This is a genomic window from Polaromonas glacialis (assembly GCF_000709345.1).
In the GTDB taxonomy this organism is placed as follows: Bacteria; Pseudomonadota; Gammaproteobacteria; order Burkholderiales; family Burkholderiaceae_C; genus Polaromonas; species Polaromonas glacialis.
The window spans coordinates 3,883,755-3,999,097 of record NZ_KL448323.1 but is presented as its reverse complement, the minus strand read 5'-3'; the positions used below and the strand labels follow the sequence as shown (position 1 = coordinate 3,999,097).

General features: G+C 63.1%; 94 protein-coding genes, 2 tRNA genes, 3 rRNA genes, 3 pseudogenes and 1 riboswitch (1 of these 103 only partly in view). Of the genes and pseudogenes, 22 read left to right on the top strand and 80 right to left on the bottom strand.

Features of this window, described 5'->3' with window-relative positions:
• From EC86_RS0119485 to ruvA, 6 genes are all read right to left on the bottom strand, one after another.
• Window positions 1-239, bottom strand: the 5' end (the start) of a protein-coding gene (locus EC86_RS0119485) for an IS630 family transposase (RefSeq protein ID WP_198026741.1). The gene continues 373 nt to the left of window position 1, outside the view; 239 of the gene's 612 nt are visible here — the first part of the coding sequence; its start codon is at window positions 237-239; the stop codon falls past the left edge of the window.
• Window positions 166-699 (bottom strand): helix-turn-helix domain-containing protein, encoded by a 534-nt coding sequence (locus tag EC86_RS0119480; RefSeq protein WP_029527558.1) that lies wholly within the window; start codon window positions 697-699, stop codon window positions 166-168. The genes EC86_RS0119485 and EC86_RS0119480 overlap by 74 nt, the downstream gene beginning before the upstream one ends.
• A gap of 78 nt (window positions 700-777) precedes the next feature.
• Window positions 778-1,848, bottom strand: a complete 1,071-nt coding sequence (gene ruvB, locus EC86_RS0119475; RefSeq protein ID WP_029527557.1) for a Holliday junction branch migration DNA helicase RuvB — start codon at window positions 1,846-1,848, stop codon at window positions 778-780.
• Between the two features lie 6 nt (window positions 1,849-1,854).
• Entirely contained in the window at window positions 1,855-2,247 is a 393-nt protein-coding gene (locus EC86_RS0119470) for a type II toxin-antitoxin system VapC family toxin (protein WP_029527556.1), read from the bottom strand.
• Entirely contained in the window at window positions 2,244-2,495 is a 252-nt protein-coding gene (locus EC86_RS0119465; protein ID WP_029527555.1) for a type II toxin-antitoxin system Phd/YefM family antitoxin, read from the bottom strand. Before EC86_RS0119465 ends, EC86_RS0119470 begins: the two co-directional genes overlap by 4 nt.
• 76 nt (window positions 2,496-2,571) lie before the next feature.
• Window positions 2,572-3,144 carry a Holliday junction branch migration protein RuvA gene (gene ruvA / locus EC86_RS0119460; RefSeq protein WP_029527554.1) on the bottom strand — a complete coding sequence of 191 codons (573 nt, stop codon included), beginning with the start codon at window positions 3,142-3,144 and terminating at the stop codon, window positions 2,572-2,574.
• A gap of 94 nt (window positions 3,145-3,238) precedes the next feature.
• Here ruvA and EC86_RS0119455 point away from each other — a divergent pair, with 94 nt between their 5' ends.
• Together EC86_RS0119455 and ybeY are read left to right on the top strand one after the other, a co-directional pair.
• Window positions 3,239-4,249, top strand: a complete 1,011-nt coding sequence (locus tag EC86_RS0119455) for a PhoH family protein (RefSeq protein WP_029527553.1) — start codon at window positions 3,239-3,241, stop codon at window positions 4,247-4,249.
• Complete coding sequence (ybeY, locus tag EC86_RS0119450; RefSeq protein WP_029527552.1) at window positions 4,239-4,694, top strand: rRNA maturation RNase YbeY; 456 nt, start codon at window positions 4,239-4,241, stop codon at window positions 4,692-4,694. The genes EC86_RS0119455 and ybeY overlap by 11 nt, the downstream gene beginning before the upstream one ends.
• 80 nt (window positions 4,695-4,774) lie before the next feature.
• On the opposite strand, the gene dtd is transcribed toward ybeY, so the two are convergent.
• A complete protein-coding gene (gene dtd / locus EC86_RS0119445) occupies window positions 4,775-5,239 on the bottom strand; it encodes a D-aminoacyl-tRNA deacylase (protein WP_029527551.1) in 465 nt (154 codons plus the stop codon).
• 7 nt (window positions 5,240-5,246) lie between these two features.
• The gene (gene tyrS, locus EC86_RS0119440; protein ID WP_029527550.1) at window positions 5,247-6,479 is read right to left on the bottom strand and encodes a tyrosine--tRNA ligase; all 1,233 of its coding nucleotides are present in this window, start codon (window positions 6,477-6,479) and stop codon (window positions 5,247-5,249) included.
• 255 nt (window positions 6,480-6,734) lie between these two features.
• Here tyrS and EC86_RS0119435 point away from each other — a divergent pair, with 255 nt between their 5' ends.
• Window positions 6,735-8,105, top strand: a complete 1,371-nt coding sequence (locus tag EC86_RS0119435; protein ID WP_029527549.1) for a M23 family metallopeptidase — start codon at window positions 6,735-6,737, stop codon at window positions 8,103-8,105.
• Between the two features lie 31 nt (window positions 8,106-8,136).
• Complete coding sequence (locus tag EC86_RS0119430; protein ID WP_029527548.1) at window positions 8,137-9,276, top strand: anhydro-N-acetylmuramic acid kinase; 1,140 nt, start codon at window positions 8,137-8,139, stop codon at window positions 9,274-9,276.
• Between the two features lie 101 nt (window positions 9,277-9,377).
• On the opposite strand, the gene erpA is transcribed toward EC86_RS0119430, so the two are convergent.
• The 3 genes from erpA to rplM form a co-directional block, all read right to left on the bottom strand.
• Window positions 9,378-9,743 (bottom strand): iron-sulfur cluster insertion protein ErpA, encoded by a 366-nt coding sequence (erpA, locus tag EC86_RS0119425; RefSeq protein WP_029527547.1) that lies wholly within the window; start codon window positions 9,741-9,743, stop codon window positions 9,378-9,380.
• A gap of 152 nt (window positions 9,744-9,895) precedes the next feature.
• A complete protein-coding gene (rpsI, locus tag EC86_RS0119420; RefSeq protein WP_026781089.1) occupies window positions 9,896-10,288 on the bottom strand; it encodes a 30S ribosomal protein S9 in 393 nt (130 codons plus the stop codon).
• Window positions 10,285-10,728, bottom strand: a complete 444-nt coding sequence (gene rplM, locus EC86_RS0119415; RefSeq protein WP_029527546.1) for a 50S ribosomal protein L13 — start codon at window positions 10,726-10,728, stop codon at window positions 10,285-10,287. Before rplM ends, rpsI begins: the two co-directional genes overlap by 4 nt.
• A 207-nt stretch (window positions 10,729-10,935) precedes the next feature.
• On the opposite strand from rplM, the gene EC86_RS0119410 reads away from it, so the two are divergent.
• Window positions 10,936-11,952 carry a 23S rRNA (adenine(2030)-N(6))-methyltransferase RlmJ gene (locus EC86_RS0119410; RefSeq protein WP_029527545.1) on the top strand — a complete coding sequence of 339 codons (1,017 nt, stop codon included), beginning with the start codon at window positions 10,936-10,938 and terminating at the stop codon, window positions 11,950-11,952.
• A 209-nt stretch (window positions 11,953-12,161) separates the two neighbouring features.
• On the opposite strand, the gene EC86_RS0119405 is transcribed toward EC86_RS0119410, so the two are convergent.
• The 7 genes from EC86_RS0119405 to ahcY form a co-directional block, all read right to left on the bottom strand.
• Window positions 12,162-13,193: a cytochrome d ubiquinol oxidase subunit II gene (locus EC86_RS0119405; RefSeq protein ID WP_029527544.1), complete on the bottom strand. Its 1,032-nt coding sequence runs from the start codon at window positions 13,191-13,193 to the stop codon at window positions 12,162-12,164.
• Window positions 13,186-14,610, bottom strand: a complete 1,425-nt coding sequence (locus tag EC86_RS0119400; protein ID WP_029527543.1) for a cytochrome ubiquinol oxidase subunit I — start codon at window positions 14,608-14,610, stop codon at window positions 13,186-13,188. The genes EC86_RS0119405 and EC86_RS0119400 overlap by 8 nt, the downstream gene beginning before the upstream one ends.
• Window positions 14,611-14,612: 2 nt before the next feature.
• The gene (locus EC86_RS0119395; protein ID WP_029527542.1) at window positions 14,613-15,239 is read right to left on the bottom strand and encodes a GbsR/MarR family transcriptional regulator; all 627 of its coding nucleotides are present in this window, start codon (window positions 15,237-15,239) and stop codon (window positions 14,613-14,615) included.
• Window positions 15,240-15,409: 170 nt separating this feature from the next.
• Window positions 15,410-16,111 (bottom strand): septal ring lytic transglycosylase RlpA family protein, encoded by a 702-nt coding sequence (locus EC86_RS0119390; RefSeq protein ID WP_029527541.1) that lies wholly within the window; start codon window positions 16,109-16,111, stop codon window positions 15,410-15,412.
• Window positions 16,111-16,941: a methylenetetrahydrofolate reductase [NAD(P)H] gene (gene metF / locus EC86_RS0119385; RefSeq protein WP_029527540.1), complete on the bottom strand. Its 831-nt coding sequence runs from the start codon at window positions 16,939-16,941 to the stop codon at window positions 16,111-16,113. The genes EC86_RS0119390 and metF overlap by 1 nt, the downstream gene beginning before the upstream one ends.
• 12 nt (window positions 16,942-16,953) lie before the next feature.
• The gene (locus tag EC86_RS0119380) at window positions 16,954-18,012 is read right to left on the bottom strand and encodes a TlyA family RNA methyltransferase (protein WP_029527539.1); all 1,059 of its coding nucleotides are present in this window, start codon (window positions 18,010-18,012) and stop codon (window positions 16,954-16,956) included.
• Window positions 18,013-18,153: 141 nt separating this feature from the next.
• The gene (gene ahcY, locus EC86_RS0119375) at window positions 18,154-19,590 is read right to left on the bottom strand and encodes an adenosylhomocysteinase (protein WP_029527538.1); all 1,437 of its coding nucleotides are present in this window, start codon (window positions 19,588-19,590) and stop codon (window positions 18,154-18,156) included.
• A 101-nt stretch (window positions 19,591-19,691) separates the two neighbouring features.
• Window positions 19,692-19,766: riboswitch (S-adenosyl-L-homocysteine riboswitch) on the bottom strand.
• Between the two features lie 74 nt (window positions 19,767-19,840).
• Between ahcY and EC86_RS0119370 the strand changes: the two genes are divergently transcribed.
• Complete coding sequence (locus EC86_RS0119370) at window positions 19,841-20,662, top strand: HAD-IIB family hydrolase (protein ID WP_029527537.1); 822 nt, start codon at window positions 19,841-19,843, stop codon at window positions 20,660-20,662.
• 4 nt (window positions 20,663-20,666) lie between these two features.
• On the opposite strand, the gene EC86_RS0119365 is transcribed toward EC86_RS0119370, so the two are convergent.
• On the bottom strand, window positions 20,667-21,644 hold the full coding sequence (locus EC86_RS0119365) for a Bug family tripartite tricarboxylate transporter substrate binding protein (protein WP_029527536.1): 978 nt from the start codon (window positions 21,642-21,644) through the stop codon (window positions 20,667-20,669).
• 213 nt (window positions 21,645-21,857) lie between these two features.
• Between EC86_RS0119365 and EC86_RS0119360 the strand changes: the two genes are divergently transcribed.
• Together EC86_RS0119360 and EC86_RS0119355 are read left to right on the top strand one after the other, a co-directional pair.
• Complete coding sequence (locus EC86_RS0119360; RefSeq protein WP_232229939.1) at window positions 21,858-22,271, top strand: hypothetical protein; 414 nt, start codon at window positions 21,858-21,860, stop codon at window positions 22,269-22,271.
• Window positions 22,268-23,257 (top strand): CapA family protein, encoded by a 990-nt coding sequence (locus tag EC86_RS0119355; protein WP_036772438.1) that lies wholly within the window; start codon window positions 22,268-22,270, stop codon window positions 23,255-23,257. The genes EC86_RS0119360 and EC86_RS0119355 overlap by 4 nt, the downstream gene beginning before the upstream one ends.
• Window positions 23,258-23,440: 183 nt before the next feature.
• Here EC86_RS0119355 and uvrA read toward each other — a convergent pair whose 3' ends face one another.
• From uvrA to EC86_RS0119265, 18 genes are all read right to left on the bottom strand, one after another.
• The gene (gene uvrA, locus EC86_RS0119350) at window positions 23,441-29,500 is read right to left on the bottom strand and encodes an excinuclease ABC subunit UvrA (protein ID WP_029527533.1); all 6,060 of its coding nucleotides are present in this window, start codon (window positions 29,498-29,500) and stop codon (window positions 23,441-23,443) included.
• Between the two features lie 337 nt (window positions 29,501-29,837).
• The gene (locus EC86_RS0119345; RefSeq protein ID WP_029527532.1) at window positions 29,838-31,499 is read right to left on the bottom strand and encodes an MFS transporter; all 1,662 of its coding nucleotides are present in this window, start codon (window positions 31,497-31,499) and stop codon (window positions 29,838-29,840) included.
• Between the two features lie 180 nt (window positions 31,500-31,679).
• Window positions 31,680-32,330 (bottom strand): 2-hydroxychromene-2-carboxylate isomerase, encoded by a 651-nt coding sequence (locus EC86_RS0119340; RefSeq protein WP_029527531.1) that lies wholly within the window; start codon window positions 32,328-32,330, stop codon window positions 31,680-31,682.
• Window positions 32,331-32,418: 88 nt separating this feature from the next.
• Window positions 32,419-34,590, bottom strand: a complete 2,172-nt coding sequence (locus EC86_RS0119335) for a 3'-5' exonuclease (RefSeq protein ID WP_029527530.1) — start codon at window positions 34,588-34,590, stop codon at window positions 32,419-32,421.
• Window positions 34,587-34,961 (bottom strand): response regulator transcription factor, encoded by a 375-nt coding sequence (locus EC86_RS0119330; RefSeq protein ID WP_029527529.1) that lies wholly within the window; start codon window positions 34,959-34,961, stop codon window positions 34,587-34,589. Before EC86_RS0119330 ends, EC86_RS0119335 begins: the two co-directional genes overlap by 4 nt.
• Complete coding sequence (locus EC86_RS0119325; RefSeq protein ID WP_029527528.1) at window positions 34,958-37,717, bottom strand: sensor histidine kinase; 2,760 nt, start codon at window positions 37,715-37,717, stop codon at window positions 34,958-34,960. The genes EC86_RS0119330 and EC86_RS0119325 overlap by 4 nt, the downstream gene beginning before the upstream one ends.
• Complete coding sequence (locus EC86_RS0119320) at window positions 37,714-37,932, bottom strand: hypothetical protein (protein WP_029527527.1); 219 nt, start codon at window positions 37,930-37,932, stop codon at window positions 37,714-37,716. The genes EC86_RS0119325 and EC86_RS0119320 overlap by 4 nt, the downstream gene beginning before the upstream one ends.
• 181 nt (window positions 37,933-38,113) lie before the next feature.
• The gene (locus EC86_RS26340) at window positions 38,114-38,890 is read right to left on the bottom strand and encodes a YbaK/EbsC family protein (RefSeq protein ID WP_036772431.1); all 777 of its coding nucleotides are present in this window, start codon (window positions 38,888-38,890) and stop codon (window positions 38,114-38,116) included.
• Window positions 38,891-38,892: 2 nt separating this feature from the next.
• Window positions 38,893-39,801, bottom strand: a complete 909-nt coding sequence (locus EC86_RS0119310; RefSeq protein ID WP_029527525.1) for a hydroxymethylglutaryl-CoA lyase — start codon at window positions 39,799-39,801, stop codon at window positions 38,893-38,895.
• A gap of 121 nt (window positions 39,802-39,922) precedes the next feature.
• Window positions 39,923-41,755, bottom strand: a complete 1,833-nt coding sequence (locus EC86_RS0119305; RefSeq protein ID WP_029527524.1) for a putative nucleotidyltransferase substrate binding domain-containing protein — start codon at window positions 41,753-41,755, stop codon at window positions 39,923-39,925.
• Between the two features lie 102 nt (window positions 41,756-41,857).
• Window positions 41,858-43,585: a cation acetate symporter gene (locus tag EC86_RS0119300; RefSeq protein ID WP_029527523.1), complete on the bottom strand. Its 1,728-nt coding sequence runs from the start codon at window positions 43,583-43,585 to the stop codon at window positions 41,858-41,860.
• Window positions 43,582-43,890 (bottom strand): DUF485 domain-containing protein, encoded by a 309-nt coding sequence (locus tag EC86_RS0119295; RefSeq protein ID WP_029527522.1) that lies wholly within the window; start codon window positions 43,888-43,890, stop codon window positions 43,582-43,584. Before EC86_RS0119295 ends, EC86_RS0119300 begins: the two co-directional genes overlap by 4 nt.
• 205 nt (window positions 43,891-44,095) lie before the next feature.
• On the bottom strand, window positions 44,096-45,016 hold the full coding sequence (locus EC86_RS0119290) for a 2-hydroxyacid dehydrogenase (RefSeq protein WP_029527521.1): 921 nt from the start codon (window positions 45,014-45,016) through the stop codon (window positions 44,096-44,098).
• 17 nt (window positions 45,017-45,033) lie between these two features.
• Complete coding sequence (locus EC86_RS0119285) at window positions 45,034-47,025, bottom strand: acetyl/propionyl/methylcrotonyl-CoA carboxylase subunit alpha (RefSeq protein WP_029527520.1); 1,992 nt, start codon at window positions 47,023-47,025, stop codon at window positions 45,034-45,036.
• On the bottom strand, window positions 47,018-47,689 hold the full coding sequence (locus EC86_RS0119280) for a DUF4126 domain-containing protein (protein ID WP_029527519.1): 672 nt from the start codon (window positions 47,687-47,689) through the stop codon (window positions 47,018-47,020). The genes EC86_RS0119285 and EC86_RS0119280 overlap by 8 nt, the downstream gene beginning before the upstream one ends.
• Window positions 47,690-47,710: 21 nt before the next feature.
• Window positions 47,711-48,493 carry an enoyl-CoA hydratase/isomerase family protein gene (locus tag EC86_RS0119275; protein ID WP_029527518.1) on the bottom strand — a complete coding sequence of 261 codons (783 nt, stop codon included), beginning with the start codon at window positions 48,491-48,493 and terminating at the stop codon, window positions 47,711-47,713.
• A 4-nt stretch (window positions 48,494-48,497) separates the two neighbouring features.
• Window positions 48,498-50,105, bottom strand: coding sequence for a carboxyl transferase domain-containing protein (locus tag EC86_RS0119270; RefSeq protein WP_029527517.1), 1,608 nt, complete (start codon window positions 50,103-50,105; stop codon window positions 48,498-48,500).
• Window positions 50,106-50,119: 14 nt separating this feature from the next.
• Complete coding sequence (locus tag EC86_RS0119265) at window positions 50,120-51,859, bottom strand: AMP-binding protein (RefSeq protein WP_029527516.1); 1,740 nt, start codon at window positions 51,857-51,859, stop codon at window positions 50,120-50,122.
• A 125-nt stretch (window positions 51,860-51,984) separates the two neighbouring features.
• Between EC86_RS0119265 and EC86_RS0119260 the strand changes: the two genes are divergently transcribed.
• A complete protein-coding gene (locus EC86_RS0119260) occupies window positions 51,985-53,037 on the top strand; it encodes an AraC family transcriptional regulator (RefSeq protein WP_029527515.1) in 1,053 nt (350 codons plus the stop codon).
• On the opposite strand, the gene EC86_RS28995 is transcribed toward EC86_RS0119260, so the two are convergent.
• From EC86_RS28995 to EC86_RS27180, 5 genes are all read right to left on the bottom strand, one after another.
• A complete protein-coding gene (locus EC86_RS28995; RefSeq protein ID WP_156955369.1) occupies window positions 53,029-53,745 on the bottom strand; it encodes a hypothetical protein in 717 nt (238 codons plus the stop codon). The two genes, EC86_RS0119260 and EC86_RS28995, sit on opposite strands and share 9 nt — an antisense overlap.
• Before the next feature lie 193 nt (window positions 53,746-53,938).
• A complete protein-coding gene (locus tag EC86_RS0119250; RefSeq protein ID WP_029527513.1) occupies window positions 53,939-54,598 on the bottom strand; it encodes an HAD family hydrolase in 660 nt (219 codons plus the stop codon).
• Window positions 54,599-54,660: 62 nt separating this feature from the next.
• Entirely contained in the window at window positions 54,661-55,071 is a 411-nt protein-coding gene (locus EC86_RS0119245; RefSeq protein WP_029527512.1) for a YchJ family protein, read from the bottom strand.
• A gap of 141 nt (window positions 55,072-55,212) precedes the next feature.
• Entirely contained in the window at window positions 55,213-56,007 is a 795-nt protein-coding gene (locus EC86_RS0119240; RefSeq protein WP_051676072.1) for a DUF2182 domain-containing protein, read from the bottom strand.
• The gene (locus EC86_RS27180) at window positions 55,988-56,179 is read right to left on the bottom strand and encodes a hypothetical protein (RefSeq protein WP_029527510.1); all 192 of its coding nucleotides are present in this window, start codon (window positions 56,177-56,179) and stop codon (window positions 55,988-55,990) included. Before EC86_RS27180 ends, EC86_RS0119240 begins: the two co-directional genes overlap by 20 nt.
• 81 nt (window positions 56,180-56,260) lie before the next feature.
• Between EC86_RS27180 and EC86_RS0119230 the strand changes: the two genes are divergently transcribed.
• Complete coding sequence (locus EC86_RS0119230) at window positions 56,261-56,875, top strand: DUF1326 domain-containing protein (protein WP_029527509.1); 615 nt, start codon at window positions 56,261-56,263, stop codon at window positions 56,873-56,875.
• An 18-nt stretch (window positions 56,876-56,893) separates the two neighbouring features.
• Here the strand turns inward: EC86_RS0119230 and EC86_RS27910 are convergent.
• Window positions 56,894-57,150 (bottom strand): annotated as a pseudogene (locus EC86_RS27910) (alanine--glyoxylate aminotransferase family protein); the annotation flags it as partial.
• Between EC86_RS27910 and EC86_RS28990 the strand changes: the two are divergent.
• Both EC86_RS28990 and EC86_RS0119215 read left to right on the top strand, forming a co-directional pair.
• Window positions 57,146-57,310, top strand: a complete 165-nt coding sequence (locus tag EC86_RS28990; protein WP_156955368.1) for a hypothetical protein — start codon at window positions 57,146-57,148, stop codon at window positions 57,308-57,310. The pseudogene EC86_RS27910 and the gene EC86_RS28990 sit on opposite strands and share 5 nt — an antisense overlap.
• 73 nt (window positions 57,311-57,383) lie before the next feature.
• A complete protein-coding gene (locus EC86_RS0119215; protein WP_029527508.1) occupies window positions 57,384-58,352 on the top strand; it encodes a TRADD-N-associated membrane domain-containing protein in 969 nt (322 codons plus the stop codon).
• Between the two features lie 22 nt (window positions 58,353-58,374).
• Here the strand turns inward: EC86_RS0119215 and EC86_RS0119210 are convergent, their stop codons facing one another.
• The 20 genes from EC86_RS0119210 to EC86_RS0119115 form a co-directional block, all read right to left on the bottom strand.
• The gene (locus EC86_RS0119210; protein WP_029527507.1) at window positions 58,375-59,535 is read right to left on the bottom strand and encodes an aminotransferase class V-fold PLP-dependent enzyme; all 1,161 of its coding nucleotides are present in this window, start codon (window positions 59,533-59,535) and stop codon (window positions 58,375-58,377) included.
• Between the two features lie 204 nt (window positions 59,536-59,739).
• Window positions 59,740-60,156 (bottom strand): rhodanese-like domain-containing protein, encoded by a 417-nt coding sequence (locus EC86_RS0119205; protein WP_029527506.1) that lies wholly within the window; start codon window positions 60,154-60,156, stop codon window positions 59,740-59,742.
• 29 nt (window positions 60,157-60,185) lie between these two features.
• Window positions 60,186-61,316, bottom strand: a complete 1,131-nt coding sequence (locus EC86_RS0119200; RefSeq protein ID WP_029527504.1) for an acyl-CoA dehydrogenase family protein — start codon at window positions 61,314-61,316, stop codon at window positions 60,186-60,188.
• A 45-nt stretch (window positions 61,317-61,361) separates the two neighbouring features.
• On the bottom strand, window positions 61,362-62,543 hold the full coding sequence (locus tag EC86_RS0119195; RefSeq protein WP_029527503.1) for an acetyl-CoA C-acyltransferase: 1,182 nt from the start codon (window positions 62,541-62,543) through the stop codon (window positions 61,362-61,364).
• A gap of 50 nt (window positions 62,544-62,593) precedes the next feature.
• Window positions 62,594-64,465: a bifunctional isocitrate dehydrogenase kinase/phosphatase gene (aceK, locus tag EC86_RS0119190; protein ID WP_029527502.1), complete on the bottom strand. Its 1,872-nt coding sequence runs from the start codon at window positions 64,463-64,465 to the stop codon at window positions 62,594-62,596.
• Window positions 64,466-64,501: 36 nt separating this feature from the next.
• On the bottom strand, window positions 64,502-65,158 hold the full coding sequence (can, locus tag EC86_RS0119185) for a carbonate dehydratase (protein ID WP_029527501.1): 657 nt from the start codon (window positions 65,156-65,158) through the stop codon (window positions 64,502-64,504).
• Between the two features lie 25 nt (window positions 65,159-65,183).
• A complete protein-coding gene (locus tag EC86_RS0119180; protein WP_029527499.1) occupies window positions 65,184-66,365 on the bottom strand; it encodes an isovaleryl-CoA dehydrogenase in 1,182 nt (393 codons plus the stop codon).
• A gap of 44 nt (window positions 66,366-66,409) precedes the next feature.
• Window positions 66,410-66,853 (bottom strand): PaaI family thioesterase, encoded by a 444-nt coding sequence (locus EC86_RS0119175; protein ID WP_029527498.1) that lies wholly within the window; start codon window positions 66,851-66,853, stop codon window positions 66,410-66,412.
• Between the two features lie 81 nt (window positions 66,854-66,934).
• Window positions 66,935-67,330 carry a MerR family transcriptional regulator gene (locus EC86_RS0119170; RefSeq protein ID WP_029527496.1) on the bottom strand — a complete coding sequence of 132 codons (396 nt, stop codon included), beginning with the start codon at window positions 67,328-67,330 and terminating at the stop codon, window positions 66,935-66,937.
• Window positions 67,331-67,582: 252 nt separating this feature from the next.
• Window positions 67,583-69,142, bottom strand: a complete 1,560-nt coding sequence (locus tag EC86_RS0119165; RefSeq protein WP_029527494.1) for a sensor histidine kinase — start codon at window positions 69,140-69,142, stop codon at window positions 67,583-67,585.
• Between the two features lie 56 nt (window positions 69,143-69,198).
• Entirely contained in the window at window positions 69,199-69,840 is a 642-nt protein-coding gene (locus tag EC86_RS0119160) for a response regulator (protein ID WP_029527492.1), read from the bottom strand.
• Window positions 69,841-69,975: 135 nt separating this feature from the next.
• Window positions 69,976-73,473, bottom strand: a complete 3,498-nt coding sequence (locus EC86_RS27175) for a PAS domain S-box protein (RefSeq protein ID WP_051676071.1) — start codon at window positions 73,471-73,473, stop codon at window positions 69,976-69,978.
• A gap of 70 nt (window positions 73,474-73,543) precedes the next feature.
• Window positions 73,544-73,984: a response regulator gene (locus tag EC86_RS0119150; RefSeq protein ID WP_036772424.1), complete on the bottom strand. Its 441-nt coding sequence runs from the start codon at window positions 73,982-73,984 to the stop codon at window positions 73,544-73,546.
• Window positions 73,985-74,097: 113 nt separating this feature from the next.
• The gene (locus EC86_RS0119145; protein ID WP_084181591.1) at window positions 74,098-74,919 is read right to left on the bottom strand and encodes a M48 family metallopeptidase; all 822 of its coding nucleotides are present in this window, start codon (window positions 74,917-74,919) and stop codon (window positions 74,098-74,100) included.
• A 116-nt stretch (window positions 74,920-75,035) separates the two neighbouring features.
• The gene (locus EC86_RS0119140) at window positions 75,036-75,803 is read right to left on the bottom strand and encodes a lysophospholipid acyltransferase family protein (RefSeq protein ID WP_029527488.1); all 768 of its coding nucleotides are present in this window, start codon (window positions 75,801-75,803) and stop codon (window positions 75,036-75,038) included.
• A 110-nt stretch (window positions 75,804-75,913) separates the two neighbouring features.
• Window positions 75,914-76,480 carry a D-glycero-beta-D-manno-heptose 1,7-bisphosphate 7-phosphatase gene (gmhB, locus tag EC86_RS0119135; protein ID WP_029527486.1) on the bottom strand — a complete coding sequence of 189 codons (567 nt, stop codon included), beginning with the start codon at window positions 76,478-76,480 and terminating at the stop codon, window positions 75,914-75,916.
• Window positions 76,477-77,133, bottom strand: a complete 657-nt coding sequence (locus tag EC86_RS0119130; protein ID WP_051676070.1) for a hypothetical protein — start codon at window positions 77,131-77,133, stop codon at window positions 76,477-76,479. Before EC86_RS0119130 ends, gmhB begins: the two co-directional genes overlap by 4 nt.
• 7 nt (window positions 77,134-77,140) lie before the next feature.
• Complete coding sequence (gene glyS / locus EC86_RS0119125; RefSeq protein WP_029527482.1) at window positions 77,141-79,291, bottom strand: glycine--tRNA ligase subunit beta; 2,151 nt, start codon at window positions 79,289-79,291, stop codon at window positions 77,141-77,143.
• A gap of 3 nt (window positions 79,292-79,294) precedes the next feature.
• A complete protein-coding gene (gene glyQ, locus EC86_RS0119120) occupies window positions 79,295-80,221 on the bottom strand; it encodes a glycine--tRNA ligase subunit alpha (protein WP_029527481.1) in 927 nt (308 codons plus the stop codon).
• Window positions 80,222-80,363: 142 nt separating this feature from the next.
• Window positions 80,364-81,380, bottom strand: coding sequence for a type II asparaginase (locus EC86_RS0119115; protein WP_156955413.1), 1,017 nt, complete (start codon window positions 81,378-81,380; stop codon window positions 80,364-80,366).
• A 271-nt stretch (window positions 81,381-81,651) separates the two neighbouring features.
• Here EC86_RS0119115 and EC86_RS0119110 point away from each other — a divergent pair, with 271 nt between their 5' ends.
• Window positions 81,652-82,572, top strand: a complete 921-nt coding sequence (locus tag EC86_RS0119110) for a LysR family transcriptional regulator (protein WP_029527478.1) — start codon at window positions 81,652-81,654, stop codon at window positions 82,570-82,572.
• Window positions 82,573-82,577: 5 nt separating this feature from the next.
• Here EC86_RS0119110 and lnt read toward each other — a convergent pair whose 3' ends face one another.
• Window positions 82,578-84,224, bottom strand: a complete 1,647-nt coding sequence (gene lnt / locus EC86_RS0119105; protein WP_084181448.1) for an apolipoprotein N-acyltransferase — start codon at window positions 84,222-84,224, stop codon at window positions 82,578-82,580.
• A 37-nt stretch (window positions 84,225-84,261) separates the two neighbouring features.
• Window positions 84,262-85,137 (bottom strand): HlyC/CorC family transporter, encoded by an 876-nt coding sequence (locus EC86_RS0119100; RefSeq protein ID WP_029527474.1) that lies wholly within the window; start codon window positions 85,135-85,137, stop codon window positions 84,262-84,264.
• Between the two features lie 399 nt (window positions 85,138-85,536).
• Between EC86_RS0119100 and EC86_RS0119095 the strand changes: the two genes are divergently transcribed.
• From EC86_RS0119095 to tnpC, 3 genes are all read left to right on the top strand, one after another.
• Complete coding sequence (locus EC86_RS0119095) at window positions 85,537-86,487, top strand: esterase/lipase family protein (protein WP_036772416.1); 951 nt, start codon at window positions 85,537-85,539, stop codon at window positions 86,485-86,487.
• Window positions 86,484-87,464, top strand: coding sequence for a lipase secretion chaperone (locus EC86_RS26330; RefSeq protein WP_232229938.1), 981 nt, complete (start codon window positions 86,484-86,486; stop codon window positions 87,462-87,464). Before EC86_RS0119095 ends, EC86_RS26330 begins: the two co-directional genes overlap by 4 nt.
• 100 nt (window positions 87,465-87,564) lie before the next feature.
• Window positions 87,565-88,995 (top strand): IS66 family transposase, encoded by a 1,431-nt coding sequence (gene tnpC / locus EC86_RS0119085; RefSeq protein WP_232229797.1) that lies wholly within the window; start codon window positions 87,565-87,567, stop codon window positions 88,993-88,995.
• A gap of 228 nt (window positions 88,996-89,223) precedes the next feature.
• Here tnpC and EC86_RS0119080 read toward each other — a convergent pair whose 3' ends face one another.
• Window positions 89,224-89,964, bottom strand: coding sequence for a GNAT family N-acetyltransferase (locus tag EC86_RS0119080; protein WP_029527468.1), 741 nt, complete (start codon window positions 89,962-89,964; stop codon window positions 89,224-89,226).
• Between the two features lie 224 nt (window positions 89,965-90,188).
• Window positions 90,189-90,662, bottom strand: coding sequence for an Lrp/AsnC family transcriptional regulator (locus EC86_RS0119075; RefSeq protein ID WP_029527467.1), 474 nt, complete (start codon window positions 90,660-90,662; stop codon window positions 90,189-90,191).
• A 110-nt stretch (window positions 90,663-90,772) separates the two neighbouring features.
• Between EC86_RS0119075 and hppD the strand changes: the two genes are divergently transcribed.
• On the top strand, window positions 90,773-91,888 hold the full coding sequence (gene hppD / locus EC86_RS0119070) for a 4-hydroxyphenylpyruvate dioxygenase (protein ID WP_029527466.1): 1,116 nt from the start codon (window positions 90,773-90,775) through the stop codon (window positions 91,886-91,888).
• Window positions 91,888-92,748 carry a phenylalanine 4-monooxygenase gene (gene phhA / locus EC86_RS0119065; protein ID WP_029527465.1) on the top strand — a complete coding sequence of 287 codons (861 nt, stop codon included), beginning with the start codon at window positions 91,888-91,890 and terminating at the stop codon, window positions 92,746-92,748. Before hppD ends, phhA begins: the two co-directional genes overlap by 1 nt.
• Here the strand turns inward: phhA and EC86_RS0119060 are convergent.
• From EC86_RS0119060 to EC86_RS0119040, 5 genes are all read right to left on the bottom strand, one after another.
• Window positions 92,745-96,134 carry a response regulator gene (locus tag EC86_RS0119060; RefSeq protein ID WP_029527463.1) on the bottom strand — a complete coding sequence of 1,130 codons (3,390 nt, stop codon included), beginning with the start codon at window positions 96,132-96,134 and terminating at the stop codon, window positions 92,745-92,747. The genes phhA and EC86_RS0119060 overlap by 4 nt on opposite strands.
• Window positions 96,131-97,243 (bottom strand): response regulator, encoded by a 1,113-nt coding sequence (locus tag EC86_RS0119055; protein ID WP_029527462.1) that lies wholly within the window; start codon window positions 97,241-97,243, stop codon window positions 96,131-96,133. Before EC86_RS0119055 ends, EC86_RS0119060 begins: the two co-directional genes overlap by 4 nt.
• Before the next feature lie 275 nt (window positions 97,244-97,518).
• On the bottom strand, window positions 97,519-98,454 hold the full coding sequence (locus EC86_RS0119050) for an esterase/lipase family protein (protein WP_051676069.1): 936 nt from the start codon (window positions 98,452-98,454) through the stop codon (window positions 97,519-97,521).
• A gap of 26 nt (window positions 98,455-98,480) precedes the next feature.
• Window positions 98,481-100,106, bottom strand: coding sequence for a GMC family oxidoreductase (locus EC86_RS0119045; protein WP_029527458.1), 1,626 nt, complete (start codon window positions 100,104-100,106; stop codon window positions 98,481-98,483).
• Window positions 100,107-100,134: 28 nt separating this feature from the next.
• Window positions 100,135-100,647, bottom strand: coding sequence for a hypothetical protein (locus EC86_RS0119040; protein WP_029527457.1), 513 nt, complete (start codon window positions 100,645-100,647; stop codon window positions 100,135-100,137).
• 77 nt (window positions 100,648-100,724) lie between these two features.
• Between EC86_RS0119040 and EC86_RS0119035 the strand changes: the two genes are divergently transcribed.
• Both EC86_RS0119035 and EC86_RS0119030 read left to right on the top strand, forming a co-directional pair.
• Window positions 100,725-101,471, top strand: a complete 747-nt coding sequence (locus EC86_RS0119035) for a DUF8198 family protein (protein ID WP_029527456.1) — start codon at window positions 100,725-100,727, stop codon at window positions 101,469-101,471.
• Window positions 101,472-101,677: 206 nt separating this feature from the next.
• Window positions 101,678-102,598 carry an MBL fold metallo-hydrolase gene (locus tag EC86_RS0119030; protein ID WP_029527455.1) on the top strand — a complete coding sequence of 307 codons (921 nt, stop codon included), beginning with the start codon at window positions 101,678-101,680 and terminating at the stop codon, window positions 102,596-102,598.
• Between the two features lie 96 nt (window positions 102,599-102,694).
• Here the strand turns inward: EC86_RS0119030 and rrf are convergent.
• The 5 genes from rrf to EC86_RS0119005 all read right to left on the bottom strand — a co-directional run bounded on the left by rrf (window position 102,695) and on the right by EC86_RS0119005 (window position 108,071).
• A 5S ribosomal RNA gene (gene rrf, locus EC86_RS0119025) occupies window positions 102,695-102,807 on the bottom strand.
• A 157-nt stretch (window positions 102,808-102,964) separates the two neighbouring features.
• A 23S ribosomal RNA gene (locus EC86_RS0119020) occupies window positions 102,965-105,843 on the bottom strand.
• A gap of 355 nt (window positions 105,844-106,198) precedes the next feature.
• Window positions 106,199-106,274 (bottom strand) — tRNA-Ala (locus EC86_RS0119015).
• Between the two features lie 47 nt (window positions 106,275-106,321).
• Window positions 106,322-106,398, bottom strand: a tRNA-Ile gene (locus tag EC86_RS0119010).
• A 132-nt stretch (window positions 106,399-106,530) separates the two neighbouring features.
• Window positions 106,531-108,071 (bottom strand): 16S ribosomal RNA (locus EC86_RS0119005).
• The 16S, 23S and 5S rRNA genes sit together here with 2 tRNA genes alongside, the layout of an rRNA operon.
• Before the next feature lie 586 nt (window positions 108,072-108,657).
• On the opposite strand from EC86_RS0119005, the gene EC86_RS0119000 reads away from it, so the two are divergent.
• A complete protein-coding gene (locus tag EC86_RS0119000) occupies window positions 108,658-110,586 on the top strand; it encodes an ATP-binding cassette domain-containing protein (RefSeq protein WP_029527454.1) in 1,929 nt (642 codons plus the stop codon).
• A 238-nt stretch (window positions 110,587-110,824) separates the two neighbouring features.
• Complete coding sequence (locus EC86_RS0118995) at window positions 110,825-112,408, top strand: phospholipase D family protein (protein ID WP_051676196.1); 1,584 nt, start codon at window positions 110,825-110,827, stop codon at window positions 112,406-112,408.
• Between the two features lie 17 nt (window positions 112,409-112,425).
• Here EC86_RS0118995 and EC86_RS26325 read toward each other — a convergent pair.
• The 3 genes and pseudogenes from EC86_RS26325 to EC86_RS26320 all read right to left on the bottom strand — a co-directional run bounded on the left by EC86_RS26325 (window position 112,426) and on the right by EC86_RS26320 (window position 115,192).
• Window positions 112,426-113,382, bottom strand: a pseudogene (locus EC86_RS26325) (Bug family tripartite tricarboxylate transporter substrate binding protein).
• A 71-nt stretch (window positions 113,383-113,453) separates the two neighbouring features.
• Complete coding sequence (locus tag EC86_RS0118985) at window positions 113,454-113,810, bottom strand: AtuA-related protein (protein ID WP_029527451.1); 357 nt, start codon at window positions 113,808-113,810, stop codon at window positions 113,454-113,456.
• Window positions 113,807-115,192 (bottom strand): annotated as a pseudogene (locus EC86_RS26320) (acyclic terpene utilization AtuA family protein). The gene EC86_RS0118985 and the pseudogene EC86_RS26320 overlap by 4 nt, the downstream one beginning before the upstream one ends.
• Window positions 115,193-115,343 lie beyond the last annotated feature (151 nt).

Below are 115,343 nucleotides of genomic sequence, written 5' to 3'. Positions count from 1 at the left end.
CCGATGGCACTGTCCTGCCGTGGACAGACGGCGCCAAAGATGTACGCCGATTCGGACTGCTGCTGGCGCACCACCCGGGGCCGCGTTCCCTTGCGCGCCCACAGGCGCGTTTGCGTGCCGCGCTGGCCGATGCGCATTTCATCCTGGAACCAGATGTCCACCTGTTCAGGCGCAACGCCTGGCGGCAGCGTTGCGGCGACTTCCTGGACGAAGTTTTTTTTTGAATTCGGCTTGTGCAACCAGATCGGCGTAGGGACTGACGGCGCGGGCCGAAATCCATACCAGCCCCAGGCGCTTCATCAGGTCATACACACCGTTCAGGCTGTAGGCCACGCCAAACTGCCCGGCCAGCAACTGGCGGATGTCTTCGCCCCGCACCCGCCCGCCGCCGCGTTCGCCCTGCAGTTTCTCGACCGCCTGGCGAAACGCCTCTTCGTGCTCTTTGGCAAGGCGCTGCGTACTCCAGTCGTGCGGCATGCCGGCCAGACGGGCCACGCCACCGGCGGTAAACCATTGCACCCAGCGCATGACCGCGTGGCGGGTCACGCGCAATGCAGCCGCCACTTCGGTATAGCTCTTGCCGTCCTTTAGGTGCGCCAGCGCGATCAGGCGCAGTCGCCGGCGCCCATCCTTTTCCTTGTGGGCCAGCCGGTCGAAATCATAGGGCTGCAGCTGATCAATGATGTGCTGAGATAACATTTTCGTAATCTCCTGCGAGAGCCAAGACTGCTCAGACTCCGATCGCTGGCTTTGGTTCTTTGTCTGTCGGGATTGGTATTACACCTCGAACAAGGTGTCGCCATTGCTGCGCGGCGGCGCCACGCCCAGATGCCGGTAGGCGGCCAGCGTTGCGATGCGCCCGCGCGGCGTGCGCTGGATGAAGCCCTGCTGGATCAAATAAGGCTCGATCATGTCCTCGATGGTGCCGGGCTCCTCGCCGATGCTGGCGGCGATGTTGTCCAGCCCGACCGGACCGCCGTCGAAACGGTGGATTAGCGCTTCCAGGAACTTGCGGTCCATCAGGTCAAAGCCCAGCGGATCGACGTCGAGCATCGCCAGCGCGCGGTTGGCAATGTCCAGCGTGATCGTGCCGCTGCCCTTGACATCGGCGTAGTCGCGCACCCGGCGCAGCAGGCGGTTGGCAATGCGCGGCGTGCCGCGTGAACGGCGGGCGATCTCGAAGCCGCCCTCCTCGTTCATCGGCGCATTGAGCAAGCCGGCGCTGCGCTTGACGATGCGCGCCAGTTCCTCGGGCGTGTAGAACTCCAGCCGGGCGACGATGCCGAAGCGGTCGCGCAGCGGGTTGGTCAGCATGCCGGCGCGCGTGGTGGCGCCGACCAGCGTGAACGGCTGCAGGTCGAGCTTGATCGAGCGCGCCGCCGGGCCTTCGCCGATCATGATGTCGATCTGGTAGTCCTCCAGCGCCGGGTAAAGGATTTCCTCGACCACCGGGCTGAGGCGGTGGATCTCGTCGATGAACAGGACGTCGTTCTTTTCCAGGTTGGTCAGAAGCGCCGCCAGGTCCTTGGGCTTTTCCAGCACCGGACCGGAGGTCTGGCGCATGTTCACGCCAAGCTCGTGCGCAATGATGTGGCTCAGCGTGGTCTTTCCCAGCCCCGGCGGGCCGAACAGCAGCACATGGTCGAGCGCCTCGCCGCGCTTGTTGGCCGCACCGATGAAGATTTCAAGCTGCTCGCGCGCCTTGGCCTGGCCGACATAGTCGTCGAACAGCTTGGGCCGCAGGGCGCGCTCTATGGCTTCCTCTTTGGGCGAGGCCGGGGCGCTGGAGAGCATGCGCCGGGCCGGCGGCAGGTCGGATAGGTCGAAGTCGTCGGTTTGGATGGTCATGGTTTTTCAGACCTTCAAAATGGGGCCAGGGTAGCTGGCCAGCAGGGCATCGGCCGTGACCAGTGTCAGGTCTTCACGCATCGCCTGGGCCAGCAGCAAGCGGTCAAACGGGTCTTTGTGAATATCGGGAAGGTTGCGCACGTCCATGGCGTGCAGGGAATTGATCACCAGTTCCTGGTAGCCGTTGTCCAGCATCCCGGCGCGCCACTCCTGGACATCAATCGCCAGATCCTTGCGCGGCCGGCTCAGCTTGATGCTGATTTCCCAAATGCTGACGGTGCTGAAATAAAGCGTGTTCGCCGCATCGCCCATCAGCCGGCCGGCTTTTTCAGGCAAGCGCTCAGGGAACAAAGCCGCCCATAACAATAGATGGGTGTCCAGCAACAGCCGCTGGCTCACAGCGTGCCATCACCATTGAACAGATCTTCGATTTCCTTGGCGTACATCGTATCGAAGTCATCAGGAATTTTCCCCTTGCCCCGCATGAACCCCAGGCGCTGCGGCGTGTGCGGCACTTCAGGCTCAATTGGCACGACCCGCACCATCGGCTTGCCGGCCTTGGCGATGATGAAGGATTCGCCCTTGGACGCACGCTCGATCAGGCGCGACAAATGGGTTTTGGCTTCGTGAATATTGACGGTCTGCATCAAGGCCTCCTCTGGACTAAGTCGGATTAGTTTAACCAATCCAATGAAAAAATGGCTCGCAAGCTGAAGGCCCGGTTTATTTTCCCAGGCTTTTCAGCGCCAGCTTGATGCCCTCGCTCACGCCCACATCCTGCGGCAGCGCCTTGAGCGCCAGCGCCGCGTCCTTGTCGCTGTAGCCCAGCGCCACCAGCGCCTGCAGGATGTCGAGTTGCGCCTCGTTGCTCACGCTGGCCTGCGCGCCGATGTCGGCGCCGAGCTTGCCCTTGAGTTCGAGCAGCAGGCGCTCGGCGGTCTTTTTGCCGATGCCGGGCACCTTGACGATGCGGCCGGTCTCCTGCAGCGTGACGGCCTGCGCCAGGTCGGCCACGCTCATGCCGCTGAGCACGCTCAGGGCCATGCGCGGGCCGATGCCGGTGATCTTGATCAGCAGGCGAAAGGCGGCGCGCTCGGTGGTGCTGCCAAAGCCGTAGAGCAGTTGCGCGTCTTCCCGCACGATGAAATGCGTGAACAGGCTGATTTTTTCGCCCAGCGCCGGCAGGTTGTAGAAGGTGCTCATGGGCACCAGCACTTCATAGCCGACGCCGTTACAGTCCAGCAGGATTTCGGGCGGGTTTTTTTCGGCCAGCTGGCCAGTGAGTCTTCCTATCATGGGTAAATCTTAGCAGTCGGATGATTACCCCGATTTAGGCTGACAATCGCCTTCCCGCTCCTTGTTTTGCCCCCATTTCAGGAAAACCCACGCCTTGATTCTTCGCCACACCTTCACGCCGCCCAACAACACCCGCATGGCCAACCTGTGCGGTCCCATGGACATCCACATCCGCACCATCGAGGCCGGCCTGCAGGTGACGATTGCGCACCGCTTCGAGCAGTTCAAGATCGACGGCACCAAGCTGCGGGCGCAACAGGCGCTCGAAGTGCTGCAGGCGCTCTATGAAATCGCCCAGCGGCCGATCGAGCCCGAAACCGTGCAGCTGATGCTGGCCGGCGACATGGCGCTGAACACCACCGAAGGCGGCATCGCCTTGACAACGCGCCGCGCCGACCTGCGCGCGCGCACCGTCAACCAGGGCACCTACCTGGAAAACATCGCCGCGCACGACATCACCTTCGGCATCGGCCCGGCCGGCACCGGCAAGACCTATCTGGCCGTGGCCTGCGCGGTCGATGCGCTGGAGCGCAGCACGGTGCAGCGCATCGTCCTGACGCGACCGGCGGTCGAGGCCGGCGAGCGCCTGGGCTTTTTGCCGGGCGACATGGCGCAAAAGGTCGATCCCTACTTGCGGCCGCTGTACGACGCGCTGCATGAGCTGATGGGCTTCGAGCGGGTGCAAAAGGCCTTCGAGCGCCAGCAGATCGAGATTGCGCCGCTGGCCTTCATGCGCGGGCGCACGCTGAACCATGCCTTCGTGATCCTCGACGAGGCGCAAAACACCACGCCCGAACAGATGAAGATGTTTTTGACGCGCATCGGCTTTGGCTCCAAAGCGGTGGTGACGGGCGACGTGAGCCAGGTCGACCTGCCGCGCACGCAGATGAGCGGCCTGGTCGATGCCGAGCGCGTCCTGAAACGGGTGCAGGGCATTGCGATCACCCGGCTGACCAGCGAGGACGTGGTGCGCCATCCGCTGGTGGCGCGCATCGTCGATGCCTACGACAAAACGCCCAGCCTGCGCGACGATGCCCATGAAGCTATTGATTTGGTAGCTACTCCGATCCGCAGGACAAGCGCAAGGAGCCGAAATGGCTCTTAACTCTCTAAGTTTGTCTCTGCAGTTCGGCAAATTCCCCGAAGCGGCCCTGCACCGCGCCGCCCTGCCGCGCCACAGCGTCGCGCGCTGGATTCGCCATGCGTTGCAAAGCGACGCCGAGATCACGGTGCGCATCGTCGGCGAAGAAGAAGGCCAGACGCTGAACCGCGACTACCGGGGCAAGGACTACGCGACCAACGTGCTGACCTTCGACTACACGCAGGAGCCGTTTGTGACCGCCGACCTGGTGCTGTGCGCGCCGGTGGTTGAACGGGAAGCGCAGGAAAACGGCAAGACGCTGCAGGCCCACTATGCGCACCTGCTGGTGCACGGCGCGCTGCATGCCCAAGGCTGGGACCATGAAACCGGCGAGCAGGACGCCGAGGAGATGGAAGCTTATGAAATCGAGATTCTGGCCGGCCTGGGCATCGACAACCCTTACCGCTGACCCGTTCATCATCAAAAACGGCTTTCCCGCACAGCGGACGGGAACAAGCAGCTACTTAAACGATAGCAACCACCAGTTATTCAAGCATCGGGCGCGATGTGCAGCGGAATCGTCACCGGCCCGTCGTTGACCAGATGCACCTGCATGTCGGCGGCAAACCGCCCGGTTTCGACCTGCGGGTGCGCGGCGCGCGCCCGGGCCACGAAGTCGTCGTACAGCCGCCGGCCCTCGTCGGGCGCAGCCGCGCCGGTGAAGCTCGGCCGGTTGCCGCCCGACACTTCGGCCGCCAGCGTGAACTGGCTGACGACGAGCAGCCCGCCGCAAGCGCCCTGCCCGTCGATGTCCTGCACGCTGCGGTTCATCTTGCCGGCGTGATCCGAAAAAATCCGCAGCTTGAGAATTTTGGCCAGCAGCTTGACGGACTGCGCTTCGCTGTCGCCGCGTTCGGCGCAGACCAGCACCAGCAGGCCCCGGCCAATCCGGCCAACGGTTTCGCCGGCAACCTCGACGCGGGCCTCGGCCACGCGCTGCAGCACGGCTTTCATGCGCGCGTCATGCCAGGGTGACGCGCGCAAACTTGCGCTTGCCGACCTGCAGCACGTAAGTACCGGCCGGCAGTTTCAGCGCCTTGTCGCTGACCACGCTGGAATCGACGCGCACGCCGCCGCCATCGATCAGCCGGCTGGCTTCGCTGCCCGAGGGCGCCAGACCGGCCGCCTTCAGCAACGCGCCAATGCCCAGCGGGGCGCCCGACAGTTGCACTTCAGGAATCGCGTCAGGCACGCCACCCTTGCTGCGGTTGATGAAGTCCTGTTCAGCGGCATCGGCGGCAGCTAGCGAATGAAAACGGGCGGTGATTTCCCTGGCCAGCGCCACCTTGGCGTCCTTCGGATTGCGGCCGCCCTCGATTTCGGCCTTCAGCGCGGCGATGTCGGCCTCGCTGCGGAACGACAGCAGCGTGTACCACTTCCACATCAGCACGTCGGACACCGACAGCACCTTGGCGAACATGGAATTCGCGTCCTCGGAAATGCCGATGTAGTTGTTCTTGCTTTTGGACATCTTCTCGATGCCGTCCAGCCCTTCGAGCAGCGGCATGGTCAGGATGCACTGCGGCTCCTGGCCGTATTCCTGCTGCAGGTGCCGGCCCATCAGCAAATTGAATTTCTGATCGGTGCCGCCTAGCTCCAGGTCGGATTGAAGGGCCACCGAGTCGTAGCCCTGCATCAAGGGGTACAAAAACTCGTGCACGCTGATCGACTGACCGGCTTTGTAACGGTCGTGAAAATCATTGCGCTCCATCATTCGGGCCACGGTGTAGCGCGAAGCGAGCTGGATCATGCCGCGCGCGCCCAGCGGGTCGCACCATTCGCTGTTGTAGCGAATCTCGGTCTTGGCCGGGTCCAGCACCAGGCTGGCCTGGCGGTAATAGGTCTCGGCATTCACCTTGATCTGCTCTGGCGTGAGCGGCGGGCGCGTGCTGTTGCGGCCCGACGGATCGCCGATCAGGCTGGTGAAATCGCCAATCAGGAAGATCACGGTGTGGCCCAGATCCTGCAACTGGCGCATCTTGTTGAGCACCACGGTGTGGCCGATGTGGATGTCGGGCGCGGTCGGGTCCAGCCCGAGCTTGATGCGCAGCGGCACGCCGGTGGCTTCGCTGCGGACCAGTTTTCGGGCCCATTCGTCCTGCGGAATCAGCTCGTCGCAGCCCCGCAGGGAGACGGCCAGCGCCGCCCGGACACGGTCAGACAGGGGGGTGTTTGTAACAAGCTCTTGATTCATAAGGGTTTTTCTTGGGGCCGGTTATTGTCCGACAGATATAATTCTGACTTTCCTACGTCGGGCCGTCATTTTAGAGGCGCTACTGTTCCCTGGCGAGGAAGCCAAAATTTTCGAGTTCGATGCTCCCTCGCGCTGACAAAACGCCTGGGCCAGGGCATCGATTGACCTGTCATCGCTGTCCGGCCGCTCCCGAGAGCACGGCGCACTTTTGTTGGGATTTACGTTTTGCGCCTGCCCGTCGCCGCCCATACACCCTTGAGCCTTTCCCGCGTATTGACCGCCGTTGGCGAAAGCTTGCGCCGCCACCCCCGGCGCATCACCGGCAGCCTGGCCGTGCTGCTGCTGGGAACTGGCGTGACGGCGTTCGGTGTTGCGCCGCTGGCCCCCGACGCCGCCGATCTGCCGGTGCGCCAGGTGCTCGAAGCCATTGAGCCGCTGGCGCCCCAGTCGGCAAAAGCCCAGACCGAGGCGCTGGCCGACTTCAACTTCAAACTGTTCCGCACCGAGGCCACGCGCAGCAGCGACACGGCCGCCTCGCTGCTCAGGCGCCTAAACCTCGATGACGCGGCAGCCGATGCCTTTTTGCGCAGCGACGCCAACGCGCAGCTGATTCTGGCCGGACAGCCGGGCAAGAACGTCACCGTTGAAGCCAGCGAGCGGCAGCAACTGCTCAAGCTCAGCATGCGCTGGTCGACCGATGACGAACAGATGTTCCAGCGCCTGGTCATCGAGCGCAGCGCCGGTAGTGCCGGCTTCACGTCGCGCATCGAAACCGCGCCCTACATCCGCTCGGCGCAGCTGGCCAGCGCCGCTGTCCAGACCACGCTGTTTGCCGCCATCGACGATGCGCGCATTCCCGACGGGGTCGGCGTGCAGATCGCGGAAATCTTCTCGACCGACATTGACTTTCGCCGCGCACTGCGCAAGGGCGACCGCTTCAACGTGGTTTACGAAACCCTGGAAGCCGATGGCGAAACCATGCGCGCCGGCCGCGTGCTGTCGGCCGAGTTTGTCAACGGCGGCAAGACCTTCCAGGCGATGTGGTTCCAGCCGCCAGGCCAGGATGCCGCAGGCGCACCGCTCAAGGGCGGCTACTACACGCTGGACGGCCAGAGCCTTCGCCGCTCCTTCCTGAGCTCGCCGGTCGAGTTCTCGCGCATCAGCAGCGGTTTCTCGATGCGCTTCCATCCGGTGCTGCAAACCTGGCGCGCCCACAACGGCACCGACTTTGCCGCCACCACCGGCACGCCGGCCCGCACCATCGGCGACGGCGTGGTCGAGTTCGCCGGCGTGCAGAACGGCTTTGGCAACGTGGTCTTCGTCAAGCACCGCAACAACATGGAAACGGTCTACGCCCACCTGAGCAAGATCAATGTGCAGGTCGGCCAGGCCGTGACGCAGGGCCAGACCATCGGCCTGGTCGGCGCCACCGGCTGGGCTACCGGCCCGCACCTGCATTTCGAGGTGCGCATCAACGGCGTGCAGCAAGACCCGATGACGGTTGCCAAGCAAAGCGACGTGGTGCCGGTGCCGGCCGCCGCCCTGCCGCAGTTCAGGCAGCTGGCCAATGGCTTTCGCAACCAGTTGCAGGCCGCCGCCACCATCGACCAGACCCGCGCCGAATAAGGCGCTGGCGGCGCTGCGGCAAAATCGCGGCATGCACGACTATTTCATCGGCCTGATGTCAGGCACATCCCTTGACGGCGCCGACGGCGTGCTGGTCGATTTTTCCGGCGACACGCTGCGCGTCATTGCCAGCGCCAGCGAACCGTTTGCCGAGGGCTTACGGGCCGAACTGCTGGCGCTCAATTCTCCTTCGCACCATGAACTGCATCGCGCCGCGCTGGCCGGCAGCGAGCTGGCAGCCGTGTATGCGCGGGTGGTCGCCGCCCTGGTGCAGCAGGCAGAGGCGCAGGGCGTTAGCGCCGCCCAGATACAGGCTATCGGCGCGCACGGGCAGACCGTCAGGCACCAGCCGCAGCGAACGTCTGATGCGCCTTCAGGCGTGGGCTACACGCTCCAGCTCAACCACCCCGCCTTGCTGGCCGAACTGACCGGTATCGATGTGGTGGCGGATTTCCGCAGCCGCGATGTCGCTGCGGGTGGCCAGGGCGCGCCGCTAGTGCCGGCTTTTCACCAGGGCGTTTTTAGCAACGGCGATGGCGGCGTGGCGGTGCTCAACCTGGGCGGCATTTCCAACCTCAGCGTGCTGCCGCCCGCCGGTTCGGCGGCTGCGGTGCTGGGTTTTGACTGCGGGCCGGGCAATGCGCTGATGGACGCCTGGTGCCTTCAGCACACCGGCCAGCCGTTCGATGCGGGCGGCGTCTGGGCGAAAAGCGGCCGGCTGATTCCGGCGCTGCTGGCCAGCCTGCTCGACGAGCCCTACTTTGCGCAACCCCTCCCCAAGAGCACCGGGCGTGATTTGTTCAGCCTGGCGTGGCTGGACAGAAAAGTCCAGCCCTTTGCCGGCGAACGCCGCGAGGATATTCAGCATACATTGACCGAATTGACGGTTTGCGCATGTGCTGCGGGCGTCAACAGCTATGGAAAAAATAGCATCGAGCTGATTGTCTGCGGTGGCGGCGCTTTCAACGTGCATCTGCTGGAGCGCCTGCAGGCGGCATTGCCCTGGCTGCGCGTCAGCACCTCGGACGCGCATGGCCTTCCGCCGTTGCAGGTCGAGGCGGCCGCCTTTGCCTGGCTGGCCCGCCAGATGCTCAGGCGCCAGCCGGGCAACCTGCCCGGCGTGACCGGTGCGGCTGGTGCGCGCGTACTGGGTGCGCTGTATCCGGCCTGAATCGGCTTCAGGTCACCAGGGAAATTTCCCCGGAATTGAAAAAGCCACCCTGAAGGTGGCTTTTGCGCAAAGACGGCGTTAAACGCCTTTACATCGTGCGTTCAGACCGAGAAGCTCGAACCGCAACCGCACGAGCTGCTGGCATTCGGGTTCTTGATCACGAACTGCGCGCCTTCCAGATCGTCCTTGTAGTCGATCTCGGCGCCGACCAGGTACTGGTAGCTCATGGCATCAATCAGCAGCGACACGCCGTTCTTGGTCATGGTGGTGTCGTCGTCGTTGGTGATTTCATCAAAGGTGAAACCATACTGGAAGCCCGAGCAGCCGCCGCCCTGCACGAAGACGCGCAGCTTCAGGTCGGGATTGCCCTCCTCGGCAATCAGTTCGGCCACCTTGGAAGCCGCGCTGTCGGTGAACACAAAGGGGGAAGGCATTTCAGTCTGGATCTTTTCGGCAACTGCGCTCATGGGGAACTCCGTTAATCAATAGGCAATGAGGCAAATAGTACAGTAAATCAATCAACCATACCGCCCGCGCGTCTTAGCGTTCAGAGTGGATTGCCCATGAAAAAAGCCGCCAGGCGAACCGGGCGGCTTTTTTGCGAAGCAGGAAAAGCGGATTAACGCTTGCTGAACTGCTTGCGGCGGCGCGCTGAGCGGAAACCGACCTTTTTACGTTCGACTTCGCGGGCGTCACGCGTGACGAAACCGGCCTGGCTCAACGCTGGCTTGAGCGTTGCGTCATAGTCGATCAGGGCGCGGGTGATGCCGTGGCGTACTGCGCCGGCCTGGCCGGACTCGCCGCCGCCGTGGACGTTGATCATGATGTCAAACGTCTCGACGTGGTTCGTCAGGAACAGGGGCTGGCGGCAGATCATGATGGAGGTCTGGCGACCGAAGAACACCTGGATGTCCTTGTCGTTGACCGTGATCTTGCCGGTGCCTTTTTTCAGAAACACGCGGGCGACGCTGGATTTGCGACGGCCGGTGCCGTTGTTCCATTCACCGATCATTTGGCGACTCCTGCGATTTCCAGCACTTTAGGCTGTTGGGCGGTATGCGGATGCTCTGCACCGCCGTACACCTTGAGTTTCTTGATCATGGCGTAACCGAGCGGGCCCTTGGGCAGCATGCCCTTGACGGCCTTTTCCAGGGCGCGGCCCGGGAACTTGGTCTGCATGTCGCGGAAATTGGTGGCAGTGATGCCGCCTGGATAACCGGAATGGCGATAGTAAATCTTGTCGGTCGACTTGGCACCGGTCACGCGCAGCTGGGCTGCGTTGATGATGATGATGAAATCACCGGTGTCGATGTGAGGCGTGTAAATGGCCTTGTGTTTGCCGCGCAAACGGAGAGCAACTTCGCTGGCTACTCGTCCGAGGACCTTGTCGGTCGCGTCAATCACAAACCACTCGTGCGTCACATCAGCGGGTTTGGCGCTGAAGGTTTTCATGAGTATTCTTTTCGAAAAAAGGGGTTTGTCGGGTTCTTTTCCACGGTCGGCGTTCCTCTGATGAGAACCTCTTAGGTGGTCATTTGCCTTTTCAAGCAACCCTGCCGCGGAACCACATGTGCGCTGCAGAGCCCGCGATTATATGAAGAATCAAGCGCTTGCGTCAATTTTTGAGGGGCTTCGCGTGCAAGAAGGTACGATAGAGGGATGTTTTCCTACCGCCACGCCTTCCATGCAGGCAACCATGCCGACGTTCTCAAGCACACCACCTTGATTGCGTTGATGAAGTACCTGACCCAGAAAGACACGGCGCTGACCGTGATCGACACCCACGCCGGCGCCGGACTGTACCGCCTCGACGGCGACTATACCGAGACCAGCGGCGAAGCCAGCGAAGGCATCTTCAAGCTGATTTCGGCCTCAAAAGCCGCTCCAGCGCAAGCAGGACGTGCGGGTGCAGCTACTAAAAAAGTAGCATCTGATGCCAAGGCACCGACGGCTGCAGCCGATGCCGTCACGCCAGCCGCCGGCGGCTACGCCTGGGCGCCTGCCCTGCTCGACTACCTGGAACTGCTGCGCGGCCTGAACCCGCACTTCGCCCAGACCGGCGACCCGGCGCACCTGAAGATTTATCCGGGCTCGCCCTTCATCGAGCAGAAGTTCCTGAGCGGACGCGACAAGCTCAAGCTGTTCGAGTTGCACCCGACCGATTACAAGTCGCTTGCCGGCAACATCGAGCAGCTCGGTGTCGGCCGCCAGGTGGTGGTGGCGCGTGAGGATGGCTTCGAGGCGCTGAAAACCTTCTTGCCGCCGCCGGCCCGGCGCGCCATGGTGCTGTGCGACCCGAGCTATGAAATGAAGAGCGACTATGCGCGCGTGGCCTTCTGCATGGCCGACGCCGTCAAGCGCTTTGCCACCGGCACTTACGTGGTCTGGTACCCGATCATTCCGCGCCCCGAAGCGCACGATCTGCCGCGCAAGCTCAAGACGCTGGCGGTCAAGGCGCACCGCCCCTGGCTGCATGCCACGCTGACAGTCAAGTCGAGCAAACTGACCACCGACAGCGAAGGCGAAGTGGTCCGCCCCGGCCTGCCGGCCAGCGGCATGTTCATCATCAACCCGCCGCACACGCTGAAGGCCGACCTGAACGCCGCGCTGCCGCAAATGGTCGCGCTGCTAGGGCAGGACCGCAATGCCGGCTTCACGCTGGAACACGGCGGCTGAACCTGCTAAAGCAGGTAGCGGTTGGCTAGCCATCACCGCCGGCCCCCACATCCCACCCTTCCCCGAAAGGCGGGAAGGGGCAATACGGGCGCAAGAAAGCGCGCAATCTTCCCTCACCAGCAGGGGCCGCGGAACCGGCTTTGCCGAGTCGCAGGCGCAGCGGCCCCCTCGGGGGCAGGGAGCCACACGCAGTGGGCGACCGTGGGGGCCTAATACTTCAGAGCTGTGCTCTTGCCCCAGAACACGCGGTAGGCAAACACCGTGTAGCCGATGATCATCGGCAGCACGACGGCGGCACCCGCCAGGATGATGCCCATCGATTCCGGCGCGATGGCGGCCTGCCAGATGGTGATCCGGTCGATCACCAGCCACGGGAACAGGCTGTAGGCCAGGCCGTAGAACGCCAGCAGAAACACCCCGATGGTCGCGCCGAACGGCACCCAGGCGCCGTATTCGTTGCCCTGCGCCAGCCGCGTGGGCAGGCGCTGCAGGCTACGGTAAATCACCCAGAACAGCACGGCGGTGGCGACGGGGATCGGCAGCAGCAGCACGATGTTGGGAAAACTGAACCACTTGTCGAAAATCGACTGGCTGACCCACGGCGTGGCAATCGAAATGGCGGCAATGCCGGCCATGGTGAAGAACAGGCTGGCCCGCGCCCAGCGCACCGCCTGCAATTGCAACTCGCCTTCGGACTTGATGATCAGCCAGCCAGCGCCCAGCAGGCAATAGGCCGCCACCAGTGCCGCGCCAATCACCGCGTTGAAGGCGATGACCCAGCCTGACGAATCGAAACCGGTGATCAGCGAGCCCAGCATGTAGCCCTGGCTCCAACTGGCCAGCACCGAGCCGGCAAAAAAGGCGCGGTTCCACAGCGGCTTGAGCGCCGCGCGTGCCTTGACGCGAAAGTCAAAGGCCACTCCGCGCAGCGTCAGGCCGATCAGCATCATCGCCACCGGCAGGTAGAGCGCGCCCAGGATCACGCCATGCGCCAGCGGAAACACCGTCAGCAAGATGCCCACGCCCAGCACCAGCCAGGTCTCGTTGGCATCCCAGAAGGGGCCAATGCTGGCGATCATGCTGTCCTTGTCGTCGTCGCTGGCGCGATTCATCAGCACGCCGACGCCCAGGTCGTAGCCGTCGAGCACCACATAGGCCAGCATCGCCAGGCCCATCACCACCAAAAACACCATCGGCATCCAGCCGGCGGCCTGCGTCAGGTCGGGGGCGAGGTCAAGCATGGGAGGCTCCTGCAGGTTTGACTTTCCGGGCGGCTTTGGGATCGGCATAGTTCACCGGATTGAGCGTGTCCTCCATGCCGGCCTCGAAGGGCTTGTCGGCATGCGTGCGGTGGCGTGCCAGGTAGAACACCACCGAGACATAGGCCACGATCAGCGCGGCATACAGGGCAAGGTACAGCGACAGCGTCAGCGCGATCTTGGGCGCCACCACCTGAGAGGCCGCGTCGGCGGCAGTCAGCACGCCCGAGACCAGCCAGGGCTGGCGGCCGATCTCCGTCGTGTACCAGCCGGCAATCAGGGCCACCCAGCCGGCAAAGGTCATGGCCACCAGCGCCCTCGCCTGCCAGGTTTTCAACTCGCGCGCAGGGTCTTTCTTCCACGGCGCCAGCTGTAAAACGCTGGTCCAGCTCACGGCCAGCATCAGCATCCCCATGCCGACCATGATGCGAAATGCCCAGAACACCGGCGCGACGGGCGGATGCTTGCCCTCGAATTCGTTCAGGCCCTTGACCTCGCCGTCCAGGCTGTGCGTCAGGTAGAGCGATGCCAGCTTGGGAATGCCGATTTCATAGCGGTTTTCCTTCGCCTTTTCATCGGGCAGCGCAAACAGTACGGCAGGAACGCCTTTTTGCGTCTGCCAGATGCCTTCCATCGCGGCCAGTTTGGCCGGCTGGTGCTCCAGCGTGTTCAGGCCGTGGAAGTCGCCGGCGACGATCTGCAGCGGAATCAGGAAGGCGGCCAGGTAGATGCCGGTCTTCAGGCCAGCCATGACTTCGGCTGCGCGGTCCTGGCGCAGCCAGCGGTAGCTGGAGACGCCCGCCACCAGAAAGGCCACCGTCAGGCCAGAGGCCAGCATCATGTGCGTGAAGCGGTAGGGGAACGACGGGTTGAAGATCACTTCCAGCCAGCTGGTGACGTGCGCCTGGCCGTTGATCATTTCAAAGCCGGCCGGCGTGTGCATCCACGAATTGAGCGCCAAAATCCAGAACGCCGACAGCGTCGTGCCGCCCGCCACCAGCAGCGTGGCAATGGTGTGCATGCGTTCGCTGACGCGGGACCGGCCGAACAGCATCACGCCAAGCATGGTGGCTTCCAGGAAGAACGCGGTCAGCACTTCATAGGCCAGCAGCGGGCCAGCCACGTTGCCGACGGTTTCCATGAAACCCGGCCAGTTGGTGCCGAACTGGAAACTCATGGTGATGCCGCTGACCACGCCCAGCGCAAAGGTCAGCGCAAAAATCTTCACCCAGAACTGGTAGGCGTCCATCCAGTGCTGCTGGCCGGTCTTGACAAAGCGCAGCTTGAAGAACAGCAGCACCCAGGCTAGAGAAATGCTGATGGTCGGGAACAGGATGTGAAAAGTCATGTTGGCCGCGAACTGAATCCGGGCCAGCAGCAAGGCGTCAAGTCCGTCCATGGTCAGCTCCTGTCTGCATCAACAAGCGCGGTGGGCGGCATGATGGCCGGGCTGGCGGAGCCGCCAAGGCCCTTGAAGCCAGCCTTGACGGTGCTGGCCACCTTGTCCTTGGCCTCCAGCAGTTTTTGCACCTTGGCACCCATCTTCATCAGGCTGGCCAGCGTGGCCGAATCCATCTTCTGCACATCGAGCAGCCAGCCGGTCATCAGCTCGATCAGGTCGTGCATCTGCTTCATGCGCGCCTGGGCATGGATGTCGTCCGCGCCGCTGGGCTGCTCCATCAGCGCGTCGCGCAGCATCGACAGCGTCGGGTCGATCTCGCGCTTGCGCCGTTCCTCGGCCAGCGTGCGGAAAATCGCCCACACGTCTTCAGGCGCCTGGAAGTATTCGCGCCGGTCATTGGGCAGGTGCTGCAGCCGGACCAGGTTCCAGGACTGCAATTCCTTCAGGCCCATGCTGACGTTGGAGCGTGAAAAGGCCAGAGCGTCGCCGATGTCGTCGGCGTTCAGCGCCCGGGGCGAGACATACAGCAGGGCATAGATCTGCCCCACGGTGCGGTTGATGCCCCAGCGGCTTCCCATCTCGCCGAAATGCAGGACAAAACGCTGGGTCAGGGGAGCAAGGTTCATGGCGCGCAATCTACTGAAGTTTCAGGAATTACTGAAATTCTAGTAAACACACAAACGCCACGCTGGCGATTTTGTTTGACCTTCAAGGGAAAGGGGTATGCCGGCAAGGCTGCCCATACCAGTCCGATTCATGCGATGGATGGATGGCTAGCCACCAGACGGCCGAAAGACTAGTGGCGGTAGGGGTCCGCAGGCTTGCGTGCCGTGCGGCGCAATGGTTTTTTGCGGGAAGGGGAAGCCTGTTTCGCCTCGCCCAGGCTGTCAGCCACGTTCAGCGACACCTCGGCAACGCCTGCGCCCATCAGCCCCAGCGCTTCGGCGGCGGCCTGGCTCACGTCAATCACCCGGCCCGGGGAAAACGGTCCCCGGTCGTTGATGCGCACATCGACTTCCCGGCCCAGCGCCAGGCTGCGCACCCGGACGATGGTGCCGAAAGGCAGCGTCTTGTGCGCCGCCGTGAGCGCGTATTTGTCGTAGTTCTCGCCGCTGGCGGTGCGCCGGCCGTGGAACTGCGCGCCATACCACGAGGCGTGGCCGCGCTCCAGTTCGCGGGCCGCCTCGCCGGTCAGCTGGTATTTTTGATCGACGGGTGCATCGGCCGCCGCCGGGGCTGGCGTCTCGACAGCAGGCACGGGAGACTCGATTTGCCTGCGCAGGCGCCTGGCCATGAAATCGGCCAGGCGTGACGGCGGCGGTGTCTCGGCGACAGGCGCCGGCGTTGCCGGGGTCGATTGGACCGGCGCCGAAGAAGCTGGAACCCGTGCCGGATCGGCCGGCGCAGGCGGTGTGGCGCAGCCTGCCAGCAGCCCGAGAAGGCCTGCCGCCAGCCAGCACTTGACGGCAGCCGGGAAAGTAAAAACCGGACCTGCCATCAGGCCGGCTTCAACCGGCGAATGATCTCGGACGTCGCGGCCGCCTGGTTCATGGTGTAGAAATGGATGCCCGGCACGCCCGCAGAGCGCAACTGGTCGCACAAGGCGGTGATCACGTCCAGGCCAAAGCTCTTGATGGAAGCGGTGTCGTCGCCAAAGCCCTGCAGCCGCAGGCGTATCCAGCGCGGAATCTCGGCGCCGCAGGCATCGGAAAAGCGCATCAGCTGGGTGGAACTGGTGATCGGCATGATGCCCGGCACCACCGGCACCTCGGCGCCCAGGCGCTGCACGTCATCGACAAAACGGAAATAGGCGTCGGCGTTGAAGAAATACTGCGTGATTGCCGAATTGGCGCCGGCCTGCACCTTGGCCGCGAAGGCCTGCAGGTCGGCCTCGGCCGATTTGGCCTGCGGATGGATTTCCGGATAGGCGGCCACTTCGATGTGAAAGGCGTCGCCGGTCTCGGCCCGGATGAAGGCCACCAGGTCGCTGGCGTAATGGAATTCGCCACCCGCGCCATAGCCGCTGGGCAGGTCGCCGCGCAGCGCCACCAGGCGTTTGACGCCCATGGTACGCAAGGCGGCCAGCTGTTCGCGCACCGTGGCCTTGGTCGCTCCCACGCAGGAAAAATGGGAAGCGGCGCAAACGCCTTCGTCCTGTATGGCCTTGACGGTGCTGAAGGTGCCCTCCTGCGTCGAGCCGCCGGCGCCAAAGGTGACCGAGCAGAACTCGGGCTGGTGGGCGTACAGCGCCTGGCGCGTGGCGCGCAGCTTGTCGGCGCCTTCAGGCGTCTTGGGCGGGAAAAATTCGAAACTGAGCGGAATGTTCATATCTCTGGCCTTCTAGTCGCTGGTGGCGTTGTCGTCGGACTTCTTGCCGCGCCGCTTGGCCGGGCCGTGCTGGCCGGCATGCGCGGCCTCGGCGGCCTCTGAATCCTCATGCGGCTCGCGGGAGGCGCGCATTTCGCTGCGCGGTACCCGCTTGGCGGCCTTGCGTTTTGGTGCGGCGGCCAGCGGCTGGTCTTCGCCCTGCACTTCGTGGCCTTTCTGGGCATGAATGAAAAATTCGCGGTTGCCGTCACCGCCGGCAATCGGCGATTCCAGCCAGGCCTTGACGTCCAGCCCCAGGGCGGCGCAGGCATCGCGCAGGCGCTTTTCAACGAATTCGAAATGCACCGCATCGCGCACGATGCCGCCCTTGCCGATCTGGCCGGGCTGCAGCTCGAACTGCGGCTTGACCAGCATCAGGAGCTGGCCGTCGGCCTTGAGCAGGCGGGCCACGGCGGGCAGCACCAGCGTCAGCGAGATGAAGGACAGGTCGCCGGTCAGGAAGTCGAACACCGGGTTGAAGCCGTCGCCGTCTTCGTCATCGCCATCGCCCTCGTCGCCCTGGTCCTCATCGCCCCAGTCCTCGAAATCTTCCTCGCTGCCGCTGCTGATGTGCAGGGCGCGCCGGTAATGCGCCGCCAGTTCGCCGGCCGTCAGCGAGCGCGCATTGACGCCCTCGATGCAGACCACGCGCTCGTCGCTGCGCAGGCTGTCGTGCAGCTGCCCATGGCCGACATCGACGCCCACGACCTGCGCCGCGCCGTGCTGCAGCAGGCAGTCGGTGAAGCCGCCGGTGGACTGGCCGATGTCGAGGCAGCGCAGGCCGATCACGTCCAGGCCGGTGGCCTTGAGCGCGCCTTCAAGCTTGAGGCCGCCGCGCGAGATGTATTTCGCCTCGGTGGTGTCGAGCAGTTGCAGTTCGGCATTGGCGGGAATCTCGTCGCCATTCTTGGCGATTTTTTTCCACGCCACGGCCTCGTCAACCCGCCAGTGAACCCCAGAGGCAATCAGGCGCTGGGCCTGGGAACGGGTGGTGGCATGGCCGTGTTCGACAAGAAATAGATCAGCGCGCATAAGGTTCGGGCAACGTCAAGGTTGCGTACAGGGGAGTAAAACTATCATTTTGATAGCTGCAAGCGCATGCACGGCATGCGCCAGAGGCCAATTTGGCTTAAAAAATGCCCTTGCACCAAGGCGCAGGGGCCGCCAAGCATCTCAATAACGGTAGGTGTTGGCCTTGTAAGGGCCGGCTTTGGACACGCCAATATACGCGGCCTGCTCGTCGCTCAGTTCGCTCAGCATCGCGCCGACCTTTTTCAGGTGCAGGCGGGCGACTTTTTCATCGAGGTGCTTGGGCAGCACATAGACCTTGCCGGCGTCGTATTCGGCCTGCTTGGTGAACAGCTCGATCTGGGCAATCGTCTGGTTGGCAAAGCTCGACGACATGACAAAGCTCGGGTGGCCGGTGCCGCAGCCCAGGTTCACCAGCCTGCCCTTGGCCAGCAGGATGATGCGCTTGCCGTCCGGGAAGATCACATGGTCCACCTGCGGCTTGATCTCTTCCCAGGTGCATTTTTCCAGCGAAGCGACATCGATCTCGTTGTCGAAATGGCCGATGTTGCAGACGATGGCCTGGTCCTTCATGGCCGCCATGTGGTCATAGGTGATGACGTTCTTGTTGCCGGTGGCCGACACGAAGATGTCGCACTTGTCGGCGGCATATTCCATGGTCACGACCTTGTAGCCTTCCATCGCGGCCTGCAGCGCGTTGATCGGATCGATCTCGGTGACCCAGACCTGGGCGCTCAGGGCGCGCAGCGCCTGCGCCGAGCCCTTGCCCACATCGCCGTAGCCGGCCACGCAGGCGACCTTGCCGGCGATCATCACGTCGGTGGCGCGCTTGATGGCGTCCACCAGCGACTCGCGGCAGCCGTAGAGGTTGTCGAACTTGGACTTGGTGACCGAATCGTTGACATTGATGGCGCGAAACGCCAGCGTGCCCTTGACCGACATTTCATTCAGGCGCAGCACGCCGGTGGTGGTTTCCTCGGTCACGCCGATGATGTTGGCCAGGCGGCGGCTGTACCAGGTCGGGTCTTGCGCCAGCTTGGCCTTGATGGCGGTGAACAGGCAGGTTTCTTCCTCGCTGGCGGGGTAGTCGAGCAGGCTGGGGTCGGTTTCGGCCTGGGTGCCCAGGTGCATCAGCAGCGTCGCGTCGCCGCCGTCGTCCAGGATCATGTTCGGGCCTTCCTCGGGCGTGCCTTTGTGGCCGGTGAACTCGAAGATGCGGTGCGTGTAGTCCCAGTAGTCGGCCAGCGTTTCGCCCTTGATGGCGAACACCGGCGTGCCTTCGGCGGCAATCGCGGCGGCGGCATGGTCCTGCGTCGAGAAGATGTTGCACGAGGCCCAGCGCACTTCGGCGCCGAGGGCCTGCAGCGTCTCGATCAGCACGCCGGTCTGGATGGTCATGTGCAGCGAGCCGGTGATGCGCGCGCCTTTCAGGGGCTGGGCAGCGGCGAATTCCTGGCGGATCGCCATCAGGCCGGGCATTTCGGTCTCGGCAATCTTCAGTTCCTTGCGGCCCCAGGCGGCGAGCGTCAGGTCGGCAATGATGTGGTCGGTGTTCAGCATGGTCTTCAATACGGCGTTCATGGGGGTCTCTCCAAAATCAGGGTCAAGCGGGCAAGATGGCCACGACCGCAGGGCTTGTGAAGGGGAAGTGTGGATTTCACTCACCCGGCATCTAAAGCGCCTGCGGGTGAGCGTGGTTGCAAGAAAAAGTCCTGAGCCTAGACCACATGCCGTGGGTTGCAACGCTCCTCAGGAGAGCCGCCATTGTACAGAACACGTCAAAAGCCGGCCCTGGCAAAAAACCCTTTCAGGGGCATGCGAAAATTTTCAGATGCATGCACTTCAAGACTGGCCGCTGGCCGCCCGCCGCCAAATCACCGGCATCCTGACCGACATCGACGACACGCTGACCCTTGAGGGCGCCATCACCGCCGACGCGCTGGCCGCCCTGAGCGCCTTGAAAACCGCCGGCCTGGACGTCATCGCCATCACCGGCCGGCCGGTCGGCTGGAGCGAGCCGTTTGCGCGCGACTGGCCCATCAATGCCATCGTGGCGGAAAACGGCGCCGTGGCGCTGATTGCAAGCCAAAAAGGGCTTTCCCGCACATCCGGCGGTCATGTGCCGCTATCAAAAATATATCAAGCGGGAGCCCAGGCCCGCGCCGGCAACATGGCGCGCATGCAGGCGGTGCTGGCACGCATCGAGCGCGAACTGCCGGGCGTCCACCGCGCGACCGACTCGCCCGGGCGTGAAACCGACATCGCCATCGACCACAGCGAGTTCGCGCGCCTGGGCCCCGAACAAATTGCAGACGTGGTGCGCATCCTGCGCAGCGAAGGCATGAACGCCACCGTCAGCTCGATCCACATCAACGGCTGGTTCGGCAGCCACAACAAGCTGCAGGGCGCGCGCTGGATCGTTCACGAACTGCTGGGACGCGACCTGGATGCCGAAATGGACCGCTGGGTTTACGTTGGCGACTCGACCAACGACCAGCTGATGTTCGAGGCCTTCGGCAACAGCATCGGCGTGGCCAATGTGCGGCGCTTTGAAGCGCAACTGAGCCACCTGCCGCGCTACATCACCCGGGGCGAGCGCGGCGCGGGCTTTGCCGAAGTGGCCGCCGCCGTGCTGGCGGCGCGCGCTGGCTGACGCGTCAGGACGGTTTGCCCAGCCCCAGCTTTTCGACCAGCGCTTTTTCCTTCAGGAAGGTTTCCTGGGCAAATTTGCCATAGTCGGCTGTGCTCATGTAGTTGGGCAGCATGTCGTAGCGGCCCAGCGCGCTCGCGTAGCTGGGTTCTTCCATGGCTTTCTTGAACGCGTCGTGCAGCCGTTTGACCACATCGGGCGGCGTGCCCTTGGGCGCGCCGATGCCGAAGGGCGAGTTCTGCACAATGTCGTAGCCCAGTTCCTTGAGCGTCGGCGCATTCGGAAACTTGTCCAGCCGCTTCTCGCCCCAGGTGTTGAGCACGCGCAGCTTGCCGGCCTCGACCTGCGGCGCAAAGCCGGTGCTGTCGGCCGCCGCCATGAGCTGGCCGCTGATCACCGCCAGCATCAGGTCGGCGCTGCCCTTGTAGGGAATGTGCAGCAGCTTGATGCCGGCCTTTTGTGCGATCAGCTCGGTGGTCAGGTGCGGACTGGTCAGCGTGCCGGTCGAGCCGTAGGTCAGTTCACCCGGATGGGCCTTGGCATAGGCGACAAAGTCGGCCCAGGTCTTGAACGGCGAGTCGGCCGGCACGACGATGCCGAAGGCATAGCCGGTGAGGTTGAGCACATAGGCGATGTCCTTGACCGGGTCCCAGTTGATCTTGGTGGTGTAGGGCAGGCGGAACACGCCCAGCGGAATCTGCGCCAGCGTGTAGCCGTCGGCCGGCGAGGATTGCAATTGCTGCGCCGGCAGCGTGCCGCCGGCGCCGGGCTTGTTGTCGATGATGACCGGCTGGCCGAGGATTTTGGACGCGTTGTCGGCCAGCGAGCGCATGGTGATGTCGGTCGGCCCGCCGGCCGGAAAGGCCACGATGAGCTTGATCGGGCGTACCGGAAAGCCCTGGGCCTGGGCGATGGTGGCGCCCAGCGAACCCAGTGCGGGAACGGCCAGGGCGGCGGCGGATTGCAATAGTTGGCGGCGTTGCATGGACAGTCTCCTGAAATGATGGGGCTTGCAAAACCCTATGATGCGCTACCGGGCGCCCGGCCGCATCAGGGCAACACCTGAAACGCTGTCACTTGCGCGTCAGCCGTATTTGAAGCCTTTCACGGCTTTTGCGCCCTCTCGCAGGGCGCCTGCAGCTGTCTATTTCACGCCATGAATGCCAGAGTCTGGCCGGCGCCAGCGCAAAATACCGCCATGGATTACCCACGCCTCACCGCCTTCGCCCTGGCCGGACTTGCCAGTCTGCTGTTCTCCCAAGCTGCGCTTGCCGCACCGCTGCTGCGCTGCAGCGTGAGCTATGCGGGCGACAGCCAGCTGGTCGAAGCCACGCCGGTCAGCGATCCCTATCCGGTGCCTTCGGTGGACATTGGCGGGCGGTTTCGCTTCAAGGCGGTGATGGTTGGCAGCGCTGCGCGGATTGACCGCATCGCGCTGTACGCCTACCTCGATGCCGGCGCCCAGCCGGTGCTGGTCCAGCAGGCCAAGTACCTGCCGCCCTTTGCGGCCTCGGCCGCGCCCTACCCGCTCACCGGCGAGCAACGGCTGTACGCCGGCCCGGTCGAGCGAGAGCTGATCTACAGCTGCACCCTGGAAGGCGTCCAGCCATGAAGGCCGGTTTTCCACGCGCATGGATATGCGCCTTGTGCCTGGCCTGGTGTCCGCTGGCGTTTGCCGCCCAGGGGCCGGGCGAGGTCAGCCTGGTATTTGCCGGCGACATCGTGCTCGACGACACGGCCGGCGCCATGATTGCGCGCGGCGAAGACCCGTTCTCCGGCCTGGCGGCGGTCTTCGCGGGCGCCGACATCCGCATCGGCAACCTCGAATGCGTGGTGGCCACCACCGGCTCGGCAGGCAACAAGAACTACACCTTTCGCGCGCATCCGCGCAGCCTGCCGGTGCTCAAGCGACACTTTGACGCGGTCGCGCTGGCCAACAACCATTCCGGCGATTACGGCCGCGAGGCGTTTGCGCAAATGCTTGGACTGCTCAAGCAAGCAGGCCTGGCTCAGTTCGGCGGCGGGCATGACCTGTCACAGGCGCACACGCCGCTGATCATCGAGCGCAAGGGCCTGCGCATTGCGCTGCTCGGATACAGCGAGTTCATGCCGCGCAGCTTCGAGGCCGACTACAACGCGCCCGGCATTGCCTGGAGCGAGGACGAGCAGGTCGTGGACGACATCCGCAAGGCGCGCGCCGTCCACAAAGCCGACCTGGTGATTCCGGTGATGCACTGGGGCTGGGAAAACGAGCCGGTCGCGAACGCCCGCCAGCGCCAGCTGGCCCGGCTGATGATTGACGCGGGCGCCGATGCGGTGATCGGCGGGCACCCGCACGTCACCCAGGACATTGCCCATTACCAGGGCAAGCCCATCATTTACAGCGTCGGCAATTTCGTCATGAAGGAAACCGACAACCCGAACCAGCGGCGCGGCTGGGTGCTGCGGCTGCAGCTGGACGCCCGGGGCGTGAAAAGCTTTGACACCGTCGATGTGCAACTCGACCTGGAGGGCATACCGCAGCGCGACCGCGAGGCGGCCAGCCCGTGCTGGCGCCGGGGGGACGCCGACGTGGGCTTGTGCCGTCCGGCGGACTGATCCGCACGGCACGCCCGACGCCGCCGTGGGCGGGAAATTCAAGCCAAATATGCCTTTTGCGCATACTCCATATGCGACAGAAGCTATTGATTCAATAGCAAATGCCGTTGTTGGCGCAGGAAGAAAGACCAAGCCGGGGAACCCTCACCCCCTGCACTCTCCCAAAGGAAGGGAGCCAGAAAATCAGCGCTGGCGCGCCAGCACGGGGGCCAGCGCCTTGCCGGTCGCGGTGCCCAGCGCCACCACGGCTTCGGGCGGCGCGGACGCGACCACCCAACCACCCGCATTGCCGCCGTCCGGCCCGAGGTCGATCACCCAGTCGGCTTCGGCGATCACATCCAGGTCGTGCTCGATCACGATCACGCTGTGGCCGCCGTTGACGAGACGGTGCAGCACATGGATCAGCTTTTCGACATCGGCCATGTGCAGGCCGACGGTCGGCTCGTCGAGCACATACAGCGTGTGCGGCGCCTTCTGGCCGCGCCGGGTGATGTCGTCGCGCACCTTGCTCAGTTCAGTCACCAGCTTGATGCGCTGGGCCTCGCCGCCCGACAGCGTGGGCGACGGCTGGCCGAGCGTGAGGTAGCCCAGGCCGACATCTTTCAGCAGTTGCAGCGGGTGGCCGATGGCCGGCATGGACGCGAAAAAGTCCACCGCTTCATCGACCTCCATCTTCAGCACGTCGCCGATGCTCTTGCCGCGCCAGGTCACGGCCAGCGTCTCGGGGTTGAAGCGCGCGCCGTGGCAGGTTTCGCACAGCACCTTCACGTCGGGCAGAAAGCTCATGCCGATGGTGCGAACGCCCGCGCCTTCGCAGGTCGGACAGCGGCCTTCGCCGGTGTTGAAGGAAAAGCGCCCGGCCGCGTAGCCGCGCGCGCGGGCTTCGAGCGTGTCGGCGAACAGCTTGCGCACCGTGTCCCAGAAGCCGATGTAGGTCGCCGGGCAGGAGCGCGGCGTCTTGCCGATGGGCGTCTGATCGACTTCGAGCACGCGGTCCACGACGCGGTAGCCTGCTATGCGTTCGCAGCCGGTCCAGGCCGGGTGCCGGCCGGCGTCGTCGGCATCGCGTCCAGCCTTGGTCGAGCGTTGCGCGACGCCGGCGTGGACGCTGGTGAGGAGCACGTCTCTGGCCAGCGTGGACTTGCCGGAGCCCGAAACGCCAGTGACGGCGACCAGGCGATAGAGCGGGACGTCGACCGAGACATTTTTGAGGTTGTGCAGGCTGGCGTTGAAGACCGTGAGCCAGGAGGTGTACAGGCTGGCGACGGCCGGGGCGGCGTTGTGCAGGGCGCTGGCCCGGGCGGCTGCGGCTTTGAGGGCCTGGGCTTTCAGCGCTGCCTGTTTGGCCTTGCTCAGGGGTTTGGCGGCGGGCGCGCCCTGTTGGGCCGCTGAATCGGGGTCAGAGCCCAATTTCGATTCGACTTGAGGGCCTTGCGAGGCTTGGAGGGCGAAATTGGGATCTGACCCCGATTCGGCTGCAGCGGTGCCTGTTCGGGTTTCACGGCGCGCATGCAGGGGATGAATCAAGGGGTTGGCCAGATAGCGCCCGGTCAGCGACTCCGGCACGGCCGACAGCTGCGCCGCCGTGCCCTGCGCCACCAGCCGCCCGCCGCGCTTGCCCGCACCGGGTCCGATGTCGATGATGTTGTCGGCGCGGCGGATCGTGTCCTCGTCGTGCTCGACGACCACCAGCGTGTTGCCGCGCTCGCTGAGCTTGCCCAAGGCGCCGAGCAGTATCTGGTTGTCGCGCGGATGCAGGCCGATGGTCGGCTCGTCAAGCACGTAGCACACGCCCTGCAGGTTCGAGCCGAGCTGCGCGGCCAGCCGGATGCGCTGCGCCTCGCCGCCCGACAGCGTGGGCGCCCCCCGGTCGAGCGTGAGGTAGCCCAGGCCCACGTCTTCGAGGAATTCGAGCCGGCTCCTGATCTCGGGAACCAGGTCGCGGGCAATGCCGGCTTCGCGCCCGGTCAGCGCCAGCGTGTCCACCCAGGCGCGGATCGCGGTGACGCTCAGGCGGGCGATGGCGGTGATGGGCCAGCCCTGGCCCGTGCCATCGTCCAAAAGCGCAAGTTCCTGCTCGAAATAGGCTTTTCCGCTTGATGGGCGTGCGTCAGCAGCTATCAATTTTAAAAAGCCGGCGCCAAAGCGCACAGCCCGCGCCGTGGCATTGAGCCGCGTTCCCTGGCAACCGGGGCAAACCGCGTCCAGCACGTCGTCGGTCTCGGGTTCGCCGAAAGTCTGCTCGCGGCCCTTGTTGTCGTCGGTTCCCAGCACCGAATCGTCGAAGGCCTGGCGCTGGTCTTTCGTCAGCTTGACGCCGGTGCCGACGCAGTCCGGGCACCAGCCATGCTTGCTGTTGTAGCTGAACAGGCGCGGATCGAGTTCGGGGTAGGAGGTCGAACACACCGGGCAGGCGCGCTTGGTCGAAAAGGCTTCGAGCTTGCCAATCGCCTGGGTGCTGGTGCCGGCCAGCATCGCGTCGCGCAGGCCGTCGAGGGTTGCCAGTACATGCACCACGCCCTTGCCGTGCTCCAGCGCGGTCGCCAGCGCGGCGCGCAGCGCGGCTTCGTTGTCGGGCGTGACATGGATATCGGCAATCGGCAGCTCGACCGTGTGTTCCTTGAAGCGGTCGATGCGCGGAAACTTCGTGGTCGGCAGGAATTCGCCATCGACGCGCAGATGCGTGTAGCCGCGCGGCCGCGCCCAGTCGGCCAGCTCGGTATAGACACCCTTGCGGTTCATCACCAGCGGGGCCAGCAGGCCGATGTGCTGGCCGCGATAGGTTCTTAAAAGCTGCGCGGCAATGCTCTCCGGGCTTTGCGGCATGACCGCCGCGCCGTCTTTCACGCAGTGCTGGATGCCGAGCTTGACGTAGAGCAGGCGCAAAAAGTGCCAGACCTCGGTGGTCGTGCCGACGGTCGATTTGCGCCCGCCGCGCGACAGCCGCTGCTCGATCGCCACCGTGGGCGGAATGCCATAGACCGCATCGACCTCGGGCCGGCCGGCCGGCTGCACGATGCTGCGCGCATAGGCGTTGAGCGACTCCAGGTAGCGGCGCTGGCCTTCGTTGAACAAAATGTCGAACGCCAGCGTGGATTTGCCCGAGCCGCTGACGCCCGTCACCACATTGAACTTGCCGCGCGGAATATCGACCGACAGGGATTGAAGGTTGTTTTCCCGGGCGTTGACGATCTGGATCAGGTTGGAAAACGCCGGCCGGGTCTTCCACGCCCTGGGCCGCTGTTCCTCGACCTGGTGCGTCTGGTTCATGGTCAGTTCGTACTCGCGCAGCGCCAGCGCCGTGTGCGACGTGGGGTGCTGGCGAACGATTTCCGGTGGTCCTTCGGCGACCAGCAGGCCGCCGTTTTCGCCGCCTTCGGGGCCAAGGTCGATCAGCCAGTCGGCCGAGCGGATCACGTCCAGGTTGTGCTCGATGACGATCAGCGAATGGCCGGCCTCCAGCAGCCGGCGCAGCGCCCGCATCAGCTTGGCGATGTCGTCGAAATGCAGGCCGGTGGTCGGCTCGTCGAACAAAAAGAGCGTGCCGCGCGCCGGCCGCATCAAGGCCAGCCCCTGCCGGCTGAGGCTGGGCTTGGCGGCCGACTTGCTGGCGCCGGCCAGAAAGCCCGCGAGCTTGAGCCGCTGCGCCTCGCCGCCCGAGAGCGTGGGGACGGGCTGGCCGAGCTTGACGTATTCCAGCCCCACATCGACGATGGGCTGCAGCGCGCGCACGACTTCGCGGTCCTGCGCGAACAACTGCACTGCTTCGCTCACGGTCAGGTCCAGCACATCGGCCACGTTGAGCAGCCGGGGCATGAGCTGGCCGATGGCCTTGCGCTCGATCGTGACTTCCAGGATTTCGGGCCGGTAGCGCTTGCCATCGCAGTCGGGGCAGCGCAGGTACACGTCGCTCAGGAACTGCATCTCGACATGCTCGAAGCCCGAGCCGCCGCAGGTCGGGCAGCGGCCGTCGCCGTTGTTGAAGCTGAATTTCGTCGCGGTGTAGCTGCGCTGCTGGGCCAGCGGCGACTGGGCAAACAGGTCGCGCACCGCGTCCCAGGCGCCGACATAGCTGGCCGGGTTCGAGCGCGCGGTCTTGCCGATGGGCGACTGGTCGACAAACACCACGTCCGTCAGGTGGTCGGCGCCCATCAGCCGGTCATGCAGCCCCGGCGTTTCGGTGGCCTTGCCGAACTGGCGCAGCAGCGCGGGCGCGACGATGTCCTGCATCAGCGTCGATTTGCCCGAGCCGCTGACGCCGGTCACGCAGACCAGGCGCTGCAGCGGAAACTCGACCGTCAAATTTTTCAGGTTGTGGTCGCGCGCCCCTTCCAGGATCAGGCGCGGCGTTGCATCTAGCACGGCGCGCTTGACGCCCATGCCGACCTGCTTGCGCCCTCCGAGGTAGGCGCCGGTCAGCGTGTCGGCATGCCGCACGTCCTCGGGCGGGCCGTCGAACACGATCTGCCCGCCCTTCTCGCCCGGCCCCGGCCCCATGTCGATCATCCGGTCGGCAGCCAGCATCACCGCCGGGTCGTGCTCGACCACCACCAGCGTGTTGCCGGCATCGACCAGCCGGCGCATCGCCTGCGTGATGCGGTTCATGTCGCGCGGATGCAGGCCGATGGACGGCTCGTCAAGCACGAACAGCGTGTTGACCAGCGACGTGCCCAGCGCGGTGGTCAGGTTGATGCGCTGCACCTCCCCGCCCGACAGCGTGCGGCTCTGGCGGTCGAGCGTCAGGTAGCCGATGCCGACGTCGCACAGGTATTTCAGCCGGGTCTGGATTTCCTCGAACAGCGACTTCAGCGCCTTTTGCTCGGCGTCAATACCGGCAGCGGCAAACGACAGGCTGCTGGAGAACTTCTGCAGCCGGTCAATCGGCAGCCGCATCAAATCATGCAGGCACAGCCCCGGCATCGCTTCAAGCTGCGCGCGCGTCCACTGCACACCCACCGGCATGAAGCGCTGGTCCGGCGGCAAGACCGCGTCGGCAGACTCCTTCGTTCCCAGCCGCCACTGCAGCGATTCGAGCTTGAGACGCGCGCCGCCGCAGGTCTCGCAGGTGGTGTAGCTGCGGTACTTGGACAGCAGCACGCGGATGTGCATCTTGTAGGCCTTGCTTTCCAGGTAGGCAAAAAAGCGCTTGATGCCGAACCAGTGCTTTTCCCATTTCCCCTTCCAGTGCGGCGAGCCGTTGATGACCCAGGCCTGCTGCCCGGGCGTGAGCTTGTACCAGGGCGTGTCGCGCGGAATGCCTTCGGCCTCGGCGTGGCGCATCAGATCGTCCTGCGCTTCTTTCCAAGCTGGGGTCTGCATGACCTTGATGGCGCCGGCGCGCAGCGTGAGCTTGTCGTTCGGAATCACCAGCCCGTAATCGACACCGATCACGCGGCCGAAGCCCTTGCAGGTCTCGCAGGCGCCCATGGCCGAATTGAAGGAGAACAGCGAGGGCGTGGGTTCCGTGTAGCGCAAGTCGCTGTCGGGACAATGCAGACCGGTGGAGTAGCGCCACATTTCTTCGGCAGCGCCTTCCCCGGCGTTCAGAACATAGACGTTTAGCCGCCCGCCGCGCTTCAGGGCGGTTTCAATCGCCTCGATGGCGCGGATCTTTTCAGTCAGGTGCAGGCGAAAGCGGTCGGCCACCACATCGAGCAGCTTGTGCGGGCCGGCCGGCGTGCCGATGTCGCGCTCGGCATGGACGCGGGTAAAGCCGCTGGCCGACAGCCATTGCTCGACTTCCGCCGCGCTGGTGTTGCCGGGCAGTTCGACCGGGAAGGTCATGACGACGCGCGGATCATTCTCCAGCGTGCGCGCCATCAGTTCGGCGTAGATCGATTCGGGCGAGTCGTGCCGCACCGCCTGTGCGGTCTGCTTATCGAACAGCTGCGCGGCCCGGGCGTAGAGCAGCTTCAGGTGGTCGTTCAGCTCGGTCATGGTGCCGACGGTCGAGCGCGACGAGCGCACCGGATTGGTCTGGTCGATGGCAATGGCCGGCGGCACGCCTTCGACCTTGTCCACCGCCGGCTTGTCCATGCGGTCGAGGAACTGCCGGGCATAGGCCGAGAAGGTCTCGACATAGCGGCGCTGGCCTTCGGCAAACAGCGTGTCGAACACCAGCGACGACTTGCCCGAGCCGCTGGGCCCGGTGACGACCGTCAGTTCATTGGTACGGATGTCCAGGTCGATATTTTTGAGGTTGTGCTGGCGCGCGCCGCGAATGCGGATGGTTCCCTGGGGCATCGGTGAAGGTCTTTCCTGAAAAGGTCGGACATTCTAGGCAGAGCCCCTGCGGATGGCAGGCCTGGGGTTGAAAGGCCCTTGATGGCATCTGCCTGGTGCGGTGGTTGGGCGACGCGGCAAGCCGGGGTGCGGTCACTGCGCTACAGTCCGCTGGCCAAGGATTACCCAGCCTCGCGAAGAAACGCCTGCGCTGGCGAAAAACGGAATCAGTAGTGCAGCGTGTTTTCAGGCTCAAGAAACTTTTAAATCCCCGCTGCCCACCTGATCTTGGGGGCGAGTCCTGGGGCTTGCCGATGTCGCCAGGCGCCTTCACAGCGCGGGCGGCCAAACCGCCGGGTCAGTCGTTGGCATAAATGTCGACGTCCTTGGTTTCCCTGACAAAAAGCGTGCCGATCACGAACGTCATGCCGGCAATGATGATGGGGTACCACAAGCCGTTGTACATGTTGCCGGTTTGCGCCACGATGGCAAACGCCGTGGTGGGCAGCAAGCCGCCGAACCAGCCATTGCCGATGTGGTAGGGCAGGCTCATGGAGGTGTAGCGGATGCGCGTGGGGAACAACTCGACCAGCATGGCGGCAATCGGGCCATAGACCATGGTCACCAGCAGCACCAGGTAGAACAGGATCAGGGTCACCGTGAACTTGTCAACCTTGGCGGGGTCGGCCTTGCTCGGGTAACCAGCCGTCTTCAGGGCATCGGCCACGGCCTTTTTGAATTCGCCGTCTTTTTTCTTCGCCTCGTCGGCCGGCAGGCCCTTGGCCGTGTAGCTGGTGATTTCGGTGGCACCGATCCTGATGATCGCAGGCGCGCCCGCCGCACCGGCGGCATTTTCATAGCTCACTGACGCGCCGGCCAGCACCTGTTTGGCAATGTCGCAGGAACTGGTGAACTTGGCGGTGCCGGTCGGATTGAACTGGAACGAGCATTCCGAAGCGTCGGCGGTCACCACCACCTGGTTGGCGGCCTGCGCGGCGGCCAGGTCGGGATTGGCGGCCTTGGTCAGCGCGGTGAACACCGGGAAGTAAGTCAGCGCGGCCAGCAGGCAGCCGGCCATGATGATGGGCTTGCGGCCGATCTTGTCCGACAGCATGCCGAAGACCACGAAGAATGGCGTCCCCAGGATGAGCGAATAGGCGACCAGGATGTTGGCCGTCGGGCCATCGACCTTGAGCGCCTGCGTCAGGAAAAACAAGGCGTAGAACTGGCCCGAGTACCAGACCACGGCCTGGCCGGCGGTCAGGCCGACCAGCGCCAGAATCACGATTTTCAGGTTTTTCCACTGGCCAAAGGACTCGGACAGCGGGGCTTTGGACGTCTTGCCCTCGGCTTTCATTTTCTGGAAGGCGGGCGACTCGTTCATGGACAGGCGGATGTACACCGACACGCCCAGCAGCAGGATGGAAACGATAAACGGAATGCGCCAGCCCCAGTCGGCGAACGCAGCCTCGCCGACGGCGGTTCGCACGCCCAGGATGACCATCAGGCTCAGGAACAGGCCCAGCGTGGCGGTGGTCTGAATCCAGGAGGTGTAGGCACCGCGCTTGTGCTGGGGCGCATGCTCGGCCACATACACCGCCGCGCCGCCGTACTCGCCGCCCAGCGCCAGGCCCTGCAGCATGCGCAGGCCAATCAGGATGACCGGTGCGGCAACCCCGATCGACGCATAGTTGGGCAGCAGGCCCACGATGAAGGTGGACAGGCCCATGATGACGATGGTGATCAGGAAGGTGTACTTGCGGCCGATCATGTCGCCGAGGCGGCCAAACAGCAGCGCGCCGAAGGGCCGGACGATGAACCCGGCGGCAAAGGCCAGTAGTGCAAAAATGAAGGCCGAGCCGGCGTCGAGTCCGCTGAAGAATTGCCTGGCAATGATGGCCGCCAGCGAGCCGTACAGGTAAAAATCGTACCACTCGAAAACCGTGCCCAGGGAAGAGGCGAAGATCACCTTCTTCTGCTCCGCTGACATCGGTCTGTTGTCGATTGCCGGTGCTGCCATTGTCTTGTCTCCTAATAATAAATGCCTCCGAACTGGCGGCTGCAAGTAGTATTTTGGATACGCCTGTCACAGGTCTGACGCGAAAATAATAAGTACTTTCATCAGACTTTCACCATGCTGACAAGTCAAGGGATAACCCTTGGGATATTTTTCAGCATGTGAAGCACATCCATGCAAACCCTAGCGGCGACGGACAATGCCTGAAGAAACCGTGCTGACGCTGTTCCAGTGCGGACCGTCAAACCAGGGATCGCCCAGCAGGTAGGCGCGCAGCATGGGAAGCGCATCCAGCCCCCAGAAAAGCCTGCCGTCAACGGCAAAAGTCGGCACGCCGAAAACGCCATGCGCGATGGCGGCGTCGGTGTTTTTCTTCAGCTGCGCCTTGACGGCATCGCTTTCGGGATCGTGCTTTGGCCCAAGCTGCGTCGCCAGCGCCTCCAGCCGCCGCACATCGACGGCTTCGGCGCCGCCGCGCCAGACATGGCGAAAAATGGTTTCGCAGACATAGCGGTTGGGCGCTCCCGGCGTTGCTTCAAGGCTGCAGGCCAGCGCCAGCCGCAGCAGCGCCAGCGGGTTGAACGGATGGCTGGCGGGCATTTCCAGGGCAATGCCCCGGCTGTGCGCCAGCCACAGGACCTGGCGGTAAGTCCATTCGCGCTTGGACGCGATCTCGGCCGGCCCCAGCTGGCCATGGTGCTTGAGCAGGCCGGCGAACAGCACGGGCGTGTGGCTGACGCTGTAGCTCACGCCCACCAGGGCCTCGGGCAGGGCTTCAAACGCCAGGTGGGCATAGGGCGAGATGAAGTCGAGATAGAAGGTGATGTGTTTCATGCGTGCGCGTCCTTTGATAAATTGCTATGAATTAAATAGCTACTCGCACCGACTGGTATTGCGCAAACAGCACTTTTTCCTTAAAAACTCAATACTTGAGCCGCGCATAGTAGGTTTCCTGCGCCGCCTCCCGCGCCTGCCGCAAGGTGTGGATGCCCATGCCTTGCAGCAGAGGCAGCAGGCGCAGCAGCACTTCGGCCGTCACCATGGCATCGCCCAGCGCCGTGTGCCGGCCCAGCACGGTGATGTTGAAACGCTCGGCAATAGCCTCCAGCCGGTGCGATTCCTGGTTCGGATGCACCACCGCCGACAGCAGCAGCGTGTCCAGCACCGGCTGCTGAAAAGCCACGCCGGTTCGCTCTTCCTGCAGCTTCAAAAACTTCATGTCGAAGGCCGCGTTGTGCGCCACCAGCACCGTGTCCTGCGCAAACTCGTGGAAGGCGGGCAGCACCTCGGCAATCGTCGGCTTGCCCCTGACCATGTCCTGCGTGATGCCGTGAATCGGAATCGAGGCGGCTGAAATCAGCCGGCCCGGGTCCACCAGCTGCTCGAACGACTCCTGGCGCAGCAGCTTGCCGTTGACGATGCGCGCCGCGCCGATCTGGATGATCTCGTCGCCCTGCGACGGATTCAGGCCGGTGGTCTCGGTGTCGAACACGGTGAAGGACAGCGACGACAGCGGCTGGTCGTCGAGCGCGCTGGCCTGGTCGCTGACCTGGAACAGGTCGAAATCGTAGTACTCGGGCCGGCTCTCGCTCTGCATGATCTGCGCGGCATCCAACTGTTCCTGCTCGCTGGCCAGCGGCAGCAGAAAACGAAAGAAGGCCTGGTGGCACACGCGCTCGCGCTCGAACCACATCTCGCCGCCGTGGCGCTCGACCACGTCGCGTACCGTCAGCGGCGTGCTCTGGCTGCCGAAACGCATCGGGTCCATTTCCCACGCCATGACGGTCTCGGTGCTCATCACCTGGCCGGACCAGATCAGGTCGAGCTGCGCGCGCTGGCCGGCCTGCTGCAGCCGCAGCTGCAAAAACTTCACGTCGAATTCATCGACCAGCCGGCTGGCCAGGTAGGTCAGCACCTGCAGCAGCGTGAAGCTTTCGACCTTGAGCCACAGCGTGGCGTCGGCGCCTTCGACCGCCACGCTGCGCTGGCAATGGCTTTCGATCTGGCGCTGGGCGGCGGTGACAAAGTCGGTGCCAAGCATTTCCTCCAGCGGCCAGCGGGTCTTGAGCCCCTGGGTCGAGCGCTGCACCAGGTCGGTGATGCGCCCGCTCATGGTGGTGACTTCCTCGCGCACCACGCGCAGAAAGCGCTCGCGCATCTCGGGCTCCAGGTCGGCGTAACCGAGCATGTCCACTGCCGCCTGCATGTTGGCCAGGGACGAGCGGCTGCCCTCGGTCAGGCCGTGCAGCAGCTGGTCACGCACCGTCGCTTCCTCGAAGCTCTGCGTCACGTTGTCGAGCATCAGCACAAAGCCGCTGATGCCGGCGCCCGGCTCGGCGCTTGAGGCCGGGTCGCGCACGGGCGCCATCTGCACGCGGATCAGCTGGCCAGAGCGCGTCGTGGTGACAAACTGCGCCGACGGACTGGCCACACCCCGGCGCAGGCGCTGGTGAATGGTTTCCAACGCATGCGCTACCAGCTGGCGGTCGAACACGGCGTAGATCGAGCGGCCGATGCCCATCAGCTCGGCGCCATCGGCCAGCGCGGGCGCCTGCGACAGGGCGCGAAACTGCAGCCGGGCGCGGCTGTTGTAGAGCAGGATGCGGCCGTCGAGGTTGCAGACCACGACGCTCTGGGTCAGCTCGGCCATCAGCGCGGCCAGGCGGTTTTTTTCCTGCTGCACGCTGCGGCTGGCCAGCGCGATCTGCTCGGCCATGTCCTGGCGCAGGCGGTCGCGCTGGGCGGCCAGTTCGTTGATGCTGCCGGCCAGTGCGCGCAGTTCGGTGCTGCCGTGGGGCGCAAGCTGCTGCGCTTCGGTGGCGGCCAGCAGCACGCGGGTTTCTTCCAGCAGGCGCGCTGGCGCGCTGGCGTAGCGCAGGTGGAGCCAATGCAGCCCGTAGGCCACGCCCGCCAGCGCCGCCAGCCAGCTCATGCCGAGCAAGGCGATGCGCGGCCCCAGAACCGCACCCAGGGTAGCGCGCTCGGCGGACTCCAGCGTGGACCAGACCAGCGCCCCGCTCAGGACCATCCAGGCGGCCAGCGCCAGGCCGACGGCGGCAATCGCCAGGATCAGCCGGCGATCAAGCTGGTTCATGGCTGCGCGCCGAGCATTTCAGCGACCTTCTGCACCAGCTCGCGGGTGGAAAACGGCTTGGTCATGTAGGCGTCGGCGCCCAGCGCCAGGCCCTTGGCCAGGTCGGTGTCGCGGCCCTTGGCGGTCAGCATCAATATCTTGGTAGACTGCAGTTCCTCGCTGGCGCGCACCGCCTGGCAGACCTCGAAGCCTGATTTTTTCGGCATCATCACATCGAGCAGCACCAGGTCGGGCCGGTCGCGCGCAATCATGTCCAGCGCTTCCTGGCCGTCTCTAGCCACCAGCACGGTGTAGCCTTCGCGCTTCATCAGGTACTCGATCGAGATCACGATGTTCGGCTCGTCATCGGCCACCAATATTTTCAGGCTCATGTCTTGTCTCCTTTTATAGTTTGCGCCTGCGCCGCGGGCGCGTTCCAGGGCAGGTGAAACGCAAAGCAGGCGCCCTGCCCGTTGCCGGCTTCCAGCGCTAGGTGCCCGCCGAAATGCTCGACGATCTGGCGGCTGATCGGCAGGCCCAGGCCGGTGCCCTGCGGCCGGCTGATGCCGTCGCCGCCCTGCCGGAAGCGCTCGAAAATCAGGCTTTGCTGACCCGCCGGCACGCCTGGCCCATTGTCCCGCACGCGCACTGTCAGGCCGCTGACATCGCTGGCCAGGCTGACCACCACCTGGCCGCCGGGCACCGGGACGAACTTAACGGCGTTCGACAGCAGGTTCAGCACCACCTGCAACAGGCGGTCCGGGTCGGCCCGCAGCGGGGGCACTTCCGATGGCATGTTCAGCTGCACCTCGCACTGGCGTTCGCGGAACATTTCGGCGGTGGTCTCGACGACGCGGGACAGCAGCGCGCGCAGGTCCACCTCGCTGTTGTGCCACTCGGCGTTGCCCGACTCGATCTTGGCCATGTCCAGCACCTGGTTGACCAGCCGCGTCAGGCGCTCGGTTTCCGAGACGATGATCACCATGAAATGCTGGCGCTGCGCCAGTTCCATTCCGGCGTCGTCGCGGATCAGCTCGGCGAGCGCGCGGATCGAGGTCAGCGGCGTGCGCAGCTCGTGCGTGACCGAGGACATGAAGTCGTCCTTCAGCCGGTCCAGGCTCTTGAGCTGCTCGTTGGCCTGGCGCAGCTCGGCCGTCGCGCGCTCCAGCGAATGTGACTTTTCCTCCAGTTCACGCGAATAGGCGCGGATTTGCGACGATTCATCGAGGATGCGCAGCACGTCCTCGGGCGTGAGCACTTCTTCTTCGGCCACCGAGGCCACCAGCACCCGGGCCGAGGCGCTGCCGACGGCGCCGGCCAGCTGGGTTTCGACAAACTGCACCAGCCGGGCATCGGGCCGGATGCTTTCCACCTGGCGCACGCCGGCCTTGCGCGCATACGACTCGAACAGCGCCCGGGCCTTGGCGACGCCCATGAAGCGCTCGCACAGTCGCAGCAAATCGGGCACGTTGGCCTGGCCGCGCCAGAACACCGGACTGGACGCGGCCGTGCGGTGGAACACATCGACGAACAGCAGCGCCTGGCTGGCTTCCTGCCCCGATGGCGCGCGCCACAGCGACAGGCCGACATAGGCGCCCAGATTGACCAGCAGGCTCCAGAACAGCGCGTGCGTGAGCCCGTCCAGTCCCTGCAGGCCGAGCAGTTGCTCGGGCCGCAGCAGCGCGATGCCCCAGGGCCCCAGCGTCAAAAAGTCGGTACCCAGCCAGCCGGACTTGGCAATCGACGGCAGCATCAGCGTGTAGGCCCACATCAGGAATCCGGCCAGCAAGCCGGCCAGCGCGCCGCGCCGGGTGCCGCCCTTCCAGTACAGCCCGCCCAGCACCGCCGGAGCGAACTGGGCCACGGCGGCAAAGCTGATCAGGCCGATGCTGACCAAGGCATAGGCCTCGCCGGCCAGGTGAAAGTACACATAGCCCAGCACCAGCACGCCCAGGATGGCGGCGCGCCGGATGCCCAGCAGCAGCCGGCTCAGGTCATGCCCGGCGCCGCCGTGAAAGTGCCGCGAGCGCAGCAGCAGCGGCAACACCAGCTCGTTGCTGACCATGGTGGACACGGCAATGGTTTCGACAATCACCATGCCGGTGGCCGCCGACAGGCCGCCGATGAAGACGAACAGCGCAAGCAGCGGCTGCCCGGCGGCCAGCGGCAGCGACAGCACGAAGTTCTCGGGATTCATCGTGCCGGCGCCAAAGTACAGCAGCCCGCCCAGCGCGATCGGCAGCACGAACAGGTTGATCAAGAGCAGGTAGAGCGGGAACACCCAGACGGCGCGGCGCAGGTGGCTTTCACGGACGTTTTCCACCACCATGACCTGGAACTGACGCGGCAAAAACAGCACCGACAGCATGGACAGCAAAATCAGCGCAAACCATTGCGTCCAGGCAAACGAGCCGCCCTGCTCCAGCCGCACCAGGCTTCGCAGTGCCGGAACAGCCTGGGCGCGGGCGGACAGGTCGCCCAAGCCGTCGAACAGGCCATAGACCACGAACAGGCCCACCGCCAGGAAGGCCATCAGCTTGACCACCGACTCGAAGGCAATCGCCGCGACCATGCCCTCGTGCCGCTCGGTGGCATCCAGGTGCCGGGCGCCAAACATCATGGTGAAACCGGCCAGCACCAGCGCGACATAAAAAGCGCTGTCCTGCATCCAGGGCAGCGGCCCTTGCGCAACCGCGCCAGCAGGCGCTGTCAGCAAGCCATAGCCCGCCGAAACGGCCTTGAGCTGCAGGGCAATGTAAGGAACGATGCCAACCACGGCAATCAGCGTGACCAGCCCGGCCAGCAGCGGGCTCTTGCCGTAGCGGCTGCCGATGAAGTCGGCAATCGACGTGATGCGGTAGGCCTTGGCGATGCGGATCATCTTGCGCAGCACCATCCAGCCCAGCACCATGGCCAGCGTCGGCCCGAGGTAGATCGGCAAAAACCACACCCCGCCGGACGCTGCCCGGCCGACGCTGCCGAAATAGGTCCAGGCGGTGCAGTACACGCCCAGCGACAGCGAATAGGTCCAGGGATTGGCGATGATCGAGCGCCCCTGGGCAGCGCGCCGGTCGCCGTAATAAGCCACCGCGAACAGCAGCAGCAGGTAGCCTAGCGAAGCGCTGACCACCACGGCAGGAGAGATCATGCCGGATCATCCTGATGAGGCTGCCCGGGCCGCTCCATCAGCCAGGCCAGCAGGGCAATCAGCAGCGCCCAGAGAATGAACAGGGCCGCCGGGAACAATGGAATGCCAAGCAGCGTGGCGTCCCGGTCCCACAGGCCCAGCAAGGGAAAGTTAAACAGCAGCCAGCCGCCCGCGAAAAGCGCCAGCAGCCGTTGCGCGCCCAGTCCCTTGAACATTTGCGCCTCCCTGGTGATCGTTCTAAGGTGCTACCGATTTCATAGCTGCTTGCGCATACCCAGAAAGCGGAAAAGCCCTTTTTTATCTAAAAATTCGTCATAGCCAAAGCCGCCACGGCCTGCGCGCCCGCCTCACGCCTTTCCCCGCTGGAAAAAGGTGTCGTTTGTCAGGCAGCGCGGTTCACACCTCCGGCCGCGCCACGGACCGGACACCTTCCAGGCAGTCCATGCGCTGGTCGATCACGCGCCAGATACGGCGCTTGCCCGCCTCGCCCGCGCTGCTCCAGGCGGCAATCTCGTCCCGCGTTCGAAAGCAGCCGTCGCACAGATCCGTTGCGGCATTCATGCGGCAGATGGAAATGCAGGGCGATGGCACTTCGGCGGCGCTGTCCACCGTTTGCGAGCGCAGGCGGACCAGGGTGATGGCGCGCTGCAAGGCCTGCTTTTCATCATCCATGTCCACCGCCAGATCGGCAACCACGGCTTGCGTCAGGCGCTCAAGCTGCACCGGCGACAGCTTGAACACCGCATGCGGATGGCCGGCGGCCGCCCACAGTTCATCAAACCGGAACAGCGACCGGTCGATCAGCACGAGCACCGGCCCGGCATGGGCGAGCGGCGCCACGCCGCCAATCGAAAAGCCTGTCCGCGCCTTGACGAACGCCGCATCGGCCCGCCCCAGCCGCTTGCCGCCGCCTACCTTCGCCTCGACTTTTTTCTCGTCCACGCGCTGGTCGCCGGAAGTCACCACCAGCACGGCAGCGTCGTCCAGCTTGCGGCGAAACACAATGCTCTTGGCAATCTGGCCGACCGACACGCCCAGCGCATCGGCCGCCTGTTGCGCGGTTCGGGCGGCATCATCGAGCATGACGGGGGCATGGGGATGGCCGCTGGTTTGCAGCAGGGCAGCGACGCGCCGGACACCTTCGGGCAGCGTGATGACTTCAGCTCCGCACATCTTCAACCCGCCCGCTTGTTCAGCAAGGCCGTGCCAGCACGCGAGCCGGAATTTCGGCCGAGAAAATCGCTGATGAACTGGCCGGCATCGATCAGCTTGTCCAGGTCAATGCCGGTGGCTATGCCCATGCCATGCAGCAAATAGACCACGTCCTCGCTGGCCACGTTGCCGGTCGCGCCCTTGGCATAAGGGCAGCCGCCCAAACCCGCAACAGACGTATCAAACTGCCAAATACCCATTTCCAGGCTGGCCAGGGTGTTGGCCAGCGCCTGACCGTAGGTGTCGTGGAAGTGTCCCGAGATGTCGTTGATGTCGAAGTGCCGCAGGGTGGCTTCCAGCGCCCGCTGCACCTTGAGCGGCGTGCCGACGCCAATGGTGTCGGCCACGCCGACATGCTGCACGCCGATGCCCTTCATCAGGCGCGCCAGCATCTCGACCCGCTCGGGCGCGATCTCGCCCTCATACGGGCAGCCCACGGTGCAGGACATCGCGCCCCGCACATGGATTCCCCTGGCGAGCGCGGCCTCGACCACCGGGCGGAAGCGTTCGATGCTTTCGGCAATCGAGCAATTGATGTTGCGCTGGCTGAACGCCTCGCTGGCGGCGCCGAACACCACGATCTCGTCGGGATGCGAGTCGAGCGACGCCTCGAAGCCCTGCAGGTTGGGCGTCAGCACCGAATAGCACACGCCAGGCTGGCGGCGGATGCCGGCCATCACTTCAAGGTTGTCGGCCATCTGCGGCACCCACTTGGGCGACACGAAGCTGGTGACTTCGATGTTTTTCAGGCCGGCGTCCTGCAGGCGGTGAACCAGTTCGATCTTGATGGCGGCGGGCACCGGCTGCTTTTCATTTTGCAGGCCGTCACGCGGACCGACATCGACGAGTTTGACGTGGGCAGGGAGTTTCATGGGAGGTTCCTTCTGGACTGAAGTATCGCAAAAACCGGCCCTGCGATAAATGCGGCGCGCCTATTCAGGACAGGCCGCAGGGTCGGCACATTCATTGTTTATATGGCGCGCAAAAACAGGTTCAGGTGGCAAGCTTGTAGCGCAATTGCAGGTATTGCCTGAAGCGCTTGATGATGGCCAGCGAGTCCTTCAGCAGGTCACGGTCCAGCGTTCCCAGGCTGGAGAAATGAGACAGGTTGTCCAGCGGTTGCTCCAGCTGTTTTTGCCGCAGATTGCTCCTGAGCTTGACGCCCATCAGAAAATGCAGCGCGTCGACCAGGTCGCGGGCCAGGTCTGACGGAATATGCCTGCGGCTCACCAGCACCTGCAGACGCGCCGCCGTGCCGACCTCGTCGAGCCGATGCTCCAGCGCCAGGGAACGGACTCCATGCACGATGGGAAACGTGCCGAGCTTCTTGAGGTCGAACACCTGCTCCTCGCGGCCGCGCAGCGTGGCCAGGCGCGCCCACCAGCCGCCGGGTTCGCTGAACTGGTCAATGGCGGCAGCAAAACGGGCAAAAAACGCATCGCTGCCGGCCATGATGTGGTGGGCATAGCTCCTAGCCTGCCTGAGCAGCGATGCGTCGCCCGCCACCGCCCGGGCATCCATGAAGATCGCCAGGTTCATCGGCCCTTCCGCATCGGCGCCATACAACCATCCCAGGATGCTGTCCTGAAACCCGGCCAGCGGCTGGCACCACAGTGGGTTGGTCACCATGATGTTGCCCGGACAGGGCGGGTAGCCAAACTCGCTCAAGGCCTGGTTGAAGCGCTGCACGCTCTGCTGCAGTTCGGCGCACGCATAACCGTCGCGCAGCAGCAGGGCATTGTCCTGGTCGGTCTTGAGAATCTGCTCGCCCCGCCCTTCGCTGCCCATCACGATCAGGCAGCTGTTGGCGACCAGTTCAGCCGGCGCGACAAACGACCACAGGCGGGAAAAAATCTGCTGGTTGAGCTCGCTCACCAGGCTGGAAATAAGCTCGACCCGGGCTCCTCCGCTGTGTAGCAGCGCGATCAGGCCGTCCATCTGCAAGGCCGCCGTCCGGAGTTCCGCAATGGACGCGGCCTGCTCGACCTGCAGCGCGATCAGGTGCGAATGGTTGGAGACAAAGCTCATCAGGTCGAGCTGGCTCAGCACGCCCAAAATAGCATCGCCTTCGCGCACCAGCACGCGATGGACGCGGTGGCGAATCATCGCCAGCAGGGCCTCGGACAGCTCTGCGTCGGCCTGAACCGATACCAGCGTGAACTGCGCGACCTCGCGCACAGCCAGTTGCTGGGGGGGCACGGGCCGCAACAGGGCGTCGCGCAAATCGGTGGTGGTGAACATGCCGATGCGTTCCACGCCGTCCTTGGTGTCGCGCACCAGCGCATTGCCCAGCCCCTGCGCCGACAGCAGGCGGCAGACCGACACCAGGTCCAGCCCGCCATCGACGAAAAAGGGCTTGCGGATGTACGCGTCCTTGACCCGCACCATCATCAACGACAGGAATTCACGGCTTTTACGGTTTTCCGCCGCCGCCGAAAGCCGCTGCGACAGGTCGGCAAACACCAGCGCGCTGAACAGGGCGTTGCCGGCAATCAGCGCGCGCGCCGTGGCACCGGGCAGTTGCCAGGCCTCCACCTCGTCCAGTGCCTGCAGCACGCCGCTGGCGCGACCGGCCATCACCGCGCGAAAGGCAAAAAAATCGGGCGGTCCATAGACCGCCATGACCTCGCCCGCTTCCAGCTGCTGGACATGCCCCTTGCGCAGCACATACACATGGGCCGGGTCCATGTCGGGGGTCAAGATCACCGCCCCTTTCGGGAAAGACGCCCGGTGCAAGCTGCCCCGCACCAGCGCCTGCTGCTCCGGGCTCAGGCAGTCAAAAGGCGGCGCATCGAAAGAAAAGGATTCTGAAAAATCGTCCGGCATGGCGGGCTTCCCATGAAAAAAGGACTGCAGGCCATTGGTCCTGCAGTCCTTTTGAATTATCGCAAGGCGGGCCGAACGGCCCGCCTTGTCAGGCAGACACCATCAGTGGCCCGAAGCACCCGCAGCGCCAATGCCGGTTTCGGAGCGAACCTGCTGTGCCAGGAAGCCAGCGCGGTCGATCTGAGCCTGCTTGCTGTTGTCCAGGATGGAGAACAGCCAGATGCCCAGAAAGCCGAGCGTCATGGAAAACAAGGCAGGCGAGGCGTAAGGGAACAGCGCCGAGCCCTTGGGGTTGCCCAACGTGGCTTCCCATACGGAGGGCGAAACCACCGTCAGCGCCACCGACGAGATCAGGCCCATGAAGCCGCCAATCACCGCGCCGCGCGTCGTGCAGTCTTTCCACAGCACGGACATGAACAGCACCGGGAAGTTGGCCGACGCGGCAATCGCAAAGGCCAGTGACACCATGAAGGCGATGTTCTGCTTTTCAAAAGCGATGCCCAGCACCACGGCAATCACACCCAGCACCAGCGTGGTGATTTTCGAGATGCGCAGTTCCGAAGCGCTGTCGGCCTTGCCCTTCTTGATCACCGTGGCATACAGGTCGTGCGAGACCGCAGAAGCACCCGACAGTGTCAGGCCGGCGACCACCGCGACGATCGTGGCAAACGCCACCGCCGAGATGAAGCCCAGGAACACGTTGCCGCCCACCGCGTTGGCCAGGTGAATGGCTGCCATGTTGTTGCCACCAAGCAAACCACCCTTGGCGTCCAGGAAGGACGGGTTGGTCAGCACGAAGCTGATGGCGCCAAAACCGATGATGAAGGTCAGCAGGTAGAAGTAGCCAATCCAGCCGGTCGCCCACATCACCGACTTGCGCGCTTCCTTGGCGCTGGGCACGGTGAAGAAGCGCATCAGGATGTGCGGCAGGCCGGCGGTGCCGAACATCAGCGCCATGCCGAAGGAGATGGCGGAAATCGGGTCTTTCACGAAGTTGCCGGGACCCATGATGGACTGGCCAAGCTTGGCGGCTTCCTCAGCCGTCTTGCCGGTGCTCGAAGCCAGGTCGGCCTTGATCTTCACCGCCTGTGCAAACATCGCTTCAGGGCTGAAACCGAAGTTCCAGAGCACCATGATCGCCATGAAGCTTGCGCCGCCCAGCAGCAAACAGGCTTTGATGATCTGCACCCAGGTGGTGGCCGTCATGCCGCCAAACAAAACGTAAATCATCATCAGCGAACCGACGATGACCACGGCAATCCAGTATTCCAGACCAAACAGCAGCTTGATCAGCTGGCCCGCGCCCACCATCTGGGCAATCAGGTAGAAAGCCACCACGACCAGCGTGCCCGACGCCGCGAAAATGCGGACTGGCGCCTGCTTGAAGCGAAAAGCCGCCACGTCGGCAAAAGTGAACTTGCCCAGGTTGCGCAAGCGCTCGGCCATCAGGAAGGTGATGACCGGCCAGCCGACCAGAAAGCCGATGGAGAAAATCAGGCCGTCAAAGCCGCTGGCCATCACGGCGGCGGAAATACCCAGGAAGGAAGCGGCCGACATGTAGTCGCCGGCAATCGCCAGGCCGTTCTGAAAGCCGGTGATGCCGCCGCCGCCGGTGTAGAAGTCAGCGGCGGACTTGGTCTTGGATGCGGCCCACTTGGTGATGAACAGGGTCAGCACCACGAAGCCGGCGAACATGCCGATGGCCGTCCAGTTGGTGGCCTGCTTCTCAGACTGGCCCAGATCTGCGCCGGCGGACCAGGCCGCAGCCGACACGCCAAGCAGGGCCAGCAGCGTCAGGACGCGCCGCACGTTGTCAGATTTGAAATTCATTTGAGCACCGCCTTGGTAACTTCTGCCGTCAGGTCGTCAAATTCCTTGTTGGCGCGCTTGACGTAAATGGCCGTGATCAGGATGGTAAAAATAATGACGCCAAAGCCAATGGGAATACCCACCGTCATGACGCCCTCGCCCAGCCGCTGGGAAAGAAAGGGCTTGTTGAAAGCCACCAGCAGGATGAAGCCGTAGTACACGACCATCATGGCCAGCGTGAGCCACCAGCCGTAGCTGGTGCGCTTGGCCTTGAGCTCCTGGTATTTTGGATTTCTTGCAATCCGTTGAACCAAATCATCATCCATATCGCTATCTCCTCTGAGTAAATTTCGTGAGGTGAAGGTTAAGGACGAGGACTTACCGCCTACTTACTCGGCGACTAGGCACTTACCCTGTACTCGCCTGCAATGCAAGCAGCGGAAAACCCGACAATGCGCCGGCGCAGGTTCAATGAAAAGCGCGCTCCTGCCCCTGCGATGGGCAAGGCCCGCTTGACCAAACCCAGCCGGATCAGTAGCCGCGCGCGGGATCGACGACGCCGGCCACCGGTTCGCCGCGTTGCAGCGCCTGGATCTTGCCGGCAATCTGGGCAATGCTTTCCTCGCGCAATGTGCGCGCCGAGGTGTGCGGCGTGACGGTGATTTTCGGGTGCGTCCAGAACGGATGCGCCGCCGGCAGCGGCTCGGTGCGAAACACATCGAGCGTGGCGCCGGCCAGATGACCGCTGTCGATGAGCGCGATCAGGTCGTCATCGACCAGGTGGCTGCCGCGCGCCACATTGATGACATAGCCGCCCGGCTGCAACCGGGCCAGCGTGCCCTGGCACATGATGTTGTCGGTGTCCGGCGTCAGCGGCAGCAGGCACACCAGGATGCGGCTGGCCGCCAGGAAGTCGTTGAAGCCGGCTTCGCCTGAAAAGCATTGCACGCCGGCAATGGTCCTGGCGCTCCGGCTCCAGCCCATCACGGGAAACTCGAACTGCGCCAGCGCCCGGCCGACGCGCTCGCCCAGCACGCCCAGGCCCATCACGCCCACGGGGAAATCCGAACGCTGTCGCGGCTTGCGGTACGACCACTTGCCTTCAGCCGCATCGGCCTCGTAGCCATCGAACTCCCGAAAATGCCGGATCACCGCATGGCAGACATATTCAGCCATCTGCACCGACATGCCGGCGTCGTCGAGCCGCACGACCGGAACGCCGGGCGGCAGGCGCAGCGTCATCAAGGCATCGACGCCGGCGCCGATGTTGAAGATGCCCTTGAGCTGCGTCTGCTCGTCGATGAACTGCTGTGGCGGCGTCCAGACCACGGCGTAATCGGCGGGCGGCGCACCGGCTGACCAGGTTTCCACCTCGGCGCCGGGAAAGGCGGTACGAAAGCCTTCGAGCCAGGGCTGCGCTTTGGTACCGGTACAGCAAAAAAGGATGCGCATTCAGGCTTTCATGAAGTTCAAACTGCAATCTTAAGCAGCTCCGACCCCTCGGTGACCTGGTCGCCGGGCGCGTACATCAACTCCTCGACCACGCCGTCGGCCGGCGCGGCAATCGTGTGCTCCATTTTCATCGCTTCCATCACCGCCAGCGGCTGGCCCTTTTTGACCGTGTCGCCGGCCTTGACCGAGAACGACAAAATCTTGCCGGGCATGGGCGCGGTCAGGCGGCCGCCTTCGGCATGGCTTTCGCCGGCGTGGGCCAGCAGGTCAATCGCGGTGATCTGGGTCGCGCCGCGCGCGGTGAAGACATGATCGACCTCGCCTTGCGTATACACCGCTGCGGTCAAACGCTGGCCTGCGAACCGGATGTCGATGCCCTGCGCGCCTTTGGCAAACACCAGCGGACCCGAAACGTCGCCAACCGTTAATTGCAGAGCGCCGTCATGCCCATAGGTCAAGGCGGCCTTCGCCGGCTCGCCATGGAAGTCGAACTCGAACGGCCGCTGCGTCACGCCATGCGTTTGCCAGCCGTCGCGGCGGCTGAACGGGTCGCGGCCTTCGGTGGCTTGTTCGCCCAGCAGCGTCTGGGCAATCGCCGCAGCGGCGGCCATCGGCAGGCCAACCGGCTCCTGCTTGAACAGTACCGCTTCTTCGCGCGGAATCAAGGCCGTGTCGAGATTCGCCTGCGCAAACGAAAGGCTGCGCACCACGTAGCGCAAGAACTGCACGTTGGTAGAAAGCCCGACGATGCGGGTCTGCGCCAGCGCCTCGTCCATGCGGGCCAGCGCCTCTTCGCGGGTCTGGCCGTGGACGATCAGCTTGGCGACCATTGAGTCGTAGAACGGCGAAATCGTGTCGCCCTGGCGCACGCCGTCGTCGATGCGAACGGTGCCGCGCTCAAATGCCGTACACACCGGCTTGTCGTACACCTGCAGCGTGCCGGTGGTCGGCAAAAAGTTGTTGTCCGGGTTCTCGGCGCAGATGCGCGCCTCGATGCCGTGGCCGTTGATCTTGAGCTGATCCTGGGCCAGCGGCAGCGGCTCGCCCGACGCCACGCGCAACTGCCATTCGACCAGGTCCAGCCCGGTGATGGCTTCGGTCACCGGGTGCTCGACCTGCAACCGAGTGTTCATTTCCATGAAGAAGAAGTTCATCGAACCGTCGGCGCGCTGCTCGACGATGAATTCCACCGTGCCGGCGCCGACATAGTTGACCGCACGCGCGGCCGCGACAGCGGCCAGCCCCATCTGCTGGCGCATCTCGGGCGACAGGCCGGGCGCGGGCGCTTCTTCGAGCACCTTCTGGTGGCGGCGCTGCACCGAGCAGTCGCGCTCGAACAGGTAGACGTAGTTGCCGTACATGTCGCCGAACACCTGGATCTCGATGTGGCGCGGGCGCTGGGCGTACTTTTCAACCAGCACGGTGTCGTTGCCAAAGCTGTTGATGGCTTCGCGTTGGCAAGAGGCCAGCGCAGCCGCAAAGTCTTCAGACTTTTCAACCATGCGCATGCCCTTGCCGCCGCCGCCCGCGCTGGCCTTGATCAGCACCGGGTAGCCGATGCGGTCAGCCTCGTGCTTGAGCATCACCGGGTCCTGGTCCGCGCCGTGGTAGCCGGGCACCAGCGGCACGCCGGCCTTTTCCATCAGCTGTTTCGATTCGGCCTTCAGGCCCATGGCCTTGATGGCCGACGCCGGCGGGCCGATGAAGACCAGCCCGGCGCTGGCGCAGGCTTTAGCGAACTCCTCGTTTTCGCTCAGGAAACCGTACCCGGGGTGAATCGCCTCGGCGCCTGTCGCCTTGGCGGCTTCGATGATCTTTTCCCAGCGCAGGTAGCTGTCCTTGGGCGCGCTGCCGCCGATGTGAACGGCCTCGTCGCAAAAGCCCACATGCTTGGCGTCGGCATCGGCGTCCGAATACACGGCCACGGTCTTGATGGCCATGCGGCGGGCGGTGGCGGCAACGCGGCAGGCGATCTCGCCCCGGTTGGCAATGAGGATTTTTTTAAACATGAGGGTCATTCCTGGAAAAAGGGGACTTCAGGGTGAAAGCGGGCGGCAGGCCGGGGTCGGCCCTGCCGCTGAAAATGCGCGCCACGCGGGCAAACAGCTGGGTCAAAAAGCGCCAGCACAGGCGGATCAGCCAGATGCTGAGCACCAGCACCAGTGCCAGCAAGGGGAGGAAGACAAAGGGATGGGCGACCGCCAGCCAGAGCCCCGCCGGCACCAGGCTGTCCTCGACCAGCGAGGTGCCGATGTTGCTGAAGGGCTCGGGCGAGGTGTTGATCGCCGCCCGGGTCGTCGCCTTGGCGGCAAAACTGGTGCCTGCGAGCGTCCCGCCTACCAATGCCGCGACCAGACTCATGGCAGCGCTGTCGGCGCTGAACACACCGGCCGCCAGCGCCGCGCCGGCCGGGATGCGGATCACGGCATGCACCACGTCCCAGAGCGAGTCGAGCCCCGGAATCTTGTCGGCAAAAAACTCGATGAATACCATGAAGCCGCTCGCGCCAAGTACCACCGGATTGGCCAGCAGGTGCAGTCCTTGCGGCAGTTCCATCCAGCCCAGGTAGCCGGCCAGGCCGGTCAGCAGCAGCACCAGGTACAGGCGGATGCCGCTGGCCCAGCCGACAGCGCCGGCCAGCGCAACCAATTGAGCAGTATCAAGCGCTTGCATGGTGAAGCTCCTTTGAAAAACTCAGACTAGCCAGGACGGCTTGCGTTTTTGCAGGAAAGACTGCACGCCTTCGCGGCCTTCGCTGCTGGTGCGGATGTCGGCAATGCCTTCCACCGTGCGGCCGATCAGCGGCGCCTCGATGTCGCGGCCGGCCACTTCCTGCACCAGCGTCTTGCAGCTGCGCACCGCGTTCGGGCTGGCGCTGCTAAGGGCGTTCGTCAATTCCGCTACCTTGGCGTCCAGCGCGTCGGCGCTCACCACTTCATGCACGAAGCCGATGCGGTGCGCTTCCTTCGCGTCGAAGCGCTCGGCGGTCAGAAAGTAGCGGTGCGCCGCACGCGCGCCCATGGCGCGGATCACATACGGGCTGATGGTCGCCGGAATCAGCCCCAGCCTGACCTCGCTCAGGCAGAAGCTCGCCGTATCGACGCTGACGGCCATGTCGCAGGCCGCCACCAGCCCCATGCCGCCGGCATACACATCGCCCTGGATGCGGGCAATGGTCGGCTTCGGGCATTCGTACATCACGCGCAGCATTTCGGCCAGCGCGCTAGCATCAAGCAGGTTCTCGTCGCGCGTGTAGTCGGCCATGCGGCGCATCCAGTTCAAATCAGCCCCGGCGCAAAAGGCCGGGCCGATGGCGGCCAGCACCACGGCGCGCACCTCGGCGCGGCTGGCTGCGTCCTGAAAGGCAGCGGTGATTTCGGCAATCACTTCGTCGTTGAAGGCGTTGCGGATGTCGGGGCGGCTGAGCGTGAGCGTCAGCACGGCGCCCTGCTGGGTGGTTTCAAGTGCGTTCGTCATGGCTTTACATCCTGAACAAACCGAATTTCGTCTCGGGAATCGGCGCATTCTGCGACGCGCTCAGGCCCAGCGCGAGCACACGGCGCGTGTCGGCCGGGTCGATCACGCCGTCATCCCACAGCCGCGCCGTGGCGTAATACGGATGGCCCTGGTGCTCGTACTGGCTGCGGATCGGCGCCTTGAAGGCTTCTTCTTCCTCGGCCGACCAGGCGCCGCCCTTGCCCTCGATGCCGTCGCGCTTGACGGTGGCGAGCACGCCGGCCGCCTGGTCGCCGCCCATGACGCTGATGCGCGCGTTCGGCCACATCCACAAAAAGCGCGGCGAAAACGCCCGGCCGCACATGCCGTAATTGCCGGCGCCAAAACTGCCGCCGATGATGACGGTGAACTTCGGCACCGCCGCCGTGGCGACCGCCGTCACCATCTTGGCGCCGTTGCGGGCGATGCCCTCGTTCTCGTACTTGCGCCCGACCATGAAGCCGGTGATGTTCTGCAGGAACACCAGCGGAATCTTGCGCTGGCAGCACAGCTCGATGAAGTGCGTTGCCTTGAGCGCCGATTCGCTGAACAGGATGCCGTTGTTGGCGATGATGCCGACCGGCATGCCCTCGATGTGCGCGAAGCCGCAGACCAGCGTGGTGCCGTAGCGCGCCTTGAACTCGTCGAACACGCTGCCATCGACGATGCGGGCGATGATCTCGCGCACGTCGAAGGGCTTGCGCACATCGACGGGAATCACGCCGTACAGCTCTTGCGCTACGAATTTAGGAGCTAGAGGCGCAGGTCCGGCGTGCGCAGAAGACTTGTTTTTATTCAAATTCTTCACAGAAGCCCGCGCCAGCGCCAGCGCATGCAGGTCGCTTTGCGCCAGATGGTCGGCCACGCCCGACAGCCGGGTATGCACATCGCCGCCGCCCAGGTCCTCGGCCGTCACGACTTCGCCGGTCGCGGCCTTCACCAGCGGCGGGCCGCCCAGGAAAATCGTGCCCTGGTTCTTGACGATGATGCTTTCGTCGCTCATGGCCGGCACGTAGGCGCCGCCCGCCGTGCAACTGCCCATCACCACGGCGATCTGAGAGATGCCGAGCGCGCTCATGTTGGCCTGGTTGAAGAAGATGCGGCCGAAGTGGTCGCGGTCGGGAAACACCTCGTCCTGGTTCGGCAAATTGGCGCCGCCCGAATCGACCAGGTAGATGCAGGTCAGGTGGTTCTGCTGGGCGATTTCCTGCGCCCGCAGGTGCTTCTTGACGGTCAGCGGGTAGTAGGTGCCGCCCTTCACGGTGGCGTCGTTGCAGACGATCATGCAGTCCACGCCGCTGACCCGGCCGATGCCGACGATCAGGCCCGCGCACGGCGCGTCGCCCTTGTACATGCCGAGCGCGGCCAGTGGCGCGACTTCCAGGAAGGGCGTGCCGGGGTCGAGCAGCATCTGCACCCGGTCGCGCGGCAGCAGCTTGCCGCGCGCGGTGTGGCGGGCTCTGGCGACTTCGCCGCCGCCGGCAGCGGACTTGGCGAGTTGCACATGAAGGTCGTCCACCAGCGCGCGCATGGCGCTGGCATTGGCCTGGAAGTCGGCGGAACGGGCGTTGAGTTTGGTTTCGATCGTGGTCATGGTTCCGTTGTCTTTCAGGCGGTTTTGTCTTCTTCCAGCCCCAGCTGGTTTTTCATTTTGTCGCGGATCTTGAATTTCTGGATCTTGCCGGTCACCGTCATCGGGAAACCGGGTACGAAGCGGATGTAGCGCGGCACCTTGTAGTGCGCGATCTGGCCCTTGCAGAAGTCGCGAATCTCATCCTCGGCCAGCATTACGCCGGGCCGGGGCACGATCCAGGCGCACAGTTCCTCGCCGTAGCGCTTGTCAGGCAGGCCGACGACCTGCACATCCTGCACCTTGGGATGGCGGTAAAGGAATTCCTCGATCTCGCGCGGGTAGATGTTCTCGCCGCCGCGAATCACCATGTCCTTGATGCGGCCGACAATGTTGACGTAGCCCTCAAAGTCCATGGTCGCCAGGTCGCCGGTGTGCATCCAGCCGTCGGCATCGATGGATTCCGCCGTGCGCGCCGGGTCGTCCCAGTAGCCGTGCATGACCGAATAGCCGCGCGTGCAGAATTCGCCCGACACGCCGGGCGCGACGATCTCGCCGCTCTCGGGGTCGATGATCTTGACTTCGAGGTGCGGCTGCACCAGGCCGACGGTCGAGACGCGCTTGCTAAGGGGCGTGTCAATCGAACTCTGGCAGCTGACCGGGCTGGTCTCGGTCATGCCGTAGGCAATCGTGATCTGGCCCAGGTTCATGTCGCTGACGACGCGCTTCATGACTTCGGTCGGGCACGGCGAGCCCGCCATGATGCCGGTGCGCAGCGTGGACAGGTCGAACTCGGCAAAGCGCGGATGGTCGAGCTCGGCGATGAACATGGTCGGCACGCCGTGCAGGCCGGTGCATTTCTCGTCCTGCACCGTCTGCAGCACGCTCAGCGGCTCAAAACCGTCGTTCGGGTAGACGATGGTCGCGCCGTGCGTCAGGCACGCCAGGTTGCCCAGCACCATGCCGAAGCAGTGGTACAGCGGCACCGGAATGCACAGGCGGTCGGCCGGCGTGAGCCGCATCGCCTCGCCGATGAAAAAGCCGTTGTTCAGGATGTTGCGGTGCGTCAGCGTCGCGCCCTTGGGGAAACCGGTGGTGCCGCTGGTGAACTGGAGGTTGATCGGGTCGGTCGCCTTCAGCGTAGCGGCGACTTGCGCCAGCCGCGCATCGTCGGGGTTGCCGCTGGCCAGCAGATCGGAGAAGCGCGTCAGGCCGGGCTGGTCGTCGCCCTGCCCGGCCTCGTCAATCCAGACCACGCTGTGCAGATGCGGCAGCGTGCTGGATTCGAGCCGGCCGGGCTGGCCATGCGCCCACTCGGGCGCCAGCTCGCGCAGCATGCCGATGTAGTCGCTGGTCTTGAAGCGCGCCATGGTGACCAGCGCGCGGCAACCCACCTTGTTCAGCGCGTATTCGACTTCGGCGGTGCGGTAGGCCGGGTTGATGTTGACCAAAATCAGCCCGACCTTGGCCGTGGCCAGCTGCAGCAGCACCCATTCGGCGTTGTTGTGCGACCAGATGCCGACGCGCTCGCCGCTCTGCAGGCCCAGTCCCAGCAGCGCGCTGGCCAGGCGGTCGGTTTCGCGCTGCAGTTCGCGGTAGCTGTAGCGGCGGCCCTGGTGAACGCTGACCAGCGCCTCATGGTCGGGCTGGTGCGCCGCGATGGCGTCAAAAAATGCGCCTATCGGCTGCTCGATCAGCGGCACGTCGGTGGCGCCACGGGCGTAGCTGCGCGTGAAAGGCGCGGCTGCTGGACACGTTGCGGAAAGTTCTTCGCTCATGGTGGTCTCCTTGCGGCCGCCGGCACGCGCGGCCAGCGACAGTATGGCGCATCCTGCGCGAATCGCGCCATCGCGAAAAGCCACGATGGTTGCAAATCGTGCCACCGTCCCTCACACTTGCGCATATGCCATCAGCCCTTTCCGCCTCTGCCGCCACGCCACCTCTGAATGCGCCCGCCGTCACGCCGATGGCCTTCGTGCAAGCAATCCTGCTGGCCTATGAGCGGCGCGGCATGAATCCGGCCGGCGCGCTGGCGCAGGCACAAATCGCGCTGGCAGCGCTGCTCGATCCCGCGTCGCGCATCACCGCCTGGCAGATGGAACGCATCTCGGGCCTGGCGATGCAGGAACTCGACGACGAGGCGCTCGGCTGGTTCAGCCGGCGCCTGCCCTGGGGCAGCTACGGCATGCTCGCGCGGGCTTCGCTCAGCGCGCCGACGCTGGGCGTGGCGCTCAAGCGCTGGTGCCGGCACCACGGGCTGATCGCCGACGACATCGCCCTGACGCTTGGCGTGGCGGGCGACACCGCGACCCTGTGCATCACCGAGCAGCGCGATTTGGGCGCGCTGCGCGAGTTCTGCCTGGTTTCGGTGCTCCGCAACATCCTGGGCGTCGCCTGCTGGCTGATCGACTCGCGCATCCCGCTGCTGGCCGCGCAACTGCCGTTTGCCGCGCCGCCGCACCGCGAGGTGTACGCCGTGCTGTTTTCCGGCCCGACCGCATTTGACAGCGCACCGGCAGCGATCCGCTTTGACGCCCGCTACCTGGCCCTGCCGCTGCGGCGCGACGAGCGCGCCCTGCAACAGATGCTGGAGCGCGCCCTGCCGCTGACGGTGCTGCCCTACCGGCGCGACCGGCTGCTGGTGCAGCGCGTGCGCCAGGCGCTGGCCGCGCATCCGGCGCAAACCCATGGCGCCGATGCGCTGGCGGCGATGCTGCACGTCTCGCCGCGCACCCTGCACCGGCAGTTGAAGGAAGAAGGCGCGTCATTGCAGGCGCTCAAGGACGAGGTGCGGCGCGCGCGGGCGCTGGAGTTGCTGCTGCGCACCCGCCGCCCCATCAAGCAGGTGGCCGAGGCAGCCGGCTTTCAGAACGAGAAAAGCTTCATGCGGGCGTTCAAGGACTGGACCGGCCAGTCGCCCGCGGAATTTCGCCGCAGCAGACCCGGGCTACTTTAAAAAGAAAGGCGGCGTTCCGTAAGTGGACGCCGGGACCACGTCGGAAACCGGCGCGGCGTCAGTCGGAAACGCCCCGCGAATCCCGATCACAAAGCAGGCATTGTTCGAATAGTTTGAACGCAGGGTTACGCGGGTCGTATCGACCGCCTTGAAGAAATAGAGGTAGGCCCCGCCGCTGTCAACCACCGGAACACCCAGGTACGGCGTGCCCATGGCGGCAGACAGCGAATAAGGAATGCCGGTGCAATCTGGCGTGGTGTAGTAAACCGATTCAAACTCCGACCACCGGGCGCCGTTGCTCGGGTAGGTGCATACACGATCAGCATCGCAGGTCTGGTCCGGGTAAAGCCCCGTGATCGTCGCCAGCTGGTTGTCGAAAGTCGTCAGGATGGCATGGTTTCCGATGGCCCGTCCCATCGTCCGGCCTGTTGCATCGACCCATTTGATCGCGGCTTTCTCACCTTTCTCACCTTTCTCACCTTTCTCGGATTTCTCGGATTTCTCGCCGTTGTGCCTGGACTTGCCGCCCTTGTCCGACGTGGCCCACGTCCGCGAACTGGTTCGATTCGGGCTGGCGACTGGCTGCGAATTGGACGCGTCGGGCTTGGCGGAGGGAGCACCCGCTTGAGGTGGCTGTTGGGCATGGCTTCCAAGGGCCAAGGTAAGGAAGGAGAGACAAATGACCGAGGATTTCGTTACAAGCATCATGGGTATTGTTGTTTTTTGAGGAGCACCAATTTGGAGCCTCTTTCAGAGCAATAACCAGAAAAACTTTGAAATTCAATGCAACTTGTCACATTCGGCGTTACCGCAATTCAAGCAAGTCAACTCAGCAGTTCTTTCAACCTCAAGCCATGCAGGCATGGGCCGCCGCCACAGCCGGATCGGTCCAGCCAGGAAGTCAATCCGCCGCCAGCAACGCCGGCAAGTCGGCCATGTGGCCAAACAGACGGATCGCGCCTGCCTGTTCCAAGGCCGGGCCGTGACCGGGCGTCGGGCAATACGCCCAGACGGTGGCGCCCGCCGCCACGCCGGCTGTCACGCCGGTGGTCGTGTCCTCGATCACCAGGCAGCGCGCGCCCGCCGCACCCAGATGCGCCGCTGCCGCCAGGTACACATCGGGCGCGGGCTTGGAGCGCGGCATCTCGTGGCCGCTGAAGATGCGGCCGGCGAAAAACTCCATCAACCCGACCTGCGCCAGCTGCATTTCCACCTTGAAGCGGTCGGCACCCGAAGCGCAGGCGATGCGCTCGGCCGCGTGGGCATGCGCGGCGGCCACGGCTTCGTGCGCGCCCGCGATGGCCGTAAGGCGCGCCTGCAATTCGCTGTTGCGCCGCGCGTAGAACTCGGCCATCCAGTCCTCGGTCAGCGGCCGGCCGGTGTTGGCTTCGATGAGCCCGCGCTCGTCGCGCACCGCCTTGCCGACGAACACGCGCATGCATTCGGCCGGCGTCAGCGACCAGCCGCCTTCTTCGAGCATGTCGCGCAGCACGCCGTTGGTGATCGGCTCGCTGTCCACCAGCACGCCGTCGCAGTCAAACAGGATCGCTTCGAATTTCATTTTTACTCTCTTTTTAATAGCTGCTTTCGCTTGCAGGACGTGCGCAAAAAGGTCATTTGATGCTAAAACTGGTCGCCATCGACATACAACCAGCGCGCCGATTCGCGCACGAAGCGGCTGCGCTCGTGCAGGCGCGTGGCGCGGCCCGCATCGCGGCAGCGGGCGACGAACTCGACTTCGGCGTGGTCGGCGTCCAGCACCCGGTGCGAACGCACGTCCAGCCCCAGCCACTTCGCGCCGGGCGCAAAGTCCAGCGTGGCCGGGCGCGTGGAGGCATGCCAGGTGGCGAGCAAATAGTCGGCCCGCCGGAAAACGAAGGCGCTGTAGCGCGAGCGCATCAGCGCTTCGGCGTCGGGGGCGGGGATGTTTTCTTCTAGGAATGGCCCGCAGCAGGCGGAGAAATACAGGGGTTGGGGTTTGGCGGTTGTGGCCGAATGGGTCGAGGTGCGGCCGCAGGGGCAAGGAATTGTCATGGGTTCAGGATCTCCCAGGAAGATCCCGGGCGCATGTCGTATGGGCGCGTCAAGATATCGTTCATTATTCTGATTTTTACAGACTTCAGGCCGGGCAAGCATATGTATGGCATACCCTGCCACCGCATCGGCTGTTGACGCTTAGTTCACGAGGACCAGCAATTTGACAAGACCCGCTGCAATCAGCCCAAGCCCAAGGGCTGACGCCAGTCGTTCTCCTCTCGGCGCCAATTTCTCAATCGCGACTGCAATCGACAGCGCCGCGACCCAGGCGAGGTTCATGACGCCACCCACGAAAAGCAGGGCCATCAGCGCCCAGCAGCAGCCTACGCAGAACAGGCCATGCCGCACCCCCATCACGAAGGCGCCGTACACGCCAGCGCGCCACTCCCCGAGCAAGAAACCCATTGGTGTGCGGCAACGCGAAAGGCATACCTGTTTGAGGCGCGAAAACTGATAGGCACCGGCGATGAGCAGCAACAGCGCAGTCAGCAACGCCGAGGAACTGACGATCATCGGATTGACCCAGCCCATGGCTTGCAGTACCCACTGTGCGGCGGTGGCTCCGGCGCTGAAGGCAAACCAGACGAACAGGTAGGCGGCAACGAAGCTGCGTCCTCGCGCCGGCTCTGCGCTGCGCACCCCCAGATCGACGAAGGTCAGGATCATTGGCAGTGCCGACGGCAACATCATCGCGGCCATCATGAGCGCCCACATGGTCCAGATCGCAAGCACGCTCGCAGCACCCCATTGTGAGGAGTCCGGCATCGTCAACTGCGCAAACGGCTGGCTCATATCGACCGCGATCCAGGCCAAAAACAACCAGCCGATCACGCTGATGGCAAGAATCCCCGTCGCCAGCCTGGGCTGCCGCGTAGCGAGGATGAGCAGGCCTTGTGGCGCCGTATCCGCCGAATCAGGCTTTTGCTGTCGCATCAATCAATATCCTTCGCCAGTTCACGAACGTCCTTGAACGATGCGCGTGTTTGTGCAGCCAGTCAAGCGGGGTGACTTCCATTTCGATCTGCGCCACCTGCCAATGCGCGCACGCAGCAAACAGGGCAAAGAGGCAGCATTGCGAAGGCTCAAACATCGGAATAAACTGCATTGGGTGCAGTCGCGGTGGCAACGAATCTGCTCACTGCACGCGGATATGCGAACCGAAACTTTTTTGCAAAGGAGTATCGCCATGTCTAGCTGGCAAATCACCGGTCAATACATGGAGACCTGCAATTGCGCATTTCTTTGCCCTTGCATTACCTCCAACCTCACGGCACAACCGACCGAAGGCGACTGCAAGGCTGCGGTCACCCTGCACATCGACAAAGGTGCCAAGGACGGCATTGCCCTTGATGGGCTGTCGTTCGTTTTGATCTTGCATTCGCCCGGCCCCATGGGTGAAGGCAACATGACAGTCGGGCTGATCATCGACGACACCGCTTCGGATCAGCAGCTTGAGGCCGTTAGCGCCATCGCCAGCGGCTCGGCGGGCGGCCCGATGGCAGCACTGGCACCACTCGTCAGCACGAATGCAGGCGTCGAGCGGCGGCCCATCCGGTTCGAGGTCGACGGGCTGAATTACGCCATGAGCGCAGGCGAGTTGGTGGACCAGGCTTGCGAAGGGCTCCCGAGCGTCACCGATCCCGAACAGGCCATCGGCATCGACAACACCGCGCATCCCGTCAATAGCCGGCTGTCTCTCGCCAAGGCAAAGCGCAGCCGCTTTCACGCTTTCGGCATCGACTGGGAGGACGCAACCGGCACCCGCAACGGCCACTTTGCGCCCTTCGCCTGGGCGGGTTGAGCGCAGACCCGTCTTCAGTCAGCCAGCGACCGCCTCGCCCACGGGCGCCACCAAGCAGATCCGGTCCAGCGCCGCCGCCAGTTGCCCCACCGTGCGGTCCACCTGGTGCCACTTCTCCAGCCCGAACAGCCCGACACGAAAGGTCATGAAATCCGCGCCTTCGTCGCACTGCAGCGGCACGCCGGCGGCGGCTGCAAGCCCTGGTCCAGAAACTTGCGGCCGGACTGGATGTCGGGGTCGGTGGTGTAGCTGACCACCACGCCGGGCGCCTTGAACATTGCCGCCGGCCAGTCCCGCGCCGCTCCGGCGCATCAAGATAGTGTTCATGGCTCTGATTTTTGCAGCCTCCAGCCATGTGCGAATCAGTTGATTTTTCTCAACGCATCGGTCATCGAGGAGCGCACATTTAGCGTGCGTTTGCGGATATTTTTTTGACGCTGGTGCTGCCGGTATTTACCCCGGCGGCGTGCGGGCCGCAATCACGCTCCTGGCCTAGGAGGAAATAAAAATGAATGATGAGACCGTCCTTGCCAGGCAAGCGGAGCAAGAACCGCCCGCGCCAGGACAGCGACCCGAACAGAAGATCGGTACGCCGACCGAAGCCACGAAACCAGCCGCGCGCCCGGAGAGATTGCGTCAGCTTCTCCTCAGGCGTCCAAAAATCGTGATCCTCGGGTGGGCCGTTGTCGCCCTGGCATTCCTGCTTCTGGTGCCACTCGCCTACGTTGCCTGGTACGAATTGCCTGGTCGCTTATGGGAGTTCGCGAATCAACAATGGTGGCATTGGATTCAGGCATCCTTGGGCTTCATCGCCCTCTTCTTCATCCCCATCTTTGCGACCATGGGGACTCTTGCCCTGGCCGGTTTCCTTGCGGACATCTCACTGACGATTGAGAACGCAACGATTCAGGACGCCCAGCGCGTGGTTCGCGAAACCGAGCAGGATGCGATCAGCCGGCTTGAGCATGGCGATGGAGCGGGCCTCCTTCCGCTGCTGAAATACAGCCGCGCTCAATTGGACGCCTATTACGCGATTGGCCTGAACCAGACCCGGAAAAGTTTCTTTAACGCCGTATTGGCGATGTGGCTCGGGTTCATCCTTTTGTTGATCGGCATCGCCCTGTATGTGGGGCCGGTGGAGAAGCTGGGCCTGACAAGACCGCAGCAAGATTTCCAGATACTCATACTGAGCGGAGCGGCCATCATCGAATTCGTATCCGCGCTGTTTCTCTGGGTTTACCGCAGCACAACCGCCCAACTGACCTATTACTACAAGCGCCAGATGCATAGCCATACCTCCATCCTGTGCTTCAGAATGGCTACAACCATCCAGACCCTGGAGAAATCCGATGAGATCAAGAAGGCCATCATCGAAAAAGTGCTGGACTGGAACGAGATGCCCGAGAGGCCGCCCCTTGTGGGCGCCAAAGGGATGCGTTCTTTGCTCCCGACAAGCGAAGCCAAGGCAACACCGTGAATCGCGTGCAGGCACTCCCCTCTCAGCCAGCGACCGCCTCGCCCACGGGTGCGACCAAGCCGATCCGGTCCAGCGCCGCCGCCAGCTGCCCCACGCTGCGCTCCACCTGGTGCCATTTCTCCAGCCCGAACAGCCCGACGCGAAAGGTCATGAAGTCTGCCCCTTCGTCGCATTGCAGCGGCACGCCGGCGGCGGTCTGCAGGCCCTGGTCCAGAAACTTGCGGCCCGACTGGATGTCGGGATCGGTGGTGTAGCTGACCACCACGCCGGGCGCCTTGAAGCCGTCGGCGGCCACGCTAGGCAGGCCACGGCTTTCGAACAGCGCGCGCACCTGGCTGCCCAGTACAACTTGTTCGGCCTTCACCTTGGCGAACCCATAGGCCTGCGTTTCCTGCATGGCGGCGCGCAGGCGCGTCAGGGCGTCGGTGGGCAGGGTGGCGTGGTAGGCGTGGCCGCCTTTTTCATACGCTTCCATGATCTGCAGCCACTTCTTCAGGTCGCAGGCAAAGCTGGTGCTGACAGTAGAGTCGATGGCGGCCCTGGCGCGCTCGCTGAGCATCACCATCGCGCAGCACGGCGAGCTGCTCCAGCCTTTTTGCGGTGCGGAAATCAAGACATCGACGCCGGTCGCCTGCATATCGACCCACATCGCGCCCGACGCGATGCAGTCGAGCACGAACAGGCCACCCACGGCATGCACGGCGTCGGCCACGGCGCGCAAATAGCCGTCGGGCAGGATCATGCCGGAGGCGGTTTCGACGTGCGGGGCAAAGGCGACGGAGGGCTTGTCGCGGGCGATAGCCGCCTGCACCTCGGCGATGGGCGCGGGCACCCACGGGGCCTGCGCGCCGGTGCCAGTCTGGCGCGCCTTGAGCACGGTGGAGGCGGCGGGAATGCCGCCCATGTCGAAAATTTGCGTCCAGCGGTAGCTGAACCAGCCGTTGCGCAGCACCAGCACCGGCTTGCCGGTGGCGAACTGGCGCGCCACGGCTTCCATGCCGTAGGTGCCGCTGCCGGGCACCAGCGCGACGGAATGCGCCTGGTACACGTCTTTCAAAATGCGGGAGATGTCGTTCATCACGCCCTGGAAGCTGCGCGACATGTGGTTGAGCGCGCGGTCGGTGTACACCACCGAAAATTCAAGCAGGCCGTCAGGGTCGATGTTGGGCAATAGTCCGGGCATGGTGTTGTCTCGCAATCGTTGAAAAATGAGTTGTCCTGGCAGCTTAGCACGATGCGCTTTTTCTCAGGATCACTCACTTATTCATAGCTGCTTACGCATGCTGGAATTGCGCAAAAGGCCGATTTTCCTTAAAACTGGCAACCCGCGACCGCATGCAAGGGCCGCGCTACCGGAGTCGTTCGCTGAAGGCTGCGCTTGGAAAGATCAGGCCTTGCCGGCCTTGCGCGCTTCCAGCGTTTCAGTCGGCGCGCCCTGCTTTTGCCATTCGGCATAGCCGCCGTCGATGTGGGCGACGTTGCGCATGCCCATGTCCTGCAGCGTCTTGGTGGCCAGGGCGCTGCGCCAGCCGGCGCCGCAAAACAGGATGAACTCCTTGCTTTCATCGGCAAAAATCGGCTTGAAATACGGCGACGCCGGATCGACCCAGAACTCCAGCATGCCGCGCGGCGCATGCAAGGCGCCGACCACCGTGCCTCCGCGCTCCAGTTCGCGCGGGTCGCGGATATCGACGATCTGCACGCCGGAGTCGGCCAGCCGGGCTTTCACGTCTTCGACGGAATAGGTCTTGATCTCTTCCATGGCCTCATCGACGAGCGCCTGGAAACCTTTGGTAATGGGCATTTCTTGTCTCCTTGAATGCAGGCTGCTCTTTATGCCAGCGCGCGCTGGATGATGATTTTCTGCACGTCACTCGTGCCTTCATAGATCTGGCAGACGCGCACGTCGCGGTAGATGCGCTCGACCGGAAAATCGGTCACATAGCCGTAGCCGCCCAGCGTCTGGATGGCAATGCTGCAGACGCTTTCGGCCATTTCGCTGGCGAACAATTTGGCCATCGCCGCTTCCTTCAGGCAGGGCCGGCCGGCGTCGCGCAGGCTGGCGGCGTGCCAGATCAGCTGGCGGGCGGCCTCCAGCTGGGTCGCGCAGTCGGCCAGCCGGAAACCGACCGCCTGGTGGTTGAAGATGGCGGTGCCGAAGCTCTGGCGGTCCTTGGCATAGTTCAGCGCCACCTCGAACGCGCTGCGCGCCATGCCGACGCTTTGCGCGGCAATGCCGATGCGCCCGCCTTCCAGACCGCCCAGCGCGATCTTGTAGCCTTCGCCTTCGGCGCCGATCAGGTTCTCGGCGGGCACGCGGCAGTTGTCGAAGTTGACCTGCGCGGTGTCGCTCGAATGCTGGCCGAGCTTGTCTTCGAGCCGCGAGGCCGAATAGCCGGGCGCGTCGGTCGGCACGATGAAGGCGCTCATGCCCTTCTTGCCGGCGCCCTTGTCGGTGACGGCGATGACGATGGCGACCTGGCCGTTCTGGCCGCTGGTGATGAACTGCTTGACGCCGTTGAGCACATAGCCGTCGCCGTCCTTCACCGCCGTGGTGCGCAATGACGAGGCATCGCTGCCGGTGTGCGGTTCGGTCAGGCAGAAGGCGCCGAGCATGTGGCCCTGCGCGAGCGGAACCAGCCACTGCTTTTTCTGCGTTGCGTTGCCGTAGCGCATCAGGATGGCGTTGACCGGGCAGTTGGTCACGCTGATCGCCGTGCTGGTGCCGCCGTCGCCAGCGGCGATTTCTTCGAGCACCAGCGCCAGCGTCACGTAATCGAGGTTGGCGCCGCCGAATTCCTCGGGCACGCAGATGCCGTAGGCGCCCAGCGCGGCCAGGCCCTTGTGCGCTTCCTTCGGAAAGTAATGCTCCTTGTCCCAGCGCGCGGCATGGGGCCAGAGTTCCGCCTGTGCAAAGGCGCGCACCGCATCGCGCACCTGTTCTTGGTCGTCATTGAGTATCAAATTGGCCTCCTGCGCTTGGTTTGTCTGTGTAGTTAGCTATTGTTTTTATAGTATTTCGATGGCCAGCGCCGTGCCTTCGCCACCGCCGATGCACAGCGTCGCAACGCCTTTTTTCAGGCCGCGCGCTTTCAGCGCATGCATCAAGGTGACGATGATGCGCGCGCCGCTGCAGCCGATCGGGTGGCCCAGTGCGCAGGCGCCGCCGTTGACGTTGACGATGTCGTGGCTCAGGTTCAGGTCGGCCATCGCCGCCATCGGCACGACGGCAAAGGCTTCGTTGATTTCCCACAGGTCCACGTCTTTCACGTCCCAGCCGATTTTCTTCAAGAGCTTGTTGACGGCGCCGACCGGGGCGGTCGAGAACCATTCGGGCGCCTGCGCAAAGGTGGCGTGGCCGACGATGCGGGCCAGTGGCGTCAGGCCAAGTTCCTTGGCGGTCGATTCGCGGGCCAGCACCAGCGCGGCGGCGCCGTCGTTGATGGACGAGCTGGAAGCGGCGGTGATGGTGCCGTCCTTCTTGAACGCGGGCTTGAGCGCCGGGATTTTTTCGAGCTTGACCTTGCCCGGGCCTTCGTCGATGGAAATAACGGTCTCGCCGGCGCGGCCCTTGACCGTGACGGGGGTGATTTCATCCTTGAACGCACCGGATTCGGTTGCTTGCTTGGCGCGCTGCACGCTGGCGGTGGCAAAGGCGTCTTGCTGCTCGCGGGTGAAGCCGTATTTGGCGGCGCAGTCTTCGCCGAAGGTGCCCATGGAGCGGCCGGCCTCGTAGGCGTCTTCGAGGCCGTCGAGCATCATGTGGTCCATCACGCGGTCGTGGCCGATGCGCATGCCGCCGCGCGCCTTGGGCAGCAGATACGGCGCGTTGGTCATGCTTTCCATGCCGCCGGCAACCACCACGTCGCGGCTGCCTGCCAGCAGCTGGTCGTGCGCCAGCATGGTGGCTTCCATGCCGGAGCCGCACATTTTCGACAGCGTGACCGCGCCTGTAGACGCGGGCAGGCCGCCCTTGAAGCCGGCCTGGCGCGCCGGCGCCTGGCCCTGGCCGGCCATCAGGCAGTTGCCGAACAGCACTTCATCGACCTTTTCAGGCGCGACGCCCGAGCGCTCGACGGCGGCCCGGATGGCGGCGCCGCCCAGGTCGTTGGCCGACAGGCTGGCGAAATCGCCCTGGAAAGCGCCCATGGGGGTGCGGGCAGCGCCGAGGATGACGATGGATTCAGACATTTTTTCTCCTTGAATGGGGTGGTTGGTAAATGGGGTTGATGGCAGCGGCTTCAACCGGCGCGTGCAGGGTCGTGCATGACGGCGAAGCGCTTTTGCTGCTCATACGGAAACACGTCGTACACATGGCCGGCCTGGATGCGCGCCTGGTGGCGCTGCCAGAAAGCGGCGTCGAGCAGGTCGGCATGGTGCTTCATGAAGACTTCGCGCACCGTGTCGTTGCCGAGCAAAAAGGGGCCGAAGGTCTCGGGGAACACGTCCTTGGGTCCGACGCTGTACCAGACTTCGCCGCTCATTTCGTCTTCTTCGTTGCGGGGCAGGGGCACCTTGCGGAACTTGCAGTCGGTGATGTATTCGATCTCGTCGTAGTCGTAGAACACGACCTTGCCGTGGCGCGTGATGCCGAAGTTCTTCCACAGCATGTCGCCCGGAAAGATGTTCGCCGCGACCATGTCCTTGATGGCGTTGCCGTATTCGACCACGGCGCGCTCGATCTGGTCCCGGGCGGCGGGCTCGGCCACGCCCATGTCGAAGGCTTCCTGCAGGTAGAGGTTGAGCGGGATCATGCGGCGCTCGATGTAGACATGCTTGAGGATGACTTCCGTCTGGCCGTCGCCGTCGCGGTCGCTGATTTCCAGCTGGCTGGGCGCGAATTTCTCGATCTCGGCGATCAGCTCGTCGCTGAAACGCTCGCGCGGAAAGGCGACCTCGCTGTATTCCTGCGTGTCGGCCATGCGGCCGACGCGGTCGTGCTGCTTGACCAGCAAATACTTGCCCTTGATCTGCTCGCGCGTCGTGTCTTTTTGCGGCGGGTAATAGTCCTTGATGACCTTGAACACGTACGGGAACGACGGCAGATCGAACACCAGCATGACCATGCCCTTGATGCCGGGGGCGATGCGGAACTTGTCGGTCGAATGGCGCAGGTGGTGCAAAAAGTCTCGGTAGAACAGCGTCTTGCCCTGCTTGGCCAGGCCCAGCGCGTTGTAGATTTCGGCGCGCGGCATGCGCGGCATCAGGCTGCGCAGGAACTGCACATAGGCCGACGGAATGCCCATGTCCACCATGAAATAGGCGCGCGCGAAGCTGAACAGGATCAAGAGGTCGTCCTCGCCGAACAGCGCCGCGTCGATCACCAGCTTGCCGGCGTCCGACTGGCTGGAGATGCCCTTGCCTTCGGCCGCCAGCGCCTCCCCCGGCGCCGGCTGGCGGTGCAGGATCGGCAGGGCAAAGGTAATCTCGCCAAAGCCGTTGATGATCTTGCCGACGACGTAGGCGCCCTTGTTGCGAAAGAACAGGCCCGAGAGCACCTGGATCTGGAAATTGGCCCGCAGCTTGACATCGCCCAGACGCCGGGCCATGGCCTCGGCAACGTAACCGGCATCGCGCGGAAGGTCCTCAAACTCGCACGTCAGGCCGAAGTCGCCCACCAGCTTGACCAGCGTCTCGTGCATGTTGCCCTGCGTCGGGTAATAGGCGCGGTAGGTCGGCCTGGCCGTCGGTTCCTCGTTTTCGATGTATTCGGTGCTGACGGCGGGCCGCACGAAGATGAAATCGTTCTGGAAATAGCTGCGGTGCAGGATTTTGGTGGTGACCGAGTTGAAGAAGGTCTCGGCCAGCTCGGGCTGGTGGTGGTTGACCAGCAGGCCGATGTAATGGAGCTTGACCTGGTGCCACACGTCCATGGTCTGCTCGCCGGCCTTGAACTCGCGCTCCAGCCGGATCGACGCTTCGCGCACGCGCAGGTCGTAGAACTCGATGCGCTCGCGCTGGGCGCGCTGCTGGCCGTGCCAGTCGGCAGTCTCGAAGCGGTGCTTGGCGCGGCTTGATTCGGTGCGAAACAGCTGGTAGTGCCGGTTGAAGCCGTCCATCATCGCCTTGGCGATGGCGTAGGCGACGGTGGAATCAAGGCGCTGGGGAAACATGGTGTGGCGGGGTTGATGCTGCAGATGTGGGCAGATTTAACGCCGGGTTTCCGACACACCGGCAATGGCGGCACGGTACAGGGACGGCATGCCGTCAAGGCTGTCCAGCGTGATGTGCAGGTCCTGCAGCAGACCGTCCTTCAGACCATAGACCCAGCCATGCAGGGTCACGCGCTGCCCGCGCGCCCAGGCGTCCTGCATCACGGTGGTTTGCGCCACGTTCATGACCTGCTCGATCACATTGAGCTCGCACAGCATGTCAATCCGCGCTTCGGGCGCTGCCGCCTCAAGAATCGCCGCGTGGCGGTCACGCACATCCTTGACGTGGTGCAGCCAGTTGTCCACCAAGCCCAGACGCAGGTTGTGCAGGGCCGCTTTCACGCCGCCGCAACCATAGTGGCCGACGACCATCAGGTGTTCGACCTTGAGCTGGTCCACCGCAAACTGGATGGTGGACAGACAATTGAGGTCGGTCGGCACCACCACGTTGGCCACGTTGCGGTGCACGAACACCTCGCCCGGGTCCAGTCCGGTGATCTGGTTGGCAGGCACCCGGCTGTCGGAGCAGCCTATCCACATGTACTTGGGGTTTTGCTGGCTTTTGAGGCTGGTAAAAAAGCCGGGTCGTTCACGCTCCATTCGCGCAGCCCATGCGCGGTTGTCGGTGAAGAGGTCTTGAAGGGAGCTGGTCATAAGGGGGTGTAGTTGCCGGGTGCGGTCACATGGTTTCGGCAAACAGCTCGCGGCCGATCAGCATGCGGCGGATTTCGCTGGTGCCGGCGCCAATTTCATACAGCTTGGCATCGCGCCACAGGCGGCCCAGCGGGTAGTCGTTGATGTAGCCGTTGCCGCCGTAGATCTGGATGCCCTCGCCGGCCATCCAGGTGGCCTTTTCGGCGCACCACAAAATCACCGAAGCGCAGTCCTTGCGCACCTGGCGCACATGGTCGGTGCCGAGCATGTCGAGGTTCTTGGCGACGGTGTAGGCAAACGAACGCCCGGCCTGCAGCACGGTGTACATGTCGGCGACCTTGCCCTGGATCAGCTGGAACTCGCCGATGCTCTGGCCAAACTGCTTGCGGTCGTGGATGTAGGGCAGCACGCTGTCCATGACCGACTGCATGATGCCCAGCGGCCCGCCGGTCAGCACCGCGCGTTCGTAGTCGAGGCCGCTCATGAGAACCTTGGCGCCGCCGTTGAGGTTGCCCAGGATGTTTTGCGCCGGCACTTCGACGTTGCTGAACACCAGCTCGCCGGTGTGGCTGCCGCGCATGCCCAGCTTGTCGAGCTTTTGCGCGACGGAAAAGCCGGGCATGCCTTTTTCGATCAGGAAGGCGGTAACGCCCCGCGCGCCGAGTTCGGGCTCGGTCTTGGCATAGACCACCAGCGTGTCGGCATCGGGGCCGTTGGTGATCCACATCTTGCTGCCGTTCAGGACGTAGTAGCCGCCCTTGTCCTCGGCCTTGAGCTTCATCGAGATCACGTCGCTCCCGGCGCCCGGCTCGCTCATGGCCAGCGCGCCGACATGTTCGCCACTAATCAGTTTCGGCAGGTATTTCTGGCGCTGCGCCTCGGTGCCATTGCGCTTGATCTGGTTGACGCACAGGTTGCTGTGCGCGCCGTAGCTCAGGCCGACCGAGGCGCTGGCGCGGCTGATTTCCTCCATCGCGATCATGTGCGCCAGGTAGCCCATGCCGGCGCCGCCGTATTCCTCGCCAACGGTGATGCCCAGCACGCCGAGCGCGCCCATCTTTTCCCACAGGTCCATCGGGAACTGGTCGTTGCGGTCCAGTTCGGCGGCGCGCGGAGCGATTTCGGCCTGCGCAAAGTCGCGCACCGCATCACGCAGCGCGTCGATGTCTTCGCCGAGTTGGAAGTTGAGTCCAGGCATGTTGTTCATGATTGAAATGTCTCTTTTAAAAGTTGATGGAGGACGCGCGGAAATTAATAGGTTTTGGGCACGGGCGCGAGGGTCTGCTGCATCAGCGCGCAGCCGCTGGACTTGCCGCTGGCGTCCAGGTGCATCACGTCGGCCGTGGTCACGATGATGCGCTTGCCCGCCCGCATGACGCGGCCCACGGCGCGCAGCTCGCCGCCCTTGAAACCGGCGAGGAAATTGATCTTGTATTCGACGGTGGTGACTTCTACATCGTCAGCCAGCTGGGTCAGCGCCGCATAGCCGCCGGCGATGTCGGCCAGCGCGCCCATGGCGCCGCCATGAAAGCCGCCTTGCTGCTGGTTGACGCGCTCCGAATAAGGCAGCGCCACCTCGCACAGGCCGGGCTCGACCCGCACCAGCCGCGCGCCCAGGTGCTGCATCAGCCCCTGCCGCAGAAAGCTCGCTTCGATTCGCTGGAACAGCGCTGATGGCGCGGTGGAGGCATCCATGACAGGGCCCTGTAAGAATGGGTTGAAGCTGCCTTGCGGGCAGGCTTTTTAGTTGACGTTTACGTAAACGTCAATTATCACCTATTTTGACTTTTCAGCTTTTGAAAGCAACATTCTGGTTTCCTTTTCACGCACGCGCAGTTCGTCCAGATTGGCCTGCAGATCGACCAGCTGCGCTTCGAGCTTTTGCCGGTGGTCTGTCAGGATGCCCAGGAATTTCCTCAGTTGCGGCGCCGTGTCGCGCGGGCTGTCGTAGGAGTCGATGATTTCCTTGGCTTCGGTCAGGGAAAGCCCCAGGCGCTTGGCGCGCAGCGTGAGCTTGAGCCGTGTGCGGTCGCGCGCCGAATACACGCGGTTGCGTCCGCCCGGCCCGTCGCGCTCGGGCTGCAGCAGGCCCATGTCTTCATAAAAGCGCATGGCGCGGGTGGTCAGGTCAAACTCTTTGGCGAGATCGCTGATGGTGTAGGTAGTGGCCATGAGGAGAAGTAAAGGCCCAGCCGGGGCAACACCACAATAGCGAAAATCGTTACCGTGCTGCGGCCGCAAGCCGTGGCGTCTTACGTTTACGTAAACGTCAAATATAACGTGAATGGAGGAAGCCGGTCTGTGGACACGGCGCATCCCGCTCACGGCCTTGCCGATACGCCTTGGCCACGAGCCGGTGTTCAGGATGCGCGCCCTGAAAATAGTCCCGGCCTGCGGCGCAATGCCAATGACAAAAAACCAGGCTCAGGAAACGACCGCCTGCGCCTGCGGCAGCGACATGAAAAAGCTCGCACCCATCTGGTCGGGGCTTTCAGCCCATACCGTGCCGCCATGCACCTGCGCGACCCGTTTGATGATGGCCAGCCCCAGGCCATTTCCGGGGAAGTCGGCCGAAGAGTGGAGGCGCTGAAACGCCGTGAACAGATTGCCGCTGTAGACCGGATCGAACCCTGCGCCGTTGTCGGCCACCATCAGGACCAGTTCGCCCGACAGCTTGCCGGGCACCAGCCCCACCTTGATCCATGCTTCGCTCTTTTTGGCGGTGAATTTCCAGGCATTGTCCAGCAAGCATGACAGGGCAATGGTCAAAAGGCCACGGTTCCCGACGGTCATCAGGCTGCTGTCCATCTCGATGGTCACATCCCGGTCCGGATCGAGCTTGCGCAGATCGGCCAACAGGGAGCGGCAGACGGGCACCAGGTCCACCATTTCCGGCGTGCCGGCGCGAAGCGGCAGCTGGGCCAGCGTTCGCAGGTCATCCACCAGCCTGGCGAGCTGGCTGATGCTGGCCTGAATGCGCCTGACGTAGTGCAGGCCCTGATCGTCCAGGACCGGCGAGTACTTTTCAGCCAGTCTGGCCGCGAAGCCATGGGCCACATGCAGGGAATCCTGCAGGTCGCTGGATACCGCCTGGGTGAAGGTCAGCAGGTCATGCCTGGCATTTTTCAGTTCGGCCTGCTGCGCCAGCAGGGTCTGCTGCAGCTCGGCATTGGATTTCTTGAGGACCGTGTCGGCAATGTGCCGGTCGCTGATGTCCGCCAGGCTGACCAGCACCGCCTGGTGGCCATCCCACTTGACCTGGCTCCACGCGAGTTCGACCAGGACCTCCTTGCCATCCATTTTTTTCTGCCGGCACAGCCGCATCTCGGAGGGGCCTTCCTTTCCGCTGTGCAGCGAATTCAGCAGTTCGGCGCCTTCCCCCTCGGGGAAGAGCGCGTCCATGCCGAGTGTCATGAAGGCCTTGCGCGCAATGCCGTAAAACCTGATGGCGGCCTGGTTGACCGCAAAGATTTGAAGCGAGGTCCTGTCGAACACCCACATGACATTCGGATTGGCTTCGAAGATCAGCTGGTTGTAGCGTTTGCTGTCCTCCAGCAGGCGCTGGTACTTTTGTGCGGGCCCTGCTTCGCGCAGGTTGACGATGTAACCGGCGGCGCATCGCCGCAGGGTGTATTCGACCCAGCTGTTTTCAAAGCTTTCATGGACAACGAAAACGTATTGGTCCGAATCTGCGAGCGCCAGGCCGGCTGCCTCTTCATGCTGGCTGGCGCTTTCCTGCGATACGACGTCCCACAGGCTGTAGCCGCTGATGGCGGACAGGGACGTGCGCAGAAACACGAGCGCCCGTGGATTGGCGTCAACGATGGCCTGCTGGTGGTCAAGAAGCACGATGCCATCGAGCGTCAGGTCGCCCGCACTCCATTCCTGCCGTGCCGATGGCAGGATGGCGTTGACATCATGCGGTTTTGTTTCGGGCGCGTCGCCTGGCGGGCTTACCCGGAACTTGTCCAGAAATCGGGTCATGGCAGGCAGACGGGCTTAGGGTGTCAGGAACGTGAAGACTTGTGCAGCGGGCGGGGTCAGCGCCATTTCGCATTGGCCATGACCAGCGCGGTGACATAGCCGTGCAGCCAGTCGAAATTGATCGGCTTTTGAATCAGGCGCGCCTGGGGCGGAAGCCCGCCGCGAGCGGCAATGGCATCCACCGCCATGCCGCTGATCACCACGATCTGCATGTCCGCCAGCTGCTGGTTGCGCTTGATGGTCCTGAGCATCTCGATGCCATCGACGCCTGGCATGGACAAGTCGGAAATCAAGAGGTCTGGGCGCATGCTGGCAATGTCCATCAGGGCGTCCAGCGCCGACGACATCCAGGTGCAGTCAACCGGCAGATCCCACTCGTCAAAGTGGCAGCGGTACAGGTCACGCGTTGCCTCGTCGTCCTCGACCACCAGCACTCGCAAGCGGTTCTTGGGGTGAAGATCGGCACGCGAGAGCTGGGGGCTGTGCTTGGCCAGGTAGGCATTGAGCGACTGCAGGGCGATGCGCCGGTGACCGCCCAGCGTTTTCCAGGCATCGATTTCGCCTTTTTCGACCAGCGACTGGACCGTCGCCACGGACAGGCCGAGCATTTTGGCTGCATAGCTGGTTCCGCAGTAATCGTCGCTTGAAAAATCACTGGCGGTAATGGCAGCTTCAAAGGATTTTGGTTCACGCGACATCAAGGCACTTTAAAATGGTTTAAATTTGTCACAGTTGTAATCTTAATCAATTTAATGAGTTTTATCTGGACTGGAGCAAAATTCCCGTTCAGATCACAAAAGGACAACACCTGATGCCCTGCGGCAGGCCTTGTGCTAGGACAGCGTGAAGAAAAACGTGGTGCCACGCGCCGGCGCCGACTCCGCCCATATGCGGCCGCCGTGCCGCTTGATCACGCGGCTGACGGTGGCCAGGCCGATACCGGTTCCCGAGAACTCTGAAGCGCTGTGCAGCCGCTGAAAGGGCTGAAACAGCTTGTCGGCGTAAGCCATGTCAAAGCCTGCGCCGTTGTCTTTTATAAAAAAGACCGGAAAACCCGCAAGGTCGGATTGCTGGCCGACGCTGATTTCAGCCTGCGCCTCTTGCCCGGTGAATTTCCACGCATTGGCCAGCAGGTTTTCCATCATGACCCGGACCAGCCGCTCATCGCCATGCGCCTGCAGCCCGTCTTCAACCGTCACCGTCACCTGGCGCTCGGGCTGGCGGGTGCTCCATTCCTCCAGCAGCTTGTGCGCCATGAGGGACAGGTCCACCAGCGCGGTATTCAAGGGCGCACGCGAGACCTGCGACAGGGACAGCAAATCCTCGATCAACTGCCCCATTTGTGCCACGCCTGCCTGGATGCGCATCAGGTAATGACTCGCCTTGACACCGGCATCGCCCGCTATTTGCGGCGCAAGCTGCTTGGCAAGCAGCTTGCTGAAGCCGTCGATGGTATTGAGCGGCGAGCGAAGGTCATGGGACACGGAATATGAAAAGGCTTCCAGTTCCTGGTTTGACAGCCGCAAAGCCGCTTCAATGGCCTTGATTTCCGTGATGTCCGCATCGATTCCCACCCAGAAGGCCACCTTACCGTGGTCGTCCAGCACCGGGGACGCCCGGTAAGCCATGGTGTGAAAGCTGCCATCGCTGGCCTTCATGCGCCGGATTCCCGCGTACTGGGACCGGTTTTCCCTGGAAATGGCCCAGGTGTGCTTGATGCCCGCCACATCTTCCGGATGAATGACAGCGAGCCATTGGTAACCAGACCAGTCGGTCAATGTTCCGCCCATCAGGTCAAACCATGCGCGGTTGTAATAGGTAGCGCGACCGTCCGGGCTGGCCGTCCAGACCATTTGCGGGGCCTGCTCTGCCAGTGCGCGAAACAAGGCTTCCTGGCGAACCAGCGCGGCGGTGCGTTGCGCCACCCTTTGTTCCAGCACCGCATTGAGCTGGCCGATTTCTTCGAGAAGTTGGGTGTTTTCCAGGCCGGCGGAAGCCAGGTGGCTCAGTTCAAGTGCGACGTATTCATCCTGCTTGGTGAACTCGCCTTCGTATTTGTCAGACAGCTGCAGGACCCCGATATTTTTTCCGTCCCTGCCCATCAGCGGGACGGCGAGCCAGCCGCGCATGGGCGGCGGCGCCTCTCCATGGCTGCCAAAATTGCGCCATCCGGGGTGCGCTTCGAGCTGGGCCTGGGTCATCCGCACGCAGCGGTTGTTCTCGCAGACGACGGCATAGATGGCGCTGCCGTCGGTGGGCTTCATCATGCCCCGGTACGCTTCATATTTCTCCGAGAGCGACAGCGCATGCATGGTTTGCGGATGCATGCTGTCGGCGCTCAAGCACACGGCCGCCTGGTGCGCGCCAATGACGCCTCGCGCCTGCTCGGCAATCTCCTGCATCGTCCCTTCGAGTGTCCGATGCCAGGTGATGGCCTGGGCGGCGTCTGCCGCGCGCTGAAGGGTAAACAGGTATTCCTGCGCATCCTTTTCGGTTTTTTCCTGCACGGTCTTGTCCATCGCGATGACAAACCGCGCATTGCGGCCGGCATATTGGACCGGCTGGGAAACCGTCTCGACCGGGAACAGCGAGCCGTCCTTGCGCAAGTCGTGCCACACGGCGCTTTTTCGCAGGGGATCGCCCAGCCACTGGCGCAGCTCCTCATGCTCGGCGGCGGGCCGAATGTCAAAAATGCGCATCGACAGGAATTGCGCCTCCGAATAGCCATAGGCCCGGCAGGCAGCCTGGTTCACGGCGAGAAAGCGGTTCGTCGCAATGTCATAGACCCACATGGAAACTGGCGCCTTGTTGAACAGCGCTGCGTAGCGCTGCTCGCTGTTGACAAGGGCCAGCTCTGCACTCTTGCGCGCCGTGATGTCCTGGATCACTCCGGTGCGCTGTAAGGATTGCCCGGCTTCGCTGCTGGCACTGGCCAGGCCGAATTGATGAATCCAGCGGATATGCCCGCCACCCAAAACCACGCGAAATTCGATGTCGAGGTTGGTCCCGGTCTGAATGGCGGTGTTGCACGCAGTCTGGAAAGCCTGCCGGTCGCTGCGGTGGACCCGGTTGAGGAGGCTGCCAAGATTGCCCTCGAACAGCGCGGCGTCGATGCCAAGGAAATCGAAAATCTCGTCCGACAGGCGAAGCTGTCCGGTCGCCAGGTCAAACTGCCAGTAGCCAATGCGCGCCAGCAGTTGGGCATCGCGCAATTTTTGCTGGACTTCGCGGCTCGCCGACAGTTCTGCCTCCCGCAGACCTTGCTGCGCCTGCAGGGCTTCGGCCATGCGGTTGAAACCCGTTGATATTTGCGTAAATTCGCTCGGGTCATCTTCACACTCCAGCGCAATGCGCATATCAAGCCGCCCCGCCTGGAGTTGGCGCGTGGCCGCCAGAATTTCAGCGACGGGTTTCACAATGACGCGGCCGCCCAGCATCCAGGCAATCCAGCTTCCAAAAATGGCGACCAGCGTGAGTGCCAGGTAAACCAGCACCAGCCGCTGACGGGCGGGCTTAAGCACCTCGCTTTTGTCCACGCTCACCGCCACAAAAAACGGCGCTTCAGCCGACTTGCCGCTGGGCTGAAAGGCATAAATCTGTTGCGTACCCGTAAAGTCTTTGCCTTCGTACCCTCCCCCCACACCCGATTTAACCGCCGCCAGAAGGGCAGGGTCACGCAGCGTTTGCCCGATCCCCATGGGATTTTCAAGATTGCTGGCCAGCACAATGCCCTGGCGGTCCGTGACGACAAAGTGCGTCCCCCTTGGCAAGGGTGCCTCGGAAAGGGACTTGGAGAGTTCGCTCAAGCTGACGGCAGCGAAGGCGACAGCGTTGATGTTCCCCTGTTTGTTGACGACAGGCTGCGCAAAGACCATCGCAGGCGTGCCACTGCGCCCCTTGGGAAAACCGCTCGCCACAAAACCCTGACGCGCAATGGCTTCCTGAAAATACGGTTGGTCCCCTGCGAATTCGCCCGGACTCCCGTCGCTGGCCATACAGCGCAAAGACCCGTCAAGACTCACAATGCCGAGATTGACATATCCCAGCGCCTGCGAACCCAGAATCTGCAGATACTGCTGGCAATCTGCATCCCTGCCCTCCTGCACGACCGGCATATTGGCAATGGCGGTCAGTATCTGATACGCAGAAGCAGCAACGCGCTCCTGGTTGGCGGCCAGCAGCGATGCGGAGAATTCCAGATTTGTCCGGGCCTGGCTGACTGCTTTGCCGGATGTCAGCACCGCGCCAACAACCGCCAGCCCAAACAGGGGAAGGATGGCTGCCAGCACCAGCACGACCAGGCGAGTGCGTAGCGTGATGTCAAACTTCATCACATCTCTTCAAGCGGCCAAAAGCCAGTGAGGCAGCAACAGAAAGCGGGCCGGCTAGTCAGCCATGGCGTCAGACCGCCGCCAGTGACTCATTCACATCCAGCCAGTAGGCCTGCAGACGGTTCAGTTTTTCGGTGAAGTCGATGAAATCGACGGGCTTGCGCACAAAGCTGCTGGCCCCGCTCTGGTAGCAGCCGACCATGTCCGAGTGCTCACTCGACGACGTCAGCATGATCACCGGAACCAGCGAGGTCAGCGGATTGCTGCGAACGCTGCGCAGCACGTCGAGCCCCGACAGCTTGGGCAGCTTCATGTCCAGCAGGATGAAGGACGGCTGCCTGCGGACATCGCGACCTGCATGCTTTCCCTGGCCAAAAAGGTAGTCGAGCGCTGCGGCGCCGTCACAGGCCACGGCGATCTCTGCGCCAACGCCCAGTTCCTCAAGGGTCAGCACCGTCAGCTCAAGGTGGTCCGGGTTGTCTTCCACCACAAGTATCAGCTTATCGGACATGCTTGGTTCCATAGTTAATCATGAATTTTAGCCATTTTTGGTTGTTTTCTGATTTTATTGAAGTTTCACCATTTTCTATTTTTTACAAATTGCCGTTGACTTATTTTTTGAATTTATCCTTGCGGCAGCACTTCGTCCCTGAGCTGCTGGCGCAAGGCGGCGTGCTCGGGCATGACGCCTTGCACGGTGGCCCAGAAACGGGGGCTGTGGTCCATGAAGCGCAGGTGGCTGAGTTCGTGTACCACCACATAGTCGATCAAGGCTGGCTTCAAGTGCATCAGCCGCCAGTTCAGCCGGATGGCGCCGCTGCTGCTGGCGCTGCCCCAGCGGGTCGTCGCGCTGGAAAGGCTGAGCTTGCGCCACTGCACGCCCAGCTGCTGCGCAAAAAAATCCAGCCTGGCGGTAAAAACTGGCAAGGCCTGCTGTCTGACCCAGGCATGCACCATTCGTTCAACCTGGACCGGCCCGGCGTCTGCGGGCAGCTTGAGACGCAGGACGCGCGCCGCACCGGCGCCTGCGGCTTCGCCGTCCAGGGCGCTGTGCGGCTGGTGCGCATCCAGCGCCAGCCGCACCGGCTCGCCCAGGAAAGGAAAAACGGCGCCGTCCTGCCAGTCGATCCGCCGCGATTCCTGCTGGCGGTGCCGCTCGCGCGTGTCCATCAGTTTTTTAACAATCCAGCCGGACTTGCCCAGCACTGCCTGGTCAATTTCCGGCAGCAGCACCCATTTCGGCGCGCTGACGGACAGGCCATCCTGGCCCACGGAAAACCCGATGGTCCGGCGTTTGCCGCGCTTGAGTTCAAAGGCCACCAGCTGGCCGGCCAGCACGATCTCGCGCGTGGCGCGCGGATGGCGAAAAGCGACTGGCACCGGCAAAACCGGCTCTGCTATTACTTCCATAGCTGCATGCGCAATATCCACGTGCGGAAAAGGCATATTTGATGCTGAATCAGTCGATTTTCTGGCGCCGGCGGGCAGTTCGGGTTCGGGCAAGAAAAAATCAAACGTCAACTGGACCCGCCTGCGCGCTGTGGCAGCCACCCGCGCGGCTTTCAGGAACGCGGCCGGGCCGGTACGGCGTCGCGCCCGGCATAGGCCTCGGGGTCGAGGCGGCGCATTTCGGCCTCGATCCAGGCCTCGACTTCGCGCATCAGTTCGTCGGGCTTGCGGCCGGCGCTGGGAATCGGCTTGCCGATGGAAATATCGACGATGCCCGGCTTCTTGATGAAGGCCTTGCGCGGCCAGCACTTGGCCGAGGTCACGGCAATCGGGATCACCGGTGCGCCGGTTTCGATGGCCAGGCGCGTGCCGCCCGACTTGTACACGCCTTTTTGCCCCCGGTTGATGCGCGTTCCCTCGGGGAACATGATGACCCAGGTGCCCTGCGCCATCAGCCGCTTGCCCTGCTCGACCACCTTGCTGAAGGCCTGCGTGCGCTGGCTGCGGTCGATATGGATCATGTCCATGCGCGCCATCGCCCAGCCGAAGAACGGGATGTAGAGCAGCTCCTTCTTGAACACATAGGCCAGCGGGTGCGGCATGATGGCCGGCATGGTCAGCGTTTCCCAGGTGGACTGGTGCTTGACCAGCAGCACGGCGGCGCTTTTCTCGCCGGTCGGCAGGTTTTCCATGCCGGTCACCCGGTTCTGGATGCCCAGGATGACCGTGCCGCTGTCCACCGCCAGCTTGAGCCAGCGCGCGCACATCCAGTACATCGTCGTGCTGTTGACGAACAGCGAGGCAATGACGACGAACAGCGCCCAGGGAATGACGGTCAGGATCAGCCACAGCATGTGCAAAAGGGAGCGAATCAGGGGCATGGCGGTGGTATCAAAGGTGGGTTGGAAAGGCCGGGGGCTTTAATAAGCGCAGGATGCACAATGTTTTATGCCTTTTGCGCAGGCTGCATATGCGCGAGCAGCTATCTTTTTCATACCGGCGCCGGTGGTGTCGCACGCGCCAGGATGCAATCGGCAAAGGCCGACAGGTCCAGATGCACCAGCGTGCCCGGCGGCAAGCCTTCGGGCGGCGCCAAACCCCGGTATTTTTCCGACTTGCCGGTGAGCACCAGGTGCGGCTCGCAGCCGGCCGCCGCACCGGCCTGCACATCGCGCACCGAATCGCCAACGGTCGGAACGCCGGCGAGCTGCACGCCAAAACGCATGCCGATCTGCTCGAACAGCCCGGGCCGGGGCTTGCGGCAGTTGCAGTGTTCATCGGCGGTGTGCGGGCAGAAAAACACCGCGTCGATCCGCCCGCCCTGCAAGGCAAGCAGCTTTTGCATCTTGGCATGCATGGCATTGAGCGATACCACGTCAAACAGGCCGCGCCCCAGACCCGACTGGTTGGAGGCAATCACCACATGCCAGCCGGCATGGTTGAGCCGGGCAATCGCTTCGAGCGCGCCGGGCAGCGGCAGCCATTCTTCGGGCGTCTTGACGAAGTCGTCGCTGTCGCTGTTGATGGTGCCGTCGCGGTCGAGGATGACGAGTTTCATGGGATTTTCATCATGGGGGAAACCGGCGGCGCAGCCTGCCAGCCGGTGACAAACAGGCCGCCGAAGCGGCCGGGAGCGAGTTGCAGCGCCAGCGTGTCGCCGGGCTTGAGCGCTGCAGCGCCGGCATCGCCAATCAGCAGGCGATTGGGAATTTCCAGGCCATCGATCTGCAGCACCAGTTCGGTGCCGCCCAGGCTGCGCAGGCTGGCCGGCTTGGATTGGGCGGTCACGACCCGGGCCTTCACTGGCGCGGGCGCTGCGGCCGTCATGCCCTGCAAGACCAGCCCCTGCCGGTTGAAATGTCGCTGCACCAGCGCGCCGCTGCCGGCCAGCCAGAGCAATAGCCAAACGGCGCCAATTACCGGCATGACGCGCCGCCAGCCCAGCCGGTGGATGACCAGCCCCGCCGCAACGAGCAAGGCCAGCACGAGGGCCACGGGCCAGAGCAGGTCCAGCGTGCCGGCCGTGGTGGACACCGGCGCCAGCGCCAGCGCCGGCACGGTGTTCTGGCGGTCGTCCATCAGTTGCAGCAGCCAGCGCACCGCGACCATGAACGCCGGCGGCCCGAACAGCAGCCAGGCGGTGCGCTGCGAAGTCCAGCCGCTGGCGGCGGGATTCAAGCCGCTGCGCGTCAAGGGTTCGGTGGAAGGCATGGCCGCTTCAGGCCGCCAGACGCGACAGGTCGGCCACCCGGTTCATGGCGTCGTGCAGGCTTTTGAGCAGGCCCTGGCGGTTCAGGCGCAGGTCCAGTTCTTCGGCATTGACCATCACGCCGTCGAAGAAGGCATCGACCGGCGCGCGCAGGGCCGCCAGGGTTTGCAGCGACGCAGCGTAGTCGCCGGCATCGAACTGCGCGTTGGCAGCAGGAACGATGTCCTTCATCGCCGCGTACAGGGCGATTTCAGCGGGCTCCTTGAGCAGCAGTTCGCTGACATGCGGGTCCACTTCCTGGGCTTTTTTCAGGATGTTGCCAATGCGCTTGTTGGCTGCGGCCAGGGCGGGGGCTTCGGGCAAGAGGGCAAAGGATCGCACGGCGGCAAGGCGCGGGGGAATGTCAGCCCATACGCTCATGGCAGGCGCATTTAGCGCGGCATCCACCTCATTCGGCGAGTAACCGCCATCCTTGAGGTAGCCTTTGAGCCGCTCGAAAAGGAATATCGAAACATCGCTATGCGCATCGCCCAGCATTCCACGCGGGAAAGCTGCAAATGCGATGTTCGTCAATTCGGCAAATTGCAGCGGTAAATTTTTTTCCACCAGCATCCGGATCACGCCCAGCGCATGGCGGCGCAGCGCGAACGGGTCTTTGTCGCCGGTGGGGAGGTTGCCGATGCCGAACATGCCGGCCAGCGTTTCCAGCTTGTCGGCCAGCGCGACGACCACGCCGGTCATGCCACGCGGTAGCGCATCGCCTGCAAAGCGCGGCTTGTAATGGTCTTCAATCGCATCGGCCACGTCTTGGCTCAGGCCATCGTTGAGCGCGTAGTAGCGGCCCATGGTGCCCTGCAGTTCGGGGAATTCGCCGACCATATCTGTCAGCAAATCCGCTTTGGACAGCATTGCTGCGTTATCTGCATTCAAGCTGTAGGCGTCCGTTACACCTGCATCGTTAAGCAAGCGGGCAATATCGCGAGCGATCTGGCGAACGCGCCCGACGCGCTCGCCCTGCGACTTCAGCTTGTTGTGATACACCACCTTGTCCAGCCCGGCAACACGCGATTCCAGCGTCTTTTTCCGGTCCTGGTCGAAGAAAAATTTCGCATCGGCCAGGCGCGGGCGCACCACGCGCTCGTTGCCGCCAATCACCGCGCTGGCGTCTATGGGGCTGATGTTGCTGACGACCAGAAAACGGTTCGTCAGCTTGCCGCCAGCGTCGAGCAGCGGAAAGTATTTCTGGTTCGCCTTCATCGTCAGGATCAGGCATTCCTGCGGCACACCCAGGAACTCTGTTTCAAACTCGCAGACCAGCACATTGGGCCGCTCGACCAGCGCCGTCACTTCATCGAGCAGCTCGTCGTCCTCGATCGGCTGCACGCCGCCGCCCAGTTCAGCGGCAGCATCAAGCAGCTGGCGGGCAATCTCGGCCTTGCGCTGGGCGAAGCTGGCAATCACCGCGCCGTCGATTTCCATCGTCACCGCGTAGCTGTCGGCGTCCGCCAGCACCACCGGGTGGACGGCGGCTTCAAACCGGTGGCCGTGCGTGGTGTTGCCGGCCTTCAGGCCCAGCACCTTCACCGGCACCACGGTGCTGCCGTGCAGCGCGACCAGCCCGTGCGCCGGACGCACGAAGTTCACGCTGGTCCAGCCGGGCAGTTCGCAGTCGGTTTCGAGCTGGTAACTCATGACCTTGGGGATCGGCAGCTTGGCAAGCGCTTCTTCCAGCGCCTTTTGCAGGCCGGTGTCCAGCGTGGCGCCGGTCACCAGGCTGTCGTAGAACAGCGCTTCGGCCTTGCCGTCGGGCGCGCGTTTCAGCGCGGCGACGGCAGCAATCGGATCGGACAGGTCGGCGCCCAGCGCCTGCAGCTTTTTGAGCAGCGCGGGCGTGGCCTCGCCTGCGGCGTTCAGCCCCACGGAAACCGGCATGAGCTTTTGCTGCACCGCCTTGTCGTCGGCCTTGAGCCAGACGTGGCTGATGTGCGCGGCCAGCCGGCGCGGCGAGGCGTAAGCCGTCACCACGGACTCATCCGTGGCCAGCCCCAGCGCCCTGAGCTGCTCGGCCAGCACGCCGGCAAAGGCGTCGCCCAGCTTTCTCAAAGCCTTGGGCGGCAATTCCTCGACGAACAGTTCGACCAGAAGGTTTTGGGTGGTCATGGCTCAGGCGCCCTTCTTCGTGGTCGTTGTGGTTGCTTTTGTCATCTGCGCTACCCATTCGCGCGGCGCCATCGGGAAACCCAGGCGCTCGCGGCTCTCTAAATAGCTCTGCGCCACCAGCCGCGACACAGTGCGGATGCGGCCCATGTAGGCGGCGCGCTCGGTCACGCTGATCGCGCCGCGCGCGTCGAGCAGGTTGAAGCTGTGCGCGGCCTTGAGCACCTGCTCGTAGGCGGGCAGGGCGAGCTGCTGCTCGATCAGGTATTTCGCCTGCTTTTCATGCGCGGTGAAGGCTGTGAACAAAAAGTCGGTGTCCGAATGCTCGAAGTTGTAGGTCGATTGCTCGACCTCGTTTTGCTTGTACACGTCGCCGTAGGTCAAGCCTTCGGTCCACGTCAGGTTGTAGACGTTGTCCACGCCCTGCAAATACATCGCCAGGCGCTCCAGGCCGTAGGTGATCTCGCCGGTGGCCGGCTTGCAGTCGATGCCGCCGACCTGCTGGAAGTAGGTGAACTGCGTCACCTCCATGCCGTTGAGCCAGACTTCCCAGCCCAGGCCCCAGGCGCCCAGCGTCGGGTTTTCCCAGTCGTCCTCGACGAAGCGGATGTCGTTTTGCTTCAGATCGAAGCCCAGCGCTTCGAGGCTGCCCAGGTACAGCTCCAGGATGTTGCTCGGTGCCGGCTTGAGCACGACCTGGTATTGGTAGTAGTGCTGCAGGCGGTTCGGGTTCTCGCCATAGCGGCCGTCTTTCGGGCGGCGGCTCGGCTGCACATAAGCGGCTTTCCACGGCTCGGGGCCAAGCGCTCTTAAAAACGTAGCGGTATGCGACGTTCCGGCGCCGACTTCCATGTCATAGGGTTGCAAAAGCGCGCAGCCCTGGTCGGCCCAGTAGGACTGCAGTTTCAGGATGATTTGCTGGAAAGTGAGCATAAAAAAGGGCCGTGGCAAAAAACGTATAGCCGCCTATTATCGTCACCGCCCAATGAAGAAAGCCCCCGGTACAGGCCATGCCGGGGGCTTTTACACGTCACGGGCGCCTGAAGGCCTTGCGGCGGCCTTCTAGCTGCACGCATCAGTACTGCCAGAAAATCCGCTGCAGCTCCTTGCTGTCGTTGGTTTTGGTCAGCGCCACGGCGGCCAGGATGCGGGCTTTTTGCGGGTTCAGGTCGTGCGCGACCACCCAGTCGTACTTGTCATCGGGCTGCTCGGCGTTGCGCAGCACAAAGCCGGCGGGCACGCGGGACGAGCGGATCACCTGCACGCCCTGGGCGCGAATGGCTTGCAGCGACGGCACCAGGGCGGCGGCCACGGAGCCGTTGCCAGTGCCGGCATGGATCAGCGCCTTGACGCCGGACTTGCCCACGGCGTCCACGGCGGTGGTGGACACGTTGCCGTAGCTGTACACGATCTCGACCGGCGCGAGCGTCTCGAAATCGTCGATGTTGAACTCGGACTGGGCGGTGTGGAGCTTGACCGGCGCGCGGAACCAGTAGTTTTTGCCTTCGACCACCATGCCGAGCGGTCCCCACTGGCTTTTGAAGGCTTCGGTCTTGATGTTGATCAGCTTGGCCACGTCGCGGCCGCTGTTGATCTCGTCATTCATCGTGACCAGAACGCCCTTGCCCGCTGCGTCCTGGCTGGCGGCCACGCTCACTGCGTCGAACAGGTTCAGCGCGCCATCGGCGGACAGCGCCGTGCCGGGACGCATCGAGCCGACCACCACGATGGGCTTGCTGGTGCGGACCACGAGGTTCAGGAAGTAGGCGGTTTCTTCAAGCGTGTCGGTGCCGTGGGTCACCACGATGCCGTCCACATCAGCCTGCTTGACGAGGGCCGAGACGCGCTTGCCGAGCTTCATCAGGGTTTCGTTGTTGAAGCTTTCGGAGGCGATCTGCGCCACCTGCTCGCCGCGCACATTGGCCACGTTGCCCAGTTCGGGCAAGCCCGCCAGCAGCTTGTCCACCGGTACCTTGGCCGCCGCGTAGGTCGCGCTGTTGAGGGCCGAAGCGCCTGCGCCGGCAATCGTGCCGCCGGTGGCCAGAATCACCACATTGGGCTTGGCGGACTGCGCCATGGCCAGGGAAGCCATGGCGGCCAGCCCCAGGCCGGTCACGAGTTTTGCGATTTTCAGTTGCAGTTGCGTTTGCATGAAGTGTTTCTCAAAGGTTGACAGGGGTTTCAGGATTGCCAGAGGGGCTGATGCAAGGGTCATGCCCTCAAGACCTTGCTCGGTCTTGACACCAGGGCGCCAAGGCTGGCCCATCGTAATGAGGCCGGCAGCACATGGCGATGCATAATGCGGCGCCGGGTGTGACCAAAACTCACACCCCTCCGTCCTGCCCACCCTACGCACGGCCGCCATGAACCTCCGGCAACTCGAAGTCTTTCAGGCCGTCATGCAAACCGGCAACATGAGCGCGGCCGCGCGGCTGATCTGCATCACGCCTTCGGCGGTCAGCAAAACCATCGGGCACACCGAGCTGCAGCTGGGCTACAAGCTGTTCGTCAGGGCCAAGGGCACGCTGGCGCCCACGCCCGAGGCGCGGGTGCTGTTTGAAGAATCCACCGTGATCCACCGCAAGCTCGACGAACTCAAGCGCATGGCCATCAACCTGCGCCAGGTCGATGGCGGACAGGTGCGGCTGGCGGCACTTCCGTCCATCAGCCATGAGTTCTTGCCGCTGGTGCTGGAAAAGCATTTGACGCGCTATCCGCTCGTCAATGTGGAGGTGCGCACGCTGCACCAGGACCAGATGGTCGAGGCGCTGCTGACCCGGCGCGTGGACTTTGCGCTGGGTTTTTACACCCATCCGCACCCGCTGCTGACCAATACCGTGCTGATGAGCGGGCTGCTGCACCTGGTCGTCAAGGCCGACCTCTGGGAGCGCGCGGTGCGGGCGCGGCGTCAGAACCCGATGACTTTCCTGACCAGCATGCCGCTGGTCAGGCTGGTGGGCGAAGACCCGATGTGCCAGTCGATTGACGCACTGGCCCGCCACCTGGGCCACTCGGCAACGACAGGCCTGCAGGTGCATACCTCGCGGCTGGCGCTGGAACTGGTCAGGCGGGGGATGGGCTGGACGGTGGTTGACTTCCTGACCGCCCGCAATCTCGACGCGTCGCTCAGGGCCGTGCCGCTGCATGACTTTGCGTCGATTTCGCTGCAGATGTATGTGGCCACCAGCACGCCGCCCAGCCAGGACGCCCTGCGCATGGTGGGCATGCTGCCCGGCTTGCTGCACCAGATGATGGAAAACAGCCCGCCGCCCCGCCGGGAATGAACCACTCAGCGGCGCCGGCCCAGTAAGGCCAGCCCGAGCGCCGCCAGGCCCAGCGCCCACAGCGGCCAAAGCCCGAAACGCCCGGCCCACCAGGCATAGGGCGTGATGCCGCTGCGGCCCTGCACGTCGCCGCTGAGCGCGCCCCGGGTGTGGCGCGGCAGCAAATGCGTGACCTCGCCCAGGCGGTTGATGATGACGGTGGCGCCGGTGTTGGTGGCGCGGATCATCGGCCGGCCAAACTCCAGCGCGCGCATGCGCGAGATCTGCAGATGCTGGTCGATCGCCACGGTGTTGCCGAACCAGGCGATGTTGCTGATGTTGACGAACACCGTCGGCGCTTGAGGGCCATCGACAAAGCGCGCGGCCAGTTCCTCGCCGAACAGATCCTCGTAGCAGATGTTGGGCGCCAGGCGCTGGCCCTGCCAGGCAAAAGACGGCTGGCCGACTTCGCCCCGGTTGAAGTCGCCCAGCGGAATGTTCATCAGCCGGATGAACCAGTGAAAACCGGGCGGAATGACCTCGCCGAAAGGCACCAGGTGGTGCTTGTCGTAACGGTAGGGCTCAGGCTGCGACAGCGCCGCCTGGCCGGGCAGCGCGGGCCTGAAGCCCAGCACCGAATTGGAATAGCCGGTGTTTAAGTCGCCCAGCGGCAGGCCGATCAGCGCGGCCTGGTCGCCGGTGGAAAAACGCGCCCGCAGCGCCTGCCAGTAACCGTCGGGCAATTGCTGCGGCAGCATTGGCAGCGCCGTCTCGGGCGCGATCACCAGCGCGCCCCTGGCGTTCTGCAGTTGCTCGCCATACCAGCCGAGCGCGGTGGCCACGCCGGTGCCGGCGACGAATTTTTCGTCCTGCGGAATATTGCCCTGCAGCAGCGTGACCGACATCGGCTTGAGGAGCGCCGGATCGGGCTCGACGTCGCCGACATTGAAGACCGGCAGCCAGGCCACGGCGGCACTCGCCAGCACGCCGGCCAGCGCCGAGCGCCAGCGGGTTTGCGGCGCCAGCAGGCAGAACGCCAGCCAGGCGGCGACCCCCGCCGCCATGAAGGTCAGCCCGTGTACGCCGACCCATGCGGCCAGCGGCCTGGCCCAGCCGTCCACATGGGCATAACCGCCCTCGCCCCACGGAAAGCCGGTGAAGAACTTGACCCGGGCGAGTTCGGCCAGCAGCCACATCGCTGCAAAAAACAGAGCACGCCACGCAGTCTGGACGGGCGCAAACGCCACAAACAGTGCAGAAGCAGCAGCATAATACAGCCCCAGCAATGCAGCCAGCAGCACAATCGCCAGCACCGTCAGCGGCGCGGCCAGCCCGCCGTACACATGCAGGGAAATGAACAGCCACCAGTAGGTCGCGCACTGCATGGCGACGGCAAACAGTCCGCCCAGCCAGGCGCCGCGCCGCCAGTCGCGCGCGCCATCGAGCTGCCCGGCCAGCAGCGCCAGCGCCAGCAACTGCAGCCAGCCCACGGGCTGGCCCGGCGCCAGACCAAGCGCGGGGAGACCAAAGGAAAAAGGCCAGGCCATGCTGGCGGCATGGAAACAGCCGGCGGCCACGACGATGGCCAATTGAAGCCATGCCAGCCGGTCGCCTGCCGGTTCGATCCGCCGGATGCCGGGCTGGCCGAAGCGCACCGCCGCTGCAGACCTCATGTGCCCGACAGCCCGGACAGGCAGCTGATGCGCGGCGTCACGGCGCGTCGTTCGCCGGGACGGCCATGGCGGCCGCTGGCGACACCTTGAACCAGCGCACCGCGCCGCCCTTGGTGTGCAGCACGGTGAACTGCAGGCCGGCCAGCGCGTAGTGCTCGCCGCGCTTGGGCACATGGCCCATTTCGTGCGCGACCAGGCCGCCGATGGTCTCGAAATCGGTTTCCGGCAGCAGCACCTCGAACGACTCGTTGACCCGCTCGACCGCCGTGTCGCCGCTCACGCGGTAGGTGTGGTCGGTCAGCGCGAAGATGTCGCCGGCGTCTTCTTCGATGTCAAATTCATCCTCGATCTCGCCGACGATCTGCTCCAGCACATCCTCGATGGTGATCAGGCCGGCGACGCGGCCGAACTCGTCGATGACGACGGCCAGGTGGTTGTGGTTGACGCGGAATTCGCGCAGCAACTCGTTCAGCCCCTTGCTTTCAGGCACAAACACCGCCGCCCGCAGCAATGCCCGGATGTTGAGCTCGGGCGCGCGCTGCAGTTTCAGCAAGTCCTTGGCCATCAGGATGCCGATGATGTTTTCCTTTTCATCCTCATAGACCGGAAAGCGCGAATGCGCGGTGTCGATGATGAGGTGCAGCAGTTCGTCGAACGGCGCGTCGATGTTCACCAGGTCCATGCGCGGCGCGGCCACCATCACATCGCCGGCCGTCATGTCGGCCATGCGGATCACGCCTTCAAGCATTTCGCGGCTTTGCTGGCCGATGACATCGTTGTCCTGGGCTTCCACCAGGGTTTCGATCAGCTCGTCTTTGGAGTCAGGACCGGGGTGGAGCATTTCAGCGAGCTTTTGCAAAAAGCCGCGCTTGTCTTCGGTCTTGGAAGACCGACTGGGAGGAACATCGGACACGTAAGGGCGGTCGGTAGTGGAGAAGCGCTCTAGGATAGCCGAAAATTTTTCCAGCTTGACCGCTGGGGGTACCCCAAATACGCGGGGATCTTGCGCAAGGCAGCGTCAGCGCGCGAAGTTGCGGCGCCCAAGACGCCAAGGGCCACCGCGCCTGCCTTCCTGGAAAAACCGCCAGAAATTCCAGCACTTGCGGTGCCTGAACTTTAGACCCATAGCCGGTCTGGGCAACGCCCTCGTCCAGCCTTTTCATCCGCCCAAAGACCACGCTGGGCGACAGGCCGTTCCAAGGGTATTTACCCCTCGCGGGTAACTCCTGATGGCGGCTCTCCACGTTTATTGGAAATAATTCACCTTGACAAAAAGCACGCTCGTTCGTTTTTATACCAAAAAGGAGACTTCATGTTCAGTTATCTTGTCCGCCGCTTCCGCGCTGCCTTGCGCCTGACGGGTTTTGCGCTGGCCATCGGCCTGGCGCTGCCGGGGGGCATGGCGCAGGCGCAGGCCGGCTATACCCAGACCCGCTATCCCATCGTGCTGGTGCATGGGCTGTTCGGTTTCGACTCGTTCCTGGGCGTGGACTATTTCTACGGCATTCCTTCGGCACTGCAACGGGACGGCGCGCGGGTTTTCGTGGCGCAGGTGTCGGCCGCCAACAGCACCGAAGTGCGCGGCGAGCAACTGCTGGCGCAGGTCAAGAACATCATGGCGATCACTGGCGCCAAGAAGGTCAACCTGGTCGGCCATTCGCACGGCGGCCCGACCATCCGCTATGTGGCCGGCGTGGCGCCCGGCCTGGTGGCTTCGGTGACGTCGATAGGCGGCGTGAACAAGGGCTCGCGCGTGGCCGACATCCTGCGCGGCACGGTGCCGGCCGGCTCGCTGCCCGAAACGGTGGTCAACAATGCCGCAAAGGCTTTCGTCGCGCTGATCAACCTGGGCTCGGGGGCCACCGGCCTGCCGCAGACGCCGACGGCCGCCTTGAATTCCCTGAGCACCGCCGGCTCCCTCGCATTCAACCAGCGCTTCCCGCAAGCCCTGCCAGCCGACTGCGGCAGCGGCCCGGAACTGGTCAATGGCGTGCGCTATTACTCCTGGACCGGCACGCAGCCGGTGACCAATGTGCTGGACGTGAGCGACGGTCCGCTGGGCATCATGAGTCTGACGTTTGGCCAGGCCAATGACGGCCTGGTGTCGGCTTGCTCGTCGCGCCTTGGAAAACACCTGGGCGACTACCGGCAAAACCACCTGGATGAAGTCAACCAGGTGCTGGGCCTGCGCGACTGGTTCTCGGCCGATCCGGTCACGCTGTACCGCCAGCATGCCAACCGCCTGAAGCAAGCCAGCCTGTGATCGGGCAGCGCGCAGCGGCGCTGGCGGCAGCGGCCATGTCCGTGCTGGCTGCGGGGTGGTGGCTGGCATCTGGCGACGCGCCGGCTTCGGCCACGCCGTCCGCGCAGGCGGCTTCGAACGGCACCGGCACCGGCGGCGCCGGCAGGTCCAGTGCAGCCCCTCCAGTCATGTCTCCGGCGCCCGCGCCGCGACAAGACGCAGCCGGCGCGCAAGCCGATGCCTTCCTGAGCGACGACCTGCGCTTCAAATTCGAGGCACTGCTGCTGGAGGCCGGCGATGCCGCTTCCCCGTCGGTACTAAAGCAGCGCATGGCCGCACGGCTGGCGCAACATTTTTCTGCTGCCAACCATGCGCGCGCGCTGGCCCTGCTTGAGCGGTATGTGGATTACCGCGTGGCGCTGGGCGAATTGAAGGCACCGGCCGATACCGGTGATCCCCGGGCCTTGCGCATTGCGCTGGAAGCGCGCCAGCGCCTGCGCGAGAAACATTTCGACAGCGGCGAGCTCGGCGCGCTGTTTGCCGCCGAGGAAGAACTGGACCGTTTCACGCTGGCTCGGCTGGAAATAGAGCGCAACGCCACGCTGGCGCCGGCGCAAAAGCAGGAGGCAGTACGCCAGGCCGAGGCGGAACTGGGCGATGCGCAGCGCACTGCCCGCGCGGGCCTGCTCGCGCATGAGGCGCTGGCCTTGCAAACCGCAGCTTTTGAAGCGCGCGGTGCCAGCCCGCAGGAGCGTTATGCTCAGCGGCGCGCGCAATACGGCGACGCTGCGGCCGGTCAACTGGCCCTGCTCGACAGCGAGGAAAAAAGCTGGCAGGCGCGGCTGGATGAATACGCCATGGCGAAAAAGAGCAGCGCCAGCCCGGCACAGCTTGAGCAACTGGGCCAGCAGCTTTTTTCCGCCGAAGAGCAGTTGCGCATTGAAGCCGCGCTGGCGTTCAGGCAGCAGCCCCAGGGCGGCGGCGGCCAGCGCCCTTGAACAGTCTGGCGCGGCCGTCCTGCGAAGTAGCGGTAAAAAACACGTGACTGTTCAGCCCTCCTGAATTGCAGCCCAAGGGGTTTATGTCAAACTTGAAGCCGTGCAAGAACCAGACGCTACTGCCGACCTGACGCTCCAGGCCATGAACGAGAAAGCCCAAGCGCTGCAAGGGCAAGTGCAGGCGCTCACGAGCGAAGTCGAAAGACTGCGTTTGCGCATCAAGGAGCTCGAAGGCCAGGCATCGAAGAACAGCAAGAACTCGAGCAAGCCGCCATCTTCGGACGGCTTGAAAAAGACGACCTCGCTGCGCGTGGCCTCGGGCAGGAAGCCGGGCGGTCAGGCCGGGCACGCGGGCAAGACGTTGGAGCAAACAGACAGGCCAGACATCGTCATCCGGCATGCGCTGCCCGAGCGCTGCGATGCCTGCCAGGCGACGCTGTCCAATAGTGATGCGCAAGTTCACCGGCGCGGCCAGGTGTTTGACATCCCGGCCGTGCGTTTTGAGGTGGTGGAGTTCCAGACGCTGCAACTGCGCTGCCCGTGCGGCAAGCTCCACGAGAACGAGTTTGCGCCCGAAGTGTGTGAAGTCGCGCAATACGGCCCGAACGTGCGGGCGCTGGCGGTGCACCTGACGCAGGGCCAGTTGCTGCCTTTCGCGCGGGCGGGCGAACTCATCAAGGACCTGTATGGACTGGACATCTCGCCGGCCACGCTGGTGCAGTGGGTGCACGAGGCCGCGCAGGCGCTGGTGCCCACGGTGCAGGCCATCGTGCAAAGCGTGCAGGCCGCAGCGGTGGTGCATGTCGATGAATCGGGCCTGCGCGTAGCGTCTTGCCTGCAGTGGCTGCATACGGCCGCCACGGCCACCCACACTTGGTACGGCGTGCATCCCAAGCGGGGCATGCAAGCAATAGCCGACCATGGGGTGCTGCCCAACTACGCGGGCACGCTGGTGCACGACTGCTGGGCGCCCTACTGGAGCCTGGAGTGCGCGCACTCGCTGTGCGGCGCACACTTACTGCGCGAGCTGATTTATCAAAAAGAGACCACTGCGCAAGCGTGGCCCCAGGGCCTTATCGAGTTGTTGCTGGCCGCTGACCAAGCCTGCAAGGCGGCGCGTCAGACCGATACGGCACTACAGGCTGTGCAGGTCGAGGTCTTTGCCAGCCAATACCGCGCCTTGGTGCAGGAAGGCCAGGCGCAAAACCTGCCAGCGGCCAAGGCGCTAGGACAACGTGGCCGGGCCAAGCAGTCAGGTGCCTTCAACCTGCTGCGCCGGCTGTTGGAGCGAGAGCAGGAGGTACTGCGCTTCATGCGCGATTTGGGTGTGCCCTTTACCAACAACCTGGCCGAGCGCGCCATTCGCATGCCAAAGGTCAAGCAGAGAATTTCAGGCTGCTTTCGTACCTTGCCGGGCGCGCAGAATTTCTGCACCATCCGCTCCTATCTGGACACCGCGCGCAAGCAAGGCTTTGGCATGCTTCACGCCATGCGCGCCGTCTTCTCGGGACAGGCCCTGGCGCTCGCGTAGGCTGAACAGTCACAAAAACACCCGAATTCACCGAACAACCGAGCCTCGCCAGTCCTGCGGCAAGGGCATGCCCCCCTTTGTTGACACCCTAGTGTCGCGTCGCCAGCGGCGTGCAGCGCAAGGCGCAGACCGCAGCAAGGGCTGCAACGCGGCGATGGCCAGCGAGAACCGGCAGTTTGCGCCTGACGCGACACTGGCGCGCGGTACGCGCAGCGACGGGCGTGAGGGCTACATCCGCATGCGGTCGCGGCTGTCCCGCACCCCGCGACGTACTTCCTGGAGCAGCGCCAGGAAGTCCCAGAACTTCTTGGCCTGCACCTTGAGCCGGTAGTCGGTCTGCGCGATCTGCTCGTCGAGCATTTCGCTCATGCGCGAGTCCAGGTCCGCCGGCTCCAGCTTGAGGTAAGCCTCGGTTTCCGGACCGTCGCGCTCGACCGTGGCGCCGGCCTTGCGGGCGATGTTGAGCATGGCGGTGTTTTCGCTCAGTGCATGGATGAACATCATCTGCACGCCTTCGTTGCGCGAATGCATCGCGGCCCGGTCGAACAGGCGCGCGCCATAGCCCCTGCCGCGCGCATGCGCCAGCACGGAAACGCCGAATTCGGCGCAGCTCTGGAGTTCGGGGTCGATGGAAAAAGCCAGATGCGCCATGGCGATCAGTTCGAGCTTGCGGTTGTAGATGCCGAAGATTTCATCGCGCTCGAAATTGAGCCCGGCCACATAGCGCCTGATCTGCTCGTCGTTGGCCGAATAGCCAAAGCGCAGGTAGCGGTCCCGGGGCTCAAGCGCCAGCAGGTGCGCGGTGATCCGCTCGGTGTGGCTTGGGCCGATGGATCGGATCGGCACCACGACCGACGACGGCGCGCCCTGAGCCACCGCGAGGCGGGGCGCGCTGTCCTGCGCTGGCGAGCGGAAAAACGCCTTGCTCGCCATGAAGGAAGCTTTTAGAAGTGTGCCGGGATGAACCATGGCTTAAATATAAGGGTTATCCCTAGATAGCTCGTGCTAACAGCGTAAAGCCCTACAGCGCCCGGCAAGCCATGAATCAGCAAGAAAACAGGCTCTTGCGCAATACCAGAAAGCACTATCAGCTATATAAAGCATAGCAACGCTAGGTAATACTACCGACACAAAAATGTTGCAGTGCAGCAACGTCATTTGGCGGCGCCGGGCGGGCAGCCGTGCGGAGTGCGTCACAAGGGAACGGCCGTGGTGGACTTCACCCGGTCGAGCACGAAGCTGGTCTTGCAGTCCTGCACGCTGGCGTGCTTGAGCAGCGTGTCCATGATGAAGCGGCTGTAGTGCGCCATGTCCGCGACCAGCACGCGCAGCAGATAGTCCATCTCGCCGGTCAGCGCCGCGCATTCGACCACCTCGGGCCAAGTCTGCACGCTGGCGCGAAACAGGTCCATCGGGCTGCGCTTGTGGCTTTCGAGGTGCTTTTCAAGCCGCACGGTGATGTAGGCCGTCAGCCCCAGCCCGACCGACTCGGGCTTGATGAGCGCCACGTAGCGGTCGATCACGCGGGTTTCCTCCAGCCGCTTGACGCGCCGCAGCACCGCGCTGGGCGACAGGCCGACCTCTGCGGCCAGCTGGTCGTAGGTGGCGCGGCCGTCGGACTGGAGGCTGCGCAAAATCTGCCGGTCGAGCTTGTCAAGTGTCTCCATGGGGTTTATTTTGCAGCTTTCCTGCGCGCAGCACGGGTTACGCGCCTTGATTTGCATGAATCCATACCGCCTTCGCCCCTAGAGTGGAGGCACCATTACCGGAGACAAACATGAACAAGCCTCTTTCCACCGAAGCTGGCGCCGCCTGGGACAACCCGATGGGCACCGACGGCTTCGAATTCATCGAATACGCCGCACCCGACCCGAAGGCCATGGGCGCGGTGTTCGAGCGCATGGGCTTCAAGGCGATTGCCCGGCACCGGCACAAGAATGTGCTGCTGTACCGCCAGGGCGGGATTAACTTCATCGTCAATGCCGAGCCCGATTCGTTTGCGCAGCGTTTTTCCCGTCAGCATGGGCCAAGCGTTTGCGCCATCGCCTTTCGGGTGCAGGACGCCAAGGCGGCCTACGAACGCGCGATTTCGCTCGGTGCCTGGGGCTACGCCCACACCTCGGCGCCGGGCGAGCTGAACATTCCGGCGATCAAGGGCGTGGGCGACTCAATCATCTATTTCATCGACAAGTGGCGCGGCAAGAACGGCGCCCAGCCGGGCGACATCGGCAACATCGGTTTCTACGACGTCGATTTCGAGCCCCTGCCCGGCGCCGAGCTGAACCCGGCCGGCCACGGCCTGACCTACATCGACCACCTGACGCACAACGTACACCGGGGCCGCATGGCCGAATGGGCCGGGTTTTACGAGCGGCTGTTCAACTTCCGCGAGGTGCGCTACTTCGACATCGAAGGCCAGGCGACCGGCGTGAAAAGCAAGGCCATGACCAGCCCCTGCGGCAAGATCCGCATCCCGATCAACGAGGAAGGCAACGAAAAGGCCGGCCAGATCCAGGAATACCTCGACCTTTACCAGGGCGAAGGCATCCAGCACATTGCGCTCGGCTCGGACGACCTGCTGGCGACGGTGGACGCACTGCAGTTCGCCGGCATGAAGCTCTTGTCCACCGGCGACACCTACTACGAGCTGCTCGATGCGCGCATTCCGGACCATGGCGAGGATGTGGCCGCGCTGCGGGCGCGCAACATCCTGGTGGACGGCAAGCCGGGCGATTTGCTGCTGCAGATCTTCAGCGAGAACCAGCTCGGGCCGATCTTTTTCGAATTCATCCAGCGCAAGGGCAACCAGGGCTTTGGCGAGGGCAACTTCAAGGCGCTGTTCGAAAGCATCGAGCTGGACCAGATGCGGCGTGGCGTGCTGGAGAAAGCATGATGGCTGTCAAACCTGCCGTCTATGGGGAGTCGGAGCGCCCGCCGCGCGGCGACTACAGCCGAGCGGGGAGCGACTACACCTGTGCGCAAGACCATGCCGCCTACGGCGCCGCGCACCATGACACCTACCGCCGCCTGTATGCGCGGCAGTCGGCGCTGCTGCCGGGGCTGGCATGCAGCGCCTTCATCGACGCGCTTCCGCACTTGGGCGCCAGCGATGCGATCCCGCGCTTCGAGGACATCAACGAGCGCCTGTTCAGGGCGACCGGCTGGCAGCTGGTCGGCGTGCCGGGGCTGATTCCCGAGGTGCCCTTCTTCAGCCTGCTGGCGGCGCGCAAGTTTCCGGTGACCGACTGGATCCGCACGCCGGCCGAGTTTGAATACATCGTCGAGCCGGACCTGTTTCACGACCTGTTCGGCCATGTGCCGCTGCTGTTCGAGCCGCGCTATGCCGACCACATCCAGGCGTATGGCGAAGGCGCGCTGAAGGCGCATGCGCTGGAACACGCGCCGGAGCCGGTGCCAGGCGCGGTGGAAATGCTGTCGCGCCTGTACTGGTACACGATCGAGTTCGGCTTGATGCGCGACGAGCGGGCCGGCGGCGAGGTCCGGGCCTATGGCGCGGGCCTGCTGAGCAGCCCGGGCGAGCTGGCTTACTGCGTGCAGTCGCGCGAAGCGCAGCGCACGCCGCTGCGGGACACGCCGGACCTGCTGCGCTGCATGGCGTCAAGCTACAAGATCGACAGCTACCAGCAGCAATACTTCGTGATCGACAGCTTCGACACGCTGCGGGCGCTGACCCAGCCCGACTTCAGGCCGCTCTACCAGGCGCTGAACGCAGGGCGTTCGCAAACCCTTTAGGCAAGCGCCTGCGCGGCGGGCCACTCGCCGAGCGACTGGCAGGTCCCGTCGGCCAGGGTCATCAGCCTCGCCACCTGGACGGCCGCATCCGCAGGCCACTGGTCCCGGCATGACTGCTCCAGGGCGGCGCACGCATCGCTCAGGGCCTGCGCGCCTACATTGGACGCCGCGCCCTTGAGCGCATGCGCGGCACGCGACAGCACGGCGCTGTCGCAGGCATCCAGGGCTCGGTGGATGTCATCGGTGCGCTGGGGCATCTCGGTGATGAAAAGCGTCACCACCTCGCGCGTCATGCTGAGGTCTTCATCGTCAAACTCCCGGAACTGCTCCAGCCGGCTCCAGTCGATCAGCTCGGCTTGCGGCTCCAGGCCCGCAGGCGTTTCCTGCGCGGCAGGCAGGGCCTCCAGCGCGATGATTTCTGTCGCATTTTCGTGCCCGGGCTGCCGGGCATAGCGCGCCAGCGCCTCGGACAGCTCGTCAATGCGCAGCGGCTTGGGCAAAAAGCCGATCATTCCAGCTTTCAGGCAACGCTGGCGGTCTTCTTCGAGCACCGAGGCGGTCAGCGCGATGAGCGGCGGCGCCAGCGCGCCGTGCGCGGCCAGAATGAGGCGCGAGGCGACAAAGCCGTCCATCACCGGCATGTTGGCATCCATCAGGATCGCGGCGTACTGACGCGGCGGCTCGCCCGGGCCGGTGCGCAGCGACGCATCGACCATGTCCACGGCTTCACGACCGTTGACCGCCGTGGCGGCCTCGTAGCCCAGCTTGGCCAGCATGGCCAGCGCGACCTTGAGGTTGATGGCGTTGTCGTCAGCCACCAGGATGAACTGGTCGCGGACCGCGACCGGCTCGGCCCTTGCTACTTTTTCAATAGCTGTTGGGGCAGACGTGACGCGCGCCAGGGCCTCAAACAGCTGTGACTGGCGGTAGGGCTTGAGCAGTCGCGCATCGAACACCCGGGCCGGCTCGCCGGTCGGCATGGTGCCCGAGGTCAGCAGCACGATGGGCGTGGCCGGCATGCGCTCGCGCAGCAGCCGGGCAAAGCTCAGGCCGTCCATCTCGGGCATGTGCATGTCGCTGATCACCACATCGACCCGATGCCCGGCCAGCCAGTCCAGCGCTTCGGCGGCGCTCTCGAAGAGCATCGGCGTCATGCCCCAGCGCCTGAGCTGCTTGTCCAGGATGCGCAGGTTAAGCGGCGTGTCATCGACCACGGCGACCTGCTGGCCGGCCAGGCTGACCAGGTGCAGCCCCGACAGCATGGCGACTTCGGGCGCCTCGGCATGGCCGAGCCGGGCGGTGAACCAGAAGGTCGAACCCTGGCCGGGCGCCGACTCCAGCCCGACCCGCCCGCCCATCAGCTTGACCAGTCGCTTGCAGATCGCCAGGCCGAGCCCGGTGCCGCCGTATTTACGGGTGGTGCTGGCATCGACCTGGACGAAGGACTGGAACAGGGCGGCCTGCCGGTCCGGCGCAATGCCGATGCCGCTGTCCTTGATACGGAACTCGATCAGCGCGCCCTGGTCCGGACTGAAGTCCTCCAGCATGTGGGCCGAGACCACCACCTGCCCCTTGTCGGTGAACTTGACCGCATTGTTCACCAGGTTGAGCAGCACCTGGCGCAGGCGCGTCACGTCGCCGCGCACCCAGCCGGGCAAGCCGTCGCCCAGGTCCACCAGCAGTTCGAGCCCTTTTTCACGGGCGCGCGGCGCGCCGATGTCGCAGGCTTCCTCAACCGTGGCCAGCAGGTTGAGCGCCTCGTCCTCGAGTTCGAGCTTGCCCGACTCGATCTTGGAAAAATCCAGCACATCGTTGATCACGCCGAGCAGCTGGTCGCTGGAAATGCGCATGGTGTGGACATAGTCGCGCTGCTCGGCGTCCAGCGGCGTGTCGGCCAGCAGCGTGGTCATGCCGACCACGCCGTTGAGCGGGGTGCGGATTTCATGGCTCATGGCGGCCAGGAACGCCGCCTTGGCGCGGGCGGCGCCCAGGGCTTCGTCACGCGAGGCGTTCAGCTCGGCGGTGCGGCTCGCCACCCGGTCTTCCAGCGTTTCGTTGGCTTCGTGCAGGGCCACGGTCTGCGCCTGGATGGCCGCACGGTTGCGCTTGAGCTCGCGGGCGCTGTCACGCAGGGACCGGGACAGCTGGCGCACTTCGTCAATGCGGCTGGCCCGGTACGTGGGCGGTACTTCGTCCCGCCCCAGCAGCGCCGCCGCTTCGCCCAGGCGCCGGAAGTGCAGGCTCAGCCGCCAGGCCAGCGCAATGGCCAGCAGCGCGCCCAGCGCCAGGATCAGCGCGGTCACGGCCAGCGTGCCCTTCAGGGCCGCCTGCGTCGCTGCGGTGAAGTCGCTTTCGGGAGCGGCCACCACCAGGCTCCAGCGCACGCCCATGCTTTCACCGAAGGGTTTCAAGGCCACCACCAGGGTATCGTCCTGGATGGGAATGCGGCGCAGGAAGGACACGCGCTGCACGCTGGACTCCAGGGTTTGCCCCAGGCTGGAGACGGTCTCCCCGTAGGCCTGCCGGATGATGGCGTTGCGGCTTTGCAGCGGTTTGTAGCGCTCCAATTGACCGGAGGCATTGGAAAAGAGTTCATCGCCGGCCGAGTTGGCCACGGAAAAGCCCTGCTCGTCCAGCAGGAACACCGTGCCATGGGAACTGATCCGCATGCTCTGGAGCATCTGGTTCAGACGCTTGAGCGGCAGGTCCACGGCAAACACGCCCAGCGCCTCGCCATCGGTGTCGTAGACGGGTTGCGCCAGCGTCAGGCGCAGTTGCGGGTCATTCGAAGAAACCGAAATCGGCGTGAAGGCCCGCCCCTTGTTTTGCATCGCCGCCTGGTACCAGGGCCGGTTGCGCGGCTCGAAGTTGCTGGTTTCGGCGGGCAGTTCATGCTGGCGGTCGCCGGGTGACTCGGCGGTGAAAAAGCGCCGGCCCCCGCCGCCCGCCTTGCGCTCGCTCACGCGCACCAGGGTGGCGGCGTCCCGGGTGAAGGTGTCAACCCCCAGGAAATCCCCGCGATGGCTTCCCAGGTACATACGGGGAACATCGGGTGTCACGCGCGTCATGGCGAACGCGGTCTGCTCGAACAGTTCGGGCGACTCGATCAGCTGGCGCGCGCGCAGCACGGCCGACGCATCGGGTTGCGCGTGAACCATGCCGTTCAGCACGACATGGGCCTGCGCCAGATGGTTTTCCACATCGGTCTTGATGCGTTCGGTCATGTCCTCGATGATTTTTCCCGACAGCAACTGCACGCTTTGCACATTGCTGCGGTACAAAAACCAGCCGACGGTGGCGGCCGGAAGCAGCGAGAACAGCAGCAGGCTGGCGATCAGCACCGTCCGCAGCGAGAACGTCCTGGGAGGCGTCAGGCTTGAACTCACGCAAGGCCCAGGATTTCCAGTGTGTCCATCGGCTGGCTGCGCCCCGGCACCTGGACCAGGGCGCGGTCACCGGTGCGAACCGCCCCGGTGACCAGGCGATACGCCTGCACGCTGGCCGCCACCGACCAGGGCAGGCGCGGCTCGCCGTGGAACAGCTTGAGGGCCGCCGTCACGGTGTCGCCCACCGGCGTGGTCTGGCCGGTGCGGCTGATCAGGCCGTCCAGGTGGGCAAAGGCCACCGGACCGCTGTGCAGCGCCACGCCCAGCGAAAACTTCGGCAGTCCGCGGCCGGCCAGGTTTTTCTGTGCATGGGCATCAATGCGACGAGTGGCATTCGTCAGCCCCAGCGCGGCGCGGACCGCCCGCAACCCGTGGTTCACGGACTGGGTGTCGGCGGCATCGACAAAAATGCACAGCATGCCGTCGCCGACAAACTGCATGTAATGCGCGCCGAACAGATACACCGTGTCGCCAACGCTGCTGTAGAGCAGCTGGACGATCTCGCTGAGTTCGCTGCTGCTCAGCGCCTGTGTCCACAGCCCGTAGTCGCGCATGTCGGCATACAGCACCGTGGCGCTGGCAAACTTCTCGCTGCTTGGCGCCGTGCTGCTGTCGGGCCACTGGGCACTGAGCGCCTTGACCATGCGGCTTTCATACAGCGCGCCAATCTTGTGGCGCTGCTCGTCCAGCGCCAGCTGCACCGCCTTGTCAACGCCCTCTGTGCGCATGGCTTCGGCGCGCTCACGCTTGTGCAGTTGCGCGCTCACGGCTTCGCGCAGCTCTTGCGGCGCGAACGGCTTGGTCAGGTAGTCGTCGGCGCCGGTGGTCATGCCCAGGCGCATGTAGCTGCGGTCCTGCAGCGAGGTCAGCAAAATCACCGACGTGGCCGCCAGCGACGGGTCGCTTCGCACCTGGTCGAGCACCTCGAAGCCATCCATCAGCGGCATCTGCACGTCGCTGACGACCAGGTCGGGCTTGTGTTCGTGAATCAGCGCCAGGCCCTTGGCGCCGTCTTCTGCGGCGACGACCTGGTAGCCTTCCTTCTTCAACACCTTGCTGACCAGCAGGCGCGTGCCGGCATCATCATCAATCACCACGATCAGGGGCATGACTATTCTCGATAATTTTTGAAAGCTGACCGTGCTGGAGGCTACCGGACCAGCCTTTTTCGGCCAAGGCCCAGGGTGTCGGCAAAACTCTCGAGGCATGCGGCCATCGATTCATGCCCGACACGTGTCTTTTGTTTTTGAAAAATTGGCAACCTTAGATTTTTACATCACTAATCTCAATTGTCACAAATAAACAAGCTTTTATTTAAAATGTTGCAAATTTAAGCATTACTTCAAGGCGAAATCTGGACTTTTCCGGGGTGCCGAGGTGCGAATCAGACCTTCACCACCCTTGCACAGATGCCGACAGGTCCATGGTCCAGCAAGGCCAGCGTGGCCTGCATGATTTCAGGCACAAAGGCCATCTGCACATGCGCCGCGCCGCGAACCAGCCGGTTGCACGCACCCGGCAGCGTGGCGCTGGAGGCCGGAAACACGATGTTGTCGCAGTTCGAATACCAGCAGGTGAACAGCGCATGGCGGCCAGCGGGCATTTCATGGTCCAGCACGGTGTGCCACTCCGAAAGAAGACGCATCTGACGGCCATTGAGGCCATGGCCGAAACGCGCCAGCCAGGTGCCCCGGTGCGGCGTGCCGATTGTCACCACGTGATGCACGCTCGCCTCGGCCTTCATCCGCTTGAGCCAGGCGCGTGCCGCCAGGCCGCCCATGCTGTGGCAGACCAGCAGCGGCGCCAAGCCGGTGGCGTCGGTGATGCGCCGGACTGCCTCGTCGATCTGCGGCGCATAGTCATCGATCGAGCCGAACAGCGGCTCCAGATTGACGGCGATGAAGGCGTGGCCGCTGCCCTGCAGGCGCTCAAGCCACGGTGTCCAGATGCCCCGGTTGCAGAAAAAACCATGCACGAAGACCACGCCCCGGCGCCCTTGCACCCGCGCGCGCGGGCCAAGCTGGTCAGCGACGGCATTGGGCCGGAAGGGCTGGCGCCAGCAGAAAACCCGGGGCGCCGTGACGGTTTCGCCGCGCCAGGCAGCGAACAGTTCGCGCCAGCTCGGCTGGGGCACCGGATCGCTTTTGTTCAGCTGCCTTGCCAGTATTAATTCAATAGCAAGAAAACCAGAATAGGCAAGCGCAATCGCCATAAAACCCGTAAAAGCCAGGAGGGGCGCGCTGCGGCCGAAATACAGCAGCCAGCCCGCAGCCGCAGCGACGATGGACAGGGTGATGAGCCGTTGCAGCGATGCAAGCATAAGGTCAGGCGGCGCGCGGCGGCCGTTCAGGCCAGCGCCACATCGCGGCCCGTCAGCGTTTTCGCCAGGCCCTGCGCCAGCCGATTGACCGCGCCATACACCGACAGCTGCGGGTTGGCGCCAATGCTGGTCGGGAAAATCGAGCCGTCGTGAATCGAGAGATTGCCAAGCTGCCAGTGCATGCCGTCCGGCCGGGTCACGCCCTGGCGCGCGCTGGCGGCCAGGCCGCAGCCGCCCATCACATGCGCGCTGACGATCTTCACCAGGCGCGGCTTCATCGGCAGCGCCAGCACCGCCTCGCGCGCCTGCGCCCAGGAGGTATAGGGCACAGCCATTTCGTGCAGCGGCAGCACCTGCCGGGCGCCGGCGGCGAACTGGATTTCCATCATCGACAGCAGCGCCCGGCGCGCGCCCTGCATGACGTAGTCGCCCAGCGGGTAATCGAGCACCGCAGAGCCGTCGCCACGCAGCTTGACCTGGCCGCCCGGCGCTTCGTCATGGAAACCGTCGCGCAGCAGCGCCAGCAGGGTGTGGTTGTGCGGAAACGACTTGAGCAGGTCATGCTGTCCCTGGCCAAAACCCGGCACGGTGGAGGCAAAGATCAGCGGATGCAGCGGCGGCGCCTCCAGCTTGTAGCCCATGGCGCCGTCGACCGGCTGGGTCTGCAGGAAGTGGTCGGTGTAGATCGACTGCGGCGCGCCGCTCCAGGCCTCGACCTTCTGGTCAAAGATGCTGGACGACATCACCACCGGATGCAAAAAGGTCCGGCTTCCCAGCCGGCCGTGCGGATCGGGCGCGCCAGAGCGCAGCAATACCGCTGGCGAATTGATGGCGCCGCCGGCCAGCACATAATGCTTCGCTATTATTTTAATAGCTACTTGTGCAGACTGGTCGTGCGTAAATGCCCCATTTGGCTTGACAGTTCGGCAGATCAGCGCGCTGACCCGGCCGTTGGCCAGTTCAAAGCGCTCGGCGCGGGTTTCGGTCAGCAGTTGCGCGCCCAGGTCGAGTGCGGCCGGGATGGTGGTGACCAGCATCGACTGCTTGGCATTGGTCGGGCAGCCCAGCCCGCACGAGCCCAGATTCCAGCAGCCCTTGACATTGCGCGAAATGGTTTCGGCGTGAATGCCGAGCTTGCGCGCACCACGGCCCAGCAAGGCATTGTTTTCATTCGGCGCCACCTGCCACGGCGCGATGTTCAGCCGCTGCTCGGCCTGCGCAAAATACGGCGCCAGGGCGGCTTCGGTGTAGCCGGACAGGCCGAAGCGGTCCTGCCAGAATTTCAGCGTGGATGCCGGCGTTCGAAAGGAACTCGTCCAGTTCACCGTCGTCGAGCCGCCGACGCAGCGGCCCTGCAAAATGTTGATCGCCTTGTCCTCGGTCTTGCGCGCCGCGCTTTCCTGGTAGAGCGCCGGGTAGGCTTCGGATTCGAGCTGGTTGAAGTCGCTGCTGCTCTTGAGCGGACCTTCCTCGACCATCACCACCTGAAGCCCGGCTTTGGTCAGCAGTTCGGCGGTGATGCCGGCGCCAGCGCCGCTGCCAATGATGGCGACATCGCAGACGATTTTTTCCGGTATGGCCCCAAGTGCGCCGCCAAGGACTTTCCAGCCGCGCTTCAGTCCTTCCTGGATTGGGTCATTCAATGAGCTCATGGGTGAGTCGCCATTCAGCAGTGATTTGTCAGATTTTCATCGGGCCGGGGTAGCCCAGCAGAGGCCAGGTCGCAGCATCGGCAAAATACGCCCCGGTGGCAATGTCGTGCAAGGCCGCATACGCCTGCTGGCGCAGGGCCAGGGCGGACAAGCGCATGTTCTGGAGCGCCTGCTGCAGGTCGGCGATGGAAGCCTGCTCCCAGGGCGGGCCGGGGCCCGCCAGCGCATGCCGACCCGGCACGCTGGCCAGCACCGACAGCAGTTGCGACAGCTCGGCCTGCGCGTGCGACGGCAGCGCCTGCACCAGCGTATCGATCCGCGCCAAGAGTCCCGCAAGCGCCTTGTGGCGTTCGCCCGCCTCCGCTGGCAGGCTCTTGTCCAGCACGGCCCGGCCGACGGCGACAAACACGCTTTGGCCTGCCGGCGAAAGGCGGCCGTCTTGATGCAGGCCGGGCTGCAACAGCCAGCCCGCAGCGCCGCCAGCCAACGCAAGCGCAGCAGCCGAGGCCAGACCCAGCTTGAACAGTGTTCGTCTTTGCATGGCGGGGAGTTTCGCATGGCCCTGCCGGCGCCAATAGAGCACGGTCTCTAGAGGGGCTAGCTACACTGGCAGCCACTATGGCGACTCCGGCACAAACAATCCAGGACGCATTGCAGCGCGTGGCGCAGTTTCGGCAGCAGCATGCCAGCGATCCTGCGCTGGCCAGGGCGATTGCCGAGGTCAAGCGTTTTCAGGCGCGCCGTTTTCAGGCCACCTACGCCGACCTGCTGCACAACCCACGCTATGCCAGAGCAACACGGTTTTTTTTGCAGGAGCTGTACAGCGACAGGGACTATGCCAGCCGTGACCAGCAGTTTGCCCGCATTGCCAGCACCATCTCCAAATTGTTCCCGCAGCCTGTCGTTGCCACGGCAGCGGCACTTGCCGAGGTTCACGCGCTGACGGAAACGCTGGACGACCGGATGGCCCACGCCTGGCGCGCAGACAGCCTGTCAGCGCCGCAAGATGGCGAACCGGCCCGCTATGTACGTTGCTGGCGCCAGTCGGGGGACCGGGCTGCGCGCGAGCATCAGCTTGACGTGGTGCTGCAGCTGGGGCAGGAACTTGACCGCTTGACCCAGGCACGCGGGCTGCGCACCCTGCTGAAGGTGATGCGCCGCCCGGCAGCCGCCGCAGGCCTGGGCGCGCTTCAGCAGTTTCTGGAAACCGGCTTTGACGCCTTTGCGCAGATGGGCGGCGCTAAGGAGTTCCTGACACTGGTCCGGCAGCGCGAATCCGAATGGATCCGCGCCTTGTTTGACGACGGCGATGTCGCCTGCGCGACTAAATTGAGCCATTTGCTGGCAGCCGGCGGGGCGCATTAGGACGAGCCCGCTGAAGCTTTGACAGACAGGCTTTCAGAATGGTTTGAAAGTACGATGTCAGCGCTTATTCAAGCAGCACCTGACTTACATTTGAACGGCCCAAACACACTGAATTTGATGATGCACTTCCAAAAACCCATGTCGAAAAAATCCCCAGGAGGGCATTGTGTGCAATCGCCTGAATCAAATAAAGCGATTGTCTGGTGATGGCGGCGCACATTCTGCCGGAAGGCATGCATGTTTTTGAAAGAGGATGGCTTTCAAGCAACAACATCCTGTTTACCGGCGGCGACAAAACCCTGCTGATTGACAGCGGCTACTGCACGCACGCGGAACAAACGCTGTCTCTGGTTGACGGCTCGCTGGGCAGCCGCCCGCTGGATGTGCTTGTCAATACCCACCTGCACAGCGATCATTGCGGAGGCAATGCCGCCTTGCAGGTACGCTACCCAGTGCTCCAGACATGGATACCGCCGGGGCATGCCCCGCAGGTCGCGCAGTGGGATGACGTCGCGCTCACGTATGTGCCGACCGGCCAATTGTGTCCAAGATTCAGTTTTGACCAGACGCTTCAGCCTGGGACCGATATCCGGTTCGGTGCTGCTGACTGGCAGATCCATGCCGCTTCCGGGCATGACCCGCATTCGCTTATCTTTTTTGAACCCGTCAGCAGGGTTCTGATTTCAGCGGATGCTCTATGGGAAAACGGCTTCGGTGTGGTGTTTCCAGAGCTTGAAGGAGCGAACGCCTTTTCTGAGGTTGCCGCTACTCTGGCCCTTATTGGCCGGATTAATCCGAAAACCGTCATCCCGGGGCATGGAAGGATTTTCAGTTACACACCAGGAATACTGGGCAAAGCGTACCAGCGCCTGGAGGCGTTCACCGCCAGTCCAGTACGGCATGCACGGCATGCGGTAAAGGTATTGCTCAAGTTCAAACTGCTTGAGGTTCAACGCCAGTCAACCACTGAATTTACACAATGGGCCATGGCGACCTCCTATTTTCAACAGATCCAGGTGCGTTTCTTCGCAGATATCCCGATGCGTCCGTGGATGGAACAGTTGTGCAATGAACTGGTCGCCGCTGGCGTTGCGGGACAGGAAGGTGAATACTTGTTCAATTTATGAGAAGCAAACAACGCTGCTTGCAATGAATAAACCCGCGAGCCAAAAGAAAAAGCCCAGTCGATCGCTAGATCAACCGGGCTGGTTCAGGGGGTAAGAGCCTGACGATGACCTACTTTCACACGGGAATCCGCACTATCATCGGCGCTGAGTCGTTTCACTGTCCTGTTCGGGATGGGAAGGAGTGGTACCAACTTGCTATGGTCATCAGGCATAACTGTTTTGACGAGCGGCTCCCCACGCGGGAAGCCGTCCATCGAATTCATAGAGCAAATCAGCTGTAATTTAGAGTCTTGCGCGTCTTTTTTAGGGATGCGTCTTTTGAATGCGTCAGTCTTGGCATAACACCTTTGAATTAATCAAAGTTATAGGGTCAAGCCTCTCGAGCAATTAGTACTGGTTAGCTTAACGCATTACTGCGCTTCCACACCCAGCCTATCAACGTCCTGGTCTTGAACGACTCTTCAGGGGGCTCAAGGCCCCGGCAGATCTAATCTTGAAACGAGTTTCCCGCTTAGATGCTTTCAGCGGTTATCTCTTCCGAACTTAGCTACCCGGCAATGCCACTGGCGTGACAACCGGTACACCAGAGGTTCGTCCACTCCGGTCCTCTCGTACTAGGAGCAGGCTTCCTCAAATCTGCAGCGCCCACGGAAGATAGGGACCAAACTGTCTCACGACGTTTTAAACCCAGCTCACGTACCTCTTTAAATGGCGAACAGCCATACCCTTGGGACCGGCTACAGCCCCAGGATGAGATGAGCCGACATCGAGGTGCCAAACACCGCCGTCGATATGAACTCTTGGGCGGTATCAGCCTGTTATCCCCAGAGTACCTTTTATCCGTTGAGCGATGGCCCTTCCATACAGAACCACCGGATCACTATGTCCTGCTTTCGCATCTGCTCGACTTGTCAGTCTCGCAGTTAAGCACGCTTATGCCATTGCACTATCGTCACGATGTCCGACCGTAACTAGCGTACCTTCGAACTCCTCCGTTACACTTTGGGAGGAGACCGCCCCAGTCAAACTGCCTACCATGCACTGTCCCCGATCCAGATAATGGACCTAGGTTAGAACCTCAAACACACCAGGGTGGTATTTCAACGTTGGCTCCACCGGAACTAGCGTCCCGGCTTCAAAGCCTCCCACCTATCCTACACAGGTCTGTTCAAAATCCAATACAAAGCTACAGTAAAGGTTCATGGGGTCTTTCCGTCTTTCCGCGGGGAGATTGCATCATCACAAACATTTCAACTTCGCTGAGTCTCAGGAGGAGACAGTGTGGCCATCGTTACGCCATTCGTGCAGGTCGGAACTTACCCGACAAGGAATTTCGCTACCTTAGGACCGTTATAGTTACGGCCGCCGTTTACTGGGACTTCAATCAAGAGCTTGCACCCCATCATTTAATCTTCCAGCACCGGGCAGGCGTCACACCCTATACGTCGACTTTCGTCTTAGCAGAGTGCTGTGTTTTTAATAAACAGTCGCAGCCACCGATTTTTTGCAACCTCGTTTAGCTCCGGGAGTAAATCCCATCACTGACTAGAGGCACACCTTCTTCCGAAGTTACGGTGTCAATTTGCCGAGTTCCTTCTCCTGAGTTCTCTCAAGCGCCTTAGAATACTCATCTCGCGCACCAGTGTCGGTTTGCGGTACGGTCGTGTGTAGCTGAAGCTTAGTGGCTTTTCCTGGAAGCAGGGTATCACTCACTTCGGCTGCAAGCAGCCTCGTTATCACCCCTCATCTAAGCCCGGCGGATTTACCTACCAGGCACGACTACAGGCTTGAACCAACATATCCAACAGTTGGCTGAGCTAACCTTCTCCGTCCCCACATCGCACTACACATCGGTACAGGAATATTGACCTGTTTCCCATCAGCTACGCATCTCTGCCTCGCCTTAGGGGCCGACTCACTCTACGCCGATGAACGTTGCGTAGAAAACCTTGCGCTTACGGCGAGGGGGCTTTTCACCCCCTTTAACGCTACTCATGTCAGCATTCGCACTTCTGATACCTCCAGCAGGGTTTACACCGCCACCTTCACAGGCTTACAGAACGCTCTCCTACCACGCACAGTAAACTGTGCATCCGCAGCTTCGGTAACTGGCTTAGCCCCGTTACATCTTCCGCGCAGGACGACTCGATCAGTGAGCTATTACGCTTTCTTTAAATGATGGCTGCTTCTAAGCCAACATCCTGACTGTTATAGCCTTCCCACTTCGTTTCCCACTTAGCCAATTTTAGGGACCTTAGCTGGCGGTCTGGGTTGTTTCCCTCTTGAGTCCGGACGTTAGCACCCGGTGCTCTGTCTCCCAAGCTGTACTCATCGGTATTCGGAGTTTGCCTTGGTTTGGTAAGTCGCCATGACCCCCTAGCCAAAACAGTGCTCTACCCCCGATGGTAATACTTGAGGCACTACCTAAATAGTTTTCGGAGAGAACCAGCTATTTCCAAGTTTGTTTAGCCTTTCACCCCTATCCACAGCTCATCCCCTAGTTTTGCAACACTAGTGGGTTCGGACCTCCAGTGCATGTTACTGCACCTTCATCCTGGCCATGGATAGCTCACTTGGTTTCGGGTCTACACCCAGCGACTGTTCGCCCTATTCGGACTCGATTTCTCTACGGCTTCCCTATTCGGTTAACCTTGCCACTGAATGTAAGTCGCTGACCCATTATACAAAAGGTACGCAGTCACCCGTTTCCAGGCTCCTACTTTTTGTAAGCACACGGTTTCAGGATCTATTTCACTCCCCTCCCGGGGTTCTTTTCGCCTTTCCCTCACGGTACTAGTTCACTATCGGTCAATGATGAGTATTTAGCCTTGGAGGATGGTCCCCCCATATTCAGACAGGATTTCTCGTGTCCCGCCCTACTTTTCGCACGCTCAGTACCACAGGTCTCTTTTTGCATACGGGGCTATCACCCGCTATGGCCAGCCTTTCCATGCTGCTTTGCTAAGAGTCCTGCTATCACGTGCAGGCTTTTCCGATTTCGCTCGCCACTACTTTCGGAATCTCGGTTGATGTCTTTTCCTCGAGCTACTGAGATGTTTCAGTTCACCCGGTTCGCCTCGCACACCTATGTATTCAGTGTGCGATACCTTTCGGTGGGTTTCCCCATTCAGAAATCTCCGGATCAAAGCTAATTTGCCAGCTCCCCGAAGCTTATCGCAGGCTATCACGTCTTTCGTCGCCTATCATTGCCAAGGCATCCACCATGTGCTCTTATTCACTTGACCCTATAACTTTGATTTCTCAAAATCATTTTCAAGGAATGATTGTCAGGTCTTTCACCTGACGCGTTATGCCGTATCTTTCAATTCGATTTAATTTGCATTAATGTCGAAATCAAAAGTTCATTTTGACGCAATCAAAATTTCTCTAAATTGTGCTGCTGGCGGCACGGTCTGCACTAAACCTTTACGAATGTGCAGTTTCCACCAGCAGCGCTGATTTAACTCTATGAATTTTTAAAGAACAGCCAATAATCAATCGAAATGAACAAACAAATCAACCAACACAAAGCACTCTCCAAGAGAATGCTTTGCATTAATGAATTTCGCATCCAACGCTTTCGCGATGGACCTTGATAAGTGGTGGAGGATGACGGGATCGAACCGACGACCCCCTGCTTGCAAAGCAGGTGCTCTCCCAGCTGAGCTAATCCCCCAGGATCGGAACCCTTTTAAAATTCCCTGAAATTCCTCAAACCTGATTTGGTGGGTCTGGTTGGACTCGAACCAACGACCCCTGCGTTATCAACACAGTGCTCTAACCAGCTGAGCTACAGACCCTCGCAATTCAATAAAGAACCTCTGGAAGGCAGCACCAATTAGATTAATATATTTAATTGAAAGCCAACGCTGTTGTTTTACACAACAGCCGATAAGAATGGGCGTAAGAAGCGCAAAAAGCTTCATTTCCAGAAAGGAGGTGATCCAGCCGCACCTTCCGATACGGCTACCTTGTTACGACTTCACCCCAGTCACGAACCCTGCCGTGGTAATCGCCCTCCTTTGCAGGTTAGGCTAACTACTTCTGGCAGAACCCGCTCCCATGGTGTGACGGGCGGTGTGTACAAGACCCGGGAACGTATTCACCGTGACATTCTGATCCACGATTACTAGCGATTCCGACTTCACGCAGTCGAGTTGCAGACTGCGATCCGGACTACGAATGGCTTTATGGGATTGGCTCCCCCTCGCGGGTTGGCGACCCTTTGTACCATCCATTGTATGACGTGTGTAGCCCTACCTATAAGGGCCATGAGGACTTGACGTCATCCCCACCTTCCTCCGGTTTGTCACCGGCAGTCTCATTAGAGTGCCCAACTAAATGTAGCAACTAATGACAAGGGTTGCGCTCGTTGCGGGACTTAACCCAACATCTCACGACACGAGCTGACGACAGCCATGCAGCACCTGTGTTACGGTTCTCTTTCGAGCACCAAGCCATCTCTGGCGAGTTCCGTACATGTCAAAGGTAGGTAAGGTTTTTCGCGTTGCATCGAATTAAACCACATCATCCACCGCTTGTGCGGGTCCCCGTCAATTCCTTTGAGTTTCAACCTTGCGGCCGTACTCCCCAGGCGGTCAACTTCACGCGTTAGCTTCGTTACTGAGTACTAATGCACCCAACAACCAGTTGACATCGTTTAGGGCGTGGACTACCAGGGTATCTAATCCTGTTTGCTCCCCACGCTTTCGTGCATGAGCGTCAGTACAGGTCCAGGGGATTGCCTTCGCCATCGGTGTTCCTCCGCATATCTACGCATTTCACTGCTACACGCGGAATTCCATCCCCCTCTACCGTACTCTAGCGATGCAGTCACAGATGCAATTCCCAGGTTGAGCCCGGGGATTTCACAACTGTCTTACATCACCGCCTGCGCACGCTTTACGCCCAGTAATTCCGATTAACGCTCGCACCCTACGTATTACCGCGGCTGCTGGCACGTAGTTAGCCGGTGCTTATTCTTACGGTACCGTCATGGGCCCGCCGTATTAGGGCAGACCTTTTCGTTCCGTACAAAAGCAGTTTACAACCCGAAGGCCTTCTTCCTGCACGCGGCATTGCTGGATCAGGCTTTCGCCCATTGTCCAAAATTCCCCACTGCTGCCTCCCGTAGGAGTCTGGGCCGTGTCTCAGTCCCAGTGTGGCTGGTCGTTCTCTCAAACCAGCTACAGATCGTCGGCTTGGTGAGCTTTTACCTCACCAACAACCTAATCTGATATCAGCCGCTCCAATCGCGCGAGGCCTCTTGCGAAGTCCCCCGCTTTCATCCTTAGATCGTATGCGGTATTAGCGTAAATTTCTCTACGTTATCCCCCACGACTGGGCACGTTCCGATATATTACTCACCCGTTCGCCACTCGCCACCAGGATTGCTCCCGTGCTGCCGTTCGACTTGCATGTGTAAGGCATGCCGCCAGCGTTCAATCTGAGCCAGGATCAAACTCTATAGTTTAATCTCTGCAATAATTTTCAACTCCGCGCTCCAGGCCAAAGCCCAGCACGCGAAGAAAACTCATAAAAACGGAATTGAAGAGAACTCATAAATGAGTCCACTTTTTCTATCTCCATGAGCGTTTAAGGTCCAGAAGACCTGGTCACAAGTGACCTGGCTCTTCGCCCTTCAAACGCCCATACTTATCGGCTGTAAATTTTTAATGATCCTGGCTTGTCATCCCGCAGCGTTTGCCACCAGACTTTCAAACCGTTTGCTGTAATCAGCAGAGCCTCAAATTATATACCGCTTTTAAAGCAGTGGTCAAATTTGTTTTGACTTTTGTTTCTGCTTTGTGACCCATCGACTATTTTTCAGAACAGCCGCCTTTTCTTCAGCAGAGCCGCAAATCATAGCACCGTTGCACGGCTTGTGCGAGAACGCTTCTACAAAAAGTTTCAAACTTTCTCACGGGATTTTTTTGAACGAATACCTGCCAGCCAGCGTACCTGCAAAAACGAAGGTCAAGTGCAAACACATGCGTCCTTCATCGACCGGTTCCGCGAAATCCCATAGTTACCCCTCTGGCGGGATAATCACTCCCTATATGGCACTCATTACTCTTCTAGACGCCCAACTCGCTTTTGGGCATGTCGCTCTGCTGGATCATGCAGATTTCTCTCTCGAAACCAACCAGCGCATTGGCCTGATTGGCCGCAATGGCACGGGCAAGTCATCGTTGCTCAAGATACTTGCAGGACTGGAAAAGCCCGATGACGGTACCTTGCAATTGCAGCAGAACCTGCGCATTGCCTATGTTCCGCAGGAGCCCAGTCTGGACCCGCATGCCACTGTATTCATCGCTGCCAGCGCAGGACTGGCCCGCACCCGGCATGTGGTTGAGCTGTATTTAGCGGCTGACGAACATACGGACCTGGACGCGCTGCAGTCCGAAATCGAGGCGCTCGATGGCTGGACGTGGGAGCAGCGCGTGGAGGAAACCCTGCACCGCCTGCACCTGGACAAGGACGCCATCGTCGGCTCGCTCTCGGGCGGCACAAAGAAGCGTGTGGCGCTGGCGCAGGCACTGGTTGCCAAGCCTGACGTGCTGCTGCTCGACGAACCCACCAACCATCTGGATCTAGACTCGATTGCCTGGTTGGAAGAACTGCTGGTCAATTTCAACGGCAGCATCATCACCATCACCCATGACCGGGCCTTTCTGGACCAGGTGGCGAACGTCATCGTTGAACTCGATCGCGGCAAGCTGCGCAGTTACCCCGGCAATTTTGCCCAGTACCTGATCCAGAAGGAAGACCAGATGGCGCAGGAAGCCGTCATCTTCGCCAAGGCCGACAAGCTTTTGGCGCAAGAAGAAATCTGGATTCGCAAGGGCGTCGAGGCGCGCCGCACGCGCAGCACCGCCCGCATCGGACGGCTCGAAGTGCTGCGTGAAGGCCGCTCGGCCCGGCGCGATGCGCTAGGACGCGTCAATCTGGACGTTTCCAGCGGTGACAAGAGCGGCAAGATCGTGGCGGAACTCACGAACGTGTCCAAGAGTTTTGGCCATCCGGGGGCCGAAAAGACCATCGTCAGCCATTTCAGCGCCACCTTGCTGCGCGGCGACAAAGTAGGCCTGCTGGGGCCCAACGGCGCTGGCAAAAGCACCTTGCTCAAGCTCATCCTGGGGGAACTGCAGCCCGATGTGACCACCCCGCCCGGCAAGATTCGCCAGGGCGCGAACCTGCAGGTCGCCTATTTTGACCAGATGCGCGATGCGCTGGACTTGGACGCGACGCTGGAAGACTTCATCAGCCCCGGCAGCGAATGGGTCGAAATCAACGGCCAGAAAAAACACGTCAAGAGTTATTTGACCGACTTCTTGTTCAGCCCCGAGCGCGCCCGCTCCCCCGTTCGCAGTTTGAGCGGCGGCGAACGCAACCGCCTGCTGCTGGCGCGCCTGTTTGCCCGGCCGGCCAACGTGCTGGTGCTCGACGAACCGACCAACGACCTGGACATCGACACCCTGGAACTGCTTGAAGACCTGCTGCAGAACTACGAAGGCACGGTATTCCTGGTCAGCCATGACCGCCGCTTCCTGGACAACGTCGTGACCAGCACCATCGCCTACGAAGGCACACCCGAGAACCCCGGCTTCTGGCGCGAATACGAAGGCGGCGTGACCGACTGGATCACCCAGTCGAAACGCGCGGCGCAAATCACCGGCAGCAATAAAACGGCGGTTGCTGCCTCCAGCACCAAGAATAAGGACAAAAACAGTGCCGAGCCCAACAAGGACGAGCGCGAGCAGCTATCAAAAAAGAAATTGAGCTACAAGGAGCAGCGTGAGCTCGACGGCTTGCCAGCGCTGATCCAGCAACTCGAATCGCAGCAAAAGGCGATCGAGCAGGAACTCTATGACGGCACGCTCTACACCAGCAATGCCAAGCGGGCGGCCGAACTCACGGCGCGCAACAGCAAGATCGAGGAAGAACTCATGGACGCCCTGCAACGCTGGGAAGCGCTGTCGTCCTGAGAACTTTTCAGCCATGGCCGCCTGCCATTGCGCCGCGCAGGTGGCCGCGCTGGCCGGTCCCGATCTCAGGCCAGCCACCTACAAAAAGTAGAGGCTAAAACTCGCCTTCCTGAGCGTTTGAACAGCGCGGCCTTGCGCTAGAGTAGCCAGCATCATGCAAACTACTGTCGCGCTTTGCCCCAGCACTTTTTCCGTCTTGCAGGCAAGCCGGCTTGGCGGCATCCATCAATGGCTGGCTATGGTATTTTTCAGCGTCTGGTTGACCGGATGCACCTCGCTGCCAAGCAAGGTGGACCGGCCGGTGTCAACGGCGCTGGCCAACCCGATGGAAACCCGGCTGGGCCAGCTGGTGCAGGCACGCGCCGCCCAGGCGGGCACGCGCAACGACTCCGGCTTCGCGCTGGTCGGCAATGCCGAACTGGCCTTCACCAGCCGCATGACGCTGATCAAGGCGGCGCAAAAAACGCTCGACATCCAGTATTACGCGATCTTTGCCGACGACACCACCGAGCGCATGTTCGTGGCCCTGCGCGAAGCGGCCGGGCGCGGCGTTCGCATCCGCATTCTGCTCGACGACTTCAACACCTCGGGCAAGAATGCGCAGGTGCTGAAGCTGGCGTTTGAAAAGAATATTGAACTGCGGCTGTTCAATCCCCTGCCCGGCGGGCGTGGCTCCATGGTGCTGCGCATCGTGAGCAACCTCAAGGACGTGGCGCGCATGCAGCGGCGCATGCACAACAAGATCTTTGTCGCCGACAACGCGGTCGCCATCACCGGCGGGCGCAACCTGGGCGAAACCTATTTCGGCCAGAGCGAAGGCACCAATTTCATTGACATCGATGTGCTGGCGGCGGGCCGCATCGCGCGCGACCTGTCGCGCAGCTTTGACCAGTACTGGAACAACCCGCTGGCCTATCCGGTGCAGTCGCTCATGACCAAGAAGGAAATCGAGGCGCTCAAGCCCAAGCCAGCGCCAGCCAGCGCCCCGCAGCCGGCGGCTGACGCAGCAGCCATGGAAACGCCGGCCAAAACTTTGGCCTTAGCCGCCGATGCCCCCAACGCCCTGCCCGATTCGACCGACCTGCGTCTGTTGACCTGGGCCTGGGCCCCATCGGCGTTGCTGGTTGACCAGCCCTCGAAGATTGCCGCCGACGCCGACGACGTGGAAGAAGCGCAGGAAACAGCGGTTGATGGCCTGTTGCAACTCATGTCGCAGGCCAAAACCGACCTGCTGATCGTTTCGCCCTATTTTGTGCCGGGTGAACGCATGATGAGCCAGTTTGCCGAGATAAGGCGGCGCGGTGTACGGGTACGGGTATTGACCAATTCCCTGGCCTCCAACGATGCGCCCGCCGCGCATGTGGGTTATGCCCGCTACCGCGAAGCGCTGCTGGCAATGGGTATTGAAATCTATGAAATGCGCGCCGAACAGGAAGGTACGGTCTTGAGCTTCGGTTCGGGCACGGGCTCGACAGGGGGCTCGAAAAACAGCTCACGCGCGAGTCTGCACGCCAAAGTGGTAGTCATGGATGGCAGTCTGCTGGTTGTTGGCTCAATGAACCTTGACTTGCGCTCGAAGCTGCAAAATAGCGAAGTCGCCATTATCATCCGCAACCGCGCGCTGTCGCTGGAGGCGACCCGCATGATAGAGCCGGCACTGACGAGCGGCGCCTACCATGTGGAACTGGTTGATGGCCAACTTGTTTGGCGCGCGCCGCAAGGCTCGAATCTCAAGGATTCGACGACCGAGCCCGATGCCAGCCTGCCCCTGAAGCTGCTGCTCAAGCTGATCGGCCCATTGGCACCGGACGAGATGCTGTAACGCGCAGACTTATTCCATTATTCCGGCTCGATTCCTGCGGCCTTGATGATGCGGCCCCACTTGAGCGACTCTGCCGCCTGGAAGTTGCCCAGTTCGGTCGGCGTGCTGGTGAAAATTTCTGTGCCGGTGGACTGGTAAAAGCCCGCAGCACCGCTGCTGCGCGCAGCCGTCACCAGCATCTCGTTCAGCTTGCCCACCACATCGGCCGGGGTGCCGGCTGGCACATAGGCGGCAAACCAGTAGGTCATCTTGTAGCCCTTGACGCCGGCTTCTTCCAGTGTCGGCACATCAGGCGCAAGCGGCGAGCGCTGCTTGGTGGAAACGCCCAGCGCCTTGAGCTTGCCGGCCTTGACCTGGGGCAAGCCAGTGGCCATGTCGGTGATCATCATGTCGATCTGTCCGCTCAGCAAGTCCGTCACTGCAGGCGGGTTGCTCTTGTAGGGAATGTTCAGGATGTACGTGCCGGTGAGCTGCTTGAACATTTCGCCCGCAACCCTGCTCGACGAACTGCCACTGCCGAATGACAGCTGGCCGGGCTTGGACTTGGCCAGCGCGATGAACTCCTTCACGTCCTTGACCGGCAGCTTGGGGTTGACGACCATGATCTGGCCGCCGCGCCCCAAGGCAGTGACCGGGGCAAAGTCTTTGACCGGGTCTTAAGGCAGCTTCTTGAACAAATTTTCGCTGGCCGCTTGCGTGGTGTTGGTGGTGATGAACACCGTGTAGCCATCGGGCTTGGCCTTGGCCGCTGTCTTCGCGCCAATGAAACTGTTGGCGCCGGGCTTGTTGTCGACCACCACGCTGGCCTTGGTGCTGGTGGTTGCCGCCTGACCAATGGCGCGGGCCAACTGGTCGGTGGCACTACCGGCGGCAAAGGGCACCATAAAGGTGATGGGTTTGTCGGGAAAGGACTGCGCCAGGGCCAGCACCGGCAAAAGCCCGCCCAGAGCGCAAAGCGGAGTAACGCCAAGCATGACAGGACGAATGCGGTGTATTGAAATGGAAGTCATTATGTCTCCTTGTTTTAAATTGTCAAAAATTGGCATCACTCGCCTGGCAGCAGCGGCAACAGTGAAACAGGAATACGCACCGGAAAATCCAGTAGCCAGAACGACAGCGCCTTGCCATGCGTGTCTAGGTTCAGCGCATTGTTCACGCCGCCATCCAGCACCCCATCCAGCACAAAATTCATGGCCTGCAACTGGGGCAGCAAATAGCGTTGCACTGCGGCTGGCTGGCGATGTGCAAAATGTTCCGCCACGGCCTGCGGCGTCAGTTGATCGACCAGCACCGGGTACAGATCGGGATGCCATGCAATCACGCTGATGTTGGAGCGGTTGCCTTTGTCGCCGGTGCGTCCGTGCGCGGCGTGGTACAGCGGGACCGTTAAAAATTCGTTCATGTCAGTTCCTCCCCGTCCAGCATGGTGAAATGCGTCGGCACGGCTTCGCGCGGCACCAGGCAGGACAAGGTATTGAGGCGTGGCGTCAGCGCGGTGCGGACGCCGCCGCCGCCGGCCGGGCCGCAGGTGTACAGCGCCATGACTTCCCGCGCCAGGCGCTCTGCCTGCGCGCGTTCGCCGTGCGCGGCGGCCACCCGCAGGCGCACGTCTCGGGCATCGCCCGCCGGGGTGGCCTGCAGCAATCGACCCTCATCGTCGCCAAAGATGCTGACGGCGCCGATCAGGTCCACCCGCAGCGCCAGACCGGCCAATCGCTGGCGCAGCACATCGGCCGCCAGCCTGACGCGCGCCTCGGTACGCGGTCCGGCGTAGGAAATTTCGCCTTCGGCTAGCCAGCCGCCTTCATGGAACACATTGACTTTCAAAGAGGCCGGCCGGGCATGGCCGCGTACACCCTTCAGCGCGACGCGGTTCAGCCCGACTTCTTCCAGCCGGGCGTCGCTGATGTCGGCCACGACATCGGGCGTCAGGTAGGCGGCCGGGTCATGCACTTCATACAAGAGCTGCTCTTTCACAGTGGCCAGACTCACAAGACCGCCGGTGTTGTCTGCCTTGCCAATGACGCAATCGCCATCAGCATCGATTTCAGCGATCGGATATCCCACAGCGTGCAGCTCGGGCACCTCCTTGTAGCCGGGATCGGCAAAGTAGCCGCCGCACACCTGGGCGCCGCATTCCAGCAAATGGCCGGCCATGGTGGCGCGCCCGATGCGGTCCCAGTCGTCAGCCCGCCAGCCGAAATGCGACAGCGCCGGCCCGACCGTCAGAGACGGGTCGGCGACGCGGCCTGCCACCACGATCTGGGCGCCCGCATTGAGCGCGGCGGCAATCGCTTAGGCGCCGATATAGGCGTTGGCGCTGATGATCTGGAGGTGGTCCATCGCCGCACCCAGTTGCGCCTGCAACAGCGGGCGATGCGAAGCGCCCGACACATCGTCGCTCGACACCACGGCAATGCGCGGCAGCGGCAAGCCCAGCTCTTGAGCCATGCGCTGAATATGCCGCGCCGCCGCCTGCGGATTCGCAGCGCCAAAGTTGCTCACGATGCGAACGCCATGCTGCAGGCAACGCGCCAGCACCGGCCGCAGCAGGTCGTCAAGCAAAGGCTCGAATCCAGACTCCGGATCGGCGCGGCGGCGCAACTGCGCCAGCGCCAGGGTGCGCTCGGCCAGCGTCTCGAAAATCAAAAAGGCCCGCTGCCCCGGCTGGGCCGCGCAACGTGCAATCAGGCTCTCCACCACCGGCCCGGCGGCGTCAACGCGGTCCCCTGAAAAACCGGCGGCGCAGCCGATCAACAGGGGGATCGTGGAAACAGGTGTCACGCGCTCAGGCCTTTCTGTGAAGAACAACGTGGCCTGACTTTAGGCGGGCGCCTATTATTTGTAATATTGAAAATATGGATTAATTAGCGGTAGTTTGTTAAATCCGAAGGTAGAGGTTAATCCCGTGGCCGGCGTTCAGGGCGCCGAGCAA

Coding starts and splice junctions, on each gene's coding strand:
- EC86_RS0119480 (WP_029527558.1), bottom strand. CDS start 699: ATGTTATCTCAGCACATCATTGATCAGCTGCAGCCCTATGATTTCGAC.
- ruvB (WP_029527557.1), bottom strand. CDS start 1,848: ATGACCATCCAAACCGACGACTTCGACCTATCCGACCTGCCGCCGGCC.
- EC86_RS0119465 (WP_029527555.1), bottom strand. CDS start 2,495: ATGCAGACCGTCAATATTCACGAAGCCAAAACCCATTTGTCGCGCCTG.
- ruvA (WP_029527554.1), bottom strand. CDS start 3,144: ATGATAGGAAGACTCACTGGCCAGCTGGCCGAAAAAAACCCGCCCGAA.
- ybeY (WP_029527552.1), top strand. CDS start 4,239: ATGGCTCTTAACTCTCTAAGTTTGTCTCTGCAGTTCGGCAAATTCCCC.
- dtd (WP_029527551.1), bottom strand. CDS start 5,239: ATGAAAGCCGTGCTGCAGCGCGTGGCCGAGGCCCGCGTCGAGGTTGCC.
- tyrS (WP_029527550.1), bottom strand. CDS start 6,479: ATGAATCAAGAGCTTGTTACAAACACCCCCCTGTCTGACCGTGTCCGG.
- EC86_RS0119430 (WP_029527548.1), top strand. CDS start 8,137: ATGCACGACTATTTCATCGGCCTGATGTCAGGCACATCCCTTGACGGC.
- erpA (WP_029527547.1), bottom strand. CDS start 9,743: ATGAGCGCAGTTGCCGAAAAGATCCAGACTGAAATGCCTTCCCCCTTT.
- rpsI (WP_026781089.1), bottom strand. CDS start 10,288: ATGATCGGTGAATGGAACAACGGCACCGGCCGTCGCAAATCCAGCGTC.
- rplM (WP_029527546.1), bottom strand. CDS start 10,728: ATGAAAACCTTCAGCGCCAAACCCGCTGATGTGACGCACGAGTGGTTT.
- EC86_RS0119410 (WP_029527545.1), top strand. CDS start 10,936: ATGTTTTCCTACCGCCACGCCTTCCATGCAGGCAACCATGCCGACGTT.
- EC86_RS0119405 (WP_029527544.1), bottom strand. CDS start 13,193: ATGCTTGACCTCGCCCCCGACCTGACGCAGGCCGCCGGCTGGATGCCG.
- EC86_RS0119400 (WP_029527543.1), bottom strand. CDS start 14,610: ATGGACGGACTTGACGCCTTGCTGCTGGCCCGGATTCAGTTCGCGGCC.
- EC86_RS0119395 (WP_029527542.1), bottom strand. CDS start 15,239: ATGAACCTTGCTCCCCTGACCCAGCGTTTTGTCCTGCATTTCGGCGAG.
- EC86_RS0119390 (WP_029527541.1), bottom strand. CDS start 16,111: ATGGCAGGTCCGGTTTTTACTTTCCCGGCTGCCGTCAAGTGCTGGCTG.
- metF (WP_029527540.1), bottom strand. CDS start 16,941: ATGAACATTCCGCTCAGTTTCGAATTTTTCCCGCCCAAGACGCCTGAA.
- EC86_RS0119380 (WP_029527539.1), bottom strand. CDS start 18,012: ATGCGCGCTGATCTATTTCTTGTCGAACACGGCCATGCCACCACCCGT.
- ahcY (WP_029527538.1), bottom strand. CDS start 19,590: ATGAACGCCGTATTGAAGACCATGCTGAACACCGACCACATCATTGCC.
- EC86_RS0119370 (WP_029527537.1), top strand. CDS start 19,841: ATGCATGCACTTCAAGACTGGCCGCTGGCCGCCCGCCGCCAAATCACC.
- EC86_RS0119365 (WP_029527536.1), bottom strand. CDS start 21,644: ATGCAACGCCGCCAACTATTGCAATCCGCCGCCGCCCTGGCCGTTCCC.
- EC86_RS0119360 (WP_232229939.1), top strand. CDS start 21,858: ATGGATTACCCACGCCTCACCGCCTTCGCCCTGGCCGGACTTGCCAGT.
- EC86_RS0119355 (WP_036772438.1), top strand. CDS start 22,268: ATGAAGGCCGGTTTTCCACGCGCATGGATATGCGCCTTGTGCCTGGCC.
- uvrA (WP_029527533.1), bottom strand. CDS start 29,500: ATGCCCCAGGGAACCATCCGCATTCGCGGCGCGCGCCAGCACAACCTC.
- EC86_RS0119345 (WP_029527532.1), bottom strand. CDS start 31,499: ATGGCAGCACCGGCAATCGACAACAGACCGATGTCAGCGGAGCAGAAG.
- EC86_RS0119340 (WP_029527531.1), bottom strand. CDS start 32,330: ATGAAACACATCACCTTCTATCTCGACTTCATCTCGCCCTATGCCCAC.
- EC86_RS0119335 (WP_029527530.1), bottom strand. CDS start 34,590: ATGAACCAGCTTGATCGCCGGCTGATCCTGGCGATTGCCGCCGTCGGC.
- EC86_RS0119330 (WP_029527529.1), bottom strand. CDS start 34,961: ATGAGCCTGAAAATATTGGTGGCCGATGACGAGCCGAACATCGTGATC.
- EC86_RS0119325 (WP_029527528.1), bottom strand. CDS start 37,717: ATGATCTCTCCTGCCGTGGTGGTCAGCGCTTCGCTAGGCTACCTGCTG.
- EC86_RS0119320 (WP_029527527.1), bottom strand. CDS start 37,932: ATGTTCAAGGGACTGGGCGCGCAACGGCTGCTGGCGCTTTTCGCGGGC.
- EC86_RS26340 (WP_036772431.1), bottom strand. CDS start 38,890: ATGTGCGGAGCTGAAGTCATCACGCTGCCCGAAGGTGTCCGGCGCGTC.
- EC86_RS0119310 (WP_029527525.1), bottom strand. CDS start 39,801: ATGAAACTCCCTGCCCACGTCAAACTCGTCGATGTCGGTCCGCGTGAC.
- EC86_RS0119305 (WP_029527524.1), bottom strand. CDS start 41,755: ATGCCGGACGATTTTTCAGAATCCTTTTCTTTCGATGCGCCGCCTTTT.
- EC86_RS0119300 (WP_029527523.1), bottom strand. CDS start 43,585: ATGAATTTCAAATCTGACAACGTGCGGCGCGTCCTGACGCTGCTGGCC.
- EC86_RS0119295 (WP_029527522.1), bottom strand. CDS start 43,890: ATGGATGATGATTTGGTTCAACGGATTGCAAGAAATCCAAAATACCAG.
- EC86_RS0119290 (WP_029527521.1), bottom strand. CDS start 45,016: ATGCGCATCCTTTTTTGCTGTACCGGTACCAAAGCGCAGCCCTGGCTC.
- EC86_RS0119285 (WP_029527520.1), bottom strand. CDS start 47,025: ATGTTTAAAAAAATCCTCATTGCCAACCGGGGCGAGATCGCCTGCCGC.
- EC86_RS0119280 (WP_029527519.1), bottom strand. CDS start 47,689: ATGCAAGCGCTTGATACTGCTCAATTGGTTGCGCTGGCCGGCGCTGTC.
- EC86_RS0119275 (WP_029527518.1), bottom strand. CDS start 48,493: ATGACGAACGCACTTGAAACCACCCAGCAGGGCGCCGTGCTGACGCTC.
- EC86_RS0119270 (WP_029527517.1), bottom strand. CDS start 50,105: ATGACCACGATCGAAACCAAACTCAACGCCCGTTCCGCCGACTTCCAG.
- EC86_RS0119265 (WP_029527516.1), bottom strand. CDS start 51,859: ATGAGCGAAGAACTTTCCGCAACGTGTCCAGCAGCCGCGCCTTTCACG.
- EC86_RS0119260 (WP_029527515.1), top strand. CDS start 51,985: ATGCCATCAGCCCTTTCCGCCTCTGCCGCCACGCCACCTCTGAATGCG.
- EC86_RS28995 (WP_156955369.1), bottom strand. CDS start 53,745: ATGATGCTTGTAACGAAATCCTCGGTCATTTGTCTCTCCTTCCTTACC.
- EC86_RS0119250 (WP_029527513.1), bottom strand. CDS start 54,598: ATGAAATTCGAAGCGATCCTGTTTGACTGCGACGGCGTGCTGGTGGAC.
- EC86_RS0119245 (WP_029527512.1), bottom strand. CDS start 55,071: ATGACAATTCCTTGCCCCTGCGGCCGCACCTCGACCCATTCGGCCACA.
- EC86_RS0119240 (WP_051676072.1), bottom strand. CDS start 56,007: ATGCGACAGCAAAAGCCTGATTCGGCGGATACGGCGCCACAAGGCCTG.
- EC86_RS27180 (WP_029527510.1), bottom strand. CDS start 56,179: ATGCAGTTTATTCCGATGTTTGAGCCTTCGCAATGCTGCCTCTTTGCC.
- EC86_RS0119230 (WP_029527509.1), top strand. CDS start 56,261: ATGTCTAGCTGGCAAATCACCGGTCAATACATGGAGACCTGCAATTGC.
- EC86_RS0119215 (WP_029527508.1), top strand. CDS start 57,384: ATGAATGATGAGACCGTCCTTGCCAGGCAAGCGGAGCAAGAACCGCCC.
- EC86_RS0119210 (WP_029527507.1), bottom strand. CDS start 59,535: ATGCCCGGACTATTGCCCAACATCGACCCTGACGGCCTGCTTGAATTT.
- EC86_RS0119205 (WP_029527506.1), bottom strand. CDS start 60,156: ATGCCCATTACCAAAGGTTTCCAGGCGCTCGTCGATGAGGCCATGGAA.
- EC86_RS0119195 (WP_029527503.1), bottom strand. CDS start 62,543: ATGTCTGAATCCATCGTCATCCTCGGCGCTGCCCGCACCCCCATGGGC.
- aceK (WP_029527502.1), bottom strand. CDS start 64,465: ATGTTTCCCCAGCGCCTTGATTCCACCGTCGCCTACGCCATCGCCAAG.
- can (WP_029527501.1), bottom strand. CDS start 65,158: ATGACCAGCTCCCTTCAAGACCTCTTCACCGACAACCGCGCATGGGCT.
- EC86_RS0119180 (WP_029527499.1), bottom strand. CDS start 66,365: ATGAACAACATGCCTGGACTCAACTTCCAACTCGGCGAAGACATCGAC.
- EC86_RS0119175 (WP_029527498.1), bottom strand. CDS start 66,853: ATGGATGCCTCCACCGCGCCATCAGCGCTGTTCCAGCGAATCGAAGCG.
- EC86_RS0119170 (WP_029527496.1), bottom strand. CDS start 67,330: ATGGCCACTACCTACACCATCAGCGATCTCGCCAAAGAGTTTGACCTG.
- EC86_RS0119165 (WP_029527494.1), bottom strand. CDS start 69,142: ATGACCCGATTTCTGGACAAGTTCCGGGTAAGCCCGCCAGGCGACGCG.
- EC86_RS0119160 (WP_029527492.1), bottom strand. CDS start 69,840: ATGTCGCGTGAACCAAAATCCTTTGAAGCTGCCATTACCGCCAGTGAT.
- EC86_RS27175 (WP_051676071.1), bottom strand. CDS start 73,473: ATGAAGTTTGACATCACGCTACGCACTCGCCTGGTCGTGCTGGTGCTG.
- EC86_RS0119150 (WP_036772424.1), bottom strand. CDS start 73,984: ATGTCCGATAAGCTGATACTTGTGGTGGAAGACAACCCGGACCACCTT.
- EC86_RS0119145 (WP_084181591.1), bottom strand. CDS start 74,919: ATGCCTTTTCCGCACGTGGATATTGCGCATGCAGCTATGGAAGTAATA.
- EC86_RS0119140 (WP_029527488.1), bottom strand. CDS start 75,803: ATGCCCCTGATTCGCTCCCTTTTGCACATGCTGTGGCTGATCCTGACC.
- gmhB (WP_029527486.1), bottom strand. CDS start 76,480: ATGAAACTCGTCATCCTCGACCGCGACGGCACCATCAACAGCGACAGC.
- EC86_RS0119130 (WP_051676070.1), bottom strand. CDS start 77,133: ATGCCTTCCACCGAACCCTTGACGCGCAGCGGCTTGAATCCCGCCGCC.
- glyS (WP_029527482.1), bottom strand. CDS start 79,291: ATGACCACCCAAAACCTTCTGGTCGAACTGTTCGTCGAGGAATTGCCG.
- glyQ (WP_029527481.1), bottom strand. CDS start 80,221: ATGCTCACTTTCCAGCAAATCATCCTGAAACTGCAGTCCTACTGGGCC.
- EC86_RS0119115 (WP_156955413.1), bottom strand. CDS start 81,380: ATGGCTTCCCTGGCCATGGCGCAGTCCGCCAAGCCCAATGTGGTGATT.
- EC86_RS0119110 (WP_029527478.1), top strand. CDS start 81,652: ATGAACCTCCGGCAACTCGAAGTCTTTCAGGCCGTCATGCAAACCGGC.
- lnt (WP_084181448.1), bottom strand. CDS start 84,224: ATGAGGTCTGCAGCGGCGGTGCGCTTCGGCCAGCCCGGCATCCGGCGG.
- EC86_RS0119095 (WP_036772416.1), top strand. CDS start 85,537: ATGTTCAGTTATCTTGTCCGCCGCTTCCGCGCTGCCTTGCGCCTGACG.
- EC86_RS0119080 (WP_029527468.1), bottom strand. CDS start 89,964: ATGGTTCATCCCGGCACACTTCTAAAAGCTTCCTTCATGGCGAGCAAG.
- EC86_RS0119075 (WP_029527467.1), bottom strand. CDS start 90,662: ATGGAGACACTTGACAAGCTCGACCGGCAGATTTTGCGCAGCCTCCAG.
- hppD (WP_029527466.1), top strand. CDS start 90,773: ATGAACAAGCCTCTTTCCACCGAAGCTGGCGCCGCCTGGGACAACCCG.
- phhA (WP_029527465.1), top strand. CDS start 91,888: ATGGCTGTCAAACCTGCCGTCTATGGGGAGTCGGAGCGCCCGCCGCGC.
- EC86_RS0119055 (WP_029527462.1), bottom strand. CDS start 97,243: ATGCCCCTGATCGTGGTGATTGATGATGATGCCGGCACGCGCCTGCTG.
- EC86_RS0119050 (WP_051676069.1), bottom strand. CDS start 98,454: ATGCTTGCATCGCTGCAACGGCTCATCACCCTGTCCATCGTCGCTGCG.
- EC86_RS0119045 (WP_029527458.1), bottom strand. CDS start 100,106: ATGAGCTCATTGAATGACCCAATCCAGGAAGGACTGAAGCGCGGCTGG.
- EC86_RS0119040 (WP_029527457.1), bottom strand. CDS start 100,647: ATGCAAAGACGAACACTGTTCAAGCTGGGTCTGGCCTCGGCTGCTGCG.
- EC86_RS0119035 (WP_029527456.1), top strand. CDS start 100,725: ATGGCGACTCCGGCACAAACAATCCAGGACGCATTGCAGCGCGTGGCG.
- EC86_RS0119030 (WP_029527455.1), top strand. CDS start 101,678: ATGGCGGCGCACATTCTGCCGGAAGGCATGCATGTTTTTGAAAGAGGA.
- EC86_RS0119000 (WP_029527454.1), top strand. CDS start 108,658: ATGGCACTCATTACTCTTCTAGACGCCCAACTCGCTTTTGGGCATGTC.
- EC86_RS0118995 (WP_051676196.1), top strand. CDS start 110,825: ATGGTATTTTTCAGCGTCTGGTTGACCGGATGCACCTCGCTGCCAAGC.
- EC86_RS0118985 (WP_029527451.1), bottom strand. CDS start 113,810: ATGAACGAATTTTTAACGGTCCCGCTGTACCACGCCGCGCACGGACGC.